This is a genomic window from Streptomyces sp. 3-6 (assembly GCF_056323165.1).
Map to the genome: position 1 here is coordinate 115,344 of NZ_JBWHZP010000011.1, position 110,446 is coordinate 225,789.

Here is a 110,446-nt window from a genome sequence, read left to right on the forward strand (position 1 = left end):
GCGGGCCGGCGAACTCGCCGGTGGTCCCGGCCTCGTCCGCCGGGGCCGCCTCCGACGGCTGCTGTGCCTCCAGGGCCGCGCGGCGGCCCTCGCGCATCAGGGAGCGGCCGACCGGGTCGAGGTCGCGCAGGTCGTCCGGGACCTCGTAGCGGCTGTCGTCGAAGCCCAGCTCCGCGGCGGTGCGCAGCGGCTGCTGGTTGAAGTCCTCGCCCTGGTAGCTCTGCTCCGGGATGATCTGCGAGACCGTGAACTCGTCGTGGCCCGGCTGCTCGCCGCCGCCACCGTGGGTGATGGCGTCCGGCAGCATGACCAGCGAGGTGGTCCCGGCCTGCTCACCCGAGGGGCGCAGCTGGACCCGGATGCCGTGCCGGTCGGACAGCCGGCCGACCACGAACAGGCCCATGCGCTGGGAGATCGCGGCGTCCACGGTCGGCGGGTTGGCCAGCTTGTGGTTGATGTCCGCGAAGTCCTCGGCCGTCAGGCCGATGCCCTTGTCGTGGATCTCGATCATCACGCGGCCGTCGGGCAGACGGGTCGCGGTGACCCGGACCTTCGTCTGCGGCGAGGAGAACGTGGTGGCGTTCTCCAGGAGCTCGGCCAGCAGGTGCACGAGGTCGGTCACGGCGCGGCCGTGGATCTCGGCCTCCGGCACCCCGGACAGCTCGATGCGCTCGTACTGCTCCACCTCGGAGGAGGCGGCGCGGATCACGTCGACCAGCGGGACCGGCTGGTCCCAGCGGCGGCCGGGCTCCTCGCCGGCGAGGACGAGGAGGTTCTCGCCGTTGCGGCGCATACGGGTGGCCAGGTGGTCCAGGCGGAAGAGGTTCTCCAGCTGGTCCGGGTCGGCCTCGTTGTTCTCCAGGTCGGTGAGCAGGGTCAGCTGGCCCTCGATCAGCGACTGGTTGCGGCGCGAGAGGTTGGTGAAGATCGCGTTGATGTTGCCCCGCAGCAGTGCCTGCTCGGAGGCGAGCCGCACCGCCTCGCGGTGGACCTGGTCGAAGGCGCGGGCGACCTCGCCGATCTCGTCCGTGGAGGTGATCGGGATCGGTGCGACCCGGGTGTCGACCCGGCCGGGCTCGGTCCGGGAGAGCTGGTCGACCAGCATCGGCAGGCGCTGCTCGGCGATGCCGAACGCGGCGTTGCGCAGCTGGCGCATGGAGCGGCTCATCTGGCGGGCCACCATGCCGGCCAGGATGAACGCGGCGAGCAGGGCGATCACCACGACGGCGCCGGTGATCAGCGCGTCCCGCTTGGCGTTGTCGGCGATGGTCTGGGCCTCGTCCACGGCCTTGTCGACGAGTTCGGACTCGACCTCGCTGTACCCGGCGAACTTAGCGGTGTAGGCACCCATCCAGTTCTTCAGGGTGATGCCGTTCTCCTTGAGCTGGTCCTCCGACAGCGCGCCGGACGCCAGGCCCTGGAGCATGTTGTCGGCGGCGGGCATGGCCGTGTAGGCGCCGCCCTGCGTCGAGGAGGACTCGCCGGCGCCGACGGCGGGGCCCTTGTCACCGATGGTCTCGCGCTGCTGGGCCATGATCGCGTCGAGTCGCTCGACGTCGCCCTGCGTGCCGGAGGAGACGAACTCGTTGATCGCGATGCCCTCGAGGTAGCGGTACGACGCGAGGGAGACGCGCTGCTGCTGGCCGACCTCGGGCTTCTGGCTCGGGCGCACCAGCAGGTGCACGCCGATGGAGCGCTGGAGGGAGGCGGCGGCCTTGGCGAGGGAGACGGCGTAGACGGTGCGGCCGTAGCTGGTGACGTTGCCGGTGCCGAGGCCGAGTTCGTTGGCGAACTCCATCAGGGAGTGCTGGACGGAGACGTAGCCCTCTTCGGTCTTCACCGGGTCCATGGAGGCGGTGTACGCCTTCTCGCGCAGCGGGCCCAGACCGGTCTCGTTGGAGCGGAAGAGCTTCATCCGGCGGTCCAGCGCGGCGGTGCTCGGCAGGTCCTCGGCGACCCGGTCGAACTCCTCCTTGGCGGCGTCGGTGGCCGCGCGGAGCTTCTTGACCTGCTCCGTCTCGCCCTTGCCCGACAGCAGGTCGGGGGCGGTGAGGTCACGTTCGTTGAGCAGTGCCTGACCGTAGTCGTCGGCGGCGCGCACGAGGAGCGCGACCTTCTCGGCGTCCTCGGCCTCCTGCCAGGTCTCGATCGAGCTGCTCACCTGGAAGCCGCCCATGACGAGGCCGACCAGCACGGGTATGAGCAGGATCGCGTTCAGCCGGGTGGTCACCCGCCAGTTGTGGGGGGAGAAACGGCCGCTGCTCGGCGGTGGTGCGGCCGCCGCCTCGGGTTCGGGTACGTGGGCGGGCGCCGCTGTGCGCGGCGGCGGGGTGAAGTTGCCCCGGGCCGACGGCTCGGGACCGTTCGTGCTTCGCCTCACTCGACCAACAACCTCTCGGCGGTCGGCACCTCAGTCGTGCCGCTGTGTCTCAGAACCCTGCGTGTCATCGACTACTGGGTACGTCTTTGACTACTGGGCAGTTCAGGCATTCCAGCATGCCGACCTGCGCTCTTCCAAACAGTCGGCGGCAGGGAAACAGAGTGATGTAAACCCCAGATAAAACGGTCAAACAGAGCGAGCCCCGCCAAATGGAAGGGCGTTCGTGCGCACAGTGGTACCGCTCGAACGCGTCGCGTGTCGACCTCCGTCGATTCCTCTGCCGAAACGTTATGAACACCGGGGCCGGCCGTGTCCAAGGACACGGCCGGCTCCGGTGCTGGCACGGCAACTGCCGTATGGATCTTGCTGTTTGATCTACCTGAGGCGGGCCATCAGGGCGTGCTCCACCAGAGTGATCAACGCACTCTTGGCGTCCGAGCGGTGACGGGCGTCGGTGGTGATGATCGGGGTGTCGGGCCCGATCTGCAGCGCCTCGCGCACCTCCTCCGGCTGGTACGGCTGCTGTCCGTCGAAGCCGTTGAGGGCGACGACGAACGGCAGGCCGCTGTTCTCGAAGTAGTCGACGGCGGGGAAGCAGTCGGCGAGCCGCCTGGTGTCGACGAGGACGACCGCGCCGATCGCGCCGCGCACCAGGTCGTCCCACATGAACCAGAACCGGTCCTGGCCGGGCGTGCCGAACAGGTACAGGATCAGGTCCTGGTCGAGCGTGATGCGCCCGAAGTCCATGGCGACCGTCGTGGTCGTCTTGTCCCCGGTGTGGGTCAGGTCGTCGATGCCCGCCGAGGCGGACGTCATGACGGCCTCCGTGCGCAGCGGATTGATCTCCGAGACGGCGCCGACGAACGTGGTCTTGCCCACGCCGAAGCCACCCGCCACCACGATCTTCGCGGAGGTCGTGGAACGGCTCTCGGAGACCGCCCCGCCACTAGAGCTTGCGAAGTCCACTGAGCACCCTTTCGAGCAGTGTCACGTCCGGGGCGCCGGTCGTCTCGTCGCCGCCCGGCTGGTGGATGGCGACCAGCCCCGCCTCCGCGAGGTCCGCCACCAGGATCCGGGCGACCCCCAGCGGCATGTTCAGCAGCGCCGACACCTCGGCGACGGACTTCACCTCACGGCACAGGTGGCAGATCCGCTGGTGCTCCGGAAGGAGTCCCATGAGCGCTGCCGGGTCGGCCGTCGTACTGATCAGTGCCTCGATGGCCAGCTGATAGCGCGGCCTGGTCCGGCCGCCGGTCATCGCATACGGACGTACCAGCGGCTGGTCGCCCTCGTCCTCGTACGGCTCCGCGTACGGATCATGAGAGGCGGTGGGCGGGGTCATGAATCCTCCGGGCGGGACAGCAAGTCGGTCGGTCAAGCCGTCTGTAAGGGGCCGGTGGGGGGAATGTGGCGGCCGGACGGTGATGTGGTGAGACGGGTGGTGCCGGGGCCGATCAGTGGAGCAGACTTCCCTGTAGTTCGGCGCGCAGGTCCGGGGTCAGAACCGCACCCGCGCGGTCGACCAGCAGCGCCATCTCGTAGCCGACGAGGCCGATGTCGCACTCGGGGTGCGCCAGGACGGCCAGGGACGAGCCGTCCGAGACGGACATGAGGAACAGGAACCCTCGCTCCATCTCCACGACCGTCTGGGCCACGTTGCCGCCTTCGAAGATCCGGGAGGCACCGGCCGTCAGGGAGGTCAGTCCCGAGGCGACGGCCGCGAGCTGGTCCGCGCGGTCGCGCGGGAAGCCCTCCGAGAGTGCCAGCAGGAGTCCGTCGGCGGACACGACGACGGTGTGGGACACCCCGGGGGTGTTGTCCACGAAGTTGGTGATCAACCAGTTGAGGTTCTGTGCCGCCTGGCTCATCTGGCTCAACTAACGCTCCTGCTGGTGAGTGGGCCGCGGGAAGCTGCCGGTCTGGGTGGACCCGGCCTGACGCCCCTGCGCGATACCTCGACGAAGATTGGTCAGCCGGCCGCGCACGTCGTCCGGTGCGCGGGAGACCTGCGGACCGCTCTGGTGCGACTGCTGCTGAGCCGTGCCCGGGACGAGGTTCGCCCGGGGCACCCGGCGCGGCAGACCGGAGGTGGTGACGCCACCCGCGGCCGGCTGCCGGACCCGCTCGGCCTGCCGGACCAGCTCGTCGTTGGGCGAGCTGCGCCAGGAGGCCGTGTCGGACCGCTGGGGGCCGGTGGGCCCCTGCGGCTGCTGCTGCGGGGCGGCCGGGGCCGGGCCCGCGCCCTGCTCCGGCTGCTGCCGGCCGGCACCGCGGAACCAGTTGGTCTCCAGGGTGTCGTACAGCGGGGTGCGTCCGTCACCGGGGCCGGTCGCCGGGGGCAGCGCCTCCGGCTCGCGGACCGGCCGCTGCTGCGGGGCCGGCGGACGCGAGGCGCCGAAGCCGCCGCCGTGCGCGCCGTTCACCTGCGGACGTTCGAACTGGCCGGTGGCCGCCGGGTCCGCGGCACCCTGCCGCCCCGGCAGGGCGTGCCGCCCGGTGTCGCCGCCCTGGCCGGGCGCCGGGAACTGACCGGTCGAGGCGTTGTCGTAACCCTGCGGGACGGGGAACTGCCCCGTCTGCGCCGGGTCCTGCCGGTGCTGCTGCTGGTGCTGCTGGTTCGAGGGATCGCCGAAGACGTCCCCGCGGACGTAGGGGTCGCCGCCCGGGGCACGGTCCGCGCCGGGCCCGGCGAACTGGCCGGTGTGCTGCGGGTTCGCGGCGGATCCGTCGATGCGCGGCATGGCGGCCGTGCGCGTGACGTCCGACTCGTCGTGTCCGCGCGGCGCGTCGTGCGCCGGACGCGGGGGCACCTGCGGCTGGGCGTTCTCGTCGCTCCAGCTCGGCACCCGCTGCTGCTGCGGCTCGCCGCCCGGCAGCTCCGGCCGGGCGCCACCGCGCGGCGGCAGCTGCGGGCGACGGCCCCGGTCGGCGGTGTCCTTGCCGCGCTGCGGCGGCACCGGCGCACGGCCCCCGAAGGCGTCCTGGCCCTGGGCCCCGCCCGGACCCGCGGCCTGCAGCCCCTGCGGGGCGCCCGGAGCCTGGCCGCCGAAGCCGGCGCCCGCCGGTGCCGGACGGCCCTGCGGCGCGGAGGGCGCGCCGCCCTGCTCGAACAACGACGGTCCGGAGGAGGCCGGCTGGCCCTGCGGTCCGCGCGGGGCGCCCGGAGCACCGGGCCGTCCGCCGCCGTCACGCGGCGGCAGCGCGGCCCGCGGAGCCTGGCCGGCGCCGAGCCGGCCACCGCCGGGCGCACCGGCGCCGAGCGCGGGGCCACCGGACTGGCCGGCCCCGGCGGCACGCCGGGCGGCGGCGGCACCGGCGGCGGCCTGCGCGGCGGCGGGACCGCCCTGGCCCGGCTGACCCGGCTTGCCCTGCGGCTTCTTGCCGCCCTGGGCGACGTCGACGGGCAGCATGACCAGCGCGGTCGTGCCGCCGGAGTCGGACGGGCGGAGCTGGATGCGGATGCCGTGCCGCTGGGACAGCCGGCCGACCACGAACAGACCCATGCGGCGGGAGACGGAGACGTCCACGGTGGGCGGCGAGGCGAGCCGCTCGTTGATCGCGGCCAGGTCCTCCGGCGACAGACCGATACCGGTGTCGTGGATCTCGATCAGCACCCGCCCGTCGGGCAGCGCGTGACCGGTGACCTTCACCTTGGTCTGCGGGGAGGAGAACGAGGTCGCGTTCTCCAGCAGCTCGGCGAGCAGGTGCACGAGGTCGTTGACGACCCGGCCGGCCACTTCGGTGGTCGGCACCGACGACAGTTCGATGCGCTCGTACTGCTCCACCTCGGAGGCGGCGGCACGGAGCACGTCGACCAGCGGGACCGGGCGCGTCCACCGGCGGCCCGGCTCCTCACCGGCGAGGACCAGGAGGTTCTCACCGTTCCGGCGCATACGCGTGGCGAGGTGGTCGAGCTTGAACAGCGAGGACAGCTGGTCCGGGTCGGCCTCGCGGGACTCCAGCTCGGAGATCAGCGACAGCTGGCGCTGGATCAGACCCTGGGAGCGGCGCGAGAGGTTGGTGAACATCGCGTTGACGTTGCCCCGCAGCAGGGCCTGCTCGGCGGCGAGGCGGACCGCCTCGCGGTGCACGTCGTCGAAGGCCGCGGCCACGCGGCCGATCTCGTCCCGGGAGTGCACACCCACCGACTCCACGGACGTGTCGACGTCCTGCGGGTCGGACTCGGACAGCTGCTTGACCAGCTCGGGCAGGCGTTCCTGGGCGACCTTGGTCGCGGTGTCCTCCAGGCGCCGCAGCGAGCGGATCATGGAGCGGGCCACCACGAAGGCGCCGACCAGGGAGACGCCGAGCACCAGCAGGATCAGCAGACCGGAGATGATCGCGTCGCGCTCGGTGGCGCTGCGCAGCTCGCGGGCCTTCTGTTCCATCTCCTCGAGCAGCGTGTGCTCGATGTTCTTCATCTGCTGGAGCTTGGTGCCGCTGTCGTCGAGCCAGTCGCGGTAGGACCGCTTGTTCATCGACTTCAGGCCGTCGCGGCTGCTGAGCGCGCGGGTGGCGTACTTGTCGGTGGCCTGGATGGTGCTGTTGCCCTCGGTGATGGGCAGGAGCAGCTCCACCGCGTCGGCCTCGCCGTAGACCGCCTTGAAGGAGTCGAGCTCGATCCCCTCGCTCTCCTGCGCCGACTCGCCGTAGAGGCGGTCGTTCTCCGAGAGGTCACCGAAGGTGGTGTTGCTGGCCGGCAGCGCCGCCGCGAGGATCGCGCGCTGGACCGAGGCGTACTCCTTGGCCGCGGAGAAGGACGCCAGCGCGCGGGTGCGCTGGATCATCTCCGGGTTGCTGGTGGCCTCCGCCATGTCCTGGGAGAGGTCGACCAGGTTCTCGATCAGGCGGTGGTACGCCTCGACGGTCTGCGTGGCGTTGCGCTCCTGGCTGTAGGCCGAGTTGCGCGTCTTGTTGAGGTTGCCGAGCTGGGCGACGATCTGCACCAGGCTCTCGCGGACGCCGCTGAGGTTGCCGTCCTCGGTGGTGTCGATCCGCTCGGAACTGTCCAGGAAGTTCCGCATCGCCCGGTCGGTCTTCTCCCGGGTGCCCTTGACGGTGAAGTCGGAGGGCTTGGCGCCGTGCGCCAGCGGGCCGGCGGACTGGTCGCGCTCGTCCTGGAGCTGGGCGGCCAGCTCGGTGGCCTGCTTGGTCATGTCCGTCAGCAGCTTCATGTTGTCGAGCTGCTGGATGTCGTCCATGGACTGGTCGATACGCAGGGCGCCCAGCGAGGTGGCCGCGACCACCGGGAGCGCGAGCAGCGACACCAGTCGGGTGGAGATGCGCCAGTTGCGCAGGGCTATTCGCGGCCCGGGGCCCGTCGGTCCCTTCGGCGGCCGCGCCGGGGGCGGGCCCGCCGGTCCGTCGGTCCCGGACGTGCCGGGGCGGTCGCCGCTGTCGCCGGCGGTGGGCCGGCCCGGAATCTGGGCGTGCTGGGGCGAGGAGCTGCCTGGCATGGGGCCAGTCCCGCCGTGCGGCTCCGGCTCCGCCGAAGCGCTGCCATCCCTCTTGAAACGTCCCTGCACTAGCGTCGCAACCTCTGGACCAGGCACCCCTCCGCGTGAACGGCTGGGCACGGTGTCGGCGTCTTGAGGGCGCCCTGAATACGCCCCCGTGGTGGTCGTGAGTGACCGGCGCGGGTTCCCCCATCTCGCCGCCACTCGGCGCGTCGGTGCGCCCCCTGTGCGCCGGCTCGATCCTGCGGCGGTCCGAGGAATTCCAGCACAGTGCAGGATCTCCAACAAGGCCCGTGGACCGAGCCGTGACATACGTGACACCCCGTGAGTGAGGTATCACGAGTAGTGGATCAGCATTCGGGACGGAACGGACGAAACCCCGCGAGTCGTGCGGGAGGGCCGGGTGTCCCAGTCGCCATGATCGGGAGCGGAATGATGGCTTCAGGTGTCGAATGTCCGTTTCGGCGGCGGAAACCGGCCGTCCGGATTGGCTGAAATGTCCGTCTGTCCGTGAGGAAACTCACACAGGGATCATCCCGTCCCGGCGTCATCGGCGGGGAATTGAATGTTTAGCCTGACGCTTTACAGGGATGGCCACACCGTCAACCCGCGCCCGACCGGGACCCATCGGACCCCACGGGCGCCCTCGAACAGAACAGGGTCCAGTAAACAGTGAAGACGACGACGATGTTCCACAAGATCGCCAACCCGCGACGCACGACGCTGGCCCACCTCGACGGCGCCGACGACCTGCAGACGCCGGCCCAGCAGGAACACGCCGTCGAACTCCCGGCCCGGACTGCCAACCCCAAGCGCACCGTCCTCATGGAGATCCCGGTCGCGGCCGCCGCCGCGCACTGACACCGACACCGGTCAGTACGCACGCCGGGTGCCCCTCGTTCAGCGGGGCGCCCGGCGCTCGTGCGTCCGGACCCGGCACCCCGCCGCGTTAGCCTGGAGCGTCAGACTCCAGCCGGCTCAGTCAAGGGGACAGGCATCCCGTGCGCATCGCCAGATTTTCCATCGACGGGAACGTCGCCTTCGGTGCGGTCGAGGGCGACCGGCAGGACGAACTCGTCCTGAACATCATCAAGGGCATCCCGTTCGCGGACTTCGAGCTCTCCGGCACCAGGGTCCCCCTGGACAAGGTCAGGCTGCTGCCCCCGGTGCTGCCCAACAAGGTCGTGGCCTTCGGCCGCAACTACGCCGAGCACGCGAAGGAGATGGGCAACGAGGTCCCCGACGCCCCCTTCGCCTTCTTCAAGCCCGCCACCTCGGTGATCGGCTCCGGCGACGAGATCCAGTACCCCTCCTTCTCCCAGGAGCTGCACCACGAGGCCGAGCTGGCCGTGGTCATCGGGCGGATGTGCCGCGAGGTCCCGCGCGAGCGCGTCAAGGACGTGGTCTTCGGCTTCACCTGCGCCAACGACGTCACCGCCCGCGACGTGCAGCGGCGCGAGAAGCAGTGGGCCCGGGCCAAGGGCTTCGACACCTCCTGCCCGCTGGGCCCGTGGGTGGAGACCGGCCTGGACCTCGCCGCCGCGGGCGACCTGACCATCCAGCTGACGGTCGACGGCGCCCAGCGCCAGCTCGGCCGCACCAGCGAGATGATCCACTCCATCGAGGAGCTGGTCGTCAACATCTCCGAGGCCATGACCCTGCTGCCGGGTGACGTGATCCTCACCGGCACCCCGGCGGGCGTCGGCCCCCTCCACGTCGGCGACGAAGTCGCCGTCACCATCGAAGGCATCGGCACTCTCACCAACAAGGTTGTCAAGCGTGGCTAGCGCACCCGGCTCGTCTCCCGTACGCGTCCGTTTCTGTCCCTCGCCCACCGGTAACCCCCACGTGGGCCTGGTCCGCACCGCCCTGTTCAACTGGGCGTTCGCCAAGCACCACGGCGGCACCCTGGTCTTCCGCATCGAGGACACCGACGCGGCCCGGGACTCCGAGGAGTCCTACACCCAGCTGCTCGACGCGATGCGCTGGCTGGGCTTCGACTGGGACGAGGGCCCCGAGGTCGGCGGCCCCCACGCCCCGTACCGCCAGTCCGAGCGCATGGACGTCTACCGGGACGTCGCGGCCAAGCTGCTGGACGCCGGGCACGCCTACCACTGCTACTGCTCCCAGCAGGAGCTGGACACCCGCCGCGAGGCCGCCCGCGCCGCCGGAAAGCCCTCCGGCTACGACGGCCACTGCCGCGAGCTCACCGACGCCCAGGTCGAGGAGTACCAGGCCCAGGGCCGCGAGCCGATCGTCCGCTTCCGCATGCCGGACGAGGCGATCACCTTCACCGACCTGGTGCGCGGCGAGATCACCTACCTCCCGGAGAACGTCCCGGACTACGGCATCGTCCGCGCCAACGGCGCCCCGCTGTACACGCTGGTCAACCCGGTCGACGACGCCCTGATGGAGATCACCCACGTCCTGCGCGGCGAGGACCTGCTCTCCTCCACCCCCCGCCAGATCGCCCTCTACCAGGCGCTGACGGAACTGGGCGTCGCCCAGGGGACCCCGGCCTTCGGCCACCTGCCGTACGTGATGGGCGAGGGCAACAAGAAGCTCTCCAAGCGGGACCCGCAGTCCTCGCTCAACCTCTACCGGGAGCGCGGCTTCCTCCCCGAGGGCCTGCTCAACTACCTCTCCCTGCTCGGCTGGTCGCTCTCCGCCGACCGGGACGTCTTCTCGGTCGAGGAGATGGTCGCGGCCTTCGACGTCACCGATGTGCAGCCCAACCCGGCCCGCTTCGACCTCAAGAAGTGCGAGGCGATCAACGCCGACCACATCCGGATGCTCGACGTGAAGGACTTCGCCGAGCGCTGCCGCCCCTGGCTCCGCGCCCCCTTCGCCCCCTGGGCGCCGGAGGACTTCGACGAGGCCAAGTGGCAGGCCGTCGCCCCGCACGCGCAGACCCGCCTGAAGGTCCTCTCCGAGATCACCGACAACGTCGACTTCCTGTTCCTGCCGGAGCCGGTCTTCGACGAGGCGTCCTGGAACAAGGCGATGAAGGAGGGCTCCGACGCCCTGCTGCGCACCGCCCGGGAGAAGCTGGAGGCCGCCGACTGGTCCTCCGCCGAGTCCCTGAAGGAGGCCGTCCTGGCCGCCGGCGAGGCCCACGGCCTCAAGCTGGGCAAGGCGCAGGCCCCGGTCCGCGTCGCCGTCACGGGCCGCACCGTCGGTCTGCCGCTCTTCGAGTCCCTGGAGGTCCTGGGCCGGGAGACCACGCTGGCCAGGATCGACGCGGCGCTGGCGAAGCTCGCCGGGTAGGTCTGCTCCGCGGTTCGAAGTGCGACGTCTCCGACACAGGGGGGCGGCGGCCGGTGACGGTCGCCGCCCCCCTGTGCCGTCCCGTGCCTCCCGCGCCGTGCCCGCGGGCCGGTCCGGCCGGGAGAGCGGCGGGCCTACGCTGGTGGCATGGGGATCCGGGCCGTCGTCTGGGACGTGGACGACACACTCTTCGACTACACCACCGCCGACCGCGAGGGCATGCGCGTCCACCTGGCGGCCGAGGGGCTGCTCGCCGGGTACGGGTCGGCCGAGGAGGCCCTCGTGCGCTGGCGGGAGATCACCGAGGCCCAGTGGGCGCGGTTCGCCGCCGGCGAGGTGGACTTCGTCACGCAGCGGCGCGACCGCACCCGGGTGTTCCTGGAGCGGGACCTGACCGACGACGAGGCCGATGCCTGGTTCCAGCGCTACGTGCGGCACTACGAGTCCGCCTGGAGCCTCTTCCCGGACGTGCTGCCGGTGCTCGACGCCCTGGCCGCCAGCCACCGCCACGCGGTGCTCTCCAACTCCAGCCTGCACGTCCAGGACCGCAAGCTGCGCGTCCTCGGGGTGCACGACCGCTTCGAGGCCGTCCTGTGCGCCGCCGAGCTGGGCGTCTCCAAGCCGGAGCCCGGCGCCTTCCTGGCGGCGTGCGACGCCCTGGGGCTGCCGCCCGGGCAGGTGGCGTACGTGGGGGACCACCCGGAGATCGACGGCCGCGGGGCCGCGGACGCCGGACTGCTGTCGGTGTGGATCGACCGCTCCGGGGACCGGGCGAGCGTGGAACCGCCCGAGGGCCCGCGCCGCATCGCCTCCCTGGCCGAACTCCCCGCCGTCCTCGGGGGTCCGGATACTCGTTTTGGAGCCCCGTCCTCCTTCGGGTAATGTTCTTCCTGCGCCGAGGGGCGCCGGTCACCGAGCCGGAACCCCGGGCGCACAGCTAGAACAAGATCCCCTCCGGGGCTTGCGTTCCAGTGGCCTATGGTGTAATTGGCAGCACGACTGATTCTGGTTCAGTTAGTCTTGGTTCGAGTCCAGGTAGGCCAGCTCGCAGAGCTCATCTGCACCGCGGATCACATCCGCAAGCCCCCGTTGTGTAGCGGCCTAGCACGCTGCCCTCTCAAGGCAGTAGCGCCGGTTCGAATCCGGTCGGGGGTACTGATCCATCCCGCGAAGGCAGTCAGGGTAGCTCCCACTGCCCTCACGGTGACAACATCCGGCTCCGGCCGGGTGGGGATCGCCAGGGCCCCCGTTGTGTAGCGGCCTAGCACGCCGCCCTCTCAAGGCGGTAGCGCCGGTTCGAATCCGGTCGGGGGTACTGACTGGTCTAAACCACATTGGTCTATGGTGTAATTGGCAGCACGACTGATTCTGGTTCAGTTAGTCTTGGTTCGAGTCCAGGTAGACCAGCAGGATCCGCGGCAACGCGTGATCCACGCCCCCGTTGTGTAGCGGCCTAGCACGCCGCCCTCTCAAGGCGGTAGCGCCGGTTCGAATCCGGTCGGGGGTACACGACACGAAAGCCCTCCACCTCGGTGGGGGGCTTTCGCGTGTTCCCGCCCCCGGGCGGCCAACTCCCCATCGGGCGCAGGAGGGGAGCGGACGAACCACAGGCTCGCCCACCGCCCGGGGGAACCGAGGAAACCGCGGAAACCGGGGACACCGGGTGAGCCGGGCACCGCCCACAGGGCACGACCCGAGCCGGGCGGGCGCGAGGGTCGGGGAAAACGGCGGCGCCGCCGGTGGCGGCCGGCGGCGCGTGGGGCCGGGGGAGGGCCTGCCGCGGCGTTGAGGCGGGCCCGTCCCGGCGATCGGGCGGGGGAGAGGCGAGGGAGAAGGGTCAGGAGCGGCGCAGCGCCTCGGAGAGGCGGCCGGCGGCGTCGATCACGGCCTGCGCGTGCATGCGCCCCGGGTGCCGGGTCAGGCGCTCGATGGGGCCGGAGACGGAGACGGCGGCGACCACGCGGTTGGACGGCCCCCGCACCGGTGCGGAGACGGAGGCCACCCCGGGCTCCCGCTCGCCGATCGACTGGGCCCAGCCGCGGCGCCGCACGCCCGACAGGGCCGTCGCCGTGAAGCGGGCGCCCTGCAGGCCGCGGTGCAGCCGCTCCGGCTCCTCCCAGGCGAGCAGGATCTGCGCCGAGGAACCGGCCTTCATCGTCAGCGTGGACCCCACCGGCACCGTGTCCCTGAGCCCGGACAGGCGCTCCGCCGCGGCGACGCAGATGCGCATGTCGCCCTGGCGGCGGTAGAGCTGGGCGCTCTCGCCGGTGACGTCCCGCAGGTGGGTCAGCACCGGGCCCGCCGTGGCGAGCAGGCGGTCCTCACCGGCCGCCGCGGCCAGTTCGGCCAGGCGCGGGCCGAGGATGAACCGGCCCTGCATGTCCCGCGCCACCAGACGGTGGTGTTCCAGCGCCACGGCCAGGCGGTGGGCCGTGGGTCGTGCCAGTCCGGTCGCCCCGACCAGTCCCGCGAGGGTGGCCGGGCCGGACTCCAGAGCGCTCAGGACGAGGGCCGCCTTGTCCAGAACGCCGACGCCGCTACTGTTGTCCATGAAACGATACTTGCGTCTCACTCTGTGAAACGCAAGTTCAATTTTCCGTGGAACCCGCCACTCTTGAAACACGGAAGCAACGGGGCCCGTGGACACGAGCGTGAACATCAGGGCCTGGTGGCGGACGCCCGTGACAGGGGACACGGGCGCCCCGCCTCCGCACAGATCTCTAGTTGGGCCGGCGCCGTGTGCGTGCCGGCCGGAGGGAAAGCGATGGGTAGGACACTCGCGGAGAAGGTCTGGGACGACCACGTCGTCCGGCGCGCCGAGGGCGAGCCCGATCTCCTCTTCATCGATCTGCACCTGCTGCACGAGGTGACCAGCCCGCAGGCCTTCGACGGTCTCCGCAAGAGCGGCCGCCGGGTGCGCCGCACCGACCTCACCATCGCCACCGAGGACCACAACACCCCGACCCTGGACATCGACAAGCCCATCGCCGACCCGGTCTCCCGGATCCAGCTGGAGACGCTGCGCAAGAACTGCGCCGACTTCGGCGTCCGGCTGCACCCGCTGGGCGACGTCGAGCAGGGCGTGGTGCACGTGGTCGGCCCGCAGCTGGGACTGACCCAGCCCGGCATGACCGTGGTCTGCGGCGACTCGCACACCTCCACGCACGGCGCCTTCGGCGGACTCGCCTTCGGCATCGGCACCTCCCAGGTCGAGCACGTGCTGGCCACCCAGACGCTGCCCATGGCCCGCCCGAAGACCATGGCGATCACGGTCAACGGCGAGCTGCCCGACGGCGTCACCGCCAAGGACCTGATCCTGGCGATCATCGCGAAGATCGGCACGGGCGGCGGCCAGGGCTACGTCCTGGAGTACCGCGGCGAGGCCATCGAGAAGCTGTCGATGGAAGCCCGGATGACCATCTGCAACATGTCGATCGAGGCCGGTGCCCGCGCGGGCATGATCGCCCCCGACGAGACGACGTTCGCCTACCTCGAAGGCCGTCCGCACGCTCCCACGGGCGAGGACTGGGACGCCGCCGTCGCCTACTGGCGGACGCTGCGGTCCGACGACGACGCCGAGTTCGACGCCGAGGTCGTCATCGAGGCCGCCGAGCTCTCGCCGTTCGTCACCTGGGGCACCAACCCCGGCCAGGGCGCGCCGCTTTCGGCGTCGGTCCCCGACCCCGCTTCGTACGAGGACGCCTCGGAGCGGCTGGCCGCCGAGAAGGCCCTGGAGTACATGGGGTTGGAGGCCGGGCAGCCGCTGCGCTCCATCGGAGTGGACACCGTCTTCGTAGGTTCCTGCACCAACGGCCGCATCGAGGACCTGCGGGCCGCCGCCGAGATCGTCAAGGGCCGCAAAGTCGCCGACGGCGTACGCATGCTGGTCGTCCCCGGCTCCGCGCGGGTCGGTCTGCAGGCCGTCTCGGAGGGCCTGGACGTGGTTTTCAAGGAGGCCGGCGCCGAGTGGCGGCACGCGGGCTGTTCCATGTGCCTGGGCATGAACCCCGACCAGCTCGCCCCCGGTGAGCGCTCCGCCTCCACCTCCAACCGCAACTTCGAGGGCCGGCAGGGCAAGGGGGGCCGCACCCACCTGGTGTCCCCGCAGGTCGCCGCGGCCACCGCGGTCCTCGGTCACCTGGCCTCCCCGGCCGACCTCGCCGACGCCGACGCCCGTACGCCCGCTGGAGTCTGATCAGTCATGGAAGCATTCACCACCCACACCGGCCGGGCCGTCCCGCTGCGCCGCAGCAACGTCGACACCGACCAGATCATCCCCGCCCACTGGCTCAAGAAGGTGACCCGGGACGGGTTCGAGGACGGGCTGTTCGAGGCCTGGCGCAAGGACCCGGAGTTCATGCTCAACCGCCCGGAGCGGCAGGGCGCCACGGTGCTCGTCGCCGGCCCCGACTTCGGCACCGGCTCCTCGCGCGAGCACGCCGTCTGGGCGCTGCAGAACTACGGCTTCAAGGCCGTGATCTCCTCCCGCTTCGCCGACATCTTCCGCGGCAACTCGCTGAAGAACGGCCTGCTCACCGTGGTCCTGGAGCAGGAGACGGTGGACGCGCTGTGGGAGCTCACCGAGGCCGACCCCACCGCGGAGGTCACCGTCGACCTCGAAACCCGTGAGGTGCGGGCCGAGGGCGTCACCGCCGCCTTCGAGCTCGACGAGAACTCCCGCTGGCGGCTGCTGAACGGCCTGGACGACATCTCCATCACCCTGCAGAACGAGGCGGACATCGCCGCCTACGAGGAGCGGCGCCCGTCGTTCAAGCCGCGGACCCTCACGGCCTGACCGCCGGGCCGCGAAGTCCTCGCGGCAGGTCGACTTTCGGCCACCGAAACGCCCGTCCGTACCCCCGATCCCACCGATCGGGGGTACGGCCGTTTCTGCTCCCCTCCGCGTCCGCACGCGACCGAGGAGGCTCGCAACTTCCCACGTTATGGCGGTTGTTGCCTGGGTACACGTGTCATGTGCCCGTGACCCCCGCCCGCTCCCGCACGGCTGTCAGCGGCGGCAGTTGCCCCCTGCGGGGGCGACAACTCGCCCCAGATGGCACAATCTGTGCATGGAACACGACGGCCAACTCGAGCTCTACACGGCGGTCGCGGTCCGGCTCAAGGAAGCGCACGCAGGGGTGCGCGCACTGCAAGTCCCGGAGGGCGTACGGATGGCGCTGACCCGGAAACTGCTGGTCATTACGGCCGTGGCCAAGCACGATCTCGCCACTGCGGCAAGGCGTCTGGAGCGGTTCATCGCGGACCTCGACGAGGGTCGATTCCCTGAAGAGGAACGCTGAGCCAGCCGAGACAACCGAGTTCGTTGCGGCACAAGGGTGATAAGCCCGTTTCGTGTTTGATTTGCGGTATATATCTGCCTAACGTGCGAAAACGCTTGAACAGATTCGTTCCGGCGATGTCTCCGAAGGGGAAGACGTGAACAAGGCGCAGCTCGTAGAAGCGATTGCCGACAAGATGGGCGGCCGGCAGCAGGCCGCCGACGCTGTCGACGCGGTCCTGGACGCCATCGTCCGCGCCGTGGTGGCGGGGGACCGGGTCTCGGTCACCGGCTTCGGCTCGTTCGAGAAGGTCGACCGTCCGGCCCGCTACGCCCGCAACCCCCAGACGGGCGAGCGGGTTCGGGTCAAGAAGACCTCCGTTCCGCGTTTCCGGGCGGGCCAGGGTTTCAAGGACCTGGTCAGCGGCTCCAAGAAGCTCCCGAAGAACGACATCGCCGTCAAGAAGGCCCCCAAGGGCAGCCTGTCCGGCCCGCCCCCCACGATCTCCAAGGCCGCGGGCAAGAAGGCCGCCGCCAAGAAGGCGACGGGCGCGTCGAAGACCACCGCGGCCCGCAAGACGGCGGCGAAGAAGGCCCCCGCCACCAAGACCGCCGCCGCGAAGAAGACCACGGCGAAGAAGGCACCCGCCAAGAAGACGGCGAGCACCGCCAAGACCACCGCGGCGAAGAAGACGGCCGCCAAGAAGGCCCCGGCGGCGAAGAAGGCCACGGCCACGAAGGCGCCCGCCAAGAAGTCGACCGCGCGCAAGACCACCGCCAAGAAGACCACCGCCCGCAAGAAGTAGCCGCGCACGGGCGGCACTCACGCGCCGGGCCGGACTCCGATCGGGGAGTCCGGCCCGCGGCGTGTCCGGGCAACCGCCGGAGGGCTCCCGCGGGCGAGGGGCGTCAGCGGGCGTCAGCGCGCGACGGGCGTCCGCAGCGAGGGACGGCAGCGCGCGCCGGGCTTCCACGGGCGAGAGGTTTCCGCCGGCGTCGGCGGGCGATCGGCCTCCGCGGGCGGTGATTCAGAAGGTGTACAGGGTGACCAGCGTGATCCGCCGGGCGTCGCCGTCGCCCTCCGTCTCGATGCGCACCCGCTGCCCGGGCCGCAGCAGCCGCAGGCCCCCCGCGTCGAACGCCGGGGCGTCGAAGGGCACCGGGGTGCCGTCGTCCAGCAGCACCTGGCCGCTGCGGCTCTCCGGGTCGTAGGTGTACGCCGTCGCCTGCATGCCCGGCAGCCTACTGCCCGGACATCGACAGGCGCGCGGCGGCCGCGGCCGTGCGAGGCCCGGTCCCCAGCGCCAGGGCGGCCCGCAGGTCCGCGCCGGTGTCCACGTCCTGCCGCACCGAGTCCACGTCCCCCGGGCGGAGTTCCACCGCTCCCGACGCCCGGTGCCGGGCCCGGGATCCGACACCGAAATGCGGCAGCAGTTCCTGCCCGGGGGCGGCGGACAGCAAGGTGGTGCCACTGCCCGCCGCGTCACTGAGGAAAGCCCGCGGGAAAGCCGAGGCGGCGTCGAGGACCCGGGACAGTTCCGCCGGGCGCAGGGCCGGGAGATCCGCGTTGAGCGCGGCCACCGCGGCCGCGGGCCGGCGGGCCCGGACCACGTCCGCACCGTGCGTCAGGGCGGCGTTCAGGCCGTCGCGCGGTTCGTCGGGGACGACCCCCGCGCCGAGGGCGGCCAGGGCGCGGCCGGCCGGCCCGTCGTCCGTGACGACCACCGCACCCCCGACCGCCGGGCACGCCAGCGCGGCCGCCACCGTGTCCAGGGCGAAGGCGAGGGCGAGATGGGGGCGCAGCCCGTCGTCCGCGGTGTCCGAGAGCCTGCTCTTGGCCCGGGCCAGCGGCTTCACGGGTACCACCAAGGTCCACAGCACGAGTGTTACGTCCCTCTCTTGTCCCGGTCATTGTCCCCCGGCACATCCGGCCCCCGGCCCGCCGGGGCGTACCGTGTTCTCGACAGACCGGCGGCTCGGGGCGACACTTGTGCGGCCCGCCTGGCCCCCGGGACCAGGCTTCTAGAGGAAGGTGTCCTTGTGCCGCGCCGCAGAATCGGCTTCTGGTACCGCTTCGCCGCGGTGATCTGCAAACCGCCGCTGGTGGTACTGATCAAGCGCGACTGGCGCGGAATGGAGAACATTCCGGCCGAGGGTGGATTTATCACCGCGGTGAACCACAATTCGCACATCGATCCCTTCGCCTACGCGCATTTCCAGTACAACACCGGACGCGTTCCGCGATTCCTCGCGAAGAGCGGTCTTTTCAAGAAGGGATTCGTCGGCGCCGCGATGCGCGGCACCGGCCAGATCCCGGTGTACCGCGAGAGCACGGACGCCCTCAGCGCCTTCCGGGCCGCCATCGACGCCGTGGAACGGGGCGAGTGCGTCGCCTTCTACCCCGAGGGCACCCTCACCCGTGACCCCGACGGCTGGCCGATGACCGGCAAGACCGGTGCCGCCCGCGTGGCCCTGCAGACCAAGTGCCCGGTCATCCCGGTCGCCCAGTGGGGAGCCAACGAGATCCTGCCGCCGTACGCCAGGAAGCCCCGGCTGCTGCCCCGCAAGACCCACCGCGTCCTCGCCGGTCCGCCGGTCGACCTGGACCGCTTCTACGACCGGGAGATGACCCCGGAACTGCTCAAGGAGGCGACCGAGGCGATCATGGCCGCCATCACCCGCCAGCTGGAGGAGATCCGGGGCGAGAAGGCCCCCGGGACGCCCTACGACCCGCGCCGCGAACGGGTCGAACAGCGACGCAGGACCCGGGCGCAGCGGCAGACGCAGAACAAGGCGCGGACGCCGGGACGGAACCGGGCGACCGGAGAACAGAAGGCCGGGGAGCAGGCGGCCGGGGGGCGGACGACGGCCGAGCGGACCGCCCCGGACGGCGGCGGCGCCGCGCGTGAGGAAGGGCTGGGCTCGTGAGCAAGCCGGTCAAGGCCGCGGTGTTCGGCACCGGATCCTGGGGCACCGCGTTCGGCATGGTCCTCGCCGACGCGGGCTGTGACGTCGTGCTGTGGGGCCGGCGCCCCGAACTCGCCGAGGCGGTCAACTCCACCCGCACCAACCCCGACTACCTGCCGGGCGTGGAGCTCCCGCGGAACCTGCGGGCCACCACGGACGCCGCCGAGGCCGCCAAGGACGCCGACTTCACCGTCCTCGCCGTCCCCTCGCAGACCCTGCGCGGCAACCTCGCCGACTGGACGCCGCTGCTCGCGGCCGACACGGTCCTGGTGTCGCTGATGAAGGGCGTCGAACTCGGCTCCGCCATGCGGATGAGCGAGGTCATCGAGGACGTGGCGCAGGTCGGCGCCGACCGCGTCGCCGTCGTCACCGGCCCCAACCTGGCCCGCGAGATCGCCGCCCGGATGCCCGCCGCGGCCGTCGTCGCCTGCGCCGACGAAGCCGTCGCCCGGCGGCTCCAGACCGCGTGCCACACCCCGTACTTCCGCCCGTACACCAACACCGACGTCATCGGCTGCGAGCTGGGCGGCGCGGTGAAGAACGTGATCGGGCTGGCCGTCGGCATCGCGGACGGCATGGGGCTCGGCGACAACGCCAAGGGCTCGCTCATCACCCGCGGGCTCGCCGAGACCACCCGGCTCGGCGTCGCCCTGGGCGCCGACCCGCTGACCTTCTCGGGCCTGGCGGGCCTGGGCGACCTGGTGGCGACCTGCTCCTCGCCGCTGTCCCGCAACCACACCTTCGGCACCAACCTGGGCAAGGGCATGACCCTCCAGGAGACCATCGCGGTCACCAAGCAGACCGCCGAGGGCGTCAAGTCCTGCGAGTCGGTGCTGGATCTGGCCCGCCGCCACGACGTCGACATGCCGCTCACCGAGACGGTCGTCGGCATCGTGCACGAGGGCAAGCCGCCCGTGGTCGCCCTCAAGGAGCTGATGTCGCGCAGCGCGAAGCCCGAACGACGCTGAGCGACCGCCCGGCCGCACCCGGCCGGGTGCCGGACGGCACGGCCGTTTCCGCGGCGTTGCGGGCGCTGTGTCGGGGCACCGCCAACGGGTAGTCTCGTCGCGATATGAGCACCGAGAACCTCCCCCAGAGCCCCGAGCAGCCGCCGCGCAAGCCGCGCGTGGCCGTCGTGTTCGGCGGGCGCAGCTCCGAGCACGGGATCTCCGTGGTCACCGCGGGCGCCGTCCTCAAGGCCATCGACCGGACCAAGTACGACGTCCTGCCGATCGGCATCACCCGGGACGGCCGCTGGGCCCTCACCGCCGACGACCCCGAACGCATGGCCATCGTGGACCGCAGGCAGCCCAGCGTGGACCAGCTCGCGGAGTCCGCCGACGGCGGTGTGGTGCTACCCGTCGACCCGGCGAACCGCGAAGTCGTCTACAGCGAACCGGGCTCGGTGCCCAAGGCGCTCGGCGAGGTCGACGTGGTCTTCCCGGTGCTGCACGGCCCCTACGGGGAGGACGGCACCCTCCAGGGCCTCCTGGAGCTGTCCGGCGTCCCCTACGTGGGCTCCGGGGTGCTCGCCTCGGCCGTCGGCCAGGACAAGGAGTACATGAAGCGGGTGTTCACCTCGTTCGGCCTCAAGGTCGGCCCCTACGTGGTGATCCGGCCGCGCGAGTGGGAGCGCGACGAACGGGCCGCCCGCAGGAAGATCGTCGACTTCGCCGCCGAGCACGGCTGGCCGGTGTTCGTGAAGCCCGCCCGCGCGGGCTCGTCCATCGGCATCACCAAGGTGGACGGCCTCGCCGGTCTGGACGAGGCGATCGCCGAGGCCCGCTTCCACGACCCGAAGATCCTGGTGGAGGCCGCGCTGCACGGCCGCGAGATCGAGTGCGGGGTGCTGGAGTTCGAGGACGGCCCGCGCGCCTCGGTGCCCGCGGAGATCCCGCCGCCCGACGCGCACGCCTACTACGACTTCGAGGCCAAGTACATCGACTCCACGCCCGGCCTCGTGCCCGCCCCGCTGACCGACGAGCAGACCGCCGAGGTGCGCCGGCTCGCCGTCGAGGCGTTCGACGCCGCCGCCTGCGAGGGGCTGGTGCGCGCGGACTTCTTCCTCACCGAGGACGGCGAGTTCGTGATCAACGAGATCAACACCATGCCCGGCTTCACGCCGATCTCCATGTACCCGCAGATGTGGCAGGCCACCGGCGTCGGTTACGCGGAGCTGGTGGACCGCCTGGTGCAGGCCGCGCTGCGCCGCTCGACCGGCCTGCGCTGACCCGCCGACGGCGGGCCGTCCGGCCCGCGGCGACCGCGAGCGCCCGGCCCGGTGCTCAGGGGGCGATCCCTTCGGGGATCGCCTTCTTCACGGCCGGGGCCAGGTCGACCAGCACGCCCGTGCCGTCCCGTCCGTCGCTCACCCGCACCTCCACGTAGGCCTCGCGGAGGGCGGTGGTGAACCGGTGGCTGCCCCCGTCCTCCCGCTCCATCAGCCAGTCGACGCCCTCCACCCCGCCCGCGACGGCCTTCGGGTCGTGGCCGCTCGCCACCCTGGGGTCGGTCATCTTCGGCGGCCGGTCCACACCGCACCGCAGTATGATCGCCACGCCGCCCCAGCCCGCGGTCAGTTCGGACGCGGGTTCGGGATCGTCGCGCTTCTCGCCGTCCACCACGTCCGGCAGGGCGTCGTCCAGGTTCCGGCAGTGTTCGGCGACCTTCGCGTCCGGACGGGGAACCGCCACGGACGCGTCGTCGCCCGCCGGGGAGCAGCCCGCGACGGAGAGCAGCGCGGCGAACGCGGGCAGCAGGGCGAGCCGGTGACGGAAGGAGTTCACCGGCACAGGGTAGACGGGGGCTACAGATGGACGACCGGGCAGGTCAGGGTGCGGGTGATGCCGTCCACCTGCTGGACCTTGGCGACCACCATGCGGCCCAGGTCGTCGACGGTGTCCGCCTGGGCGCGGACGATCACGTCGTACGGCCCGGTCACGTCCTCGGCCTGGATGACCCCGGAGATCTGACCGATCAGATCGGCGACGGTCGACGCCTTGCCGACCTCCGTCTGGATCAGGATGTACGCCTGTACCACGGAACCTCCACAGCGGCCACGAGGATCATGTGGGGAAAAGGAACGCCACGGTATCGCGTCGCCGCTCGCCGCGGGGAGATCTGCGGGGACCGGGCCTTGCGCGCCGGGGGTCCGGCAGGAGAGAAGTGGACGGTCACCTCGACCGTAGCGAGCAGTCAGAGGACTCGCGACCGGGAACGGACAGGGACAGAAGGGGAGCAAGGGCAATGAAGGGCACTGTTGGTGAGCTCGGGGAGTTCGGGCTCATCAGGGAGCTCACCTCCCGTCTCACCACCACCCCGGCGGTCCGGGTCGGCCCCGGCGACGACGCCGCGGTGGTCGCCGCGCCCGACCGCAGGGTCGTGGCCAGCACCGACATCCTCCTGGAGGGCCGCCACTTCCGTCGCGACTGGTCCACGGCCTACGACGTCGGCCGCAAGGCCGCGGCCCAGAACCTCGCCGACATCGCCGCCATGGGTGCCGTGCCGACCGCGCTGCTGCTCGGGCTCGTCGTCCCGTCCGAGCTGCCGGTCACCTGGCCCAGCGAGCTGATGGACGGGCTGCGCGACGAGTGCCAGGTCGCGGGGGCCGCGGTGGTCGGCGGCGACGTGGTGCGCGGCGACCAGATCATGGTGTCGATCACGGCACTCGGCGACCTGCGCAACCAGGAGCCGGTGACCCGGGGCGGCGCCCAGCCCGGCGACCTCGTGGCGGTGACCGGCTGGCTCGGCTGGTCCGCCGCCGGCCACGCGGTCCTCTCCCGCGGCTTCCGTTCCCCGCGCGCCTTCGTGGAGGCGCACCGCCGTCCCGAACCGCCGTACCACGCCGGCCCGGCCGCGGCCGGACTGGGCGCCACCGCGATGTGCGACGTGAGCGACGGCCTGATCGCCGACCTCGGGCACATCGCCGAGGCCAGCAAGGTCCGCATCGACATCCGCTCCGGCGCCGTCGACATCCCCTCCCAGATGAACGACATCGGCCAGGCCGTCGGCGTCGACCCCATGCAGTGGGTGCTGACCGGGGGAGAGGACCACGCCATCGTGGCGACGTTCCCGCCGGACGTGAAGCTGCCCGCCCGCTGGAAGGTGATAGGCGAGGTGCTCAACCCCTCGGCGCTGCCCCAGGTGACCGTCGACGGGGCGCCCTGGACCCGCAAGGGCGGCTGGGACCACTTCGGGGACATCGAGTCATGAGCGAGGCGACCGCACCGCCCCGGGTGCTCACCGTGGCCGGGTCCGACTCCGGTGGCGGGGCGGGCATCCAGGCGGACCTGAAGACGATGCTGGCGCTCGGCGTGCACGGCATGAGCGTGCTCACCGCGGTGACCGCGCAGAACTCCCTCGGCGTCCAGGGCGCCTGGGAACTGCCGGTGGAGGCGGTGCGGGCCCAGTACCGCAGCGTCGTGGACGACATCGGCGTGCAGGCCGTCAAGACGGGCATGCTGGCCTCGGCCGAACTCGTCGGGGCGGTGGCCGAGCTGATCGCCGGCACGGACGTGCCCGCGGTCGTGGACCCGGTGGGGGTCTCCAAGCACGGGGACGCGCTGCTGGCCGCCTCCGCCCTGGACTCGGTGCGCACCGAGCTGCTGCCGGCCGCGACCGTCGCCACCCCCAACCTCGACGAGGTCGAGCAGCTCACCGGCGTCCGCGTGCGCGCCGAGGAGGAGATGCGGCGGGCCGCCGACGCGGTGCTGGCGTTCGGGCCGCGCTGGGTCGTGATCAAGGGCGGTCACCTGCGCGGCGAGGCCGTCGACCTGCTGACGGACGGCACCGAGGAGCACTGGCTGCGCGCCCCGCGCCACGACAACCGGCACACCCACGGCACCGGGTGCACGCTGGCCTCGGCCATCGCGTCGGAGCTGGCCAAGGGCCGGACGGTGCCGGAAGCGGTGGCCGGCGCGAAGGCGTACGTCACCGGGGCGCTCGCCGCCGGGTTCGCCCTGGGCGGCGGCATCGGCCCGGTCGACCACGGCTGGACCTTCCGGCGGGCGGGCGGCTGAACGCGGCTGGACCTTCTGGCGGGCGGGCGGCTGAACGCGGGCGGGCCGGGCGGTCAGCCGGGCCGCTGAACACCGGCGGCACGGGGAGCCGTCGACGGGCGGACCGGGTGGTGACCGTGCCCGTCGCCGGCCGGTGGCGCCGCCCGGTCGCCGTGACGGCACGGCAAAAAGCCGGTCCACCTGGGGGTGGACCGGCTCAGTGCGGCGGAACCGGGTGTGGCAGCGCGCTCAGCGGATGCGTCAGCGCGAGACCTTGCCGGCCTTGATGCACGAGGTGCAGGCGTTCACGCGCTTCGGCGTCCCGCCGACCACGGTACGCACACGCTGGATGTTCGGGTTCCAGCGACGGGACGTACGGCGGTGCGAGTGCGAGATGTTGTTGCCGAAGCCCGGCCCCTTGCCGCAGACGTCGCAGTTGGCAGCCACGGGTCACTCCAAAGACTTCAGATGCACTTACGGTTGATCCCGGCATGCCGGGATCACGATCCGGGAACTCCGGGGAGTCCGTCGGATCCGAGTGGCGGTGCCAGGGGGAAGGCCCGATCGGATCGGGCAACCGGAGCAGCATACAACGGCTGCACCCGTAGAACGAAACTACCATGACGGCCCCCGCCCCCCGCCCGGCCCTCCTGGGGCGGTCCCGCCCCCAAGGTCTACGCTGCGTGCCACGGCCAGCAGCTCAGGGAGGCGCGGTGGCGCAGGTGCCGCAGACATTCTTCGATGCTCTCGCGGTGCGTGCGTGGTGCGGCCTCGCGCTGGAGGCACTGGGACGGGCGCGCGAGGAGATCGACGCCATCAACGTCTACCCGGTCGCCGACGGGGACACCGGCACGAACCTGTACCTCACCGTCGAGTCCGCCGCCGCGGCCGTCGAGGCCGTGTTCGAGGGCCACGAGGCGGGGGCCGCGACCGTCCCCGGCACGGACTCCGGGCCGACGCTCGCCGACGCCGTGCGGGCCATGGCGCACGGCGCGCTGATCGGCGCCCGCGGGAACTCCGGCACCATCCTGGCCCAGCTGCTGCGCGGCATGGCCCAGGTGCTGGCGGAGGACGAGGCCGCCCCCCACGCCGACGGGCCGGGCCTGCGGCAGGCCCTGCGGCACGCGGCCGACTCGGCCCGCCGGGCGGTGGCCCACCCCGTCGAGGGCACGGTCCTCACCGTCGCCGCCGCCGCCGCGGAAGCGGCCGCCGGTGCCGAGGGCGACTGCGGCGCGGTGGCGCGGGCCGCCCACGAGGGGGCCCGCACCGCCCTGGCCGCCACACCGGGCCAGCTGGCCGTGCTGCGGCGCGCGGGAGTGGTGGACGCGGGCGGCAGGGGCCTGGTGGCGGTGCTCGCCGCCCTGGTCCAGACGTTGACCGGCGAGACACCGGGCGGGCCCGGCGGCGGGGGCCGGGCGGTGCCCCGGGCCTCGGCCGAACCCGCCCCCGGCTGCGGCGCCGGGGAGTGCGCCGACCCCGCGACGGACCCGGAACGCGCGCCGGCCGCCGGGCCCGCGTTCGAGGTGATCTACCTCCTGGAGGCGGACGACGACGCCGTCGCCCGGCTGCGCCGGCGGCTCGACGGCCTCGGGGACTCGCTCGTCGTGGTCGGCGGCGACGGACTGTGGAACGTCCACGTGCACGTCGACGACGCCGGAGCCGCCGTGGAGGCCGGGGTCGAGGCCGGCCGGCCGCACCGGATCCGGATCACCCACTTCGGCGCCGCCGACGTCCACACCACCGGCGCCGAACGCCCCGCCCTCCCTGAGCGTCCCCGGCGGGCCGTCGTGGCGGTCGTCCCGGGCGAGGGCCTGGCCGGGCTGTACGCCGAGGCGGGCGCGACCACCGTGCTCGCGCGCCCCGGGGAGCCGCCCGCGAGCGGGGAACTGGTGCAGGCCGCACGCCGCTCCGGGGCCCGGGAGGTCGTCCTGCTGCCCAACGACGCCGACCTGCGCCACACCGCCGCCGCGGCGGCCGACCAGGCCCGCGCCGAGGGCCTCCGGGTCGCCCTCATCCCGACCCGCTCCGCGGTCCAGGGCATCGCCGCGCTCGCCGTGCACGAGCCGGAACGCCGGTTCGACGAAGACGTGGTGTCGATGACCTCGGCGGCGGGCGCCACCCGCTACGCCGAGGTCACGATCGCCGAGCGCCAGTCCTGGACCATGGCGGGCATCTGCCAGGCCGGGGACGCCCTGGGCCTCATCGACGGCGACGTGGCCGTCATCGGCCAGGAGGTCGCCGCCACGGCGACGGCTGTCCTGGACCGCATGCTCGCGGCCGGCGGCGAGATGGTCACCCTGGTCCTGGGCGACGAGGCCCCGGAGACCGTCGCCGCCCATCTGGAGGCGCGGGTCCGCGAGGGCTACCTGGCCGTCGACACGGTCGTCTACCGCGGCGGCCGGCAGGGCGCGCTGCTCCTCATCGGCGTGGAGTGACCGACCGGCCACGGCCCACGGCCACGGCGTCCCGGCCCGGAGCGGCCGGGGGAGCACCGTGGGGGCCGGTTGCTCCCGGCGGGGAGGGCGAGGGGGACCGGGCGGGCGGGGAAGGTCAGGGCGCGTGTGTCGCCCCCCGTCCCGGCCACCCCGCCGACCAGCGGCTTTCGCCCACCGGCCGCACCGTTCGCGGACGCGCGTTCCCGCACTGTCGGTGCCGTGGTGTGCAATGGATCTCGTGCCCGCACTGGAAGAACCACTGAAGAAGGTGCTCGGCCCCGCCACCGCCAAGGTGATGGCCGAGCACCTCGGCCTGCACACCGTCGGCGACCTCCTGCACCACTACCCGCGCCGTTACGAGGAGCGCGGCCAGCTCACGCACCTGGCCGACCTCCCCATGGACGAGCACGTCACGGTGGTCGCCCAGGTCGCCGACGCCCGCCTGCACTCCTTCGCCTCGTCCAGGGCCCCGCGCGGCCGGGGACAGCGCCTGGAGGTGACCATCACGGACGGCCACGGCCGCCTCCAGCTGGTCTTCTTCGGCAACGGCGTCCACAAGCCCCACAAGGAACTCCTGCCCGGCACCCGGGCGATGTTCGCGGGCAAGGTCTCCGTCTTCAACCGGCGCCTTCAACTGGCCCACCCTGCCTACGAGTTGCTGCGCGGCGACTCCGAGGAGACGGTGGAGACCTGGGCCGGCGCGCTCATCCCGATCTACCCCGCCACCGCCAAACTGGAGTCCTGGAAGATCGGCAAGGCGCTCCAGACGGTGCTGCCCAGCGCCCAGGAGGCCGTCGACCCGCTCCCCGCCTCCCTGCGGGAGGGCCGCGGCCTGCTCCCGCTGCCCGAGGCCCTGCTGAAGATCCACCGCCCGCACACCCCGGCCGACATCGAGGACGCCCGCTCCCGCCTCAAGTGGGACGAGGCCTTCGTCCTCCAGGTCGCCCTCGCTCGCCGCCGTCACGCCGACGCGCAGCTCCCCGCCGTCGCCCGCCGGCCGAAGCCCGACGGCCTCCTCGCCGCCTTCGACGACCGACTCCCCTTCACCCTCACCGAGGGCCAGCGGAAGGTGTCCGGCGAGATCTTCCGCGACCTGGCCACCGAACACCCGATGCACCGGCTGCTGCAGGGCGAGGTCGGCAGCGGCAAGACCATGGTGGCCCTGCGCGCCATGCTCGCCGTCGTCGACGCCGGGGGACAGGCGGCCCTGCTGGCGCCCACCGAGGTGCTCGCCCAGCAGCACCACCGCTCCGTCACGGAGATGATGGGCGAACTGGCCGAGGGGGGGATGCTCGGCGGTGCCGAGGACGCCACCAAGGTGGTGCTGCTCACCGGGTCCATGGGAGCCGCGGCCCGTCGCCAGGCGCTGCTCGACCTGGTCACCGGCGAGGCCGGCATCGTCATCGGCACGCACGCCCTCATCGAGGACAAGGTCCGGTTCCACGACCTGGGGCTGGTCGTCGTCGACGAACAGCACCGCTTCGGCGTCGAACAGCGCGACGCCCTGCGCGGCAAGGGCAAGCAGCCCCCGCACCTGCTGGTGATGACCGCCACGCCCATCCCGCGCACCGTCGCCATGACCGTCTTCGGCGACCTGGAGACGTCCGTCCTGGACCAGCTCCCGGCCGGTCGGTCCCCCATCGCCAGCCACGTCGTCCCGGCCGCCGACAAGCCCCACTTCCTGGCCCGCGCCTGGGAACGCGTCCGCGAGGAGGTCGAGAAGGGCCACCAGGCTTACGTGGTCTGCCCCCGCATCGGCGACGAGGACGACGACCCGAAGGCGGCGAGGAAGAAGGCGTCCGGGGCCGACGGGGAGGACGCCGACCGGCGCCCGCCGCTCGCCGTCCTGGAGGTCGCCGACCAGCTCGCCGCGGGCCCCCTGCGGGGCCTGCGCGTGGAGGTCCTGCACGGCAGGATGCAGCCCGACGACAAGGACGCCGTCATGCGCCGCTTCGCGGCGGGGGACACCGACGTGCTGGTCGCCACCACCGTCATCGAGGTCGGCGTCAACGTGCCCAACGCCACCGCGATGGTGATCATGGACGCCGACCGCTTCGGCGTCTCCCAGCTCCACCAGCTGCGCGGACGCGTCGGCCGCGGCGCGGCCCCCGGCCTGTGCCTGCTGGTCACCGACATGCCCGAGGCGAGCCCCGCCCGACAGCGGCTGAACGCGGTCGCCTCCACCCTGGACGGCTTCGAGCTCTCCCGCATCGACCTCGAACAGCGCCGCGAGGGCGACGTCCTCGGCCAGGCCCAGTCCGGCACCCGCTCCAGCCTGCGCATGCTCGCCGTCATCGACGACGAGGAGGTCATCGCCGCCGCACGGGAGGAGGCCGCGGCCGTCGTCGCCGCCGACCCGGACCTGACGGAGCTGCCGGCCCTGCGCACCGCCCTGGACGCCCTGCTGGACGCGGAGCGGGAGCAGTACCTGGAGAAGGGCTGACAGACTGGGAGCGCCACCCACCGCGCCCACCCACCGCGCCGCACCGACCTCCGCACCGCCCACCCCACTCACCCGAGGACCGAGGACATGACCCGCGTGATCGCCGGCACGGCCGGCGGACGCCGCCTGGCCGTACCGCCGGGGCAGGGAACCCGCCCCACCTCCGACCGTGCGCGCGAGGGGCTGTTCTCCACCTGGCAGGCCCTGCTCGGCGGCCCCCTCGACGGCGAACGCGTCCTCGACCTCTACGCCGGCTCCGGCGCCGTCGGCCTGGAGGCCCTGTCCCGGGGAGCCGGTCACACCCTCCTTGTGGAGGCCGACGCCCGGGCGGTGCGCACCGTCCGGGACAACGTGCGGTCCCTCGGCCTGCCCGGCGCCGAGGTCAGACCGGGCAAAGCGGAACAGATCGTCCGCTCCGCCCCCGCCGGGGAGCCGTACGACCTCGCCTTCCTGGACCCCCCGTACGCCGTCTCCGACGACGATCTTCGCGAGATCCTCCTCACACTCCGTTCGCAGGGGTGGCTCACGGACGATGCCCTCGTCACCGTGGAGCGCAGCACCAGGGGCGGGGAATTCGGGTGGCCGCCCGGCTTCGAACCGATCCGGGCCCGCCGCTACGGCGAGGGAACGTTTTGGTACGGTCGCGCCGCCTCTACGTGCGAAGACGCACGATGACCGGACCGGAGAGCGAGGGATCACAAGTGCGCCGCGCCGTATGCCCCGGGTCGTTCGACCCGATCACCAACGGACATCTCGACATCATTTCCCGCGCCTCCAGGTTGTATGACGAGGTCTACGTCGCGGTGATGATCAACCAGTCCAAGAGAGGGCTGTTCGAGATCGAGGAGCGGATCGACCTGATCCGCCGCGTCACCGCCGAGTACGGCAACGTCCGCGTCGAGGCCTTCCACGGCCTCCTCGTCGACTTCTGCAAGCAGCGGGACATCCCCGCCATCGTCAAGGGCCTGCGCGCCGTCAGCGACTTCGACTACGAGCTGCAGATGGCCCAGATGAACAACGGCCTCTCCGGCGTGGAAACCCTCTTCATCCCCACCAACCCCACCTACAGCTTCCTGTCGTCCTCCCTGGTCAAGGAGGTCGCCACCTGGGGCGGCGACGTCTCCCACCTGGTGCCCGAAGAGGTCCTGTCGGCCCTGACCGACCGCCTGCGCCAGGACTGACGCCGCGGGGCGGACGCCTCACGCCCGCGGCGCGCCCGGCCCCGGTGGGCGGAGCGTCCGGACGCCTCCCGCACGTGCCCGGAGGGCCCCGGGCGTCCCGGACGCCGACGCTCCGCCGGTCGGTGTCCCCCGCCCGTGCCGGGGCCGTACAGTCGTCCCGTCCGTCTCCAACACAGCTGTAGAGAGTGGCGAGCACACGGTGGACGTGCAGAAGAAGCTCGACGAGATCGTCGCCGCGGTCTCCAGTGCCCGGTCGATGCCCATGTCGGCGTCGTGCGTGGTCAACCGCGCCGAGCTGCTGGAGATGCTCGGCGAGGTGCGCGCGGCGCTCCCCGACTCCCTCGCCCAGGCGGAGGAGTTGATCGGCGGCCGGGAGCAGTTGGTGGAACAGGCCCGCCAGGAGGCCGAGCGCATCATCGAGAGCGCGCACGCCGAGCGCGGCTCCCTGGTCTCCGGCACCGAAGTGGCCCGCCGCTCCCAGGCCGAGGCGGACCGGATCCTCTCCGAGGCCCGCAAGGAGGCCGAGGAGATCCGCGCCGAGGCCGACGACTACGTCGACTCCAAGCTGGCCAACTTCGAGGTCGTCCTCACCAAGACCCTCGGCTCGGTCGGCCGCGGACGCGAGAAGCTCCTCGGCACCGGCCCCGGCCTGGACGAGCAGGGCTACGAGGACGAGGACGCCCCCGAGCGCAGCCACGATCCCGAGACCCTGCGCCGCAACGCCGACGCCTACGTCGACGTCAAGCTGGGCGCCTTCGAGGCGGTCCTCGCCAAGACCCTGGAGGCCGTCGGCCGGGGACGGCAGAAGCTGCACGGCCGGATCGCCACCGACGACCTCGGCGCCCTCTCCGACGACCCCACCACCGTCCAGCACTCCAGCGACGCCGACTACCTCGCCGACCTGGCGGCCCTCTCGGACACCCCCGCCCGCCCGGACCGCCGGCCGGCCCCGCCGGACCACGCCCCGCACCAGCCCGACTCCCAGCCGGCCTACGCCGGACACGAGCAGCAGCCCGCGTACGCGGCGCAGGAACAGCACGACCCGCAGGCCGCCTACGTCCGGCAGGACCAGCAGCCGGACTACGGCTACCCGCAGCAGCCCCCGCAGTCCGACCCCTACGGGGGCTACCAGCAGCCCTACGCCGGACAGCAGGACCCCTACGGCTACCCGCAGCAGGCCGACCCGTACGCGGCGGCCTACCAGGGCTACGACGGCGGGCAGGGCGGCTACGGCACCGGGCAGGACCCGCAGGGGTACGTCCCGCAGCAGCCGCCGTCCCTGGACGAGACCAGCCTGTTCGACACCAGCATGATCAGCGCCGACCAGCTGCGGGCCTACGAGGAGGGCCGCGGCAACGGCTGACGGCCCCGGCCCGGGTGCCCCGGACGACCGAATTGGGTCGAGAGCCGATGGTCCAGTATTCTGGCTCATCGGTCGCGTGCGCGCTGTGCTCACTTCGTGGACGTCCGCGATCAGCGCTGCCCGGAACACCACGGAGCAGCGTCCCCCCGCAGAGTTCGAAGACCGAAAGCAGGAATGGCCCTGAACGCCCGCCTCGACCACCGCAACCCCCTCGTGTTCGACACGCACGAGCTGGGGCGGCGTCCTGGTGCGCTGCAGCGCTTGAACCGCACGGTGGACGCCCCCAAGGACCTCGGTCTCCAGGGAGTCGTCGGAGTGCCGGAAGGCGCCCCGGTGGAGCTCGAACTCCGGCTCGAGTCGGTCATGGAAGGTGTGCTCGTCACCGGCACCGCCCGTGCGACGGCCGAGGGGGAGTGCGTAAGGTGTCTGGAGCCGCTCGAGCTGGAGCTCGCAGCGGACTTCCAGGAGATGTTCTCGTACCCTGACGCCGACGACCGGGGCCGCGTCACCGCGGAGCCCGGCGACGACGCCGAGGACGACGAGGACAGGCTCTTCCTCGAGGACGGCTTGTTCGACCTCGAGCCTGTGCTGCGTGATGCGGTGGTGCTCGCACTGCCGATGCAGCCGGTGTGCCAGGAAGACTGCCCGGGTCTGTGCTCCGAGTGCGGAGCGCGTCTCGCGGACGACCCGGAACACCACCACAACGCCGTCGACATCCGTTGGGCGGCACTGCAGGGACTCGCCGACACCATGAAGGACGGCGAGAAGGACGAGATGAGCGGCGCCGAACCTGGCGTCGACGAGAAGCAGGAGAAGTAGCCGTGGCTGTTCCGAAGCGGAAGATGTCGCGCAGCAACACGCGCCACCGCCGGTCGCAGTGGAAGGCTGCGGTCCCCACCCTGGTTGCGTGCGAGCGCTGCCACGAGCCCAAGCAGCAGCACATCGCGTGCCCGTCGTGCGGCACCTACAACAAGCGCCAGGTCCTCGAGGTCTGAGCGGCTGGTGAGAGGCACTGTGTCCACGCCGAAGAAGAACTCTGCGGACCAGCAGGCCTCGTCCCACACGCTTCTGGAAGGGCGGCTCGGCTATCGGCTCGAGTCCGCCCTTCTGGTGCGAGCGCTGACCCACCGTTCCTACGCGTACGAGAACGGCGGTCTGCCGACGAACGAACGGCTGGAGTTCCTCGGGGACTCCGTGCTCGGCCTCGTCGTCACGGACACGCTGTACCGCACCCACCCCGACCTGCCCGAGGGCCAGCTGGCCAAGCTCCGGGCCGCGGTGGTCAACTCGCGTGCGCTGGCGGAGGTGGGCCGCGGGCTCGACCTGGGTTCCTTCATCCGGCTCGGCCGCGGTGAAGAGGGCACGGGAGGCCGGGACAAGGCATCCATCCTCGCCGACACCCTCGAAGCGGTGATCGGCGCCGTCTACCTCGACCAGGGTCTCGACGCGGCCTCCGAACTGGTGCACCGCCTGTTCGACCCGCTGATCGAGAAGTCGTCGAACCTCGGAGCCGGCCTGGACTGGAAGACCAGTCTCCAGGAGCTCACCGCGACCGAAGGACTCGGAGTGCCCGAGTACCTGGTCACGGAGACCGGCCCCGACCACGAGAAGACCTTCACTGCTGCCGCCCGCGTCGGAGGCGTCTCGTACGGCACCGGCACCGGCCGCAGCAAGAAGGAGGCGGAGCAGCAGGCAGCCGAATCCGCGTGGCGTTCCATCCGGGCCGCCGCGGACGAGCGCGCCAAGGCGGCGGCCGAGGCCGAACAGGTCGTCGAAGCCGCCGAGGCCACGGCATCCGCCGGGGCAGCCGAAGCCTCCACCGGGGCCGAGGCCTCCGCCGGGGCAGCCGACGCCCCAGCCTCCGCCGAAGGGGCCGACGCCCCGTCGGCCCCCGCCTGAGGCCCGTCGCGCACCCCGGCCGGGGGACGCGAGGAGCACGACAGCAGCGCGACACGAGCGCCCGTCCCTCCCGGGGCGGGCGCTCGCGTCGACACCGGTCCGGAAAGGGGCCCGAGGGAACGCCATGCCCGAACTGCCCGAGGTCGAGGTCGTCCGCCGAGGACTGCGGCGCTGGGTCGCCCACCGGACCGTCGCCGACGCCGAGGTCCTCCACCCGCGCGCGGTGCGCCGTCACCTCGCCGGACCCGACGACTTCGCGCACCGCCTGCGCGGCCACCGCATGGGCACCCCCAGCCGGCGGGGCAAGTACCTGTGGCTGCCCCTGGAGGACACCGGCCAGGCCGTCCTCGCCCACCTCGGCATGAGCGGCCAGCTGCTGGTGCAGCCGCACAGCGCGCCCGACGAGAAGCACCTGCGGGTGAGGATCCGCTTCACCGAGGGCCCGGCCAGCGACACCGAACTCCGCTTCGTGGACCAGCGCACCTTCGGCGGTCTCTCCCTGCACGACACCACCCCGGACGGCCTGCCCGACGTCATCGCCCACATCGCCCGCGACCCGCTCGACCCCCTCTTCGACGAGGACGCCTTCCACCGGGCCCTGCGCCGCAAGCGCACCACCGTCAAACGCGCCCTGCTCGACCAGTCCCTGATCAGCGGGGTCGGCAACATCTACGCGGACGAGGCGCTGTGGCGGGCGCGCCTGCACTACGAGCGCCCCACCGCGACCCTCACCCGCCCGCGCACCCGGCTCCTCCTCGGACACGTCCGGGACGTGATGAACGCCGCACTCGCCGTGGGCGGCACCAGCTTCGACAGCCTGTACGTCAACGTCAACGGCGAATCCGGCTACTTCGACCGCTCCCTGGACGCCTACGGCCGCGAGGGGCTGCCCTGCCACCGCTGCGGCACACCGATCCGCCGCCGCCCCTGGATGAACCGCTCCAGCTACTACTGTCCCCGGTGTCAGCGGGCCCCACGAGTGGCGTCGTAGCGCTCCCGTGCCTCCAGCACGGCGTCCATACCGCCCTCCACGCACCGGATGAGGGCGAGCAGCCGCTCCGCGACCTCACGGCCCAGCGGGGTCAGTTCGTAGTCCACGCGCGGCGGGATCGTCGGTTGCGCCTCGCGGTGCACCAGACCGTCGCGCTCCAGCGCCTGCAGCGTCCGGGACAGCATCTTCTCGCTCACGCCGTCGACCCGCCGCCGCAGGGCGTTGAACCGCAACGAGCCCTCGTACAGCGCCCCGAGCGTCAACGAGCCCCAGCGCCCGGTCACGTGCTCCAGCGTGCTCCGGGACGGACAGGCCCGGGCGAACACGTCGTACGGCAGATCGTCCTCCGCCGGTCCCCGCTGCACGGTCGTCATGCCACCGAGATTACGTCAGCCGCCCGAGCCCGGCATCAGTCGCTCCGGTCGGCGTCGGCCGCACCGTCCGGCGGGGACCCCGCGACCGGGTCCCACACGCCGAACCACTGCTCGGCACCCCACTCCTCGAACCGCGCCACCTCCCTGAACCCCAGCCGCGCCGCGAGGCGCAGCGAGCGGAGGTTGGCCGTCTGCGTGCACAGCACCACCGGCTCGCCGGGCAGCACCCGGGCCACCCACCGCAGGACCGCCCCGCACGCCTCGGCGGCATACCCGTGCCCCCACGCCTCCGGGAGCAGCAGATACCCCAGTTCCACCTCCCCGCCGCCGGGGCGGACGTGCCCCGGGCGCCCCGGCCCGCGCCGCTTCAGCTCCACGGTGCCGATCAGCTCCCCGTCCCGCTCGATCACGAACACCCCGGCCCGCCGCCCGGGCACCCGGGGCACGACCCGTTCCAGCTCCTCGCGCGGCCGGGCCCCGCCGAGATGGGCGTAGACCTCCGCCGAGGAGAACAGCGCGATGAACCCGTCCCGGTCCCGCGCCTCGGCCTGCCGCAGCAGGAGCCGGGCGGTACGCAGGGGCGCGGGCGGGGTGACGAGGGGGCCGGGGGGCGGACCGGGGGCGGGGGTGGTCATGACGATCGCGGCGGCAGGCTCAAGGGCGGTGCGGGCCGGACGTGTGGTGAGCACGGTCGCGCACCGCCCCGGATCCGTAGATCACCCGGTCGTTCTGCGCCTGCACCAGCCGCGCCCGCTCGATGCGGAGCCCGTCGGCGTTCTCCGTGCGGCCGTTCGGCCGCCGCAGGAGCACGCCGACCAGACCGAGCAGCGCCACCCCCAACAGTCCGAACAGGATGCCCAGCTCCACCATGCGTGTCCCCCTGTGCGCGCGCCGCCGGTACGAACTGCCCAGAATACCGCCGCAGTTGCCGCGCCCCGCGGACGCCGGGTGCGGTCCGGGCCGGGGGATCGAGCGGACAACGCAGCAGCCCCGCCGGCCGCCTCAGCCGCTGAGGGCCTCCACGAGAGCCACGAAGGCACCCACGCCGACGAGGGCCGACACCACGAGGCCGAGGGGCACCGGCGCGCAGCAGGAAGCGATCCGTGACGACCCACGCCCGCCCCACGGCACGGTGATACGCGGTGTCGTCGGCCCCGTCCTGCTCGACCACGTCCGCACCCCTCACCATGACCGACGCAACGGCCGGCGGAACGGCCCCGGTCCGCTGGCGGCACCGTCCATCAGGGCGATGCCCCGTCGGCAGACGGTGCGTGGGCGGTGACCCGAAGGCGGTCCGGGTCGGTGACCCGCGGTTGTCTCAGTAGCCGAAGTTCTGCGTCCACCAAGGCCCGCCGGGGCCCATGTGGACGCCGACGCCCAGGGTCTTGAAGTCGCAGTTCAGGATGTTCGCCTTGTGGCCGGGGCTGTTCATCCAGGCTTCCATGACGGCCGCCGCGGTCGCCTGGCCGCGGGCTATGTTCTCGCCGCCGAGGTCGGTTATGCCGGCCTTCTTGGCGCGGTCCCAGGGGGTGGCGCCGTCGGGGTCCGTGTGGTCGAAGAAGCCGCGCTCGGCCATGTCGTCGCTGAACGCGGTGGCCAGGTCGGTCAGGGGGCCGCTGGCGGCCACGGGACGGCAGCCGACCTTGGCCCGTTCCTGGTTGACCAGCGCGAGCACCTGGGCGCCGGCGGTCTGCTCGGCCGACTGGGAGCCGGGGCTGCTCGGCTTCTTCGGAGCGGGGTCGGCCTTGCGGGGCGGGGTCGTCCGCTCCTCGGGGGTCTCCTCGCTCGGGGTGGCGGACGGGGCCTTCTGCTTGTCCTTGCCCTTGCCCTTCCCCTTCCCCTTCTCCGTCTCCTCCTCGGCGGTCTCGGACGGAGAGGTGGTCGGGGCGGACGGCGATGCCTCGGGTGAGGTGGCGCGGTCGCCGTCGCGGCTGGCCGGGGCGCCGGCCTCGCGGCCCGGGCTCTCCAGGCTGCCGGAGGCGCCGCCCTGTCCGACGGGGGAGTTGGTCGGCGCGCCGCCGGCCTCGACGGTCTCGCCGGGGGAGCTGTCGCCGCCCAGCTTGTAGTTCTCCAGACCCGGGACCGCACCCGTGGCGACCGCGACGGTGCCGATGGCGACCGCGGCGGAGACGCCGAGCAGGCCGCTGCGGACCGGGGCGCCGGCCTTCTTCTTCCGGCGCCGGTGTCCGGCGGGGCGGCGGGGCCCGTCGCCGGGCGGGAAGCCCTCGTCCAGGTGCCGGACGTCGTCGGCGTGGCCGTCGGCGCGACGGGCTGCCGGGGGGCGGGGCACGGACCGGTGGCCGTCGGCCGCCGTGTCGTCGGCGAAGCCGTGCTCGCCGCCGGTTTCGGCGGCGGCCGGGGCCTGGGCCTCCGGGAACGGGCCGTCCGGGACGTCGGGGCCGAAGGGGTCGGCGACGAAACGGTTGCCGGGCAGCCGGTCGTCGGTGAAGGCGTCCTGCGGGTGGGCCGCGTAGGCGTGACCGTGGTCGGCGTGTCCGCCGTACGGGTGGCCGCCGTGCGGGTTCCAGTCGTTGCGATGTGCGTCGTGCGGGTGGTGTCCGTCGTGCGGGTGTCCGCCGTAATGGAGGGCGTCCGCCGCGTCGGTGCCCGGGAAGGGCTGCCCGGTGACGCCCTCGGTCGCGAAGGCGGGGGCGGCCGGGAACACGGCGGTCTCGGCGGTACCGATGACGCCGGGCGCGGTCGGCGGGACGGGGGCTTCCGTCGTCGGCGCGGGAACGGCCGGGTCCGCCGAAGCGTAGGGGTCGGCGGTGAAGTCGTAGCCGGCGGTGTCGGCGGCGGGGGCAGGGCCGGTGGCGTCGCCCGTGTCGAAGAGGTAGGCCTCGCTCTTCGCGTAGGTCTCGGCGTACGCCTGGGGGTTCAGGTAGGGGGCGATGCCCATGGAGGGCCGCTCGGTGGCGTGGGCGTCCAACTGGCCGTCGTGGCCGTGGTGTGCGTCCGGCAGGCCGTCGAGCCCCGCGTCGTGGGCGCCGTCGTGGTGAGTGACCCCCGTGGCGCGGCCCGTGGCGGCGCGGCCGGCGGCGGAGCGTCGGTGGCGTCCCATGTTCTGGCCTTCCTCGTCCTTGCGGTCGACTCGTCCTCGCGATCACCACGAAACTCACACCATCGAGTGAGTTTCATGTGAGATTCACTGGGTCGGGACGGTACCGCATGGCGCCGGGGGACCGTGTGCCCGGTGTGACATTGTCCGGTTAGGTTGCCGTCATGAGCGAGGATGTGCGACTGGTCGCCTGGGTGCGCGGGCGGGTACAAGGGGTGGGTTTCCGCTGGTTCACCCGGGCCAAGGCCCTGGAGTTGGGCGCCCTCAGTGGTTTTGCTCTCAATCTCGGGGACGGGCGGGTCCAAGTGGTCGCCGAGGGCCCCCGGACGCGGTGCGAGGCGCTGCTGGACTGGCTGCGGGACGGCGACACGCCCGGGCGCGTGGACGGAGTCACCGAGATCTGGGACACACCGCGCGGCGGCTACGACGGCTTCGCCATCCGCTGACCGCCCGGCTCGGAGGCCCCCGCGCGAGGCCGGCGGCCCCCGGCCCGCCGACCCCGCAACGGAAAACGTCCTGGTGATTGCGGAAAGGCGCTTGCGGCGGACCGGTCCGGCCGACAGGATGGCGGCCACGTCCCGAGGACCCGTGAAGATCGCGAGGCCGCTGCCGTGCGGCCGTACGCGCCCGGTTGTCCGCGCCTACGGGGCGTGATCGTGTTGACCGTCAAACTTTTTGGTGAGACGCTGAAAGCCCCGCGCACCTTAGCTGTTTGGCATGGCTGAACGGCAGCACAACTGCAAGCCTGCCCGACATCGGCGGTGCGAATCCCTCACGACCCACACCGCATCGGTCGGTCACTCATTGTGGAGGACCATCCATCATGGCAAAGGCGCTTCTCGGTTACGTCGGCGGCTCCGACCCGCGACTCCTCGCCGAGATGCGACGGCTCCAGCAGCGTGTCCAGGACCTGGAATCGGAGCTCGTCCGGATCCAGGCCGAGAAGGACGCGCTGGCGGCTGCCGCTTCTCACGACAGGATCATGGAGAGCGTTGACGCACACCAGGCGGAGCCCGCGCTGACCTGATCACTGCACCGCTCCACGAACAGCACCGCAGTGGTCGGGCCGCTCATCGCACCCGCCGCGTTGATTGAAGTGCAAGGGACGCCTCGGCGTCCCTTCTTTCTTGCCGTCCTGCCGTCTGTGTGCCCCGCCTCACCGGCCCCGCCCTGGGGATACGCGGCGCCCGCCCCTCGGGTCCTTGTCCCGCGCATCCTTTCACCCTCTTCAACGTCTGGTCTGCCCTTCCCGTTCACCGGCGAAACCGCGCGTTCATTCAGTGACCCCTCCCGCGGCCGGTAAAGTCCGGCGGCGTGCACCTCAAGGCCCTGACCCTCCGCGGCTTCAAGTCGTTCGCCTCCGCGACCACGCTCCGCTTCGAACCGGGGATCACCTGCGTCGTCGGTCCGAACGGCTCGGGCAAGTCCAACGTGGTGGACGCCCTCAGCTGGGTCATGGGCGAGCAGGGGGCCAAGTCGCTGCGCGGCGGCAAGATGGAGGACGTCATCTTCGCCGGCACCACCGGCCGCCCGCCGCTCGGCCGGGCCGAGGTGTCGCTGACCATCGACAACTCCGACGGGGCCCTGCCCATCGAGTACGCCGAGGTCACCATCACGCGGATCATGTTCCGCAACGGCGGCAGCGAGTACCAGATCAACGGCGACACCTGCCGGCTGCTCGACATCCAGGAACTGCTCTCCGACTCCGGCATCGGCCGCGAGATGCACGTCATCGTCGGCCAGGGCCAGCTGGACTCCGTGCTGCACGCCGACCCGATGGGCCGCCGCGCCTTCATCGAGGAGGCCGCGGGCGTCCTCAAGCACCGCAAGCGCAAGGAGAAGGCGCTGCGCAAGCTGGACGCGATGCAGGCCAACCTCGCGCGCGTGCAGGACCTCACCGACGAGCTGCGCCGCCAGCTCAAGCCCCTCGGCCGGCAGGCCGCCGTCGCCCGGCGGGCCGCCGTCATCCAGGCCGACCTGCGCGACGCGCGCCTGCGTCTGCTCGCCGACGACCTGGTGCGGCTGCGGGAGGCGCTGGCGGCCGAGATCGCCGACGAGGCCGCCCTCAAGGAGCGCAAGGAGGCCGCCGAGCAGGCCCTGGGCCAGGCGCTGAGACGGGAGGCGCAGCTGGAGGAGGAGGTGCGCCGCCTCACCCCGCGCCTGCAGAACGCCCAGCAGACCTGGTACGAGCTGTCCCGGCTCGCCGAGCGGGTGCGCGGCACCGTCTCGCTGGCCGACGCGCGGGTGCAGAGCGCCACCTCCGCCCCGCCGGAGGAACGCCGCGGCCGGGACCCGGAGGACCTGGAACGCGAGGCCGCCCGGGTCCGCGAACAGGAGGCCGAGCTGGAAGCCGCCCTGGAGGCGGCCGAGCGCGCGCTGGAGGACACCGTCGCCCACCGCGCCGAACTGGAGCGCGAACTCGCGCAGGAGGAGCGGCGGCTGAAGGACGTCGCGCGGGCCATCGCCGACCGCCGTGAGGGCCTGGCCCGGCTGAGGGGCCAGGTCGGTGCGGCCCGGTCACGGGCCGCGGCGGCCCAGGCCGAGATCGAGCGGCTGGCCGCCGCCCGCGACGAGGCGCAGGAGCGGGCCATCGCCGCCCAGGAGGAGTACGAGGCCCTGAAGGCCGAGGTGGACGGCCTCGACGTGGACGACGCCGAACTCGCCGAGCGGCACGAGGCGGCCCGGCAGCAGCTCGCGGACGCCGAGGCGGCGCTCACCGCCGCCCGCGAGGCCGCCACCGCCGCCGAACGCGAGCGGGCCGCGACCCGGGCCCGCCACGACGCCCTCGCCCTCGGCCTGCGCCGCAAGGACGGCACCGGTGCCCTGCTCGCCGCGCGGGACCGCCTCGCCGGGCTCCTCGGCCCCGCCGCCGAGCTCCTCACCGTGACCCCCGGTCACGAGACCGCCCTGGCCGCGGCGTTCGGAGCCGCCGCCGACGCCGTCGCCGTCCGTACCCCCACCGCCGCCGTAGAGGCGCTGCGGCTGCTGCGCAAGCAGGACGCCGGCCGGGCGGCGCTGCTGCTCGCCGGGGCCGCGGAGGAGGAGCCGGACGAAGCACGCGCCGACGGTCCGCCGTACGCGGCCGACCTGGTGAGCGGACCCGCGGAGCTGATGCCGGCGGTGCGCAGGCTGCTGCGCGGGATCGTCGTCGTCGGCACCCTGGAGGACGCCGAGGAACTGGTCTACGCGCGGCCCGGGCTGACCGCCGTGACCGCCGAGGGCGATCTGCTCGGCGCCCACTTCGCGCAGGGCGGGTCGGCCGGCGCGCCCAGCCTGCTGGAGGTGCAGGCGTCCGTGGACGAGGCCGCCGCGGAACTCGCGGAACTGGCCGTGCGCTGCGAGGAGCTGGCCGGGGCCCAGACGGCGGCGGAGGCGCGGCGCCGGGAGTGCGCGGCCCTCGTCGAGGAGCTGGGGGAGCGGCGCCGGGCCGCCGACCGGGAGAAGTCCGCGGTCGCCCAACGGCTCGGCCGGCTCGCCGGGCAGGCACGCGGCGCCGCCGGGGAGGCCGAGCGGGCCGTGGCGGCGGCGGACCGGGCACGGCAGGCCCAAGAGAGCGCGCTCGCGGAGGTCGAGGAGCTCGCCGAACGGCTCGCCGTCGCCGAGGAGATGCCCTTCGAGGAGGAGCCCGACACTGCCGTGCGCGACCGGCTCGCCGCCGACGGGGCCAACGCCCGGCAGACCGAGATGGAGGCCCGCCTCCAGGTCCGCACCCACGAGGAGCGGGTCAAGGGGCTGGCCGGACGGGCCGACTCGCTGGACCGCGCGGCCCGCGCCGAGCGCGAGGCCCGGGCGCGGGCCGAGCAGCGCCGCGCCCGACTGCGCCACGAGGCCGCCGTCGCCGGGGCCGTCGCGGCGGGCGCCCGGCAACTCCTGGACCACGTCGAGGTGTCGGTGGCGCGGGCGGACACCGAGCGCGCCGCCGCCGAGGCGGCCAAGGCCCACCGCGAGCAGGAGCTGGCCCGGGCGCGCACCGAGGGACGCGATCTCAAGGCGGAACTCGACAAGTTGACTGATTCAGTTCACCGGGGCGAGGTACTCGGCGCCGAGAAGCGGCTGCGCGTGGAGCAGTTGGAGACCAAGGCGCTGGAGGAACTGGGTGTCGAACCGGCCGGACTGGTGGCGGAGTACGGTCCGCACCAGCTGGTGCCGCCCGCGCCCCCCGCCGAGGGCGAGCAGCTGCCGGAGGACCCGGAGCACCCGCGCAACAGGCCCCGCCCCTTCGTCCGGGCCGAGCAGGAGAAGCGTCTGAAGGTCGCCGAGCGCGCCTATCAGCAGCTCGGCAAGGTGAACCCGCTCGCCCTGGAGGAGTTCGCGGCGCTGGAGGAGCGCCACCAGTTCCTCAGCGAGCAGCTGGCGGACCTGAGGAAGACGCGCGCGGACCTGCTGCAGGTCGTCAAGGAGGTCGACGAACGCGTCGAGCAGGTCTTCACCGAGGCGTACCGGGACACCGCCAGGGAGTTCGAGGGCGTTTTCGCCCGCCTGTTCCCGGGGGGCGAGGGGCGCCTGGTGCTGACCGATCCCGACAACATGCTCACCACGGGCGTGGACGTCGAGGCGCGTCCGCCCGGCAAGAAGGTCAAGCGGCTGTCGCTGCTCTCGGGCGGTGAGCGGTCCCTGACCGCCGTGGCGCTGCTCGTGTCGATCTTCAAGGCGCGGCCCAGTCCGTTCTACGTGATGGACGAGGTCGAGGCCGCGCTCGACGACACCAACCTCCAGCGGCTGATCCGGATCATGCAGGAGTTGCAGGAGGCCTCGCAGCTGATCGTGATCACGCACCAGAAGCGGACCATGGAGGTCGCCGACGCGCTCTACGGCGTGTCCATGCAGGGCGACGGCGTGTCCAAGGTCATCAGCCAGCGTCTGCGCTGAACGGGCACATCAGCTTCAAACATTGAACGCACGGGTGGTCCTCTGCGCCTCTGTGGTCTCAAACGTCACACGACATGGGCTCTTGACTTCAAGAATTGAAGACATAGTCTCTGCGAAGTTGTTCTTACCTTCAGGTGCCTTCCGGTGAACCTCGAAGGGCTGACCCCCGTCCGGCGATGCTGCCGGCGGCCCGAGGAGTACACGTGACCAGCTCGACGCAGGCACAGACATCAGGAGCCGCAACGGCTCATCCCGACCATCTCGGGCACGTCATCTTCATCGCGGCCTCGGCCGCCATGGGCGGTTTCCTCTTCGGTTACGACAGCTCCGTCATCAACGGCGCCGTCGAGGCCATCCGGGACCGCTACGACATCGGTTCCGCCGCGCTCGCGCAGGTCATCGCCGTGGCCCTGATCGGCTGCGCCATCGGCGCGGCGACCGCGGGCCGGATAGCCGACCGCATCGGACGCATCCGGTGCATGCAGATCGCCGCGGTCCTCTTCACCGTCAGCGCCATCGGCTCCGCGCTGCCCTTCACGCTCTACGACCTCGCCTTCTGGCGCGTCGTCGGCGGCATCGCCATCGGCATGGCCTCCGTGATCGGCCCCGCCTACATCGCCGAGGTGGCCCCGCCCGCCTACCGCGGTCGGCTCGGCTCCTTCCAGCAGGCCGCGATCGTCGTCGGCATCGCCGTGTCCCAGCTGGTCAACTGGGGCATCCTCAACGCCGCCGGCGGCGACCAGCGCGGCAAGCTGCTCGGCCTGGAGGCCTGGCAGCTCATGCTCGGCGTCATGGTCGTCCCGGCCGTCCTCTACGGCCTGCTCTCCTTCGCCATCCCCGAGTCCCCGCGCTACCTGATCTCCGTCGGCAAGCACGAGCGGGCCCGGAGCATCCTCGAAGAGGTCGAGGGCAAGGGCGTCGACCTGGACGCCCGCGTCGACGAGATCCGCCGGGCGATGCACCGGGAGGAGAAGTCCAGCTTCAAGGACCTCCTGGGCGGCAGCTTCTTCTTCAAGCCGATCGTCTGGATCGGCATCGGCCTGTCGGTCTTCCAGCAGTTCGTCGGCATCAACGTCGCCTTCTACTACTCGGCCACCCTCTGGCAGTCGGTCGGCGTCGACCCGACGGACTCGTTCTTCTACTCCTTCACCACGTCGATCATCAACATCGTCGGCACCGTGATCGCGATGATCTTCGTGGACCGCATCGGCCGCAGGCCGCTCGCCGTCATCGGCTCCGTCGGCATGGTGATCGGCCTCGCGCTGGAGGCGTGGGCCTTCTCCTTCGACCTGGTCGACGGCAAGCTGCCCGCCACGCAGGGCTGGGTCGCCCTGATCGCCGCCCACGTCTTCGTCCTCTTCTTCGCCCTGTCCTGGGGTGTCGTCGTGTGGGTGATGCTCGGCGAGATGTTCCCCAACCGGCTCCGCGCCGCCGCCCTGGGTGTGGCCGCCGCCGCGCAGTGGATCGCCAACTGGGCCATCACCGCCAGCTTCCCGTCGCTCGCCGACTGGAACCTGTCGACGACCTACCTGATCTACACCTTCTTCGCCGCCCTCTCCATCCCCTTCGTCCTGAAGTTCGTCAAGGAGACGAAGGGCAAGGCCCTGGAGGAGATGGGCTGACCCCGGCGCCCACGGCCCCCACGGCCGGCGCCCCACGATCGGGGGAAGGGTTCCAGTCCCCGCTGCCCCTCCCCCGAACCCCCCACCGCCGCCCCCGGCCCGGACCCCCGGACCGGGGGCGGCGCCCTGTCCGGCCGCCCGGGTCGGCACGGGCCGACGCGGGCCGACCCCTCTCGCGGACGGACCCGGCGGTACGTGGGCGGCGGTCCCGGGCCGGCCCTCGGTGCGGGACCGGTCGGCCGGCTGGAACCCGAACCGCTTCCGCGCACAGCACCCGCAGTTCAAGGCACCCTCCTCGTCCACCGGCACCCCGCCGTCAGGGGATGCGCCACGAGGGGATCCCGCCCGAGGGGCGGGCGGGGGCGTCCGGCCGTCGGACGAGCCGGGCGGGCGTCCGGCCGCGAGGACACGATGCCCGGCCTCACGAGAGGGCGGCCGGCCAGGGCGTCCGGCCCCCGGCACGGCCCCTCCGCGGGCGGCCCGGGGTCGGGGCGTGCGGGGGTGCCATGGCCGATACTGGACGGGTTATGGACATCGTCATCCTTGCTGTAGTCATCGCCGTGGTCGTGCTCGGCGCGATCGGCGGGCTCATCGTCGGCAGCCGCCGCAAGAAGCCGCTGCCCCCGCCACCGCCCGCCGCGCCCGACATCACCGCCCCTCCGGCCGAGCCGCACGTCGGCGACGAGGCCGAGACGCCGCGGGAGGAACCGCGGCGCACCATCGAGGAGGTTGACCTACCCGACGGCTCCGCCGTCGTCATCGAGGAGCCGCCGGCCGCGGAGGCTCCCGCCATCGAGATCCCGGCCCCCACCGAGGGTCGCCTGATCCGGCTGCGGGCCCGTCTCTCCCGCTCGCAGAACGCCCTCGGCAAGGGCCTGCTCTCCCTGCTGTCCCGCGAGCACCTCGACGAGGACACCTGGGAGGAGATCGAGGACACCCTGCTCACCGCCGACATCGGCGTGCAGCCCACCCAGGAGCTCGTCGAGCGGCTGCGGGAGCGCGTCAAGGTCCTCGGCACCCGTACGCCCGAGGAGCTGCGCGGTCTGCTCCGCGAGGAGCTGATCACCCTGGTCGGCCCCGACATGGACCGCACCGTGCACACCGACAACGAGGCCGGCGGCCCCGGCGTCGTGATGGTCGTCGGGGTCAACGGCACCGGCAAGACCACCACCACCGGCAAGCTGGCCCGCGTGCTGGTCGCCGACGGCAACACGGTCGTGCTGGGCGCGGCCGACACCTTCCGCGCGGCCGCCGCCGACCAGCTCCAGACGTGGGGCGAGCGGGTCGGGGCCCACATCGTGCGCGGTCCCGAGGGCGGTGACCCGGCCTCCGTCGCGTTCGACGCGGTCAAGGAGGGCAAGGAGATGGCCGCCGACGCGGTGCTCATCGACACCGCCGGGCGCCTGCACACCAAGACCGGTCTCATGGACGAGCTCGGCAAGGTCAAGCGGGTCGTGGAGAAGCAGGCCCCGCTGGACGAGGTGCTGCTCGTGCTCGACGCCACCACCGGCCAGAACGGCCTGGTCCAGGCGCGGGTCTTCGCCGAGGTCGTCGACATCACCGGCATCGTCCTCACCAAGCTGGACGGCACCGCCAAGGGCGGCATCGTCGTCGCGGTCCAGCGCGAGCTGGGCGTCCCGGTCAAGCTGATCGGGCTCGGCGAGGGCGCGGACGACCTGGCCCCGTTCGAACCGGCGGCATTCGTGGACGCTCTCCTCGGGGAGTGACCCCCCCCGCCGCCCCGCAAGAAGAAGCGCCCGCCTCCCGGACCGACCGGGGACGGGCGCTTCGCCGTTCCGGCCGGTGGGGGAGCGATCCGCCCACCGGGTGAGCGTTCCGGCAGCCGGGGTGAGCGGTTCGGTCGCCGGGGTGAGCGGTCCAATGGGCGGTGAGCAGTCCGGCGGACGCGGTGTGCCGGAACCGGGCCGGCGGAGCCGGTGTTCGCGGAGCCGGGAGCCGGGAGCCGGGAGCCGGGAGCCGGGAGCCGGGGGCCGAGGACGGCAGGGCAGGCCCGGGCGGGGGGTGGCGTGCGGGCCGGGCCCGTAGCCGGGCGTACGGCTCGCCTGCCGCGTGGGGATGGTGGTGGGGCGACGCCGGGCGCCGGGCCCGACGGGTAGGAGCTGCGCGCCTCGAACCTCAAGGGCCCGGGGAGACCGGCCCCACCAGGAACGACCTGCCCGGCGAGCACCGGACGGCCCGCGTCGGCGTACGTCGGTGTGCGGAGAGCGGCCCGGGGCCGACGTGCGGCCGGAGGGCCCGCTCACCCCGCGAATCCGGGCCCACCCAAGGGCCGCGCTCACGTCACCGCCCGGGGCCCGCCCCCGGGCTCCGTCGTGACACGCCACCGCCACCCCGCCCGGCCTGGGGCGGGATGGCGACGGACGCCATGGCGCCCGGCGCCCCGGTCTCAGTCGCCGCGCCCCGGCCGGAGGAGCGCACCCGCAGCGCGGGCGCGGGAGCGGTGGGCCACGTAGGCCAGGGTGCCCAGGAGCAGACGCGCCTCCGGAGGCCGGGTGGCCGTGTCCAGGGCGGGGGAGCGGAGCCAGCGGACCGGACCGAGGCCGGCGCGGTCGAAGGGCGGGGCCGTGACATGGGTACCGGGGCCGAGGGCGCGGAGGTCCAGGGCGGCCGGGTCGTCCCAGCCCGTGCGGTACAGCAGCCGGGGCAGGGCGGCGGCGGCACCGGGGGCGACGAAGAACTGCGCGCGTCCGTCCGGGGTGGCTGTGACCGGGCCGACGGGCAGGCCCATGCGCTCCAGCCGGGCCAGCGCGTGCAGACCGGCGGGCTCGGCCACCTCCAGCACGTCGAAGGCGTGTCCCACCGGGAGCATCGCGGACGCCCCGGGGAACTCGGCCCAGGTCCGGGTGACCTCGTCCAGCGGAGCCCCGGCGGGGATCCGCGGCGCGAAGTCCAGCGGGTGCGCGCCCGGCGTCGGGCAGGCGGGCCGGCCGCAGGAGCAGGACCCGGCGGCGGCCCGGGCGCCGGGGACGACCTCCCAGCCCCACAGGCCGGTGTACTCCGCCACGGTGGTGGCGTCCGACGCGCGGCCGCGGCGGCGCGAGCCGGACCGGATGTCGCGGATGCCCCGGCTGATACCGATCGTGAAGCCCATGCCCCCTCCAACGGGTCCGGCGCACCGGTGGTTACGCAGCGGACGCGGAATGTGACGCTCTGTTTCCGGCTTCCCGGTGCCGGCCCGCTCAAGCGGCGTCCGGAAGCCCCGGGGGTGGTGCGCCCGACGATGTGCGCCCCCGTCTGCGTCACCGCGTCCGCTCTTGGCTGTCCAGTGTCAAGTGAACCGTGGGACGGCAACCGTGAGTTCATTCGAAGGGGTGGCGAATGGTGGCGATTGTGCATCCGCCGTGGCTGGACGGGTGATCGTGGGATTACGGTGTGTGCACGGCTTCTTGGGGCACATGCACTCGTGGGTATGCCGGAGGCAACTCGGCTTTCCGTTCGAAGGGTGGCAATCGCCGGACGGGCGGCCCCGACAACCGGCATTCTGATAAGGCTTGGCGCACTCAGCGACAAGTGGTCTTCAGGGATGGGGGCGTTCCAGTGAGCGGCAACGACGGTGGCGGGACGAGTACGGCGAGTCCGGAGAAACGTCCGAACGAGCTGCTCGCCTCGTGGTTCGTCCGCAGCGGATGGTCCAAGGGCGAACTGGCCCGTCAGGTCAACCGCAGGGCCCGCCAGTTGGGCGCCAACCACATCTCCACCGACACCTCGCGCGTCCGCCGCTGGCTGGACGGCGAGAACCCCCGCGAACCCATCCCCAGGATCCTCTCCGAACTGTTCTCCGAGCGCTTCGGCGTCGTCGTCTCCGTCGAGGACCTGGGCCTGCGCACGACCCGCCCGGCACCCTCCGCCACCGGCGTCGACCTGCCGTGGACGGGCCCGCAGACCGTGGCCCTGCTCAGCGAGTTCTCGCGCAGCGACCTGATGCTGGCGCGGCGCGGCTTCCTCGGGAGCTCGCTGACCCTCTCCGCGGGCCCGTCCCTGATCGAGCCCATGCAGCGCTGGCTCGTCCCCACCCCGTCCGCCCCGCGGACGCACCCGGCGGCGGACCCCTCCTCCGCGGGCCGCGGCCGGGGCCGGCTGTCCCAGCCGGAACTGGACCTGCTGGAGACCACCACCGTCATGTTCCGGCAGTGGGACGCCCAGTGCGGCGGCGGCCTGCGCCGGAAGGCCGTCGTCGGCCAACTGCACGAGGTGACCGACCTCCTGCAGGAGCCCCAGCCCGAGGCGACCACGCGGCGGCTGTTCAAGGTGGCCGCCGAACTCGCCGAACTGGCGGGCTGGATGTCCTACGACGTGGGGCTGCAGCCCACCGCGCAGAAGTACTTCGTCCTCGCGCTGCACGCCGCCAAGGAGGCCGGGGACCGCCCCCTCGGCTCGTACATCCTCTCCAGCATGAGCCGGCAGATGATCCACCTGGGCCGCCCGGACGACGCCCTGGAACTCATCCACCTCGCCCAGTACGGCAGCCGCGACTGCGCCGGCCCGCGCACGCAGGCGATGCTGTATGCGATGGAGGCCCGCGCCTACGCCAACATGGGCCAGCCCGGCCGGTGCAAGCGGGCGGTCCGCATGGCCGAGGACACCTTCGCCGAAGCCGTCGAGTGGGACGAGCCCGACCCCGGCTGGATCAGCTTCTTCACCGAGGCCGAGCTGTACGGCGAGAACTCCCACTCCTTCCGGGACCTGGCCTACGTCGCCGGCCGCAGCCCCACCTACGCCTCCCTCGCCGAGCCGCTGATGCAGCGCGCCGTGGAACTCTTCGCCCGGGACAGCGCCGAGCACCAGCGCTCCTACGCCCTCAACCTGATCGGCATGGCCACCGTCCACCTCCTCCAGCGCGAACCCGAACAGGGCGCGGTGCTCGCCACCGAGGCCATCCGCGCGGCCAAGAAGGTCCGTTCGGAACGCGTGAACACCCGTATCCGAAAGACGGTGGACACCGCCGTCCGCGACTTCGGCGACCTCGCCGCCGTCGTCGACCTCACCGAACGGCTCGCCGCCGAACTGCCCGAGACCGCCGAAGCGGTCTGACCGCGGCGGAAACCGCAGACCCCGGCCGCGGCCGGCCCTCCCGAACTGCCCGACTCGGCTCCCCCATGCCAGTCATTTCGGAGGCCGGCCGCGGCCGGTCCCGTTCCCGCCCCGCGGCACCGGCCGCCCGCGCGACCGGGCCCCGGTTCACCGACGCGTAACACGCCACGCCTCTTCGTCACCACGGCGAAACAACGAGGGGCGCCCGCCGAAACGGCGCTGCGCGAATCTCAGGGCGCACGACCGGCCCACCCCTCCCACCGTTCGAGGCTCCCCCCGCACGGGCCGTACACAAGACGAGGAGACGCCGATGGCACCAGCCGTCGCCCTGGCCGCGGACGCGCCCACGCTGTCCGCCGCCAACACAGGGTTCATGCTCATCTGTTCCGCCCTGGTGATGCTCATGACGCCCGGCCTGGCCTTCTTCTACGGAGGCATGGTCCGCGTCAAGAGCACCCTGAACATGCTGATGATGAGTTTCATCAGCCTGGGAATCGTCACCGTCCTCTGGGTGCTCTACGGCTTCTCCATGGCGTTCGGCACCGACTCCGGCAGCCTCATCGGCTGGAACTCCGACTGGGTCGGCCTCAGCGGCATCGGCCTCACCGAACTGTGGGACGGCACCACCATCCCGCTCTTCGTGTTCCTGGTCTTCCAGATGATGTTCGCCGTCCTCACCCCCGCCCTGATCAGCGGCGCCCTCGCGGACCGCGTGAAGTTCACCGCCTGGGCGCTGTTCGTCGCCCTGTGGGTCACCGTCGTCTACTTCCCCGTCGCCCACTGGGTCTGGGGCCCCGGCGGCTGGGCCTTCGAACTCGGCGTCATCGACTTCGCCGGCGGCACGGCCGTCCACATCAACGCGGGTGCCGCCGCGCTCGGCGTGATCCTCGTCATCGGCAAGCGCATCGGCTTCACGAAGGACCCGATGCGCCCGCACAGCCTCCCGCTGGTCATGCTCGGCGCCGCCCTGCTGTGGTTCGGCTGGTTCGGCTTCAACTCCGGCTCGTGGCTCGGCAACGACGACGGCGTCGGCGCGCTGATGTTCGTCAACACCCAGGTCGCCACCGGCGCCGCGGTCCTCAGCTGGCTCACCTACGAGAAGATCCGCCACGGCGCCTTCACCACGCTGGGCGCCGCCTCCGGTGCCGTCGCCGGCCTCGTCGCCATCACCCCCGCCGGCGGCGCGGTCTCCCCGCTCGGCGCCATCGCGGTCGGCCTGATCGCCGGTGTCCTGTGCGCCATGGCCGTCGGCCTGAAGTACCGCTTCGGCTACGACGACTCCCTCGACGTCGTCGGCGTCCACCTCGTCGGCGGCATCCTCGGCTCCCTGCTCGTCGGCTTCTTCGCCACCGGCGAGGGCCAGTCCGACGTCGCCGGCCTCTTCTACGGCGGCGGGCTCGACCAGTTCTGGAAGCAGTGCGCCGGCGTCTTCGGCGTCCTCGCCTACTCCCTGGTCGTCTCCGCGCTGCTCGCCCTCCTCCTCGACCGGACCATCGGCATGCGGGTCGCCGAGGACGACGAGGTCGCCGGCATCGACCAGGCCGAACACGCCGAGACCGCCTACGACTTCAGCGGCACCGGCGGCGGATCCCGCGCCACCGCCGCCCCCGCTCCCGCCGCCCCGGCCGCAAGCAAGAAGGTGGACGCATGAAGCTCATCACCGCCGTCGTGAAACCGCACCGGCTCGACGAGATCAAGGAGGCCCTCCAGGCCTTCGGAGTGCACGGCCTGACCGTCACCGAGGCCAGCGGCTACGGCCGCCAGCGCGGCCACACCGAGGTCTACCGGGGCGCCGAGTACACCGTCGACCTCGTCCCCAAGATCCGCATCGAGGTGCTGGTCGAGGACGACGACGCCGAACAGCTCATCGACGTGATCGTCAAGGCGGCCCGCACCGGCAAGATCGGGGACGGCAAGGTCTGGTCCCTGCCGGTCGAGACGGCCGTACGGGTCCGCACCGGCGAACGCGGCCCCGACGCCCTCTGACGGCACGCACTGCACTGCACGGCACTGCACGGAACAGGAGTCGCCGGGTGACGGGTACGGACACGCACGACACGGACACGACGGAACCCGGCGGCTACGCGGCGGCCCGGCTGCGCCTCCTCACCGAGGACGCGCGGCCCGGGCCGCACCGCCGCACCGCCCTCGCGGACCTGACCGACGCCTGGCTCGCCGCCCTGTTCACGGCGGCCGGCCCGGAGCCCCGGGGCGTCAGCCTGGTCGCCGTCGGCGGATACGGACGCGGCGAACTCTCCCCGCGCAGCGACCTCGACCTGCTCCTCCTGCACGACGGCGGCGACAGCGAGGCCGTCGCCGCCCTGGCCGACCGCCTCTGGTACCCCGTCTGGGACCTCGGCCTCGCCCTCGACCACTCGGTGCGCACCCCCGCCGAGGCCCGCCGGACCGCCGCCGACGACCTCAAGGTCCAGCTGGGCCTGCTCGACGCCCGGCACCTCGCCGGAGACCTCGGCCTCACCACCGCCCTGCGCACCACCGTGCTCGCCGACTGGCGGAACCTCGCCCCCCGGCGGCTGCCCGAACTGCGGGACCTGTGCGCCGGGCGCGCCGCACGCCAGGGCGAACTGCGCTACCTGCTGGAACCCGACCTCAAGGAGGCCCGCGGCGGTCTGCGGGACGCCACCGCGCTCCGCGCCGTCGCCGCCTCCTGGCTCGCCGACGCCCCCCGCGAGGGCCTCGCCGACGCCCGACGCCACCTCCTCGACGTGCGCGACGCCCTCCACCTGGCCACCGGCCGCGCGACCGACCGGCTCGCCCTCCAGGAACAGGACCAGGTCGCCGCCCGGCTCGGCCTCCTCGACGCCGACGCCCTGCTGCGCCAGGTCTACGAGGCGGCCGGGGTCATCACCTACGCGAGCGACGTCACCTGGCGCGAGGTCGGACGCGTCCTGCGCTCCCGCGCCGCCCGGCCCACCCTGCGCACCCTCCTCGGTGGCCGGCGCACCACCGAGCGGACCCCCCTCGCCGAGGGCGTCGTCGAACAGGACGGCGAAGCGGTCCTCGCCCGCACCGCCCGCCCCGAACGCGACCCCGTGCTCCCGCTGCGCGCCGCGGCCGCCGCCGCCCAGGCCGGACTCCCGCTCTCCCGCCACGCCGTACGGCACCTGGCCGCCACCGCGCCCCCGCTGCCCGCCCCCTGGCCCGCCGAGGCCCGCGAGCAGCTCGTCACCCTGCTGGGATCCGGACCTCCGGCCGTCGACGTGTGGGAGGCCCTGGACGCCGAGGGCCTGGTCAGCCGGCTGCTGCCCGACTGGGAACGCGTGCGCTGCCGCCCGCAGCGCAACGCCGTCCACGTCTGGACCGTCGACCGGCACCTCGTCGAGACCGCCGTGCGCGCCTCCGCGCTCACCCGCCGGGTGCACCGCCCCGACCTGCTCCTGGTCGCCGCCCTGCTGCACGACATCGGCAAGGGCTGGCCCGGCGACCACTCGGTGGCCGGCGAGGTCATCGCCAAGGACATGGCCGCCCGCCTCGGCTTCGACGGCCCCGACGTCGCCGTCGTCTCCACCCTCGTCCGCCACCACCTGCTCCTCGTCGAGACCGCCACCCGGCGCGACCTGGACGACCCGGCCACCGTGCGGGCGGTCGCCGACGCCGTCGGATCACCCGGCACCCTGGAACTGCTGCACGCCCTCACCGAGGCCGACGCCCTCGCCACCGGGCCCGCCGCCTGGTCCGCCTGGCGCGCCTCCCTGGTCACCGAGCTGGTGCACCGCGTCGCGGCGGTGCTGGCCGGTGATCCGCCCGCCGACCCGGAGGAGGCGGCGCCCACCACCGAACAGGAACGGCTCGCCGTCGAGGCCGCCGCCACCGGCGGCCCGGTGCTCGCCCTGCGCACCCGGCCCGAGCCGCCCTCCGCCGCCGAGGGCGCCGGCCCCGAGCCGCTGGGCGTCGAACTCCTCGTCGCCGTGCCCGACCAGCCGGGCGTGCTGCCCGCGGTCGCCGGGGTGCTCGCCCTGCACCGGCTGACCGTCCGCACCGCCGGACTGCGCACGGTGGGCCTGCCCGACGGCGTCGACGGGAGCGTGCTGCTCCTGGACTGGCGGGTCGCGGCCGAGTACGGCTCGCTGCCCCAGGCCGCCCGGCTGCGCGCGGACCTGGTGCGCGCCCTCGACGGCGGCCTGCGCGTCGCCGGCCGCCTCGCCGAGCGGGACGCCGCCCCTCCGCGCCGCCCCGGCCGCGCGGCACCGCCGCCCCGGGTGACCGTCGCCCCCGCCGCCTCCCGGCACGCCACGGTGATCGAGGTCCGGGCCCAGGACGCCCCCGGCCTGCTGTACCGGATCGGCCGCGCCCTGGAGGACGCCGGGGTCCGGGTGCGCAGCGCCCACGTCAGCACCCTGGGCGCGAACGCGGTCGACGCGTTCTACGTCACGCTCGCCGACGGGGGGCCGCTGCCCGGCGAGGAGGCCCGGGCCGTGGCCGGCAGCCTGGAGGAGGCCCTGCGGCGGTGACCCCGGCGCCCCGCCCCGCGCCTGCCCCGTCCGGCGGGTGCCGCCGGCCTCCGAGTACGGCGGGCGGGGCGGATTCGCTTGCGGAGCCGGATACCCTGGAGGGCAGTCCAGAACGCCCCCGATCCCGAGGACCGACGCCGCCGTGTTCGACACCCTCTCCGACCGCCTCAGCGCGACCTTCAAAAACCTCCGCGGAAAAGGCCGGCTGAGCGAAGCGGACATCGACGCCACGGCGCGCGAGATCCGTATCGCGCTCCTCGAGGCCGACGTCGCCCTGCCGGTCGTGCGCGCCTTCATCAAGAACGTCAAGGAACGCGCCCTGGGCGCCGAGGTCTCCAAGGCGCTCAATCCGGCCCAGCAGGTGCTCAAGATCGTCAATGACGAGCTGGTCACCATCCTCGGCGGCGAGACCCGTCGCCTCCGCTTCGCCAAGCAGCCGCCCACCGTGATCATGCTCGCGGGTCTGCAGGGCGCCGGTAAGACCACCCTCGCGGGCAAGCTCGGCAAGTGGCTCAAGGACCAGGGGCACTCCCCGGTGCTGGTCGCCGCCGACCTCCAGCGCCCGAACGCCGTCAACCAGCTGAGCGTGGTCGCCGAGCGCGCCGGTGTGGCCGTCTACGCGCCGGAGCCTGGCAACGGCGTCGGCGACCCCGTGAAGGTGGCCAAGGACTCCCTCGAGTTCGCCCGGACCAAGGTCCACGACATCGTCATCGTCGACACCGCCGGCCGCCTGGGCATCGACCAGGAGATGATGCGGCAGGCCGCGGACATCCGTGACGCGGTCTCGCCCGACGAGATCCTGTTCGTCGTCGACGCGATGATCGGCCAGGACGCCGTCAACACCGCCGAGGCCTTCCGCGACGGCGTCGGCTTCGACGGCGTGGTGCTCTCCAAGCTGGACGGCGACGCGCGCGGTGGTGCCGCCCTGTCGATCCGGCAGGTCACCGGCAAGCCGATCATGTTCGCCTCCAACGGCGAGAAGCTGGACGACTTCGACGCCTTCCACCCGGACCGGATGGCCTCCCGCATCCTCGACATGGGTGACCTGCTCACCCTGATCGAGCAGGCGGAGAAGACGTTCAGCCAGGAAGAGGCCGAGAAGATGGCCTCCAAGCTGGCGTCCAAGAAGGGCCAGGACTTCACCCTGGACGACTTCCTGGCCCAGATGGAGCAGGTCCGCAAGATGGGCTCCATCTCCAAGCTGCTCGGCATGCTCCCGGGCATGGGCCAGATGAAGGACCAGCTCAACAACCTCGACGAGCGCGATGTCGACCGCACCGCCGCCATCATCAAGTCGATGACCCCGGCCGAGCGCCAGGAGCCGACGATCATCAACGGCTCCCGCCGCGCCCGGATCGCCAAGGGCTCCGGTGTCGAGGTCAGCGCCGTGAAGAACCTCGTCGAGCGGTTCTTCGAGGCCCGCAAGATGATGTCCCGCATGGCGCAGGGCGGGGGCATGCCGGGGGTGCCCGGGATGCCGGGCATGGGCGGTGGTCCCGGCCGGCAGAAGAAGAAGCAGAAGCAGGCCAAGGGCAAGCAGCGCTCCGGCAACCCGATGAAGCGCAAGCAGCAGGAGCAGGAGGAGGCCGCCCGCCGCGCGGCGGCGGCCGAGGGCGGCAACGCCTTCGGGCTGCCGCAGCAGGGCGCCAAGGACTTCGAACTGCCCGAGGAGTTCAAGAAGTTCATGGGCTGACGGGCGGACGGCCCGCCCCGCCGCACGTCCGCCGAGGGCGCCCCTCCCCGTGGGAGGCGGCGCCCTCCGGGCGTCTCAGGGCGTCTCAGGGGGTGCGGGCGATCAGGTACCGGAAGACGTTCGGCATCCAGACCGTGCCGTCCGGGCGCTGGTACGGGTGCAGCGCCTCGGTCAGTTCCTTGACGACCTGCCCCTGGTCCGTCGCCGCGATCGCCGGGTCGAACAGGCCGGTCGACAACAGGCCCCGCAGCGCGCTGTCCGGGTCGGCGTAGCCGAACGGGCAGGCCACCCGTCCCGAGCCGTCGGGCCGCAGGCCCGCCCGGGCGGCGACGTCCTCCAGGTCGTCGCGGTGCGCGGGACGCCAGGTGCCGCTGCCGCGCGGCGGTTGGGCCGCGTCGGTGGCGGTGCGCAGCACCGAGAGCGTGGCGCACCGTTCCGGCGGCCCCCACCCGGCCAGCACCACGGCGGCGCCGCGTCCGGCGAGCGGTACGGCCTCGGCGAGCAGGCCGGCCAGGGCGTCCGCGTCCCCGGCCAGGCAGCCGATCGGTTCGAAGGCGGTGATCACGGTGTACGGGTGCCGCGGGCCGGGAGCCGCGTCGCGCGGTGCGCCGCGCACGAGGCGGGTGTCCGGGCGCCCGTGGGGCTCCCGGTCCTCCGGGAGCAGCCGCTCGCGGGCCAGGCGCAGCCGGTCGGTGCCGGTGTCGACCCCGGTGACCCAGGCGCCGCGCGAGGCGGCCATCAGCAGCGCGAGTCCGGAACCGCAGCCGAGGCCGAGGAGCCGGGTCGACGGCCCCACGTCGAGCCGTTCGTGGACGGCCTCGTAGAGCGGGACGAGCATCCGCTCCTGGATCTCGGACCAGTCACGCGCGCGTGCACGCTGGTCCACGCGGGGGGCGGCGCCCGCCTGAGGCAGGTGCTGCCGCACGAGCGTAGGTGTCATAGGTAAGCGCCCCAATCAGCCGAGAGTTGCCGCTGTGCCCGATTCCTTGGCCCCCGTGCGATGCGCTCGCAGTCCCCCCGTATGCCAGGTAACTCCGCCCTCGACCCGGCGTCCAGTGGAAGGAGGCGGCGGCTTGGGAGTCGCTCGTGCCAGTGGCAAGAATTCACCCGGCGGCAACACGGCGGCTCCGGTCCGGCGGCCCGGAGGGACGGGGCGGGGCGACGGCCGGGCCGTCGGCCCGGTAACGTCACCGTCGTACGCCGCGTCCGGTGCCGTACCGGCCGGCCGGCCGTACCGCCCCACCGTCGCGGTGACCGCCCCTGGTCGCGGTGACCGTCCGGCGGACCGGGAGCGGGGGCGCGTCCCGCCGGCAGAACGGCCGAAACACCTCTTGCGTTTCCGTCGTCCCTGGCATGATCGGCGTACCCGCTCGGGCCGTGTGCCGGGCCGTACGTCGGTCTACGTACCGCTCTGCGGTGAGCTGCGAGGCTTCTCCGCAGATCGGCGCACGCGCCCTCGTCGTGACGCATCAGTGCGAACTGACGGGTACGTGCAAAATATTTGCGATGGCCCGGAATCGGAACACACAGCCACCCCGGCTCGTTGTCATTACGTGAGCACGACACAGACACCACCTGTACTCGCCGCAGAACTGGCGCAGGCGTGGGCCGACATTCAGCGGCACCACCCCGAACTGCCGGATCTTGCCGCGCCCGAGTCCCTGATCGGGGAGTCGTCGTCCGCGTGCGGTCACGAGCTCTCCTTCGAGCGACTGCTGCACGAGGCAGTCCATGGCGTCGCCGCCGCGCGCGGTGTACGCGACACGTCCCGAGCGGGCCGCTACCACAACCGCCGGTTCCTGGCGATCGCCGAGGAGCTGGGCCTGGACCACCCCGAGGAGCCGCACCCGAGCAGCGGCTTCTCGCTGGTCACGCTCACTCCCGAGGCGAAGCGCCGGTACCGCCCGACCATCGAGCGCCTCCAGCGCGCGCTGAAGGCCCACTCCGCCGCCACCGCCGGCGACACCGCGCGCAGCTTCCGCGGTCCCGCCGCACGGCACGGATCCTCCGGAGGAGGTGTACGCGTCAAGGCAGTGTGCGACTGCGGGCGCAACGTCCGCGTCGTCCCGTCCGTCCTGGCCCAGGCCCCCATCGTCTGCGGCGGCTGCGGCAAGCCGTTCCGCATTCCGGAGGTCGTGGCAGCGGCAGGCTGACCCCCGCCCGGCATCTCGTGGGTGCCGGAGGGTCGGGTGCCGGTGTGCCGAGGCGCTCCGCACGCGCGCGGAGCGCCCCGGCGTCGTGCCCGCCCGCACCCGTGGTCGGCGGCCCTTCGCCGGTGTGGCAGAATGGCCTGCTGTACTCGACAGCCGCACAGGACCCCTCTCTCCTCCGGCTGACGCGTCCGTCGGGCACTCGGGTACCGCAACCCCACGCGGCCTTCCCGCCGTGCCCAACCACGTCAAAACCAGGAGATTCCACTCCCGTGGCAGTCAAGATCAAGCTGAAGCGTCTGGGCAAGATCCGTTCGCCCCACTACCGCATCGTCGTCGCCGACGCCCGTACCCGCCGTGACGGCCGGGCGATCGAGGAGATCGGCAAGTACCACCCGACGTACAACCCGTCGGTGATGGAGGTCGACAGCGAGCGCGTGGCGTACTGGCTCGGTGTCGGCGCCCAGCCGACGGAGGCCGTCCGCGCCATCCTGCAGAAGACCGGCGACTGGCAGAAGTTCAAGGGCGAGCCCGCCCCGGCGCCGCTGCTGCAGCCCGAGGAGAAGGCGGCCCGCCCGTCCTTCGAGGCGATCGGCGGCGACGACGACGCCAAGGGTGAGGCCATCACCCGCAAGAAGAAGGCGGACAAGAAGGACGAGGCCGCGGCCGACTCCTCCGCGTCCGAGCCGACCGAGGCCTGAGCATGCTCGAGGAGGCTCTCGAGCACCTCGTGAAGGGCATCGTCGACCACCCTGACGATGTGCAGGTCGCCTCGCGCACCCTGCGCCGCGGACGCGTGCTCGAGGTACGGGTCCACCCGGACGACCTCGGCAAGGTGATCGGCCGCAACGGCCGCACCGCACGCGCTCTGCGCACCGTCGTGGGCGCCATCGGCGGCCGCGGTGTCCGGGTCGACCTCGTCGACGTGGACCACGTCCGCTGACGCTTATCGCACACCGGCTCGGGCCGGGGAGGGCCACCGGCCGTCCCCGGCCCGAAGTCGTCCCGACAGGAGATACCGCACCGTGCAGCTGGTAGTCGCACGCATCGGCCGCGCCCACGGCATCAAGGGCGAGGTCACCGTCGAGGTCCGTACCGACGAGCCCGAGCTGCGGCTCGGCCCCGGCGCCGTCCTGGCCACCGACCCGCCCTCGGCCGGCCCGCTCACCATCGAGACCGGCCGGGTCCACAGCGGGCGCCTGCTGCTGCGCTTCGAGGGCGTGCGCGACCGCACCGCCGCAGAGGCGCTGCGCAACACCCTCCTCATCGCCGACGTCGACCCCGACGAGCGGCCCGAGGACGAGGACGAGTACTACGACCACCAGCTGATCGACCTCGACGTGGTCACCGTGGACGGCACCGCCGTCGGCCGGATCACCGAGATCTCCCACCTGCCCGCCCAGGACCTCTTCGTCGTGGAGCGCCCCGACGGCAGCGAGGTCTACGTGCCGTTCGTCGAGGAGATCGTCACCCTCGTCGACCTGGAGCAACAGCGCGCGGTCATCGACCCGCCGCCGGGTCTGATCGACGACCGCGCCGAGATCGCCTCCGCCCGCGACGACGCCGCCGACGGGACCCGCGACGCCGCCGGGGACGACGCCTGATGCGGCTCGACGTCGTCACGATCTTCCCCGAGTACCTCGAACCGCTGAACGTCTCCCTGGTCGGCAAGGCCCGCGCCCGCGGGCAGCTCGACGTCCGCGTGCACGACCTGCGCGCCTGGACCCACGACCGGCACCACACCGTCGACGACACGCCCTACGGGGGCGGCCCCGGCATGGTGATGAAGCCCGAACCGTGGGGCGAGGCCCTCGACACGGTCCTCGCGGACGGCTACGAGGCGGGGGCCGGCGCACCGGCGCTGATCGTGCCCGCCCCCAGCGGGCGCCCCTTCACCCAGGACCTCGCCGTCGAGCTGTCCGAGCGCCCCTGGCTCATCTTCGCCCCGGCCCGCTACGAGGGCATCGACCGCCGCGTCGTCGACGAGTACGCGACCCGGATGCCCGTGTACGAGGTGTCCATCGGGGACTACGTCCTGGCCGGCGGCGAGGCGGCCGTGCTGGTCGTCACCGAGGCCGTGGCCCGCCTGCTGCCCGGCGTGCTGGGGAACGCTGAGTCGCACCGCGACGACTCCTTCGCCCCCGGCGCCATGGCCAACCTCCTGGAGGGCCCCGTGCACACCAAGCCGCCGCTGTGGCGGGGACGGGGCATCCCGGACGTGCTGCTCAGCGGCCACCACGGCAGGATCGCCCGCTGGCGCCGCGACGAGGCGCTCAAGCGCACCACCGCCCACCGGCCGGACCTCATCGCACGCTGCGAGCCCGAGGCGTTCGACAAGAAGGACCGCGAGATGCTGTCCGTCCTGGGCTGGGAACCGGACCCCGCGGGCGAGCCGTACGGCCGATTTTGGCGCAGGACCGACGGCGTGGAAGAATAGGCCGCTGTTGTGCGTCGTTCCGGCGTGCGCCCCTGCCGCAGGGGGACACGACGCCCGCCCGCACCGCACATCCCCGAACCGAACCTCCTTGCCGTTGATGACCTGCGGCATCAGCGAAGAAAGCAGACGAAATGTCTCACCTGCTCGACTCCGTCGACTCCGCGTCGCTGCGCAGCGACATCCCGGACTTCCGCCCCGGCGACACCGTCAACGTCCACGTGCGCGTCATCGAGGGCAGCCGCTCCCGTGTGCAGCAGTTCAAGGGCGTGGTGATCCGCCGCCAGGGTGCCGGTGTCCGCGAGACCTTCACGGTCCGCAAGGTCTCCTTCTCCGTCGGCGTCGAGCGCACCTTCCCGGTGCACACCCCGATCGTGGAGAAGATCGAGCTCGTCACCAAGGGTGACGTCCGCCGCGCCAAGCTGTACTACCTGCGCGACCTCCGCGGCAAGGCCGCGAAGATCAAGGAGAAGCGCGAGAGCTGAGCGCTTTTCCGGGGTCGAGCCGGGGCCGGATAGCATCTGGCCCCGATGGACACCGAAGCACAGCAGACGGAGCGCGACCGCTCCTCCCGCCCGGACACGACCGAGGACACCTCGGGGACACCGGGCCCGGAGGGCCGGTCGCGTTCCGCGTTGGGGCGGGGCGTGGCGTGGCTCCCCGGCGGGTGGATCACGCTGACCCTGACGCTCTGCCTGGCCTTCCTGCTGGTGCTCAGCACGTTCGTGGTGCGGCCCTTCCAGATCCCCAGCGGCTCGATGGAGCCCGGATTGAGGATCGGGGACCGCGTTCTCGTAAACAAGTTGGCATACCGTTTCGGATCCGCGCCGCAGCGCGGTGACGTGGTGGTGTTCGACGGAGGCGGGTACTTCGGCGACGGCGACTTCATCAAGCGCGTCGTCGGGGTCGGCGGCGACCGCGTGGTCTGCTGCGACGAGGAGGGGAGGATCCGGGTGAACGGCCGGTCGGTCGACGAGTCGGGTTTCCTTTTCCCCGGCGACGACGCGTCCACGGTCCCCTTCGACGTGGTGGTGCCCGAGGGACGCCTGTTCCTCCTCGGCGACCACCGCAGCGCCTCCAGCGACTCGCGCGACCGCCTCGGCTCGCCCGGCGGCGGCATGGTCCCGGCCGACGACCTGATCGGCCGCGCCGACGGGATCGCCTGGCCGCCGGACCGGGCCCGCCGGCTGCACCGCCCCGACGCCTACGCGCGCGTCCCGTCCCCGGCGGCCGGCGCCCCGCACACCACGGGGGGTTCCCATGGGTAACCGCGGCAAGCCCCGGGGCGCACCGGCGAGCCCCGTGGCGAACCTGCTGCCCACCGGCTCCCGCCGGGCCGCCAAGGGCGACTCCCGCGGCCGGGCCGAGCGGCGCAGGCTCCAGCGCAAGGTCAAGCGGCGCCGCCGCCGCAGTGCCGTCAAGGAGATCCCGCTGCTCGTCGGGGTCGCCGTCCTGATCGCGCTGGTCCTCAAGACCTTCCTGGTGCAGGCCTTCGTCATCCCGTCCGGCTCGATGGAGCAGACGATCCAGATCGGCGACCGGGTCCTGGTCGACAAGCTCACCCCGTGGTTCGGCTCCAAGCCGCAGCGCGGGGACGTCGTGGTGTTCAAGGACCCGGGCGGCTGGCTCCAGACCGAGCAGCCCGCGCCGAAGAAGGACGACCCGATCGGCATCAAGCAGATCAAGGACGGGCTCACCTTCATCGGACTGCTGCCCTCCGACAACGAACAGGACCTGATCAAACGGGTCGTCGGGGTCGGCGGCGACCGGGTCCAGTGCTGCGACCGCCAGGGCCGCGTCAGCGTCAACGGCGTCCCCCTCGACGAGAACGACTACCTGTACCCCGGCAACCGCCCGTCCACGATCCCCTTCGACGTCACCGTCCCCGAGGGACGGCTGTGGGTGATGGGCGACCACCGGTCCAACTCCGCCGACTCCCGCTCGCACCAGGACACCGACTACGGCGGCACCGTCTCCGAGGACGAGGTCGTCGGACGGGCGATGGTGATCGCCTGGCCCCTCGGCCACTGGAGCACCCTGGACGAACCGGGAACCTACGCCTCCGTGTCGGACTCGGCGCCCGCCGCGACAGCGGGCCCCCCGCCGTCGCATAGGGTTGCCCCCGACGATCCGAACACGATGATGCAGCTCCCGATCCCTGCGGAACTCCCGCTCGTTATGGGAGTGGTGGGCCTGCTCCGTCCGAGGGGCGGGCGGCGGCAGAGAGTAAGGAGTTGGCGTGGGGGATGCGGCGCTTGGCGCACGGTCCGGGCACGAGGGCGAGGAGTACCGAGGACGTTCCGTCGGAGCGGCCCGTCCGTCGGCGGACGACTCCGTGACCTCCGGGGAGCACCCCCCGGCGGGTGGCGGGGACGGTCCCGGGGACCAGCCCCCCACGGCACGCGGAGGAGCGGACGGCAGCGTGCCCCCGGCGAAGAAGCCGCGCTCGTTCTGGAAGGAACTGCCGATCCTGATCGGCATCGCGCTGGTCCTGGCCCTGCTGATCAAGACGTTCCTGGTGCAGGCGTTCTCGATCCCGTCCGACTCGATGCAGAACACCCTCCAGCAGGGTGACCGGGTCCTGGTCGACAAGCTCACCCCGTGGTTCGGCTCCGAGCCCGAGCGCGGCGAGGTGGTCGTCTTCCACGACCCCGACAACTGGCTGGCGGGTGAGCCCACGCCCCAGGCCAACGCCCTGCAGCAGATGCTCAGCTGGATCGGCCTGATGCCGTCCGCCGAGGAGAAGGACCTCATCAAGCGGGTCGTCGGCGTCGGCGGCGACACCGTCGAGTGCAACGGCACCGGCCCGCTGACGGTCAACGGCAAGGCGCTGAACGAGCCGTACGTGTACCCGGGCAACACCCCGTGCAGCCAGGACGACCAGGGCGGCCAGTTCAAGGTGAAGGTGCCCGAGGGTCACATCTGGGTCATGGGCGACCACCGGCAGAACTCCCGCGACTCGCGGTACAACCGGGCCGACAAGAACAACGGCATGGTGCCCGTGAAGGAGGTCGTCGGCCGGGCCGTCGTCATCGCCTGGCCCGTCAACCGCTGGGACAACCTCCCGGTCCCGGACACCTACGACCAGCCCGCGCTGGACGCCGCCTCCTCGGCCGGAGCCGCCCTGACCCTCGCCCCGCAGGGCCTGGCACTCGTCGGCGCGGTGCCGCTGGTGCTGTGGCGCCGCCGGCGCGCGCACCTGGGCCGGGGCCACTGAGAAAGGGCTGACCCGCCGAGGTACCGCCGGGTAGGGTGCCGCCCATGAGTGGTCAGAGCACGACGCGCACGGCCTCGGGCCGCGGCGGCACCGGCCGGGGCTCCGCGCCGGGCCGGACCGGACGGCTCCTGTCCGGGCTGGCCGTGGCCCTGGGCATGGTGCTGTTTCTCGGCGGCTTCGTCTGGGGCGCCGTCGTGTACCGCCCGTACACCGTGCCGACCACCTCCATGGCGCCCACGATCGGCGCCGGTGACCGCGTCCTGGCCCAGCGGATCGACGCCGCCGACGTGCGCCGCGGCGACGTCGTCGTCTTCCGCGACGAGAACTGGGCCGACGTGCCGGTCCTCAAGCGGGTGGTGGCCGTCGGCGGCGACACCGTCTCCTGCTGCGAGGACGGCAGGCTGAAGGTCAACGGCAAGGAGATCGACGAGCCGTACCTGTCCCGCGACGACCTCGCCGACCTCCAGACCTTCCCGGAGGTGACCGTGCCCGAGGGCCGGCTGTTCCTCCTCGGCGACGAGCGGTCCGGCTCGGTCGACTCCACCGCCCACCTCACCGACGCCGCCAACGGCACCGTCGCGCGCAGCGCGGTCCAGGCCCGTGTCGACGCCGTGGTGTGGCCGATGGACGGCATGCTTCCGGCCCCCACCGGCTTCCGCGAGCTGGGCGCCCTGTCCTCCCCGGGCCCGCTGCCGGTGATGCTGGCCGTGATCGTCACGGGGGCCGTGCTGGTGCTCGGCGGCGCCGCGTACACCCCGCTCGCCCAGCGCGCGGCGGCCTCCCGCGCCCGGGCCGGCAAGGGCACGGGCGGTGCCGCGGGGGCCGCGGGGGCCGCGGGGTCCGCCGGGTCAGGGGGGCCCTCCGGGCCGGGAGCGGGGACCTTTGGACCGGGGACGGGGCCTTCCGGTGGCCGCTGAACCCGCTCCGGTGCCCGGCGAGCAGCAGGCGGGACAGGACGTTCCGGAACAGGGCGTATCGGTGCAGGGTACATCGGTGCAGAGTTGGCCGGAGCGTGACGTATCGGCACAGGCTGGGCGAGAACAGAGCGGACCAGGACAGGGCGGACCGGGACAGGGCGGACCTCGCCGGGTGGCCCGGGTGGTGCTGCTGGACCCGCGGGACCGCATCCTGCTGCTGCACGGTCACGAACCGGACGACCCCTCCGACGACTGGTGGTTCACCCCCGGGGGCGGCGTCGAGGGCTCGGAGACCCGCGAGGAGGCCGCGCTGCGGGAACTCGCCGAGGAGACCGGCATCACGGACGTGGAGCTCGGCCCGGTGCTGTGGCGGCGCCGGTGCTCCTTCCCCTTCGCCGGCCGCCGCTGGGACCAGGACGAGTGGTACTTCCTGGGGCGGACCGAGCAGACCGCGACCGCCGCGACGGCGCTGACCGATCTGGAACGCCGCAGTGTGGTGGGTGCACGGTGGTGGACGTGCCCGGAACTGGCACGGGCGCATGAGACGGTGTATCCGACCGGACTCGCCGGGCTGCTGCGGAGGCTGCTCGACGAAGGTCCCCCCGCCGGCCCGGAGACCCTGGACACCGAAATCGTCTGAGGGCCTCTCGGGACTGGCGCACAATGGGGGGATCGCACGCTGAAGGGGAACATGCCATGAGCGCCGAGGACCTCGAGAAGTACGAGACCGAGATGGAGCTCAAGCTCTACCGGGAGTACCGCGACGTCGTCGGTCTGTTCAAATACGTGATCGAGACCGAGCGCCGCTTCTACCTGACCAACGACTACGAGATGCAGGTGCACTCGGTCCAGGGAGAGGTGTTCTTCGAGGTGTCGATGGCGGATGCCTGGGTGTGGGACATGTACCGGCCCGCCCGGTTCGTCAAGCAGGTGCGCGTCCTGACGTTCAAGGACGTGAACATCGAGGAGCTCAACAAGAGCGACCTGGAGCTCCCGAGCGGGTGACGGAGTTTTCCACAACCGGCGGGTAGTCCACCAAGATCCACTTGGGGCGACGGGCTGCGTGACGGTGGGTGCCGAAAGGCGGTGCCGACATGAAACCGAACGCAGACTCCGGACAGAGCAGGCCCCCCGGGCAGGGTGCACCTTCCGTACCCCTCCCACGAGCCGGGGACGACCCGCCGGACAGCGCGGCCTCCCCGCGTCCCGGACGACGGCTCCCTGAAGGACCGCTCGCCGCCCGACCGCTCGCCGAAGGACCGCTCGCCGGACGAGGGCTCTCCGAAGGACCGCTCGCCGAAGGACCGCTCTCCGCCCTACCGCTCCCCGCCCGACCGCTGTCCGAGCGGCCGCTCTCCGCCCGGCCGGCGACACACACGGCCGCGGGTGCCCGTGTCCGGGCCCGCGGTGCGGCGCGCACCTCCGTCGCCCAGCGTGCCCACGGCAACCAGCGCGCCCACGGCGCTCGCAGCGCGCTCGGCCGGTACGGCGAGGCCCTGGCCGCGCGGCGACTGACTGAGGCCGGCATGACCGTCCTGGAGCGCAACTGGCGCTGCGGCCGGGTCGGCGAGATCGACATCGTGGCCCGGGACGGGGACGTTCTCGTGGTCTGCGAGGTGAAGACACGTAGGTCGGGGACGTTCCAGCACCCCATGGAGGCGGTCACGGCGGCCAAGGCGAGCCGCCTGCGCGACCTCGCCGAACGCTGGCTGAGCCGGCACGGGGGAGCGCCCCCGGGAGGTGTCCGCATCGATCTGGTCGGCGTCCTGCTGCCCACCCGTGGGGCTCCCCGGGTCGAGCACGCGCGGGGGGTGGCCTGAGATGGGGTTCGCCCGTACGTGCGCGGTCGCGCTGGTCGGCGTCGAGGGCGTCGTCGTGGAGGTCCAGGCCGACCTGGAACCGGGGGTCGCGGCGTTCACCCTGGTCGGCCTGCCGGACAAGAGCCTGACGGAGAGCCGGGACCGGGTCCGCGCGGCCGTGGTCAACTCCGGCGCCGAGTGGCCGCAGAAGAAGCTCACCGTGGGCCTCAGCCCCGCCTCCGTGCCCAAGGGCGGCAGCGGATTCGACCTCGCCGTGGCGAGCGCCGTGCTGGGTGCGGCGGAACGGGTCGACCCCCGGGTGCTGGCCGACATCGTGATGATCGGCGAGCTGGGGCTGGACGGCCGGGTCCGGCCCGTCCGCGGCACGCTGCCGGCCGTACTGGCCGCCGCCGACGCCGGATACGAGCAGGTCGTCGTACCGGAGTGTGCCGCCGCCGAGGCGTCGCTGGTGCCGGGGGTCTCCGTGCTGGGTATCCGCAGCCTGCGCCAACTGATCGCCGTGCTCACCGACGAACCCGTCCCGGAGGAGGAACCCGTGGAGCCCGGGCGGCCCGACCCGTTGCTGGCGGGCCTGCGGGTACCCGGCGCCGGCGCGGCCACCGGCATGCACGGGTCCGCGGCCACCTGGGACCAGGGGCAGGGGCACGACCTCGCCGACATCGTCGGCCAGACCTCGGCACGGACCGCCGTCGAGGTGGCCGCGGCCGGCGGTCACCACCTGTTCCTGGAAGGGCCGCCGGGGGCGGGGAAGACCATGCTGGCGGAGCGCCTGCCGAGCCTGCTGCCCGCACTGGACCGCCAGGAGTCCCTCGAGGTCACCGCGGTGCACTCGGTGGCCGGCCTGCTTCCTCCGGGCAAGCCCCTCGTCGACACCGCCCCCTACTGCGCCCCGCACCACTCGGCCACCCTCCAGGCACTCGTCGGAGGCGGCCCCGGTGTCGCCCGGCCCGGGGCGGTCTCGCTCGCCCACCGAGGTGTGCTCTTTTTGGACGAGACGCCCGAGTTCAGCAGCCATGCCCTGGACGCCCTGCGCCAGCCGCTGGAGTCGGGGCACGTGGTGATCGCCCGCAGTTCGGGGGTCGTGCGCTTCCCGGCCAGGTTCCTGATGGTGCTCGCGGCCAACCCCTGCCCGTGCGGGAGGTTCTCCCTGCGGGACGGTTCCTGCGACTGCCCGCCCTCCGCGGTCCGCCGTTACCAGGCGCGGCTCTCCGGGCCCCTGCTGGACCGCGTCGACCTCCGCGTGGAGGCCGACCGCGTCACCCGCGCCGAACTCACCGCCGCCGGTGCCCGGGGCGAGTCCACGGTCACCGTCGCGGCCCGGGTGCGCGCTGCCCGGGAACGCGCGGCGTCCCGGTTCGAGGGCACCCCGTGGCGCACCAACAGCGACATCCCCGGCCGGGAACTGCGCAGCCGCTGGGGAGCGGCCCCCGGAGCCATGGACGACGCCGAGCGGAGCCTGGAACGGGGCGTGCTCACCGCCCGGGGCCTCGACCGGGTGCTGCGGGTCGCCTGGACCGTCGCCGACCTGGTCGGCCACGACCGCCCCCAGATCGCGGACGTCGCCCTCGCCCTGCAACTGCGCACCGGCGTGCCCCGGGGCGTGCCGATGGACATCGGAGCCCTGACGTGAGCGCGGGAACGGACCCGTGCGCCGGATCCGGGAGCGGGCCGAACGGAGCGGGCGTCGACGCGGACCTGGGCGCCGGAACCGGGAGCGGGCCGAGCGGAGGGAGCACCGACGCGAACCCGGGCCCGGGATCCGGGAGGGCGCCGAACGGAGGGGGCACCGACGCGGACCCGGGCGCCGGAACCGGGAGCCGGCCGAACGCAGGGGGCACCGACGCGGGCCCGGGCGCCAGAACCGGGAGCGCGCCGAGCCGAGAGGGCAGCGACGACGTGGACCACGCCGAGGACCTCCTCGCCCGGGTCTTCCTCACCCGGGTGCTCGAACCCGGTGACGAGGCCGGCGGGCGGTGGGTGCGGGAGCGCGGGGCGCCGGCGGTGGTACGACGGCTGCGGTCGGCCGGGTCGGCCGGGCAGCCCCTGCCGGGCGTGAGCGGCAAGCGGTGGGCCGGGCTCCGCAGCCGGGCCGAGCGGGCCGATCCGCACCGGGACCTCGCCGTCGCCCGGGAAGCCGGCGTGCGGTTCGTGAGCCCGGGGACCGCCGAGTGGCCCCGGCAGCTCGACGACCTGGGCGACGCCCGCCCCCTGGGCCTCTGGGTGCGAGGCCCGGCCGACCTGCGGATGTGGGCCCTGCGCTCGGTCGCCGTCGTGGGCGCGCGCGCCTGCACCCCGTACGGCGCCCACATGGCGGCCACGCTGTCCGCCGGACTCGCCGAGCGCGGGTGGGTCGTGGTGTCCGGCGGTGCCTACGGCATCGACGGCGCCGCCCACCGCGGGGCCCTCGGCTCCGGCGGCGCCACCGTCGCCGTCCTCGCCTGCGGCGTCGACCGCCCGTACCCCCGCGGGCACACCGGGCTGATCACCAGGATCGCCGAACAGGGCCTGGTGATCGGCGAACTGCCGCCCGGTGAGCATCCCACCCAGAGCCGGTTCATCGTCCGGAACCGGGTGATCGCCGGCCTCACCCGGGGCACCGTGGTCGTCGAGGCCGCTCACCGCAGCGGGTCGCTGGTGACGGTGAGGGCAGCCCGGCGCCTGGGGCGTCACACGATGGGGGTACCGGGGCCCGCCACCAGCGGCCTCTCCGCCGGTGTGCACGAACTGCTGCGGCAGGACGCCGTCCTCGTCACCGACGCGGACGAGGTCGTGGAACTGGTCGGCGGGATGGGCGAACTGGCCCCCGAGCGCCGCGGGCCCGTGCTGCCCCGGGACCTGCTGGAACCGGCCGCCCGCCGCGTCCTGGCCGCCCTGCCGGGACGCGGTGCGGCCTCCCCCGACGAGGTCGCCCGCGGCGCGCAGACCACGCCCGACGACGCGGTCGCGAGACTGTACGAACTGCGAGCACTCGGTTACGTCGAACGACACGGCGACGGCTGGAAGTTGACACGCCAGGCGGTGATCCCGGCCGAGCGGTGATCGAGGCGCATCCTGACCGAGCGTGTTCGGCCGTCCGGGGGAACAGCGACATCCCTTGGAAAATACGTCAGTTGGGACACTCGGGTGATCACCCAGAGCGACGGTCGGGCGTCGGGTGGACCGGGTGCGGAGGACCTCCGTGCCCGGTCCACCCACCCCTCTTCGCACAACGCGACGCCTCAGTCACGCTACGCTCACAAGGGTCCGAACGGGCACGCATCCCATCCCACCGGCCACCGACACCGGCCATCCGACACAGGCAGCACCACTCCTCGGCAGAACGGCACAAGGCGACGAATGCCCCAGCACACCTCCGGGTCAGACCGGGCGGCGATCCCCCCAGCCGCCCGCGACCATGGCAACGTGCGGCCGCCCGCTCCCTCGACGCTCGACGAGCTGTGGCGGTCGTACAAGGAGACGGGGGACGAGCGGCTGCGCGAGCAGCTGATCCTGCACTACTCGCCGCTGGTCAAATACGTCGCGGGCCGGGTCGGCGTGGGACTCCCCTCCAACGTCGACCAGGCGGACTTCGTCTCCTCCGGCGTCTTCGGACTGATCGACGCGATCGAGAAGTTCGACGTCGAGCGGCAGATCAAGTTCGAGACCTACGCGATCACCCGCATCCGGGGCGCGATGATCGACGAACTGCGCGCGCTGGACTGGATCCCGCGCTCGGTGCGGCAGAAGGCACGCAACGTGGAGCGGGCCTACGCGACCCTGGAGGCACGGCTCCGGCGCACCCCGTCGGAGAGCGAGGTCGCCCGTGAGATGGGCATCGCGGTGGACGACCTGCACGCGGTTTTCAGCCAGTTGTCGCTCGCCAATGTGGTCGCCCTGGAGGAACTGCTGCACGTCGGGGGCGAGGGCGGCGACCGCCTGAGCCTGATGGACACCCTGGAGGACACCTCCGCCGACAACCCGGTGGAGGTGGCCGAGGACCGGGAGCTGCGGCGCTTCCTGGCCCGGGCGATCAACACCCTCCCCGACCGGGAGAAGACCGTCGTCACGCTCTACTACTACGAGGGCCTCACCCTGGCCGAGATCGGCAACGTGCTGGGCGTGACGGAGAGCAGGGTCAGCCAGATCCACACCAAGTCGGTGCTCCAGCTCCGGGCCAAGCTGGCCGGATTCGCCCGCTGAGCCGGAGGCGGCGGCGCCTCTCGGGAACGGGAGGGTTGTCCGGTGCGCCCGTCCCCGCCGCCCCGCCACCGTCCGACGCCATCGCAGGACGGCCCTCTTCCTCCGGGCACCCGTTTCCCCGCAGAGCCGCTCACCGGGCGCGCTTCCTCCGGGGAGCCGCTCCCCACGGAGGAACCCTGCTCCCTCCGCAGGGTCTACCCCCTCCGCAAGGCGCCCTCCCTCCGGGGAGACTTCTCGGCGCGGGCCGGCCGCCCTCCGTCCGTGGTTGCTCCTGGCCCTCGCTTTTCGGCCGGAGCGGTGGGAGGCCGGTGTCCCCGCTCGCGAGCCCGCGACCTGCGGGTCCGGTCGGGTGACTCCCGTCGCGGACGGTCCATCCGTACAGTGGACGGCGTGCCAAGGATTCGAGCGGCCTCCGTGGCCGAGCACCGGTCGATGCAGCGAGCCGCCCTGCTGGACGCGGCACGCTCCCTGCTGTCCGAGGGCGGTACGGAGGCGCTGACCTTCCCCGCACTCGCCGAACGCACGGGTCTCGCCCGTTCGTCCGTGTACGAGTATTTCCGGTCGCGGGCCGCCGTGGTCGAGGAACTGTGCGAGGTCGACTTCCCGGTCTGGGCGGCCGAGGTCGAGGCGGCGATGGCCAAGGCCGAGGGCACCGACGCCAAGGTGGAGGCGTACGTCCGCAAACAGCTGGAACTGGTCGGCGACCGGCGGCACCGGGCCGTGGTGGCGATCTCGGCCAGCGAGCTGGACGCCGGCGCCCGGGAGAAGATCCGGGCCGCGCACGGCGGTCTGATCACCATGATCGTCGAGGCCCTCGAAGAACTGGGCCACGACCAGCCACGGCTGGCGGCCATGCTGCTCCAGGGCGTGGTCGACGCGGCCGTGCGGCGCCTCGAACTCGGTGCGGCGGAGGATCCGCGGACCATCACCGACGCGGCGGTCTCCATGGCCCTGCGGGGCGTCCGGGCCTGACTCTTCCGGACGCGGCGAATCCACGCGCCCGACCCCTCGCGGCGCGGACCCCCCAACAGCCGCCGGCAGGCCCCCACCGCACCCTCGCTTCGGCACCGCACCCTGACCCTGGCACGGGGCCCTCACCCCAGCACCGCACCTCACTCCGGCAGGGGCACGTCCAGCACCGGCAGGAGTCTCGACGGGCCGCGGTGCAACAGCCACGGCGGGAGCAGGGCGAGCGGGTCCAGGTACGTGTCGCCGCTGAGCAGCCCCCAGTGCAGGCACGGGTCGGCGGCGCAGTGGGAGCCCGTGGGTTCCACGGTGCCGAGGACCGTGCCCGCGCCGACCTGGTCCCCCTTCGTCACGGACACCCGGACCGGCTCGTAGGTCGTGCGCAGGGGCGGGTCCCCCGTGCCCGCCAGCTCCACGGCCACCACCCCCTTTCCGGCCACCCGGCCCGCGAACGAGACGCGCCCCGCCGCCACCGCCCTCACCGGCGTCCCGGGAGGCGCCGCCAGGTCCACACCGCGGTGCCCCGGCCCGTACACCGTCGGCGGTGGCTCCCAGCCCCGCAGCACCCGAGGCCGCACACCCACCGGCCAGGTCCGCCCCACCGCGGGGACCCCAGCAGGAGGCGACGCGGCGGCACCACCCGCCGGAGTCGAAGTCGAAGTCGGAGTCGGACCCGGGGCCGCCCGCGACCGCGCCGGGACATCGGCCCGCCCCCGCGCCGGGCCACCGGTCCACATCCGGGCCGGGCCACCGGTCCGCCCCCGGGCCCGGGCGTCCGCCCGCGACCGAGCCGGGGCGTCCCGCCGCGACCTGGCCGGGCGGGCGAGCGACGGAGACGGGCCGGCCCACGCCAGGGCGGAACGCTCCAGAAACGCAACCGCTCCGGCGGGTGTGCCGGGCGCCGCAGGTATCGGGGCCGTGCTCGGCTGCGTGGCCGTCGTGTCCGTCACGCCCGTCGCCGCCAACAGCTGGGCGGGGGAGGGCGCCAGCAACGCCGTCGCGGTCAGGAACAGCAGGAGTGCCGACCGCGCGCACACCCGTGTCCACCCCGTGGTCAGGGGGCGTCCGGCGTCTCCGGAGCCCCCGGCATCAGTCGTGGATCGCATGCCCGCAGCCTCCCGGAGATCCGCGATCACGGCAGCGGCCTGTGGACCGCCGGGCGGTTGTGGACAACGGCGTCACCCGGCACGCCGTGGGTCCCGTACACTTCTATGGCGACCCGGGCAGCCGGGTCGACTTCGCACGCCCCGACATCGGGCCCGGTCACGGCCGGACCCCCGGTGTCAGCGCCCCTCGGTCCTTCGTGGCACGGCGCGTCGTGGGCGTCAGGCGCGGGAGCCGTCCGGCACCCGCGGCACAACCGAGAAAAGCAAGGAGATACGGCCATGGCCGTCGTCACGATGCGGGAGCTGCTGGAAAGCGGCGTCCACTTCGGTCACCAGACCCGCCGTTGGAACCCGAAGATGAAGCGCTTCATCTTCACCGAGCGCAACGGCATCTACATCATCGACCTGCTCCAGTCGCTGTCGTACATCGACCGCGCCTACGAGTTCGTCAAGGAGACCGTGGCCCACGGCGGCACGGTCATGTTCGTCGGCACGAAGAAGCAGGCGCAGGAGGCCATCGCCGAGCAGGCCACCCGCGTCGGCATGCCCTACGTCAACCAGCGCTGGCTGGGCGGCATGCTCACCAACTTCTCGACCGTCTACAAGCGCCTGCAGCGCCTGAAGGAGCTCGAGCAGATCGACTTCGAGGACGTGGCCGCCTCCGGCCTCACCAAGAAGGAGCTGCTGGTCCTCTCCCGCGAGAAGGCCAAGCTGGAGAAGACCCTCGGCGGTATCCGCGAGATGCAGAAGGTGCCCAGCGCCGTCTGGATCGTGGACACCAAGAAGGAGCACATCGCGGTCGGCGAGGCCCGGAAGCTCAACATCCCGGTCGTCGCCATCCTCGACACCAACTGCGACCCCGACGAGGTCGACTACAAGATCCCGGGCAACGACGACGCGATCCGCTCCGTCACGCTGCTCACCCGTGTGATCGCCGACGCCGTGGCCGAGGGCCTCATCGCCCGCTCCGGTGTCGCCACCGAGGGCAAGGGTGAGAAGGCCGCCGGCGAGCCGCTGGCCGAGTGGGAGCGCGACCTGCTCGAGGGCGAGAAGAAGGCGGAGGCCGTCGCCCCGGCCGCCGCCGAGGGTGAGAAGCCGGCCGAGGCCCCCGCCGCCGAGGCCGACAAGCCGGCGGAGGCCGAGAAGCCCGCCGAGGCCGCCCCGGCCGCCGAGGCCGAGCAGGCCTGACCGCGCCCGTCCGTGGTGTCAACGGCGGGAGCGGTGACATGACGTCCCCTCCCGCCGTTCACCCGTAGGTCGGCGATGTGCCGGGCCCCGCAGTCCGCTGCGGACCCGGCCCGCGGACCTTCGAACCTCCAGACTTCGAGAAAGACACACAGACTCATGGCGAACTACACCGCCGCCGACGTCAAGAAGCTCCGGGAGCTCACCGGCGCCGGCATGATGGACTGCAAGAAGGCGCTGGACGAGGCCAACGGCGACGTCGACAAGGCCGTCGAGGCGCTCCGCATCAAGGGCCAGAAGGGCGTCGCCAAGCGCGAGGGCCGCTCCGCCGAGAACGGCGCCGTGGTCTCGATCATCGCCGACGACAACTCCTCCGGCGTCCTGGTCGAGCTGAAGTGCGAGACGGACTTCGTCGCCAAGGGCGAGAAGTTCCAGGCCGTGGCCACCGCCATCGCCGAGCACGTCGCCAAGACCTCCCCGGCCGACCTGGAGGCCCTGCTCGCCTCCGAGATCGAGGCCGGCAAGACCGTCCAGGCGTACGTGGACGAGGCCAACGCGAACCTGGGCGAGAAGATCGTCCTGGACCGCTTCGCGCAGTTCTCCGACGGCTACGTGTCGGCGTACATGCACCGCACGATGCCCGACCTGCCCCCGCAGATCGGTGTCCTCGTCGAGTTCGACAAGCCGAACGCCGAGGTCGCCAAGGGCGTCGCCCAGCACATCGCCGCCTTCGCGCCGAAGTACCTCTCCAAGGAGGACGTGCCGGCCGACGTCGTCGAGTCCGAGCGCCGCGTCGCCGAGGAGACCACCCGCGCCGAGGGCAAGCCCGAGGCCGCCCTGCCGAAGATCGTCGAGGGTCGCCTCAACGGCTTCTTCAAGGACGCCACGCTGCTCGGCCAGCCCTACGCGCTCGACAACAAGAAGTCCGTCCAGAAGGTCCTGGACGAGGCCGGTGTCACCCTGAAGCGCTTCACGCGCATCAAGGTCGGCATCTGAGTCCGCACCGCGACGGGCGGCCGGCCCCGATAGGGTCGGCAGCAGTCGTCCGGACACGCCGTCACGCACGCGGGCGTGCCGGGCGACAGCAGATCTGACGAGGAGGCCATTGCCGCATGGGATGCGAACCACGCCCCACCGGCAATGGCCTTCTTCGTATGTGCAACGAAAGAGGCGGGATCCCCGATGACCACCAAGGCTGAGAAGAGCGACGACGGCAAAGTACACGGCCGGTTCCTGCTGAAGCTGTCCGGAGAGGCCTTCTCCGGCGGCGGCGGCCTGGGCGTCGACCCCGACGTCGTGCACGCCATCGCGCGTGAGATCGCGGCCGTCGTCCGGGACGGCGCGCAGATCGCGATCGTCATCGGGGGCGGCAACTTCTTCCGCGGAGCCGAACTCCAGCTGCGCGGCATGGACCGGGCCCGCTCCGACTACATGGGCATGCTCGGCACCGTGATGAACTGCCTGGCCCTCCAGGACTTCCTGGAGAAGGAGGGCGTCGACTGCCGGGTGCAGACCGCCATCACCATGGGCCAGGTCGCCGAGCCGTACATCCCGCTGCGCGCCGTGCGCCACCTGGAGAAGGGCCGCGTCGTCATCTTCGGCGCCGGTATGGGCATGCCGTACTTCTCCACCGACACCACCGCCGCCCAGCGCGCCCTGGAGATCGACGCCGAGGCACTGCTGATGGGCAAGAACGGTGTGGACGGGGTCTACGACTCCGACCCGAAGACCAACCCCGACGCGGTGAAGTTCGACCACCTCGGCTACGGCGAGGTCATCACGCGTGACCTGAAGGTCGCCGACGCCACGGCCGTGACGCTGTGCCGGGACAACAAGCTCCCGATCGTCGTCTTCGAACTCCTGAAGGAGGGCAATATCGCCCGCGCCGTCAAGGGTGAGAAGATCGGCACGCTGGTCGGTGACCCGGTCAGCCAGGGCTGATCAGCCCGGCCGGGGGTGGACAACGCCCCGCCGGTCGGGAACCGTGCAGAAGGAAGACACGACGCAGCCGGCCGCCGCCCCGACAGGCACCGCAGCCGGGCCTACTCAAGACACGCAGGAGCAAGTGGTGATCGAAGAGACCCTCCTCGAGGCCGAGGAGAAGATGGAGAAGGCCGTCGTGGTCGCCAAGGAGGACTTCGCCGCGATCCGCACCGGTCGTGCGCACCCGGCGATGTTCAACAAGATCGTGGCCGACTACTACGGCGCGCTGACCCCGATCAACCAGCTGGCCTCGTTCTCGGTGCCCGAGCCGCGCATGGCCGTGGTGACGCCGTTCGACAAGACCGCGCTGCGCAACATCGAGCAGGCGATCCGCGACTCCGACCTGGGCGTCAACCCGAGCAACGACGGCAGCATCATCCGGGTGGTGTTCCCGGAGCTCACCGAGGAGCGCCGCCGTGAGTTCATCAAGGTCGCCAAGGCCAAGGGCGAGGACGCCAAGGTCTCCATCCGCGCCGTGCGCCGCAAGGCCAAGGACGCCATCGACAAGATGATCAAGGACGGCGAGGTCGGCGAGGACGAGGGCCGCCGTGCCGAGAAGGAGCTCGACGACACCACCGCGAAGTACGTCGCCCAGGTGGACGAGCTCCTGAAGCACAAGGAAGCGGAACTCCTCGAAGTCTGATGAACGACTCTTCCTGGGGGGCGTCGCCGCAGGCCGGGTACTGGGGGCCCTCCGACCAGGGGCCCGTCCAGGGGGCCGTCCCGGCGGGTCCCGCGTACGATGCGCATCCCGCGCAGCAGACTCGCCCCATGCCCATCGTGCCCGACCTGCCCGAACCCGGTGGAGACCAGGACCCGGACCAGGGGGCCGCTCGGCTGAGCGGTCCTTTGTTCCGGGACGAGACACCGCAGGCGCGGCCCCACCCGGGAGAGGTGCCGCAGAATCCGGAGCCCATGCCCGACGCCCCGCAGCCGGCACCCGTCCCGCAGAAGAAGAGCGCGGGCCGTGACCTCGGTGCCGCGATAGGGGTCGGTGTCGGACTCGGCGCGGTGATCGTCGCGTCCCTGTTCGTCGTCAAGGCGGTCTTCGTCGGCGTGATCGCCGTCGCGGTCGTCGTGGGCGTCTGGGAGCTGACCAAGCGGCTCCAGGAACGCAAGGACATCCGGGCGCCCTTCGTCCCCCTCGCGATCGGCGGCGCCGCGATGGTCGTCGCCGGGTACGCGCGGGGAGCCGAGGGGGCCTGGGCCGCCATGGCGCTCACCGCGCTCGCGGTCCTGGTCTGGCGGATGACCGAACCGCCCGAGGGCTACCTCAAGGACGTCACGGCCGGCGTCTTCACCGCCTTGTACGTGCCGTTCCTGGCGACCTTCGTGGCGCTCATGCTGACCGCGGACGACGGTTCCTGGCGGGTCCTGACGTTCCTGCTGCTCACCGTCGTCAGCGACACCGGCGCCTACGCCGTCGGCTGGCGCTTCGGCACGCACAAGCTGGCCCCGCGCATCAGCCCCGGCAAGACCCGCGAGGGCCTGCTGGGCGCCATCGGCTTCGCGATGGTGGCCGGCGCGCTGTGCATGCAGTTCCTGATCGACGACGGCTCCTGGTGGCAGGGCCTGCTCCTCGGCCTCGCGGTCGCGGTCAGCGCCACGCTCGGCGACCTGGGCGAGTCCATGATCAAGCGGGACCTCGGCATCAAGGACATGGGCACCCTGCTCCCGGGCCACGGCGGTATCATGGACCGCCTGGACTCCCTCCTCCCGACCGCCCCGGTGGTCTGGCTGCTCCTGGTCCTCTTCGTCGGCTCGACCTGACCGGCACACCCCTTCCACGTCCGGCCTCCGCCCCGCGCACCGCGCCCGGGACGGGGGCCGCGCGGAGCCGACGCCAGGCGGCGACCAGCAGAAGATCCACCGAGACCGGGTAACCCCAGGCTTTCCACCCGTCCTGTCAAGCGGCGGCGGCCAGGTCGTGCAGGTGGGCGAAGGACAGGGCACCGGCGATGACGGCTTGGAGCGTGACGGCATCCACGTGGAGGACCGAGCCGGACATGGTGGCTTCCCCTTCCTGGCTCAGGCGGCGGCGGGAGCGGAGTCGACGGCGGGGGCCGGGACCGGCACGAGGGGGCCGAGCGCGGGCCGGAACGGGGCCAGGGCGGGCAGGTCCGGGGTGCGGTCGGCGTGCTTGTTGCAGGCCTTCACGGCCTGGCGCAGCGAGGTGTGCGGGGCGCGGATGCGGTGCCAGCCGCCGGACGAGTGACCGGTGACGGCGACGCCGGGGGTGTCGGTGGGGATCTGGATGGCGGCGAGGACGGCGTCCGGGGCGATGTCGCCGAAGGACATGTTGGCGATGGTTTCGTCGTTGACGCGGTGGGTGGTGTGGCCGGTGAGCTGGGCGCGGAGCATGGTGGTGCCCTTACCGAGTTCGGAGCCGAAGCGCTGCCCGCAGATCTCCAGGTAGATGCCGGCCGCGCGGCCGAGCTGGGCGAGCCGCACCAGAGCCCGTGATCCACGCGTGCGCTGCGCCGGCACTTTCCAATGGGAAAACGGCACGGCGTACGGTGCCGATCACACCCCGGCAGATGACCAACGGGAAGGGAACCCGGAGCGTTGACGGTTGAAGGTGCGATAGAGACCCGGCAGGTAGTCGAGGCGTGGCAGCGGATCGAGGCGTGGCTACAGGAGCACGCCCCCGCCTCCTACGCTGCGCTCCTTCCCGAGGCTGAAGCCAGCCAGGTCAAGGCCGTACAGGATGCGGTGCAGGTGCCGATCTCTGAGGCGCTGACCATGCTGTGGCGGACCATCGGCGGCAACAGCCTGCGCGGGGTGTTTCTCGGTAACTACGACCTGATCCCCCTCGACCGGGTGGCGGACTTCTACCGCAACCGGATGGCCGACCAGGAGGGCGAGGAGATCAGCGCGGCGGAAGAGCGGCTCCCGCTGTGGAAGCCCGAATGGATCCCGGTGTTCTCCAATCACCGGACCTCACAGGCGTTCGTGCTCTACCTCGACGCCACCAGCGGCCTCCTCTACAAGTGGAGCCGGTACGGAGAGAACAACTACGGCACCGACACGGAGGAACTCGATTCCCTGTCCACCTACCTGGAAGAGGTCGCCGACAGCCTTGAGTACCCGGCCATGGCCACCCGTGATAAGCCGGGCCTGATCGACGGTGCACTCGTGTGGCAGTCGGGAATTGAGCCCGGCCAGAAGGACCAGTGGGAACCGGTCGCCGACTAACCCGCTACGCCGACCTCAGCTCTGCACATGCGGCCAGCCGGACCGAGGTCACACGCGAGCTGGTGGCACTGGGCCTAGGCGGGGCCGTCGCTGGGCCGTCCGAGGGGAACCGGCGTTGACAGACGTTGACAACCAGTCACGGGATCTGTACTGGTCAGAGCGGTGGGCCCAGTGGAGCGGCGCACGTGAGACACTCGGCTCATCACTTCCAGAAGAACTAGGTTCGCGATCATCCGATAGAGCCCCTGACCAGCGATTTCCCGTTGGGCAGGGGCTCTGTCGTGTGCCGGGGGCCGTCATTGGGCCGTCGGGCGCCTCCGGGCCTCGCGGTAGAGCGCATCCACGGCCTTGCGGGTCCGGGTCTCGCTGGTCGGTATCAGGTGCGTGTACGCCCGGAGGGTAAACCCAGGGTCGGCGTGGCGGAGGTAGGTACTCACGGCCTTGACGTTCTCGCCCAAGTCCAGGAGGACCGAGGCGTAGAAGTGCCGCAGCGCGTGCATGCCGTCTTCGCGGGACTCCTTGTACCGCTCGCCCACACCAGCCCCGGGATGACGTCGGCCGAAGCCAGCGCAGGCTTCCAGGCGTGGCTGATTTGAACGCGGAGCGCTTGCCACTGTGTCCTGGCCAGATTGCCCCCTTGTGCGCCCTTCGTGCGTGTGTCACACAGTTCAGAGGTGGGCCTGGGGAGGGGAGCACTGTATGTCGGTGTGGGGTGGCCATCCGGTAGGGCCGTCGGCCTGGGCCGCCGAGCGGTTTGGGCGGCATGCCGGCGCGCTTGCTGCTGCGGTTCCGGTGCAGTTGGCCAACGCACACACGAAGGCTCATGCCGCGCACCTTGCCGCGGGGCTAAAGAAGCGGAGTCCGTATGGGGTCGCCCTGGCGGGCCTTGTGCGCGAGCACCTGGCGGAGACGGCTCGTGAGCTGGGGGAAGCCGTACGAGACGTGCGCGGATACGAGTACGCCGTGATCAACGATCACGCGCTCTTCCCCTTCCGGTACGCGGACAGGCCCAGGTCACCGGATCGGGCCCGGTTGCCGGCCAATGCGTCTCCTACACGGCAGCGGCTGTTTCGGGCGCACGGACCGCAGCCTCCGGAGGGTCTGTTCGATGTCGACGAGGATCTGGTGACCGAGGAGTACCTGGGGCTGCACGAAGCGTTCGAGGAGCTGGGAGCTTCCACCAGGCTCGTCTGTGTGTTCTTCACGGCTGACGCCGAGAACGGCATCCATGCCATTCACTGGGGTGACGCCCATCTCGAACCCGACCGCACCTTCACATGGCCGTACAGGGAACCGCTCCCGGTCGCTCCTGCGCAGTTGGAATGACGGGCCGTGGGGCGGCCGGCACCTGGGCACCCACGGCGTCGGCTGATTGAGTCCTGGGCCGTCTCTGGGCCGTCCGAGGCTGCTCAGCAGCGACCGGTGACGACCACTAACGACAGTAGTAGTGGGCGGCAGCCGCAGGTCACCCGAGTCGATCTGCGACACTGGTACAGCCATGCCTAAGCCCGGAGAACTCACCTTCACAGCGCCGCGCGGAGCCAAGAAGCCGCCGCGGCACCTTGCCGATCTCACGCCCGCCGAGCGCAAGGAGGCGGTCGTCGCGGCCGGTGAGAAGGCGTTCCGGGCCAAGCAGCTGTCGCAGCACTACTTCGCGCGGTACGCGCACGACCCCGAGCAGTGGACGGACATCCCGGCCGGGTCGCGGGGGCGGTTGCAGGAGGCGTTGCTGCCGGAGCTGATGTCCGTGGTGCGGCACCTGTCGACCGACGAGGGGGCCACTCGCAAGACGCTGTGGAAGCTGTTCGACGGGACGCTCGTCGAGTCCGTGCTGATGCGGTACCCGGACCGGGTGACCATGTGCATCAGCTCGCAGGCGGGCTGCGGCATGAACTGCCCGTTCTGCGCGACGGGGCAGGCCGGGCTGGACCGGAACCTGTCCACGGCGGAGATCGTGCACCAGATCGTGGACGGCATGCGGGCGCTGCGGGACGGCGAGGTGCCGGGTGGGCCGGCGCGGCTGTCGAACATCGTGTTCATGGGCATGGGTGAGCCGCTGGCGAACTACAACCGGGTGGTCGGCGCGATCCGGCGGCTGACCGACCCCGCGCCGGACGGGCTGGGGCTGTCGCAGCGCGGGATCACCGTGTCGACCGTCGGACTGGTCCCCGCGATCCACCGGTTCACCGACGAGGGCTTCAAGTGCCGGCTCGCGATCTCCCTGCACGCCCCCGACGACGAGCTGCGCGACACCCTGGTGCCCGTCAACACGCGGTGGAAGGTGCGCGAGGTGCTGGACGCCGGGTTCGAGTACGCGGCCCGGTCCGGGCGGCGGCTGTCCATCGAGTACGCGCTGATCCGGGACATCAACGACCAGGCGTGGCGGGGCGACCGGCTGGGCCGGATGCTCAAGGGTCGGCCGGTGCACGTCAACCTGATCCCGCTGAACCCGACGCCCGGGTCGAAGTGGACCGCCTCGCGGCCGGAGGACGAGAAGGCGTTCGTCGAGGCCATCGCCGCGCACGGGGTGCCGGTCACCATCCGGGACACCCGTGGTCAGGAGATCGACGGGGCCTGTGGCCAGCTCGCCGCGAGCGAGAGGTAGCCTGGCCCGCAGGACAGTAGGACACGTGCGGGGGCCGTCAGGGCACCCGCATGGATCGCCGTGGCCGGGCACCCGGCCCGTCACGGCAGTCACATCTTCATATTCCGACAGGGGAGCGCCACAGCGCTGAGAGTGCGGCACCGGCCGCAGACCCTCCGAACCTCGCCCAGGTCATTCTGGGTAGGGAGATCGGTCACCACTCGAGCTGTTGCGCCCTGCCCGGGACCCTCACCGGTCCCGGGCAGGGCCGCGTCTCTTCCTGGTCGCCTCCAGGAGGAATGTCAGTGAGCATCACCCACAAGGTCACGCAGCGGGCCACCGTCCTGGCCCTCGGGCTCGGACTGGTCACGCTGTCCGCCTGCTCGTCCGGCGGGAACGGCGGTGACGGCGACGGCGGGACGTCCGGGTCCGGCGGGTCGAAGACCGTCACCCTCGTCAGCCACAACTCGTGGGCCGCGTCCAAGGACGTGATCGCCGCCTTCGAGAAGGAGTCCGGCTACAAGGTCAAGGTCCTCAAGGACGGCGACGCCGGCTCCGCCGTCAACAAGGCCATCCTCACCAAGGACAACCCGCAGGGCGACGTCTTCTTCGGCGTCGACAACACCCTGCTCTCCCGGGCCCTCGACAACGACCTGTTCCAGCCCTACGAGGCCGAGGACGCCGACCTCGTCCTGCCGGAGTTCCGCGTCGACGAGGACCGGCACCGGGTCACGCCGATCGACACCGGTGACGTCTGCGTCAACTACGACAAGGCCTGGTTCGAGAAGGAGGGCATCGACCCGCCGCGGACCCTCGACGACCTCGTCGAGCCGGAGTACAAGGACCTCCTCGTCGTGGAGAACGCCTCCACCTCCTCTCCCGGCCTGGGCTTCCTGCTCGGCACCGCCGCCAAGTACGGCGACGACGGGTGGGAGGGGTACTGGAAGAAGCTCAAGGCCAACGGCGTCAAGGTGGTCGACGGCTGGGAGCAGGCCTACAACGAGGAGTTCTCCGGCTCCGCCGGCGGCAAGGAGGCCAAGGCGGACCGTCCGCTCGTGGTGTCCTACGCCTCCTCGCCGCCCGCCGAGGTCATCTACGCGGACCCGAAGCCGGACACCGCCCCCACCGGCGTCGCCGAGGGCACCTGCTTCCGCCAGGTCGAGTACGCGGGGCTGCTGAGCAACGCCGAGAACCCCGAGGGCGGCAAGGCGCTGCTCGACTTCCTGATCGGCAAGCAGTTCCAGGAGGACATGCCGCTCAACATGTTCGTCCACCCGGTGCGCGAGGACGCCGAACTGCCCGAGGAGTTCGCGAAGTTCGGTCCGCGGGCGGAGAACCCGCAGACCATGGACCCGGCGAAGATCGCCGAGAACCGTGACCAGTGGGTCAAGTCGTGGACCTCGCTCGTCCTGAAGTGAAGCGACCCGCGGCGAGGCGGCGTGGAAGCGCGGCGCGGCTCGGCCTGATGGCCCTGCCCGTCGCCTTCTTCGCCGTCTTCTTCGCCTACCCCGTCGCCGCGATCGTCGCGCGCGGACTGAACATCGACGGGGTGTGGCAGTTCGGCCGGATCGGCGAGGTCCTGGCCCGGTCCGACGTGCGCCAGGTGCTGTGGTTCACCACCTGGCAGGCCCTCGCCTCCACCGCCCTCACCCTGCTGATCGCACTGCCGGGCGCCTACGTCTTCGCGCGCTTCGACTTCCCCGGCAAGCAGGTGCTGCGGGCGGTGGTCACCGTCCCGTTCGTGCTCCCCACGGTCGTCGTCGGCTCCGCCTTCCTCGCGGTCGTCGGACGCGGCGGGCTGACGGACGACCTGTGGGGCGTGCGCCTGGACACCACCGTCTGGGCGATCCTGCTCGCCCACGTCTTCTTCAACTATGCCGTCGTCGTCCGGACGGTGGGCGGTCTGTGGTCCCAGCTGGACCCGCGGCAGGAGGAGGCCGCGCGGATGCTCGGCGCCTCCCGGTTCGCGGCCTGGCGGACCGTCACCCTGCCCGCACTCGCGCCGGCCGTGTCCGCCGCCGCCCTGATGGTCTTCCTGTTCACCTTCACCTCCTTCGGCGTGGTCCAGATCCTCGGCGGACCCGCCTTCTCCACCCTCGAAGTGGAGATCTACCGCCAGACCGCCGAGATCTTCGACCTGTCCACGGCCGCCGTGCTGACGCTGATCCAGTTCGCCGCCGTGGGTGCCATCCTCGCCCTGCACGCCTGGACCGTGCGGCGGCGCGAGGCCGCGCTGCGCCTGGTCGACGCCGCCACGACCGCGCGCAGGCCGCGCGGCGCCGGACAGTGGACGCTGCTCGGCTCGGTCGTCGTCTCGGCGGCCGTGCTGCTGGTGCTGCCGCTCGCGGTGCTCGTCGAACGCTCCCTGGGCGCGGCCGGTCTCGGCTACTACCGGGCGCTGACCCGCGACGACGGCGGCGTGTTCCTGGTCGCCCCCATCGAGGCGGTGGGCAACTCGCTGCGCTACGCCCTCGCCGCCACGGTCATCGCCGTGGTGATCGGGGGGCTCGCCGCCGTGGCGCTGACCCGGCGCGACGCCGGCCGCTGGGTGCGCGGGTTCGACGCGCTGCTCATGCTGCCGCTCGGGGTGTCGGCGGTGACGGTCGGCTTCGGGTTCCTGATCGCGCTCGACGAGCCGCCGCTGGACCTCAGGGCATCCTGGATCCTGGTACCGCTCGCGCAGGCGCTGGTCGGCGTCCCCTTCGTCGTCCGGACCATGCTGCCGGTGCTGCGCGCGGTGGACTCCCGGCTGCGGGAGGCGGCGGCGGTGCTCGGGGCGTCGCCGTGGCGTGCCTGGCGGGAGGTGGACCTGCCGATGGTGCGGCGGGCGCTGCTGATCGCGGCCGGGTTCGCGTTCGCCGTGTCCCTGGGCGAGTTCGGCGCGACGGTGTTCATCGCGCGGCCGGACAACCCGACCCTGCCGGTCGCGGTGGCCCGGCTGCTCGGGCGGCCCGGTGACCTCAACTACGGCCAGGCGATGGCCCTGTCGACGATTCTGATGATCGTGTGCGCGGTGGCGCTGCTCCTGCTGGAGCGCCTGCGGACCGACCGGACCGGGGAGTTCTAGATGCTGCTGAGCCTCGCAGGCGCGACCGTCCGCTTCGGCGGCCGGGCGGTGCTGGACGCGGTCGACCTGGAGGTCGCCGAGCAGGAGATCGTGTGCGTGCTCGGTCCCAGCGGCAGCGGCAAGTCGACGTTGCTGCGCGCGGTGGCCGGGCTGCAGGAGCTCGACGCGGGCCGCGTGCTGCTGGACGGCCGCGACCAGGCGGGTGTGCCCGCGCACCGGCGCGGTGTCGGGCTGATGTTCCAGGACCACCAGCTGTTCCCGCAGCGGGACGTGGGCGGCAACGTGGCCTTCGGCCTGCGGATGCACGGCGCCCCGCGCGCGGAACAGCAGGAGCGGGTGCGGGAGTTGCTGGACCTGGTGGGTCTGCCCGGGGCGGCCCGCCGGGCGGTGGCCGCCCTGTCCGGCGGTGAGCAGCAGCGGGTCGCGCTGGCGCGGGCCCTGGCACCGCGGCCCCGGCTGCTGATGCTCGACGAGCCGCTCGGCCAGCTCGACCGGTCGTTGCGGGAACGGCTGGTCGTCGAACTGCGGGAGCTGTTCGGCCGGTTGGGCACCACCGTGCTCGCCGTGACGCACGACCAGGGGGAGGCGTTCGCGCTGGCGGACCGGGTGGTGGTGATGCGTGACGGACGGATCGCCCAGTCGGGCACACCGCTGGAGGTGTGGCAGCGGCCGGCCGACGCCTTCGTGGCGCGCTTCCTGGGCTTCGAGAACGTCACCGGGGCGACGGTCGACTCCGGCGTCGCCCTCACCCCGTGGGGCAAGGTCCCGGTCCCGGAGGACACTCCGCGGGGCACCCGGACGCTGCTCGTCCGGCCCGGCGGGGTCCGGCTGGTGGCGGCCGACGCGGGCCTGCGGTGCCGGGTCGCCGCGCGCACCTTCCGGGGCACGCATGTGGCCGTCCGTCTCCAGCCCGAGAACGCGCCCCTGCTGGAGGCCGCCTGCCCGCTGCGCTCGGCGCCGGAGACCGGTGCGGAAGTCGTGGTGGAGTTCGACGCGGCGGAGGTCGTCGTCCTGGACTGACGCTCCGTCCAGGAGGCCCGCGCCCGCGGCCCCCGCAATGGGCGGTGGCCCGCCACCTCAGAGGACCTGCGGCCCCTACACGGACGGAAGTCTGCCCCCTCAGAGGGCCCGTGGCCCCACGACGGGTCAGGGGACCTGTGGTGCCCACAACGGGCGGCGGCCCGCCACCTCGGGGCGCTGTCGGTGAATCGACCGAGAGCGTCCCTCAGTGACGGGCCACCGTACGGCACCCGTGAGCCGCGGGCCTTCAGCTGTCGTCGGTTTTCGCCCCACGGCGGCGCATGCCGAAGAAGATGGCGACTCCGCCGACGGCGACCAGGGCGGCGGCGATACCGGCGATGAGGCCGGTGTTGGAGTCAGCGCCGGTCGCGGCGAGGTGCGATTCACCGATCGCGGGCGACACGGCGTTGCTGCCGGGGTTGGCGGACGGGACGCTCTCGCTCGGCTCCGTGCCCGGCGTTCCGCTCTCCTCGGGCTGGGTCGAGGCCGAGGCCGATGCCGAGTCCGAAGGCGTCGGCTCGGGGGCGGGGGAGGTGGTGTCCTCCTGCTTCGTGCACGCCGTGGCCGGGGTGGTGAGGTTCGGCTCGATGTCCGCGTTCACGTGGCCGTCGGCCTCGACGTGGACGCGGTACTCGGCGTTCGGCTCCCAGTCCTCGTCGAAGGTGATGGTGACGCCCTTGCTGGAGCCCTTGACCACCTGTTCGCCGACCTTCTTCACGTCGGCGCCGTTGTTCTCGAGGAACACGCTGACGGTGGCGGGGACGCCGGTCGGGTCGACGTCGGTGACGGCGATGACGCCCTTGCCGCCGACGCACTTGGCCTCGGCCGAGAAGTCGTCGATGTCGCAGGCGGCGGCGTTGCCGGCGAGGCCGAGGACGAGGGCCGCCGCGGCGGAGACCACACCGAGGGAGCGAGCCGTACGGGTCGCGGTACGGCGGGATACGGACGAAACTGTCACGTTTGTCCTTTACGAACGAGCGCAAATGCGGGGGGTGGAGGGAGTGTTGACGAAATCTCAGCACTCCCGGGAGGCTCCCAGGTCTATAAGCGTCCCATAAGGATGTCAACGCATATGCCCGCTAGGCGACTTGCCTTTGCCTGAATATTAACCGCCGATACGTTTCAGCGCCCCCGCACCCGCGCAGGGCGGGCCGGCGGGGGCGCCGAGTGCCGGTCGGACCGGTGCGGTGGGGGCTCAGCCCTCCACTGCCGCGGGGTCCATCCACACGATCTCCCAGGTGTGGCCGTCCAGGTCGTCGAAGGCCCGGCCGTACATGTACCCCTGGTCCTGGGTCTCACCGGCCACCGTCCCGCCCGCGGCCACGGCCCGGTCCACCAGTTCGTCCACCTTCTCGCGGGTCTCGGAACTCAGGGCCAGCAGCACCTCGCTGGTGCGCGTCGGGTCCGCGATCTCCTTCTTGGTGAACTCCGCGTAGCGCTGCCGGGTGTGCAGCATCGCGACGATGGTGTCGCTGATGACGACCGACGCGGTGTTCTCGTCGCTGAACTGGTCGTTGAGGGTGTAACCCAGCTCCGTGTAGAACTTCTTCGAGGCGTCGAGGTCGTTCACGGCCAGGTTCACGAAGATCATCTGCTGGTACATGGTCGGTTCGCTCCCGTTCGGTTCCGTGGTGGTCGATGGGGTGGACCCGGGGACGGGGCGGAACTCATCGGTCGCCGGGGATCTTTTTCCGGGACCACGCCACCCGGTCCGAGAGGCCGGTCGGTGGACGTGCCGGTCGGGCCGCCCGGCGCCGAGGGGAACCGGGCCGCCCGCACCGCGGCTCACGTCACACCGACCGCCGCCGGAAGGGCGGGCCGACGGGCCGGCACCACCCACCGCACGCCCCGACCCGCCGGCAGACCCGGCAGACCCGGCAGACTCAGCGGATCAGCGGATCAGCGGATCAGCGGGTCATCAGCGGGTCAGGGGCAGCGCGGACACCTGTGCCACGACCAGGGTCAGGAGGCCGAACAGGGCCAGCAGCGCTCCGGCCCGCAGGGCCGCTGCCTTGCGCAGGGTTGCCGGAGACGCGCCGAGCAGCAGCAGGGCGGCCGTGGTGTCGGCGCGGTCCTGCCGGGCCTCGACGGCCGCCGTCAGCAGGGTCGCCACCGTGCAGCCGGTGACCAGGGCCGCCCCGAGCATCGTGAGCGGGCCGATGGCCCCGGCCTCCGGGTAGCGCAGCGCCGCCATGGCGTACGTGGCCGCGGTGACCGCGCAGACCACGCCCAGCGGGCGGCCGACGCGGGTGGCCTCCGCCATCAGGACCCGCCCGGCCAGCAGCCGCAGGGCGCCGGGCCGTGCCGTCTGCAGGAGCCGCCCGCACAGGTGGGTGAGGCCGGGGCCGGCCAGGGCGAGCCCGACCGCGGCGAGCACCAGGCCCACCAGGGCGCCGGGACGGTCACCGGGCGTGCCGCCGGAGCCCGACGGGCTGGTGAGGGCCTCCACGGCCAGCCCCATGGCCAGCACCGCGATGCCCCACGGCAGTCCGGACGGAGCGGCGAGCGGCGTGGCCGGCGGGATGCCCGCGGCGGCCTCGGCATCCACGCTCCCGGCGTCACCGGCCACGGCGGCGGCCCCGCCCGCCTGTTCCCGGCCCGGCACCGTACCGTCGCCCGCGCCCGCGCCCGCGCCCGGCACCGCCACCGGCACCGTGCCGACCGTGACCGTGGCCGTGGCGTCCGTGGCCGTGGAGTCCAGGGAGGGCGCCGTGCCGGCGGGCTGGGGGAGGCGGCCGGCCGTCATCAGGTGCTTGCCGAAGCGGCCGTACGCCCCGAAGGTCTCCCGCTGCGCGGTGCGCGCGTACGCCCCGAACCGTCCGAAGCCGCGCGCCCCCGCCGCCACCGGAGCCGGTTCCTCGCGCGGGCGCAGGGCCATCGCGACCGCGGCCGACGCGGTCAGCGGCACCAGCGCCAGCAGGGTGAGGGTGGCCGGGACCGGCAGGGGCTGCCCGGTGGCCAGGAAGTCGGTGCCGTCGCCGGCGGCGGGGACGCCGGTGAGGTCGCCGCGCAGGTACAGGAAGACCAGGAGCGCCACTGTCGAGCCGGCCGTGCAGGACAGCACCGTGTTCGTGGCCGAGACCAGCATCAGGCGGGCCGGCCCCAGGCCGACCGCGGACAGGCCCGGCCGCGGACGGGTGCCCGGGTCGGTCCGGGCCACCGCGATCGCCAGGTACACCGTGGCCGCGAGGGGGGCGGCGCACCAGGCGAGGCGCAGCGCCGAGGCGGGGGGTTCGGCGGTGTGGCCCAGCGCGTGGCCGAGCGCGCACAGGAACAGGAAGCCGGTGCCCGCCGAGGCCACCGCGACCAGCAGGCGGCGCAGGTGGACGGCGGGATGGGCGCCGCGGGTCAGACGGAGAGCGAGCACGCGGCCCGGCCTTCCGCCTCGGTGGTGCCGGAGACCGGCGGCAGGTGCACGGTCCGCACGCGGCGCCCGTCGAGCAGGGACACCGTGCGGTCGGCGAGGGCCGCGGTGTCCGGGTCGGAGGTCGCCAGGACCACGGTGATGCCGTGCGAGCGGGCCGCCGTGGTCAGGGTGCGCAGCACGTGCCGGCGGTCGGCGCGGTGCAGGGGCGCGGTCGGTTCGTCGGCGAACAGCACGGTGGGGGCCGGGGCGAGGGCGCGGGCGATGCACACCCGCTGCCGCTCCGCGTGCACCAGGTCCGCCGGGTGCCGGCGGGACGTGTCGCCGACATCGAGGCGTTCCAGCCACTCCAGGGCGGCGGTCTTGGCGCGGCGCCGGCCGACGCCGCGCAGCATCAGGGGCAGCGCCGCGTTCTCCCACACGTTCAGCTCGGGGACCAGCACCGGTGCGGGGTCGATCCAGCCGAAGCGCTCGCGGCGCAGCCGCTCACGGGCCACCGGGCCGAGGGTGTGCACGGGACCGCTGTTGAACCAGACCTCTCCGCTGTGCACGGGCACCAGGCCGGACAGGCAGCGCAGCAGGGTCGTCTTGCCGCTCCCGCGCGGTCCGCCGACGGCGAGGATCTCGCCCTCCCGGACACCGAGCGAGACCCCGCTCAGCCCGGGCGAGCCGTCGTTGTGCCGGTAGTGCAGGGCGCGCGCCCAGAGCACGTCGTTGTCCGGTGGGGCCACCATGGCGTACACCTCGGTTCGGATCGGAAATGCCGTGCGCGGTTCGGGAAATCCCCCGTGCGGGGGAACGAAACGCAGGGCCGATCGGTCACTGGCACGCTAGGCAGGCGACGCGGGGAGGCCGGACAGCACGCGGCCCCGGGCCTCCGTTTCTCACTCGAACGGGGGGCTCCGGGGCCGGTGTTGATCATCCAAAGGGAAGATCACAACCTCGGACGGCGTACGGGTGCCGACCGCGGCGTGCGGCTACAGCTTGGTCCACGCCTCAGTGAGCGTCGCGCGCAGGATCTGCTCGATCTCGTCGAACGTCTCCTGGTTCGAGATCAGCGGCGGCGCCAGCTGGACGACGGGGTCGCCGCGGTCGTCGGCCCGGCAGTACAGGCCGTTCTCGAACAGCTTCTTGGAGAGGAAGCCGTACAGGACGCGCTCGGTCTCCTCGGCGTCGAACGACTCCTTGGTGGCCTTGTCCTTGACCAGTTCGATGCCGTAGAAGAAGCCGTTGCCGCGGACGTCGCCGACGATCGGCAGGTCGAGCAGCTTCTCCAGGGTCGCGCGGAAGGCACCCTCGTTGTCGAGCACGTGCTGGTTGAGGCCCTCGCGCTCGAACAGGTCGAGGTTGGCCAGGCCGACCGCGGCCGAGACCGGGTGGCCGCCGAAGGTATAGCCGTGCAGGAAGGTGTTGTCGCCGGAGTAGAACGGCTCGGCCAGCCGGTCGGAGATGACGCAGGCGCCGATGGGGGAGTAGCCCGAGGTCATGCCCTTGGCACAGGTGATCATGTCCGGGACGTAGCCGAACTTGTCGCAGGCGAACGTGGTGCCCAGGCGGCCGAAGGCGCAGATGACCTCGTCCGAGACGAGCAGCACGTCGTACTGGTCGCAGATCTCGCGGACCCGCTGGAAGTAGCCGGGCGGGGGCGGGAAGCAGCCGCCCGCGTTCTGCACCGGCTCCAGGAAGACCGCGGCGACCGTGTCCGGGCCCTCGAAGAGGATCTGCTGCTCGATCTGGTCGGCGGCCCAGCGGCCGAAGGCCTCCGGGTCGTCGCCGTGGATCGGGGCGCGGTAGAGGTTGGTGTTGGGCACCTTGTGCGCGCCCGGCACCAGCGGCTCGAACGGGGCCTTCAGGGCGGGCAGGCCGGTGATGGACAGGGCGCCCTGCGGGGTGCCGTGGTAGGCCACCGCACGCGAGATGACCTTGTACTTGGTCGGCTTGCCGGTGAGCTTGAAGTACTGCTTGGCCAGCTTCCAGGCGGTCTCGACCGCTTCGCCGCCACCGGTGGTGAAGAAGACCTTGTTCAGGTCGCCCGGTGCCTCGTGGGCCAGCCGCTCCGCCAGCTCGACGGCCTTGGGGTGGGCGTAGGACCAGATCGGGAAGAAGGCCAGTTCCTGCGCCTGCTTCAGGGCGGTCTCGGCGAGCTCGGTGCGGCCGTGTCCGGCCTGGACGACGAACAGGCCGGCGAGACCGTCGAGGTACCGCTTGCCCTGGTCGTCGTAGATGTGGGTGCCCTCACCGCGGACGATGGTGGGGACGGGCGCGTTCTCGTACGAGGACATGCGGGTGAAGTGCATCCACAGGTGGTCGTACGCGGGCCGGCTGAGGTCCTTGGGGTTGTCGCTGCTCACGATTATCGGGTTCCCCACATGTAGGTCTGCTTCTTGAGCTTGAGGTAGACGAAGCTCTCGGTGGAGCGCACGCCGGGCACGGCCCGGATGCGTGTGTTGATGACCTCCAGGAGGTGGTCGTCGTCCTCGCAGACGATCTCGACCATGAGGTCGAACGAGCCCGCGGTCATCACCACGTACTCGCACTCGGACATCGCGGCCAGCGCGTCGGCGGCGGCCTCCACGTCGCCCTCGACGTTGACACCGACCATCGCCTGGCGGCGGAAGCCCACGGTGAGCGGGTCCGTGACGGCGACGATCTGCATCACGCCCTGGTCGAGCAGCTTCTGCACCCGCTGGCGCACCGCCGCCTCCGACAGGCCCACGGCCTTGCCGATGGCGGCGTACGGCCGGCGGCCGTCCTCCTGCAGCTGCTCGATGATGGCGAGGGAGACGGCGTCCAGCTGGGGACCTCCGCCGTTCTTGGACTCACGGGAGTCCCTCGGTTCTGCGCTTCGACTGGCCACGGGGTCACTGTGCACGACGTCTCGACAGTTTCGCAAGGCTCGATCGATGAAATTCGTTGTCGCTGGCTCGCAATCGTGCGGATTTCGCAGATGCCGGGTGCTCGGGGGTGTTGAAAACGTCAGGTGTCGGACTAGGGTGGGTGTCTCAGAGGTTGGACACCTCGGACAACGACCAGGAGCACCAGGAGGGCTTGCAGTGAGCACCGAGCTGCGTCGTCTGCGCAACTACATCGGCGGTGAGTTCCGGGACGCCGCCGACGGACGGACCACCGAGGTGGTCAACCCCGCGACGGGCGAGGCCTACGCGACCGCTCCGCTGTCCGGCCAGGCGGACGTGGACGCCGCCATGGCCGCCGCCGCCGAGGCCTTCCCCGGCTGGCGGGACACCACCCCGGCCGAGCGCCAGAAGGCCCTGCTGAAGATCGCCGACGCCTTCGAGGAGCGGGCCGAGGAACTCATCGCGGCCGAGGTGGAGAACACGGGCAAGCCCATCGGGCTGACCCGCACCGAAGAGATCCCGCCGATGGTCGACCAGATCCGCTTCTTCGCGGGTGCGGCGCGGATGCTGGAGGGCAAGGGCGCCGGCGAGTACATGGAGGGCCTGACCTCCTTCGTGCGCCGCGAGCCGGTGGGCGTCTGCGCCCAGGTCGCGCCCTGGAACTACCCGATGATGATGGCCGTGTGGAAGTTCGCCCCGGCGATCGCCGCGGGCAACACGGTCGTCCTGAAGCCCTCGGACACCACCCCGGCCTCCACCGTGCTGCTCGCCGAGATCCTCGGCTCGGTGCTGCCCAAGGGCGTCTTCAACGTCGTCTGCGGCGACCGCGACACCGGCCGCCTGATGGTCGAGCACCCCACCCCGGCGATGGCCTCCATCACCGGCTCGGTGCGCGCGGGCATGTCGGTGGCCGAGTCCGCCTCCAAGGACCTCAAGCGGGTCCACCTGGAGCTGGGCGGCAAGGCCCCGGTCGTCGTCTTCGAGGACACCGACATCACCAAGGCCGTCGAGGGCATCTCGGAGGCGGGCTTCTTCAACGCCGGCCAGGACTGCACGGCCGCCACCCGCGTCCTCGTCCACGAGTCCATCCACGACGAGTTCGTCTCCCAGCTCGCCAAGGCCGCCGCCGACATCAAGACCGGCATGCCCGACGACGAGGACGTCCTCTACGGCCCGCTGAACAACCCCGACCAGCTCAAGCAGGTCGAGGGCTTCATCGAGCGGCTGCCCGCCCACGCCCGGGTGGAGGCCGGCGGCAAGCGCGTCGGCGACCGGGGCTACTTCTACGCGCCGACCGTCGTCTCGGGCCTGAACCAGGACGACGAGATCATCCAGAAGGAGGTCTTCGGCCCGGTCATCACCGTCCAGCGCTTCACCGACGAGGACCAGGCCGTCGAGTACGCCAACGGCGTCGAGTACGCGCTGGCCTCCTCGGTGTGGACCAAGGACCACTCCCGCGCGATGCGGATGTCCCGGAGGCTGGACTTCGGCTGCGTGTGGATCAACACCCACATCCCGCTGGTCGCGGAGATGCCGCACGGCGGCTTCAAGAAGTCCGGCTACGGCAAGGACCTCTCGGCGTACGGCTTCGAGGACTACACGCGCATCAAGCACGTGATGACGTCGCTGGACGCCTGACCTCCCGGCGCACACCGCCGACACGACTGCCCCGGGCCGCTCGACGCGGTCCGGGGCAGTCGCGCAGTCACGCGGGTACGCCGTCCGTACGGCGGCCGGCCGCGCGGCGCCGGTGAGGGGCCGCGCCGACCGGGGCGGGTCGCCCGGGTACTGCTCCGGGCGGGTTCCGGGCGGTCATCCCGGACGGCCTCCGAATGTCGCCCCGCGTGCCGGGCGGGACGGTCCGCCGGTGCCGGGGTGGGCCCTACCGGCGCCGTCCCGGCCGTTCCGGCGCGTCCCGCAGGGCGCACAGCACGTCGACGCGGTTGGTGGTGACGGAGTCGACGCCGAGGGCGATGAGGCGGCGCATGGCCCGGCGGGTGTCCGGGGTCCAGGCGGAGAGCAGCAGGCCGTCGGCGTGCACGCGGTCGGCCAGGGCACGGTCGACCAGGCCGAAACGGTAGTTCAGCCAGCGCGGCCGGATCGCCTCGACCAGGGCCGGGCGGGGCGGTGCCGCGGTGGTGCGGGTGAGCGCGATCTCGGCCGACGGGTCGGCGGCCCGGAGGGTCAGCATCGTGGCGGCGCCCGCGCAGTAGTACACGCGGTCCCTGGCGTCACAGGCGCCGACGACGTCGACGATCCGGCGCACGGACCGCAGGTCCGGGGAGCCGGGGAGGTCGATCAGGACTCGGTGGCCTTCGGTCGCCGCGAGCGCGTCGGCCAGCGTCGGCACGCCGTCCCCGGTCAGCCCGCGCACCTCGTCGCGGGACAGGGCCGCGATCGGGCGCTCGTGCCGCCACAGCCGTTCCAGGGTCGCGTCGTGCAGCAGCACCGGCACGCCGTCGCGGGTGAGACGGACGTCGACCTCCACCGCGTCGGCGCCCCGCCGCAGCGCCGACCGCAGCGAGGCGAGGGTGTTCTCGCGGACCCGGTACGGGTCACCGCGGTGGGCGACGGCCCGGACGCGCCGCGCGGGCGCGGACGGCTCCGGCTCGGACGGCTTCGCCCGGCCGGACCGCTCCGGGGTGGAGGCCCTCGCGGGGGCGGACGGCTGCGGCTCGGACCCTGACCGGTTCGCGGCGGTCAACGGGCGAGCCACGACGCGGTGAAGCTGTCGATCTCGGCGGCCAGGGCCGCCTTGCCCGCCGGGTCGAGGAAGGACGCCTCGACCGCGTTCTTCGCCAGATCGGCCACGCCCCGCTCGTCGAGGTCCAGCAGCCGGGCGGCGACCGCGTACTCGTTGTTCAGCGACGTGCCGAACATCGGCGGGTCGTCGGAGTTGACGGTGACGAGCACACCGGCCCGGACGAACTCCTTGATCGGGTGCTCGTCGAGGTCGGTCACCGCACGGGTGGCGATGTTGGAGGTCGGGCAGACCTCCAGGGCGATGCGCCGTTCGGCCAGGTGCCGCAGCAACTCCGGGTCCCGGGCGGAACTGGTGCCGTGCCCGATGCGCTCGGCCCCCAGCTCGTTCAGGGCGTCCCACACCGTCCGCGGCCCGGTGGTCTCCCCGGCGTGCGGCACCGAACGCAGGCCGGCGGCGCGGGCACGGTCGAAGTAGGGCTTGAACTGGGGCCGGGGCACCCCGATCTCCGGGCCGCCCAGACCGAAGGACACCAGGCCCTCCGGGCGCAGCCGGTCGTCGGTGGCGAGCCGCGTGGTCTCCTCGGCCGCCTCCAGACCGGCCTCGCCGGGGATGTCGAAGCACCAGCGCAGCACGGTCCCGAACTCGGTCTCGGCCGCCTTGCGGGCGTCCTCGATGGCGTCCATGAAGGCCCGCTCGTCGATCCCGCGACGGGTGGACGAGAACGGCGTGATCGTCAGCTCGGCGTACCGCACCTGCTGGCGGGCCAGCTCCCGCGCCACCTCGTACGTCAGCAGCCGGACGTCCTCCGGTGTGCGCACGAGGTCGACGACCGACAGGTACACGTCGATGAAGTGGGCGAAGTCGGTGAACGTGAAGTACTCGGCCAGGGCCTCGGGGTCGACGGGGACCGTGGAGTCCGGGTGCCGCGCGGACAGTTCGGAGACGATCCGCGGGGAGGCGGAGCCGACGTGGTGGACGTGCAGTTCGGCCTTGGGCAGTCCCGCGATGAAGTCCTGCAGATCGCGGGGGACGCGTGGCTCGACGAGATGTTCGATCAAGGGGGTCCTCCCCGGGGACGGCGCCCCGGGCCACGACGGGCGGCGGGGCGCGGATGATCGGCTGATCGGTGACTCCCGGTCATCGTAGGCGGTGGGGGGAGGCCGCCGGGTGCCCCTGGACGGGGGCCGCGGCGGGCGCCGTAGCATGGCGGGACGATCGACCAGGGGGGGACAACCCAGAATGACGGACGCGACACGGCCCGGCGGTGGTCCGACGGGCGGCAACGACCCCTGGGCTCCGCCGGAGCACAGGACCTCGCTCAGCAAGGGCGAGGGAACCGGAGCCGGGCAGCGGATACCCGGGACGCCGCCCGCCGCGGGCGGCCCGGCCGGGGCGCAGCCGCCCTCCGTGCACGACCAGCCCACCGTCGTCTCCATGCCGGCCGCCGGCCCGACGCCCCCCGGGGCGACACCGCCCGGCGGCTCGCCGTTCGGTCCCCCCGGCGGCTCGGTGCCGCCCCCGCCCGTGGCCCCCACCGGCCCGGGCGCCCCGCTGCCGCCCCCGCCGATGGCACCGATCGGCCCCGGCCCCGGTGCCGGGATGCCGCCCGGGGCCGCCATGGGTCCCGGTGGCCCGGCGCCTCAGGGCTATCCCGGCTACCCCGGCTCCCCCCAGGGCTACGGCTGGTCCGGCATGCCGATGCCGCCGCAGAACGGCGCGGGCACCGCGGCGATGGTGCTCGGCATCCTCGCCTGCTGCATGTTCTGCGCCTACGGCGTGGTCTCCGTGGTGCTCGGCGCCCTGGCCATCGTGTTCGGCATCAAGGGGCGCAGGAAGGCCGCGGAAGGTCTGGCCGACAACCACGGGCAGGCCCAGGCCGGTCTGATCACGGGCATCATCGGCCTCGTCCTGGGGCTCGCCGTGATGGTGCTGATCATCGTGAGCATCGTGGTCGCGGTCAACAGCGAGGACGACAGCTACCAGGACGACGAGTACTACTACGGCGTCCAGCGCCCGGCGGCCACCGCGCCCGCCTTCCACTGAGGCGATTCAGGTGCCCGAGGCGTGCGGGCCCTCGGGCACCCGGGCACCCGCGAACGGGCCCCCGGGCCGTCAGGCACCCAGGCGCTCAGGTACTCGGGGCCTGAGGCAGCGAGGGTCCCAGGCCCTTGCGGCACTGAGGCACCAAGGCCCTTGAGGCACCGACGCCCCCTGAGGCGCCCCCGCACGGCGACGGCCCGGCGCTCCGACCGTGCCGGTGCGGCGGTGCGGCGGTGCGGCGGTGCGGCGGTGCGGCGGTGCGGCGGTGCGGCGGTGCGGCGGTTCGCCCGCCCCCTCGTCCGCCCGTCCGTACCGACACCGCCCTGCCTGCCGTACGCGGCGTGGCGCGGTGGCCCCCGGCCGCGGACCGGTCCCGCCGTGAAAGGGACAGGGGCTGGCCATCCGCCCCCTTCCGCCTCGCCTCGCCATGCCCCCGATGCCCCGCCGGCCGCCCGCCCCGTGGGCCGCGCTCGCGCGCAGCCGCCCCGTTCACCCCTGGCGCAGCCGCTCCCGGGCCGCCATCAGTGCGAAGCCCAGCAGGTTCTCCCCCCGCCAGCGCTCGGGGTCGTCAGCGCGCTCGTCGTCCTCCGCCAGCCCGATGCCCCAGATCCGGTCCCGCGGGCTCGCCTCGACCAGCACCCGGCCGCCCGTGCCCGGGGCCGTGCCGGACCCGTCCCGCCCGGCCGTCCCCAGCAGGAAGGACCGCAGCCGGGGGTCGGCGGCGAACTTGTGCACGTTGCCCTCGACGACGATCCCGAACCGCTCCCGACGCCACACCTCCTCGTCGAACCCCCGCACCAGGCGGCCCGCCTTCTGCGCGGCCCCCGGGTGGTCGGCGTCGGCGTCAAGGATCCGCCGCTCGGCGTCCCGGTCCCCGAACAACCGGGCCTTTCCGGCCATCATCCAGTGCTCCGCCGTCGCGTACCGCACCCCGTCCACCGTGAACGGCGACGGCCACCACTGGCTCAGGCAGCTCGCCCCGATCCGGCCGTCCGGCAGCGGCCGGTGCCGCCAGAAGTGCAGGTACTTCACCCGCGCGCCGCCCCGCAGCGCCTCGATCAGCTCCTGCCGCGAGCCGATCGTCCCCGTCGTCCCGTTCACGGGCACCCCCTGCTCTCATGCTGCTCTCATGCCTGCTCCGTGCACGTGAGTCTGGCAGCCACCACTGACACTCTGTACGCCCTTTTCCGTGGCCGCTGGACATCTGGTCGACAGATTCCGTCGCGTAACCAAAAGGCAACAACGGAATCACTTGTTGGAGTGCGGTCCCTCTGTCAGGATCGGCACTCAAATCGAGCTGGAGCCACGCCGCCCCCTCTCGGGGACACGGAGGAGAGCGACATGCACAACCCGGGCCACGCCACCCCGGAACGATTTCCGGCCAAGGACCGCTGGGCGGACGGCGCGCAGTTCATCGCCGGACGCCTCAGCCACGGCACCTCCGGCCGCACCCACGCGGTCGTCGACCCCGCCACCGGCACGGAGGTCCTCAGCTACGAGCTGGCCGGCACCGACGACGTCGACGCGGCCGTCGCCGCCGCGCGGGAGGCGTTCCCCGGCTGGGCCGGCGCCACGCCCGGCGAACGGTCCGACGCCATGCACCGCTTCGCGGCCGTGGTCGCCGAGCGGGCCGAGGAGTTCGCGCGGGCCGAGTCGCTGCAGTGCGGCAAGCCGCTGAAGCTGAGCCGCGAGTTCGACGTGCCGGGCACCATCGACAACATCGCCTACTTCGCCGGTGCCGCCCGCCACCTCCAGGGCCAGTCGGCCGGTGAGTACTCCGGCGACCACACCTCCTACGTCCGCCGCGAGCCCATCGGTGTCGTCGGCTCCATCGCCCCCTGGAACTACCCCCTCCAGATGGCCGCCTGGAAGATCCTCCCGGCGATCGCCGCGGGCAACACCATCGTGCTCAAGCCCGCCGAACTCACCCCCCTGACCTCGCTGCTGTTCGCGCAGGCCGCCACCGACGCCGGCATCCCGCACGGCGTGATCAACATCGTCACCGGCACCGGCAAGGAGGCCGGGGAGCACCTGGTGGCCCACCCCGACGTGGCCATGACCTCCTTCACCGGGTCCACCGCCGTCGGCAGGCGGGTCGCGGAGCTGGCCACCGCCACCGTCAAGCGCATCCACCTCGAACTCGGCGGCAAGGCCCCCTTCGTGGTCTTCGACGACGCCGACCTCGACGCCGCCGTCAACGGCGCGGTCGCCGGGGCGCTCATCAACACCGGCCAGGACTGCACCGCCGCCACCCGCGCCTACGTGCAGCGACCGCTCTACGAGGAGTTCGTGGAACGGACGGCCGCCCTGATGGAGTCGGTCCGGCTCGGGGACCCCTTCGCCCCCGGCACGGACCTCGGTCCGCTGATCTCGCACGCCCAGCGCGAGCGGGTGGCCGGCTTCGTCGACCGGGCGCGCGGCTACGCCCGCATCGTGACCGGCGGCGAAGCGCCCCTGGGCGAACTGGCGGCCGGCGCGTACTATCGCCCCACTCTCGTCGCGGACGCACCGCAGGACAGCGAGATCGTGCAGGCCGAGATCTTCGGTCCGGTCCTGGTGGTCCTGCCGTTCGACAGCGACGACGAGGGCCTCGCCCTGGCCAACGACACCCCCTACGGGCTCGCCGCCTCCGCCTGGAGCCGGGACGTGTACCGGACGGGACGGGCCACCCGCGAGATCAAGGCGGGATGCGTGTGGATCAACGACCACATCCCGATCATCAGCGAGATGCCGCACGGCGGCTACAAGGCGTCCGGCTTCGGCAAGGACATGTCCGCGTACTCCTTCGAGGAGTACACGCAGGTCAAGCACGTCATGTTCGACAACACGGCGACGGTCCGCAAGGACTGGCACCGCACGATCTTCGGGGACCGATAGCAGCCTGGCCGCCCGACCCGCGGCCCCCTCCCGAAAGGGCACCACGCGCATGGAGCAGTACGAGCCCGACCGCCTCTCCCCGGCCCAGGTGGCCGCCATGCGGCGCAGCTTCCGCAACGGCCGGGCCTCCCTGACCCGCCGTTCCCTGCTGCGCGCCTCCGCCGGCGGCGCGCTGGCGATCGGCGGCGCCGGGGCGCTCGGCGCCTGCGGCATCCCCGCGGCCGGGAACACCGAGGGCGGCGTTTCGGCGGAGGACCACTCGGCGAAGGAGAAGCGCGTCAACTTCTCCAACTGGACCGAGTACATGGACGTCGACGACAGCGGGCGCAACCACCCCACCCTGGACGCGTTCACCCGCCGCACCGGCATCAAGGTCACGTACACCGAGGACATCAACGACAACACCGAGTTCTTCGGGAAGATCAAGCCGCAGATGGCCGCGGGCCAGGACACCGGGCGCGACATCATCGTGCTCACCGACTGGCTGGCCGCCCGCCTGATCCGGCTCGGCTGGGTGCAGAAGCTGGACCCGGCGAACCTGCCGCACGCCTTCACCAACCTCTCGGCGCAGTTCCGCAACCCCGACTGGGACCCCGGGCGTGCCTACTCCTACCCCTGGCAGGGCATCTCCACCGTCCTCGCCTACAACAAGAAGGCGCTCGACGGCATCGAGGTGAAGACCCTCTCCGACCTGCTGGACAACCCGAAGCTGAAGGGCCGGGTCGGACTGCTCACCGAGATGCGCGACACCATCGGGATGACGCTGCTGGACATGGGCAAGGACCCGGCGAAGTTCACCGCCGACGACTACGACGCGGCGATCGCCCGGCTCCAGAAGGCCGTCGACAAGAGCCAGATCCGCCGCTTCACCGGCAACGACTACACGGCCGACCTCACCAAGGGCGACATCGCCGCCTGCCTGGCCTGGGCCGGGGACATCGTGCAGCTCAAGGCCGACAACCCGGACATCGAGTTCCTCATCCCGGACAGCGGCTACATGACGTCCAGCGACAACATGCTGATCCCGAACAAGGCCCGTCACAAGACCAACGCCGAACGGCTCATCGACTACTACTTCGAGCCGGAACCGGCCGCCGAACTCGCCGCCTACATCAACTTCGTCTGCCCGGTCGAGGGAGTGAAGGACGAGCTCGCCAAGCTGGACGAGGACGCGGCGAACAACCCGCTGATCCTCCCCGACAAGGCCATGCAGGCCAAGTCCCGTGCCTTCCGCTCGCTGAGCTCGAAGGAAGAGACGGCGTTCGAAGAGAAGTTCGCGAAGCTGACGGGGGCGTGACCAGATGAAGACCACCAACGACACCGCGGGCCACGGCGGCGACGTCCGCCTCACCGGCATCAGCAAGACCTACGGCGCCTTCACCGCCGTGCACCCGCTCGACCTCACCGTCCCGCAGGGCTCCTTCTTCGCCCTGCTCGGCGCCTCCGGCTGCGGCAAGACCACCACCCTGCGGATGATCGCCGGCCTGGAGGAGCCCTCGGCGGGCACCGTCCACCTCGGCGACCAGGACGTCACGGCGCTCCCGCCGTACAAGCGGCCGGTGAACACCGTCTTCCAGTCCTACGCGCTCTTCCCGCACCTCGACATCTTCGAGAACGTCGCCTTCGGCCTGCGCCGGCGCGGCATCCGAAGCGTGAAGAAGCAGGTCGAGGAGATGCTGGAGCTGGTCCAGCTCGGCGAGCAGGCCCGCAAGAAGCCGCACCAGCTCTCCGGCGGCCAGCAGCAGCGCGTGGCGGTCGCCCGCGCCCTGATCAACCACCCCAGGGTGCTGCTGCTCGACGAACCGCTCGGCGCCCTCGACCTGAAGCTGCGCCGCCAGATGCAGCTGGAGCTCAAGCGCATCCAGACCGAGGTCGGCATCACCTTCGTGCACGTCACGCACGACCAGGAGGAGGCCATGACCATGGCCGACACCGTGGCCGTGATGAACGCAGGCCGGGTCGAGCAGCTGGGCGCGCCCACCGAGCTGTACGAGAACCCGCGGACCACCTTCGTCGCCAACTTCCTCGGCACCTCCAACTTCATCGAGGCCGAGGTCGACTCCCCGAGCGGCGACGACATCGTGCTGAAGGCGGGCGGCGGCAAGCTGGTCCTGCCCCGGGCCCGCAACAGCGCGGCCACCACAGCCGGCGGGAAGGTGCTGGTGGGGGTGCGCCCGGAGAAGATCTCCCTCACCCACGCCGACGACGCCGGGGGGATACCCGAGGGCCGCAACCGGATCACCGGCCGCATCGCCGACTCCAGCTTCATCGGCGTCTCCACCCAGTTCGTCGTCGACAGCCCCGTCTGCACCGACTTCGAGGTCTACGTGCAGAACATCGACCGCGACGCCCGGCTGGTGCCCGGCGCCGAGGTGGTCCTGCACTGGAACCCGGCGCACACCTTCGGCCTGGACGCCGCCCAGGACATCGACGCCGGGGTGGAGACCGTCGAGGAAGAGGTCGCCTGATGGCCACGGTCACCCAGGCGCCACCGGTGGCGCCCGCCCCCGAACGGAAACCGCCCCGCAAACGAGGCCGCTGGACGCCGTACCTGCTCCTGCTGCCCGGACTGCTGTGGCTGGTCGTCTTCTTCGCCCTGCCGGTGATCTACCAGGCGTCCACGTCCGTCCAGACCGGCTCCCTGGAGGAGGGCTACCGGGTCACCTGGCACTTCGCGACCTACTGGGACGCCCTGTCCGAGTACTGGCCGCAGTTCGTCCGCTCCGTCGCCTACGCGGCCTCCGCCACCGTGCTGTGCCTGCTGCTGGGCTACCCGCTGGCGTACCTGATCGCCTTCCGCGCGGGACGCTGGCGGAACCTGATCATGATCCTGGTGATCGCGCCGTTCTTCACCAGCTTCCTGATCCGCACCCTCGCCTGGAAGACGATCCTCGCCGACGGCGGCCCGGTGGTCGGCGCCCTGGACGCGCTGCACGTCCTCGACGTCACCGCCTGGCTCGGCTGGACGGCCGGCGACCGGGTGCTCGCCACCCCGCTGGCGGTCGTCTGCGGTCTGACGTACAACTTCCTGCCGTTCATGATCCTGCCGCTCTACACCTCGCTGGAGCGCATCGACCCCCGCCTGCACGAGGCGGCGAACGACCTGTACGCCAAGCCGTCCACGACCTTCCGCAAGGTCACCTTCCCGCTGTCGATGCCGGGCGTGGTCTCCGGCACGCTGCTGACCTTCATCCCGGCGACCGGCGACTACATCAACGCGGACCTCCTCGGCTCGACCGAGACCCGCATGGTCGGCAACGTCATCCAGTCCCAATTCCTGCGGATCCTCGACTATCCGACGGCCGCGGCCCTCTCCTTCATCCTGATGGCCGCGATCCTCTTCATGGTCACCTTCTACATCCGCAGGTCCGGCACGGAGGATCTGGTTTAACAATGGCCTTCGTCACCTGGCTCAAGCGCCACCTCGTCGTGATCGCGGGACTGCTCACCCTCGCGTATCTCCTGCTGCCCAACGTCGTCGTCACCGTCTTCTCCTTCAACAACCCCAAGGGGCGCTTCAACTACGAGTGGCAGGAGTTCTCCACCGACGCCTGGAAGGACCCCTGCGGGGTCTCCGGCATGTGCGCCTCGCTGTCGCTCAGCCTGCAGATCGCGCTGTGGGCGACCCTCGGCGCCACCCTGCTGGGCACGCTGATCGCGTTCGCCCTGGTCCGCTACCGGTTCCGGGCCCGCGGAGCGGTCAACTCGATGATCTTCCTGCCGATGGCGATGCCCGAGGTCGTCATGGCGGCCTCGCTGCTGACCCTGTTCCTCAACATGGGTGCCCAGCTCGGCTTCTGGACGATCCTGATCGCCCACATCATGTTCTGCCTCAGCTTCGTCGTGGTCGCCGTCAAGGCGCGCGTGATGTCGATGGACCCGAGGCTGGAACAGGCCGCCCAGGACCTGTACGCCGGACCGTTCCAGACGTTCTGGCGCATCACCCTGCCGATCGCCGCCCCCGGCATCGCGGCCGGCGCGCTGCTCGCCTTCGCCCTGTCCTTCGACGACTTCATCATCACCAACTTCAACGCCGGCTCGACCGTCACCTTCCCGATGTTCGTCTGGGGCTCCGCCCAGCGCGGAACTCCCGTGCAGATCAACGTCATCGGGACGGCCATGTTCGTCGTCGCCGTCCTGCTGGTGCTGGTCTCCATGGCGATCGGCAACCGCCGCAAGCGGCAGAAGGTGTGACGGGCGAGCGGCGGAGGCGTGACCGGAGCAAGCGGCGATGGCACGACCACCGCACCGGGTGGCACGACCACCGCACCGGCGTCAGCAGGAACACCCCACCTCTCGTAGGGAGTTGACATCATGGCCCCAGCCGCCATGAGCCGTTGGACGCAGTCCCTCTCCGAGGCCCGGCCGGTCGCGTACTGGCTGGACGACCCCGGCCGGCCGGGCCCCGAGCCCGCGCTCACCGGCACCGAGACCTGTGACCTGCTGGTCGTGGGCGGCGGCTACAGCGGGCTGTGGACCGCGCTGCTCGCCAAGGAACGCGACCCCGGCCGGGACGTCGTCCTGCTGGAGGGCCGCGAGGTGGGCTGGGCCGCCTCCGGCCGCAACGGCGGCTTCTGCGCCGCCTCCCTCACCCACGGCCTGCCCAACGGCCTGACCCGCTGGCCGGACGAGATCCACCGCCTGGAGGAACTGGGCGCCCGCAACCTCGACGCCATCGAGGAGACGGTCGCCCGCTACTCTCTCGACTGCGACTTCGAACGCACCGGCGAACTCGACGTGGCCACCGAGCCCTACCAGGCCCGCGAACTGCGCGCCTGGTACGAGGAGATAGACCGGGCGGGCCTCGCCGACGGCATCGAGTTCCTGGACGCCGACGCGGTCCGGGAACAGGTCGACTCACCCACCTTCCGGGCCGGCCTCTGGGACCGCCGGGGCGTGGCCATGCTTCACCCGGCCAAGCTCGCCTGGGGCCTCAAACGCGCCTGCCTCGACCTCGGCGTCCGCGTGTACGAGCACACACCCGCCCTCGACCTGAAGCAGGCCGGCGCCGGCATGGGCGTACGCACCCCCTACGGAGGCGTCCGCGCCCGCCGGGTCGCCCTCGGCACCAACGTGTTCCCCAGCCTGGTGCGCCGCGTCCGCCCGTACACCGTGCCGGTCTACGACTACGCGCTGATGACCGAACCGCTGACCGACGCCCAACTGGCCTCCGTCGGCTGGAAGAACCGGCAGGGCCTCGGCGACAGCGCCAACCAGTTCCACTACTTCCGCCTCACCGCCGACCACCGGATCCTGTGGGGCGGCTACGACGCCGTCTACCCCTACGGCGGCCGGGTCCGCGCCGAGTACGACGACCGCCCCGAGACCTACGCCCGCCTCGCCGGCCACTTCTTCACCTGCTTCCCGCAACTGGAGGGCCTGCGCTTCACCCACGCCTGGGGCGGCGCCATCGACACCTGCTCCCGCTTCTCCGCCTTCTTCGGCACCGCCCACGCGGGCCGCGTCGCCTACGCCGCCGGATACACCGGCCTCGGCGTCGGCGCCACCCGCTTCGGCGCCGAGGTGATGCTGGACCTGCTGGCGGGGGAGCGCACCGAGCGGACGGAACTGGAGATGGTGCGCAGCAAGCCGCTGCCCTTCCCCCCGGAGCCGTTCGCCTGGGCCGGCATCACCCTCACCAAGTGGTCCCTCGCCCGCGCCGACGCCCGGGAAGGCCGCCGCAACCTGTGGCTGCGCGCCATGGACCGGGCGGGGCTGGGCTTCGACAGCTGACCCGCTCCGCCCGTCGATCCCCCTGTCCGCCGTCCTCGTCCGTCAATCCTCGTCCGTCAATTCCCCTGTGACCCGTCTCACCCCAACGGGGAGCCGTGACCCGCGTAATGCCCGCTGCCCACCTGCCTCTCCCTCTGTGACGCGTACCCGCGTCACAGACGAGAGGGAGGTTTCTTCATGGCTGGTGTGAGGACCGCGGTCGCCTGGCTGGCGTCGGTCGCACCGGATCCCGAGGCCTGTCTGCGGGAGTGGGAGAACGATCCGCTGGGCGTCGCCCTGCTGCCCGCGGGCAAGGGCTGGGACGTGCTGATCCTGCCGGGCCGGCTCGGGCGGCCGACGCTGGACGTGCTGTGCCGGGTCCTGGACCAACCGGGGCCGGTGCTCGCCGACTTCGGCGACGCGCGCACCGGGTTCCTGGTGCCGCCCGGTACGGCCGCGCGCTGGCTGGGCACCGGGATCCGCACGGCCGGGGGGGCACCTGGATCGTCGTGCCGCACCCCCAGCGGATGACGGCCGGGGGCATCCGGTGGCTGATCCCGCCGGACGGGTCCGGTACGCTCACCGACCCGGCCCTGCTGGAACTGGCGATGCACGAAGCGGCGGCCGGTCTCGCGGGGGAGGGGCGCGAGCCGGACGGCGAGTGAGGTGCGCGAGGGGTTGACAAGGGTATTGGTCTGGACCAAGTTGGGCGCGCTCCACCCTCCCCATCTCCCCCATGTCCGGAGGCACTTGTGGAACGCACCAGACCGCCCGCCCGTCGCCCCCTGCCCACGCTCCTCACGCTGCTCACCGCCGCGGCCCTCGCCCTGTCCGGCACGACCGCGCTCACGTCGGCCGCCCGTGCGGCCGACGCGGACCTCGTGCGCAACGGCGGTTTCGAGTCCGGCCTCGACCACTGGACCTGCACCGCCGGGGAAGCCGTCACCTCCCCGGTCCGCAGCGGCGCTTCCGCGCTCCGGGCCACCCCGGCCGACGCGGACCACGCCCGCTGCTCCCAGACCGTCACCGTGCGGCCGGACTCCACGTACACGCTCACCGGCCACGTCCGCGGCTCCTACGTGTACCTCGGGGCGAGCGGCACCGGCACCACCGACGTCTCCACCTGGACCCAGTCCGCCCCGGACTGGCAGCCCCTCACCACCACCTTCCGCACCGGCCCCACCACGACCAAGGTCACCGTCTACACCCACGGCTGGTACGGCACCGGCGCCTACCACGTCGACGACCTCTCCCTGACCGGCCCCGGCGGCGAGACGGGTCAGCCGCCCGCACCGCCCACCGGCTTGAAGACCGGGACGGTCACCGCCACGAGCGTGGCCCTGTCCTGGTCATCCGCCCCCGGTGCGACGAGCTACGCCGTCTACCGCGACGGCGCCCGGATCCGCACCGTGGACGGCACCTCCACCACCGTCTCCGGACTGACGCCGGCCACCGCTTACGCCTTCCAGGTCACCGCCGTCAACGAGGCGGGCGAGTCCGCCCGTTCAGCCACCGTCACCGCCACCACCACCGACCCCGGCTCCGGCGGCGGCCCCTCCGACCTCCCGCGGCACGCCCTGGTCGGCTACCTGCACGCCAGTTTCGCCAACGGCTCCGGCTACACCCGCCTGGCCGACGTCCCGGACAGCTGGGACGTCATCGACCTCGCCTTCGGCGAGCCCACCTCGGTGACCTCCGGAGACATCCGCTTCGAACGCTGCCCGCAGGCGGAGTGCCCCGGTGTGGAGAGCGACGCCGAGTTCAAGGCCGCGATCCGGGACAAGCAGGCGGCGGGCAAGAAGGTGCTGATCTCCATCGGCGGCCAGAACGGCCAGGTGCGGCTCACCACGGCCGCCGCCCGCGACACCTTCGTCTCCTCCGTCTCGAAGATCATCGACGAGTACGGACTCGACGGCCTCGACATCGACTTCGAGGGCCACTCCCTCTCCCTGGACGCCGGTGACACCGACTTCCGGAACCCGACGACGCCGGTGATCGTCCACCTCATCTCCGCGCTGAAGACCCTCAAGGCCACGTACGGCGACGACTTCGTGCTGACCATGGCCCCGGAGACGTTCTTCGTCCAACTCGGGTACCAGTTCTACGGCCCGGGGCCGTGGGGCGGGCAGGACGCGCGGGCCGGGGCCTACCTGCCGGTGATCCACGCCCTGCGCGACGACCTCACCCTGCTGCACGTCCAGGACTACAACTCCGGCCCGATCATGGGCCTGGACAACCAGTACCACTCCATGGGCGGCGCCGACTTCCACATCGCCATGACCGACATGCTGCTCACCGGCTTCCCCGTCGCGGGCAACGCGGACCGGGTCTTCCCGCCGTTGCGCGCCGACCAGGTCGCCATCGGCATGCCCGCCACGGTCAACGCGGGCAACGGCCACGTGTCCCCGGCGGAGGTCACCAAGACCCTGGACTGCCTGACCCGGAAGGTGCAGTGCGGCTCCTACGCGACCCACGGCACCTGGCCCGACCTGCGCGGGCTGATGACCTGGTCGATCAACTGGGACCGGTTCGGGGGCTGGGAGTTCCAGCGGACCTTCGACGCCTACTTCCGCTGACCACCCGGTACAGGCCGGCCAACAGCACCGCCCCCAGGCACCAGGAGCCCACCACGTCCAGCGGCCAGTGGTAGCCGCGGCGCACCAACCCGTAGGAGGCGCCGAGGACGAGAACGGAGCACAGCAGGACGAGCGCGCGCCGGGCGGCGGCGGACCGCAGCAGCGGAAGGAGGAGCAGGGCCGCCGCCCCGTACGCCACGACCGCGGTGGCGGTGTGGCCCGAGGGGTAGTAGCCGACCGCCGGCGGCACCGCCGGAGTGCCGGGGCGGTCGGTCCACGCCTTCAGCGGCGCGACCAGCACCGGCACCAGGACCATCGCGCCGGCCGCCACCCCGAGCGGCACCCACCAGCGGTCCACCCCGGCCGCGCGCCCGTGCCACGCGGCCACGGCCGCCGCCAGCGCCAGCACCGGCACGGCCACCTCCACGTTGCCGAGGTCGGCGAGCAGCTCGGAGGCCCGGTCGGGCACGCGGAGCGCCCGGCTCAGCCGTTCGTCGACGCCCACCAGCGGGCCGTCGGCGACGACCTGCCAGGTGATCAGCGCGAACAGCAGCAGGGGCAGGGCGAACAGGAGCATGGGGCACAGCGTGGCAGGGAGCCGTGACGGGCCGACGCAAGGGGGGTGTCTCCATGCCTTGTCTCGCGCGGGTGGCCCTCTCACAAGACCGCGAAGAAGAGGTCGCGGCTTTTGCGCAGAAACCCTCGCCTGGTGGAAGGCAGTCGTGTGCGCTTGGCCCGCCCGGCGCACACGGCTGCCTTCGCACGAACCCTGACCGTGGCCTCTGATCAACTCGTGCATCAAGAGCCGTGGTGGGCCGTTCACCATCAGGGTGAGCGGCCCACCACGGATGTCAGAGGGGCGGTTCGGTGACGATCAACTGATGGCTTGATAGCCCTCGAATTCTGTCGATGCCGACAAACTCGTGGTGTGCCCGACGCCGGCCACGTGGTCGCCGAGGAAGCGCAGGCTTGCGGAGTGTGGCGTCGTCACCCAGAAGTCGAGCGGGTTGCCGTTGCCGTTGGCGTCAGGGGTTGTGGTGAACAGCGGGACGGTGTCGGTGCCCCAGTCCGAGTTGATGGCGGTGCGTTCGTCGAGGCTGATGTCGTAGTCGCCCCAGTCGTCCTCGCCACTGTGGAACACGTACAGTCCGCCGATGTCGGGGCGGTCGTACCGCACGACCAGGTCGGGCAGTCCGTCTCCGTCCCAGTCTCCCGGTGCGCCCAGGGTGACTTCGCCGACCGTGGAACCGTCGGAGGCTATGAGGTCGTCGGGCCCGGCGAGCAGCAACGGGTCGCGGTAGGAGTCGAGGTGGTAGTCGGAGTTGCCGTAGTAGAGCCAGATGAACTCGCCGTCGTTGACCACGAGGTCCGGGTAGCCGGGTACGTCATCCACGCCGTCGTCGTCGGTGTCCAGGCCGCCGTCGACGTCGCCGATGGCCAGGATCTGTTTGGCGCCGTCCTTCCAGTGGTTGTTGGTGTTGTCGTAGACGGTGAGTTCCTGCTGGCTCACCCCGTTGTTGCAGGTGGTGCAGACGAAACCGTGACCGCTGTTGGGATGCACCCACAGTCTGTGGGCGTCCTGGTCCGGGTCGTGGCGCAGGGCGATGAGGTCTTCGTAGCTGTCGTCGGTCCAGTCGCCGCGGTGGGTGATCTGAACGTTGTTCCACTTGTCGTCGCTTGCCTTCGAGGTGGCCTGAGTCAGGGTGCCGTCACCGGCCCCGTAGAAGCGGCGCAGATCACCACCGGAGTCGATGGCCCACATATCAGTGTTGCCGTCACCGTTGATGTCTCCGGGCTTGTCGGCCGTGCTGGGGCCGTTGGCGTAGAACAGGTAGGCAGCGGTGTCGGAGGAATTGCCCGCTCTGTCATAGCTCTTGACGTAGACCATGTTGGCTCCCACGGCGTTCGGAGTGAGCTCGACGGATACCGAGCCGCCTGCTGAGCCGGGGGTCTTCTTGCGGCGGGTGGAGTCCCAAGTGGTCCAGTACTCGTACTCCATCACGTCGTTGACGCCGCCGTTGGAGAAGGTGAAGGTGCCGTTGGTGCGGACTGGGGCGGTGTTGGGCGGCCAACCGTCGTCTCCGCTGGGAAATTCGCTGGAGTTGACGGACGGAGGGGTGGCGGGACGGTTGGGGTCGAAGACGAAGCGGCAGCCCGGTGCCCCCTTGGTGGGATTCCAGTCACTGGACAGGGAGCCGTCGCTTGCGTAGACCTTCCAGGAGAAATTGCCGTTGGCGACGCCCAGATGGGGTGTCAGGTCCGCTTTGGTGACCTTCAGCCTGGCGATGGAGCCGGAGCTGACCGAGACCGTCTTGTTGATGATGAGATGAGTGCTGTTGTAGCCGGTGGGCCACAGGTGGAACCTGGCCGTGACTGTGCCTCCGTCGGGATCGGAGAGCTTGGCCTGGAGGTAGAAGTCGGTGTTGCCGATGTATTGGTAGGGCGCCTTGTCTCCGCACCCGTACTGGTTGTTGGTGGACACCGGGTAGGTGTCCAGGCCGGTGGGCACGTTGGGCCGGGTGTTGTAGGTGGTTGACAGCACTGCGGATTTGGCGTCGAACTTCTTCCAGCTGTAGACGTCGGTCTGAACCGTTCCGGGTTCGGTAGGGACTCGATCGTTTGAGAGGATCGAGTCATGGCACGTCCTTCCCCCTACCCGCTTGAGCTGCGCCGTCGTGCGGTGCGGATGGTCGCCGAG

The 110,446-nt window shown here is 72.3% G+C and carries 97 protein-coding genes, 5 tRNA genes and 5 pseudogenes (1 of these 107 running past the window's edge); 75 read left to right on the top strand and 32 right to left on the bottom strand.

The features are described 5' to 3' along the window. The 5 genes from AC02VZ_RS16375 to AC02VZ_RS16395 form a co-directional block, all read right to left on the bottom strand. Positions 1–2,380, bottom strand: the 5' portion of a protein-coding gene (locus tag AC02VZ_RS16375; RefSeq protein WP_476475714.1) for a sensor histidine kinase. Its footprint begins 950 nt before the window's first position; only the first 2,380 of its 3,330 coding nucleotides appear in the window; the start codon lies at positions 2,378–2,380; its stop codon lies off the left edge, out of view. A 375-nt stretch (positions 2,381–2,755) separates the two neighbouring features. Beyond that, positions 2,756–3,346: a GTP-binding protein gene (locus AC02VZ_RS16380; RefSeq protein ID WP_362092176.1), complete on the bottom strand. Its 591-nt coding sequence runs from the start codon at positions 3,344–3,346 to the stop codon at positions 2,756–2,758. Next, the gene (locus tag AC02VZ_RS16385; RefSeq protein WP_159535968.1) at positions 3,327–3,722 is read right to left on the bottom strand and encodes a DUF742 domain-containing protein; all 396 of its coding nucleotides are present in this window, start codon (positions 3,720–3,722) and stop codon (positions 3,327–3,329) included. The genes AC02VZ_RS16380 and AC02VZ_RS16385 overlap by 20 nt, the downstream gene beginning before the upstream one ends. Positions 3,723–3,834: 112 nt before the next feature. Continuing rightward, on the bottom strand, positions 3,835–4,248 hold the full coding sequence (locus AC02VZ_RS16390) for a roadblock/LC7 domain-containing protein (protein ID WP_004983056.1): 414 nt from the start codon (positions 4,246–4,248) through the stop codon (positions 3,835–3,837). A gap of 9 nt (positions 4,249–4,257) precedes the next feature. Beyond that, complete coding sequence (locus AC02VZ_RS16395) at positions 4,258–7,905, bottom strand: sensor histidine kinase (RefSeq protein WP_432055583.1); 3,648 nt, start codon at positions 7,903–7,905, stop codon at positions 4,258–4,260. A 603-nt stretch (positions 7,906–8,508) separates the two neighbouring features. On the opposite strand from AC02VZ_RS16395, the gene AC02VZ_RS16400 reads away from it, so the two are divergent. From AC02VZ_RS16400 to AC02VZ_RS16440, 9 genes are all read left to right on the top strand, one after another. Beyond that, positions 8,509–8,697, top strand: coding sequence for a hypothetical protein (locus AC02VZ_RS16400; RefSeq protein ID WP_362092608.1), 189 nt, complete (start codon positions 8,509–8,511; stop codon positions 8,695–8,697). Positions 8,698–8,837: 140 nt separating this feature from the next. Beyond that, positions 8,838–9,623: a fumarylacetoacetate hydrolase family protein gene (locus tag AC02VZ_RS16405; RefSeq protein ID WP_432055582.1), complete on the top strand. Its 786-nt coding sequence runs from the start codon at positions 8,838–8,840 to the stop codon at positions 9,621–9,623. After that, positions 9,616–11,103 (top strand): glutamate--tRNA ligase, encoded by a 1,488-nt coding sequence (gltX, locus tag AC02VZ_RS16410; protein WP_432055581.1) that lies wholly within the window; start codon positions 9,616–9,618, stop codon positions 11,101–11,103. Before AC02VZ_RS16405 ends, gltX begins: the two co-directional genes overlap by 8 nt. 147 nt (positions 11,104–11,250) lie before the next feature. Further along, positions 11,251–11,985 (top strand): HAD family hydrolase, encoded by a 735-nt coding sequence (locus tag AC02VZ_RS16415; RefSeq protein ID WP_432055580.1) that lies wholly within the window; start codon positions 11,251–11,253, stop codon positions 11,983–11,985. Between the two features lie 90 nt (positions 11,986–12,075). Continuing rightward, positions 12,076–12,147: transfer RNA gene (locus AC02VZ_RS16420), tRNA-Gln, on the top strand. 38 nt (positions 12,148–12,185) lie between these two features. After that, positions 12,186–12,258: transfer RNA gene (locus AC02VZ_RS16425), tRNA-Glu, on the top strand. An 87-nt stretch (positions 12,259–12,345) separates the two neighbouring features. After that, positions 12,346–12,418, top strand: a tRNA-Glu gene (locus AC02VZ_RS16430). Positions 12,419–12,438: 20 nt separating this feature from the next. Beyond that, a tRNA-Gln gene (locus tag AC02VZ_RS16435) sits at positions 12,439–12,510 on the top strand. A gap of 27 nt (positions 12,511–12,537) precedes the next feature. Further along, positions 12,538–12,610 (top strand) — tRNA-Glu (locus AC02VZ_RS16440). Between the two features lie 330 nt (positions 12,611–12,940). Here the strand turns inward: AC02VZ_RS16440 and ndgR are convergent. After that, a complete protein-coding gene (ndgR, locus tag AC02VZ_RS16445) occupies positions 12,941–13,654 on the bottom strand; it encodes an IclR family transcriptional regulator NdgR (protein ID WP_362092190.1) in 714 nt (237 codons plus the stop codon). 213 nt (positions 13,655–13,867) lie between these two features. On the opposite strand from ndgR, the gene leuC reads away from it, so the two are divergent. From leuC to AC02VZ_RS16465, 4 genes are all read left to right on the top strand, one after another. Then, complete coding sequence (leuC, locus tag AC02VZ_RS16450) at positions 13,868–15,298, top strand: 3-isopropylmalate dehydratase large subunit (protein WP_432055579.1); 1,431 nt, start codon at positions 13,868–13,870, stop codon at positions 15,296–15,298. A gap of 6 nt (positions 15,299–15,304) precedes the next feature. Next, complete coding sequence (leuD, locus tag AC02VZ_RS16455) at positions 15,305–15,898, top strand: 3-isopropylmalate dehydratase small subunit (RefSeq protein ID WP_476475715.1); 594 nt, start codon at positions 15,305–15,307, stop codon at positions 15,896–15,898. Between the two features lie 274 nt (positions 15,899–16,172). Next, entirely contained in the window at positions 16,173–16,403 is a 231-nt protein-coding gene (locus AC02VZ_RS16460) for an SCO5555 family protein (protein ID WP_432055577.1), read from the top strand. 136 nt (positions 16,404–16,539) lie between these two features. After that, positions 16,540–17,187, top strand: coding sequence for an HU family DNA-binding protein (locus AC02VZ_RS16465; protein WP_432055576.1), 648 nt, complete (start codon positions 16,540–16,542; stop codon positions 17,185–17,187). 222 nt (positions 17,188–17,409) lie between these two features. Here the strand turns inward: AC02VZ_RS16465 and AC02VZ_RS16470 are convergent, their stop codons facing one another. Both AC02VZ_RS16470 and cofC read right to left on the bottom strand, forming a co-directional pair. Next, on the bottom strand, positions 17,410–17,613 hold the full coding sequence (locus tag AC02VZ_RS16470) for a hypothetical protein (protein ID WP_362092204.1): 204 nt from the start codon (positions 17,611–17,613) through the stop codon (positions 17,410–17,412). Between the two features lie 10 nt (positions 17,614–17,623). Next, positions 17,624–18,262 (bottom strand): 2-phospho-L-lactate guanylyltransferase, encoded by a 639-nt coding sequence (cofC, locus tag AC02VZ_RS16475; RefSeq protein ID WP_476475716.1) that lies wholly within the window; start codon positions 18,260–18,262, stop codon positions 17,624–17,626. A gap of 159 nt (positions 18,263–18,421) precedes the next feature. Here cofC and AC02VZ_RS16480 point away from each other — a divergent pair, with 159 nt between their 5' ends. The 3 genes from AC02VZ_RS16480 (at position 18,422) to AC02VZ_RS16490 (ending at position 21,578) form a co-directional block, all read left to right on the top strand. Then, positions 18,422–19,309 (top strand): lysophospholipid acyltransferase family protein, encoded by an 888-nt coding sequence (locus AC02VZ_RS16480; RefSeq protein WP_432055574.1) that lies wholly within the window; start codon positions 18,422–18,424, stop codon positions 19,307–19,309. Continuing rightward, positions 19,306–20,316 carry an NAD(P)H-dependent glycerol-3-phosphate dehydrogenase gene (locus AC02VZ_RS16485; protein WP_432055573.1) on the top strand — a complete coding sequence of 337 codons (1,011 nt, stop codon included), beginning with the start codon at positions 19,306–19,308 and terminating at the stop codon, positions 20,314–20,316. Before AC02VZ_RS16480 ends, AC02VZ_RS16485 begins: the two co-directional genes overlap by 4 nt. 104 nt (positions 20,317–20,420) lie before the next feature. After that, entirely contained in the window at positions 20,421–21,578 is a 1,158-nt protein-coding gene (locus AC02VZ_RS16490; RefSeq protein ID WP_432055572.1) for a D-alanine--D-alanine ligase family protein, read from the top strand. A 55-nt stretch (positions 21,579–21,633) separates the two neighbouring features. Here the strand turns inward: AC02VZ_RS16490 and AC02VZ_RS16495 are convergent, their stop codons facing one another. Continuing rightward, a complete protein-coding gene (locus AC02VZ_RS16495) occupies positions 21,634–22,134 on the bottom strand; it encodes a DUF3515 domain-containing protein (protein WP_476475717.1) in 501 nt (166 codons plus the stop codon). 20 nt (positions 22,135–22,154) lie between these two features. Further along, positions 22,155–22,388, bottom strand: coding sequence for an Lrp/AsnC ligand binding domain-containing protein (locus AC02VZ_RS16500; protein WP_432055570.1), 234 nt, complete (start codon positions 22,386–22,388; stop codon positions 22,155–22,157). 206 nt (positions 22,389–22,594) lie between these two features. On the opposite strand from AC02VZ_RS16500, the gene AC02VZ_RS16505 reads away from it, so the two are divergent. Both AC02VZ_RS16505 and thiD read left to right on the top strand, forming a co-directional pair. After that, positions 22,595–23,560 carry a thiamine-phosphate kinase gene (locus AC02VZ_RS16505; protein WP_432055569.1) on the top strand — a complete coding sequence of 322 codons (966 nt, stop codon included), beginning with the start codon at positions 22,595–22,597 and terminating at the stop codon, positions 23,558–23,560. Further along, a complete protein-coding gene (gene thiD / locus AC02VZ_RS16510; RefSeq protein ID WP_476475718.1) occupies positions 23,557–24,366 on the top strand; it encodes a bifunctional hydroxymethylpyrimidine kinase/phosphomethylpyrimidine kinase in 810 nt (269 codons plus the stop codon). Before AC02VZ_RS16505 ends, thiD begins: the two co-directional genes overlap by 4 nt. 240 nt (positions 24,367–24,606) lie before the next feature. Here thiD and rpmB read toward each other — a convergent pair whose 3' ends face one another. Next, positions 24,607–24,792: a 50S ribosomal protein L28 gene (gene rpmB / locus AC02VZ_RS16515; protein ID WP_003993230.1), complete on the bottom strand. Its 186-nt coding sequence runs from the start codon at positions 24,790–24,792 to the stop codon at positions 24,607–24,609. A gap of 266 nt (positions 24,793–25,058) precedes the next feature. Here rpmB and AC02VZ_RS16520 point away from each other — a divergent pair, with 266 nt between their 5' ends. The 9 genes from AC02VZ_RS16520 to mutM all read left to right on the top strand — a co-directional run bounded on the left by AC02VZ_RS16520 (position 25,059) and on the right by mutM (position 34,657). After that, the gene (locus AC02VZ_RS16520) at positions 25,059–26,780 is read left to right on the top strand and encodes a DAK2 domain-containing protein (RefSeq protein WP_476475719.1); all 1,722 of its coding nucleotides are present in this window, start codon (positions 25,059–25,061) and stop codon (positions 26,778–26,780) included. Between the two features lie 229 nt (positions 26,781–27,009). Then, complete coding sequence (gene recG, locus AC02VZ_RS16525) at positions 27,010–29,223, top strand: ATP-dependent DNA helicase RecG (protein WP_476475720.1); 2,214 nt, start codon at positions 27,010–27,012, stop codon at positions 29,221–29,223. Between the two features lie 87 nt (positions 29,224–29,310). Further along, positions 29,311–29,898 carry a 16S rRNA (guanine(966)-N(2))-methyltransferase RsmD gene (rsmD, locus tag AC02VZ_RS16530; RefSeq protein WP_432055565.1) on the top strand — a complete coding sequence of 196 codons (588 nt, stop codon included), beginning with the start codon at positions 29,311–29,313 and terminating at the stop codon, positions 29,896–29,898. 26 nt (positions 29,899–29,924) lie between these two features. After that, on the top strand, positions 29,925–30,404 hold the full coding sequence (coaD, locus tag AC02VZ_RS16535; protein WP_362092239.1) for a pantetheine-phosphate adenylyltransferase: 480 nt from the start codon (positions 29,925–29,927) through the stop codon (positions 30,402–30,404). A gap of 199 nt (positions 30,405–30,603) precedes the next feature. Further along, positions 30,604–31,767 (top strand): cell division initiation protein, encoded by a 1,164-nt coding sequence (locus tag AC02VZ_RS16540; protein WP_476475721.1) that lies wholly within the window; start codon positions 30,604–30,606, stop codon positions 31,765–31,767. Positions 31,768–31,941: 174 nt separating this feature from the next. Further along, a complete protein-coding gene (locus tag AC02VZ_RS16545; protein ID WP_432055563.1) occupies positions 31,942–32,586 on the top strand; it encodes a YceD family protein in 645 nt (214 codons plus the stop codon). Positions 32,587–32,588: 2 nt separating this feature from the next. Further along, positions 32,589–32,762, top strand: a complete 174-nt coding sequence (gene rpmF, locus AC02VZ_RS16550) for a 50S ribosomal protein L32 (RefSeq protein ID WP_003951102.1) — start codon at positions 32,589–32,591, stop codon at positions 32,760–32,762. A 7-nt stretch (positions 32,763–32,769) separates the two neighbouring features. Next, complete coding sequence (gene rnc, locus AC02VZ_RS16555) at positions 32,770–33,666, top strand: ribonuclease III (protein ID WP_476475722.1); 897 nt, start codon at positions 32,770–32,772, stop codon at positions 33,664–33,666. A 124-nt stretch (positions 33,667–33,790) separates the two neighbouring features. Continuing rightward, positions 33,791–34,657 (top strand): bifunctional DNA-formamidopyrimidine glycosylase/DNA-(apurinic or apyrimidinic site) lyase, encoded by an 867-nt coding sequence (gene mutM, locus AC02VZ_RS16560; protein ID WP_476475723.1) that lies wholly within the window; start codon positions 33,791–33,793, stop codon positions 34,655–34,657. On the opposite strand, the gene AC02VZ_RS16565 is transcribed toward mutM, so the two are convergent. The 4 genes from AC02VZ_RS16565 to AC02VZ_RS16580 form a co-directional block, all read right to left on the bottom strand. Continuing rightward, complete coding sequence (locus tag AC02VZ_RS16565; RefSeq protein WP_432055560.1) at positions 34,630–35,031, bottom strand: winged helix-turn-helix transcriptional regulator; 402 nt, start codon at positions 35,029–35,031, stop codon at positions 34,630–34,632. The two genes, mutM and AC02VZ_RS16565, sit on opposite strands and share 28 nt — an antisense overlap. Before the next feature lie 35 nt (positions 35,032–35,066). Next, on the bottom strand, positions 35,067–35,666 hold the full coding sequence (locus AC02VZ_RS16570; RefSeq protein WP_432055603.1) for a GNAT family N-acetyltransferase: 600 nt from the start codon (positions 35,664–35,666) through the stop codon (positions 35,067–35,069). A gap of 19 nt (positions 35,667–35,685) precedes the next feature. Continuing rightward, positions 35,686–35,901, bottom strand: a complete 216-nt coding sequence (locus AC02VZ_RS16575) for a hypothetical protein (RefSeq protein ID WP_476475724.1) — start codon at positions 35,899–35,901, stop codon at positions 35,686–35,688. A gap of 448 nt (positions 35,902–36,349) precedes the next feature. Next, the gene (locus tag AC02VZ_RS16580; protein ID WP_476475757.1) at positions 36,350–37,465 is read right to left on the bottom strand and encodes a CAP domain-containing protein; all 1,116 of its coding nucleotides are present in this window, start codon (positions 37,463–37,465) and stop codon (positions 36,350–36,352) included. Positions 37,466–38,253: 788 nt separating this feature from the next. Between AC02VZ_RS16580 and AC02VZ_RS16585 the strand changes: the two genes are divergently transcribed. The 5 genes from AC02VZ_RS16585 (at position 38,254) to ftsY (ending at position 46,307) form a co-directional block, all read left to right on the top strand. Continuing rightward, the gene (locus tag AC02VZ_RS16585; protein ID WP_362092264.1) at positions 38,254–38,535 is read left to right on the top strand and encodes an acylphosphatase; all 282 of its coding nucleotides are present in this window, start codon (positions 38,254–38,256) and stop codon (positions 38,533–38,535) included. A 377-nt stretch (positions 38,536–38,912) separates the two neighbouring features. Further along, positions 38,913–39,116 (top strand): hypothetical protein, encoded by a 204-nt coding sequence (locus AC02VZ_RS16590; protein ID WP_030824772.1) that lies wholly within the window; start codon positions 38,913–38,915, stop codon positions 39,114–39,116. Between the two features lie 287 nt (positions 39,117–39,403). Next, on the top strand, positions 39,404–42,958 hold the full coding sequence (gene smc / locus AC02VZ_RS16595; RefSeq protein ID WP_476475725.1) for a chromosome segregation protein SMC: 3,555 nt from the start codon (positions 39,404–39,406) through the stop codon (positions 42,956–42,958). A 203-nt stretch (positions 42,959–43,161) separates the two neighbouring features. Then, positions 43,162–44,580, top strand: a complete 1,419-nt coding sequence (locus AC02VZ_RS16600) for a sugar porter family MFS transporter (RefSeq protein WP_432055556.1) — start codon at positions 43,162–43,164, stop codon at positions 44,578–44,580. 527 nt (positions 44,581–45,107) lie between these two features. Further along, positions 45,108–46,307 (top strand): signal recognition particle-docking protein FtsY, encoded by a 1,200-nt coding sequence (gene ftsY, locus AC02VZ_RS16605; RefSeq protein ID WP_432055555.1) that lies wholly within the window; start codon positions 45,108–45,110, stop codon positions 46,305–46,307. Positions 46,308–46,987: 680 nt separating this feature from the next. On the opposite strand, the gene AC02VZ_RS16610 is transcribed toward ftsY, so the two are convergent. Beyond that, the gene (locus AC02VZ_RS16610) at positions 46,988–47,692 is read right to left on the bottom strand and encodes a bifunctional DNA primase/polymerase (RefSeq protein ID WP_432055554.1); all 705 of its coding nucleotides are present in this window, start codon (positions 47,690–47,692) and stop codon (positions 46,988–46,990) included. Positions 47,693–48,138: 446 nt separating this feature from the next. Between AC02VZ_RS16610 and nsdA the strand changes: the two genes are divergently transcribed. The 5 genes from nsdA to ffh all read left to right on the top strand — a co-directional run bounded on the left by nsdA (position 48,139) and on the right by ffh (position 55,797). Further along, positions 48,139–49,632: a transcriptional repressor NsdA gene (gene nsdA, locus AC02VZ_RS16615; RefSeq protein WP_476475726.1), complete on the top strand. Its 1,494-nt coding sequence runs from the start codon at positions 48,139–48,141 to the stop codon at positions 49,630–49,632. 310 nt (positions 49,633–49,942) lie between these two features. Beyond that, entirely contained in the window at positions 49,943–51,283 is a 1,341-nt protein-coding gene (locus tag AC02VZ_RS16620; RefSeq protein ID WP_476475727.1) for an ammonium transporter, read from the top strand. Continuing rightward, positions 51,280–51,618 (top strand): P-II family nitrogen regulator, encoded by a 339-nt coding sequence (locus AC02VZ_RS16625; RefSeq protein ID WP_289940149.1) that lies wholly within the window; start codon positions 51,280–51,282, stop codon positions 51,616–51,618. The genes AC02VZ_RS16620 and AC02VZ_RS16625 overlap by 4 nt, the downstream gene beginning before the upstream one ends. Positions 51,619–51,665: 47 nt before the next feature. Next, a complete protein-coding gene (locus AC02VZ_RS16630) occupies positions 51,666–54,104 on the top strand; it encodes a [protein-PII] uridylyltransferase (RefSeq protein WP_476475728.1) in 2,439 nt (812 codons plus the stop codon). Between the two features lie 142 nt (positions 54,105–54,246). Continuing rightward, positions 54,247–55,797 (top strand): signal recognition particle protein, encoded by a 1,551-nt coding sequence (gene ffh, locus AC02VZ_RS16635; protein ID WP_476475729.1) that lies wholly within the window; start codon positions 54,247–54,249, stop codon positions 55,795–55,797. A gap of 85 nt (positions 55,798–55,882) precedes the next feature. Here ffh and AC02VZ_RS16640 read toward each other — a convergent pair whose 3' ends face one another. Further along, complete coding sequence (locus tag AC02VZ_RS16640) at positions 55,883–56,737, bottom strand: SAM-dependent methyltransferase (RefSeq protein ID WP_476475730.1); 855 nt, start codon at positions 56,735–56,737, stop codon at positions 55,883–55,885. Positions 56,738–57,350: 613 nt separating this feature from the next. Between AC02VZ_RS16640 and AC02VZ_RS16645 the strand changes: the two genes are divergently transcribed. From AC02VZ_RS16645 to AC02VZ_RS16725, 17 genes and pseudogenes are all read left to right on the top strand, one after another. After that, entirely contained in the window at positions 57,351–57,950 is a 600-nt protein-coding gene (locus AC02VZ_RS16645; RefSeq protein WP_362092297.1) for a hypothetical protein, read from the top strand. Positions 57,951–58,219: 269 nt separating this feature from the next. Continuing rightward, a complete protein-coding gene (gene rpsP, locus AC02VZ_RS16650; protein ID WP_362092300.1) occupies positions 58,220–58,648 on the top strand; it encodes a 30S ribosomal protein S16 in 429 nt (142 codons plus the stop codon). Between the two features lie 2 nt (positions 58,649–58,650). Continuing rightward, the gene (locus AC02VZ_RS16655; RefSeq protein ID WP_043444214.1) at positions 58,651–58,890 is read left to right on the top strand and encodes an RNA-binding protein; all 240 of its coding nucleotides are present in this window, start codon (positions 58,651–58,653) and stop codon (positions 58,888–58,890) included. An 82-nt stretch (positions 58,891–58,972) separates the two neighbouring features. Then, positions 58,973–59,551, top strand: coding sequence for a ribosome maturation factor RimM (rimM, locus tag AC02VZ_RS16660; RefSeq protein ID WP_432055548.1), 579 nt, complete (start codon positions 58,973–58,975; stop codon positions 59,549–59,551). Then, positions 59,551–60,384 carry a tRNA (guanosine(37)-N1)-methyltransferase TrmD gene (trmD, locus tag AC02VZ_RS16665; protein ID WP_476475731.1) on the top strand — a complete coding sequence of 278 codons (834 nt, stop codon included), beginning with the start codon at positions 59,551–59,553 and terminating at the stop codon, positions 60,382–60,384. The genes rimM and trmD overlap by 1 nt, the downstream gene beginning before the upstream one ends. Positions 60,385–60,515: 131 nt before the next feature. Further along, positions 60,516–60,866: a 50S ribosomal protein L19 gene (gene rplS, locus AC02VZ_RS16670; protein WP_432055546.1), complete on the top strand. Its 351-nt coding sequence runs from the start codon at positions 60,516–60,518 to the stop codon at positions 60,864–60,866. Positions 60,867–60,911: 45 nt separating this feature from the next. Then, a complete protein-coding gene (gene lepB, locus AC02VZ_RS16675) occupies positions 60,912–61,649 on the top strand; it encodes a signal peptidase I (RefSeq protein WP_432055545.1) in 738 nt (245 codons plus the stop codon). Continuing rightward, positions 61,642–62,727 (top strand): annotated as a pseudogene (lepB, locus tag AC02VZ_RS16680) (signal peptidase I); the annotation flags it as partial. The gene lepB (AC02VZ_RS16675) and the pseudogene lepB (AC02VZ_RS16680), both read left to right, overlap by 8 nt. Then, complete coding sequence (gene lepB, locus AC02VZ_RS16685; RefSeq protein WP_476475732.1) at positions 62,621–63,598, top strand: signal peptidase I; 978 nt, start codon at positions 62,621–62,623, stop codon at positions 63,596–63,598. The pseudogene lepB (AC02VZ_RS16680) and the gene lepB (AC02VZ_RS16685), both read left to right, overlap by 107 nt. 44 nt (positions 63,599–63,642) lie before the next feature. After that, on the top strand, positions 63,643–64,515 hold the full coding sequence (gene lepB, locus AC02VZ_RS16690) for a signal peptidase I (RefSeq protein WP_476475733.1): 873 nt from the start codon (positions 63,643–63,645) through the stop codon (positions 64,513–64,515). Between the two features lie 172 nt (positions 64,516–64,687). After that, positions 64,688–65,155: an NUDIX hydrolase gene (locus AC02VZ_RS16695; protein ID WP_432055602.1), complete on the top strand. Its 468-nt coding sequence runs from the start codon at positions 64,688–64,690 to the stop codon at positions 65,153–65,155. Positions 65,156–65,211: 56 nt separating this feature from the next. Further along, on the top strand, positions 65,212–65,520 hold the full coding sequence (locus AC02VZ_RS16700; protein ID WP_003993268.1) for a DUF2469 domain-containing protein: 309 nt from the start codon (positions 65,212–65,214) through the stop codon (positions 65,518–65,520). Positions 65,521–65,852: 332 nt separating this feature from the next. Further along, positions 65,853–66,335 carry a YraN family protein gene (locus AC02VZ_RS16705; protein WP_476475758.1) on the top strand — a complete coding sequence of 161 codons (483 nt, stop codon included), beginning with the start codon at positions 65,853–65,855 and terminating at the stop codon, positions 66,333–66,335. Position 66,336: 1 nt separating this feature from the next. Beyond that, positions 66,337–67,965 (top strand): YifB family Mg chelatase-like AAA ATPase, encoded by a 1,629-nt coding sequence (locus AC02VZ_RS16710; protein ID WP_476475734.1) that lies wholly within the window; start codon positions 66,337–66,339, stop codon positions 67,963–67,965. Positions 67,966–68,231: 266 nt separating this feature from the next. After that, positions 68,232–69,374 (top strand): DNA-processing protein DprA, encoded by a 1,143-nt coding sequence (gene dprA / locus AC02VZ_RS16715; RefSeq protein ID WP_432055542.1) that lies wholly within the window; start codon positions 68,232–68,234, stop codon positions 69,372–69,374. Between the two features lie 297 nt (positions 69,375–69,671). Continuing rightward, a complete protein-coding gene (gene whiG / locus AC02VZ_RS16720; protein WP_362092320.1) occupies positions 69,672–70,514 on the top strand; it encodes an RNA polymerase sigma factor WhiG in 843 nt (280 codons plus the stop codon). A 414-nt stretch (positions 70,515–70,928) separates the two neighbouring features. After that, positions 70,929–71,486: a TetR/AcrR family transcriptional regulator gene (locus AC02VZ_RS16725; protein ID WP_432055600.1), complete on the top strand. Its 558-nt coding sequence runs from the start codon at positions 70,929–70,931 to the stop codon at positions 71,484–71,486. Between the two features lie 140 nt (positions 71,487–71,626). Here the strand turns inward: AC02VZ_RS16725 and AC02VZ_RS16730 are convergent, their stop codons facing one another. Then, positions 71,627–72,217 (bottom strand): murein hydrolase activator EnvC family protein, encoded by a 591-nt coding sequence (locus AC02VZ_RS16730; protein WP_432055599.1) that lies wholly within the window; start codon positions 72,215–72,217, stop codon positions 71,627–71,629. Positions 72,218–72,865: 648 nt separating this feature from the next. On the opposite strand from AC02VZ_RS16730, the gene rpsB reads away from it, so the two are divergent. The 5 genes from rpsB (at position 72,866) to AC02VZ_RS16755 (ending at position 77,524) form a co-directional block, all read left to right on the top strand. After that, entirely contained in the window at positions 72,866–73,774 is a 909-nt protein-coding gene (gene rpsB / locus AC02VZ_RS16735) for a 30S ribosomal protein S2 (protein WP_476475735.1), read from the top strand. Between the two features lie 156 nt (positions 73,775–73,930). Next, on the top strand, positions 73,931–74,767 hold the full coding sequence (gene tsf, locus AC02VZ_RS16740; protein WP_476475736.1) for a translation elongation factor Ts: 837 nt from the start codon (positions 73,931–73,933) through the stop codon (positions 74,765–74,767). A 186-nt stretch (positions 74,768–74,953) separates the two neighbouring features. Further along, positions 74,954–75,712, top strand: coding sequence for a UMP kinase (pyrH, locus tag AC02VZ_RS16745; RefSeq protein ID WP_362092331.1), 759 nt, complete (start codon positions 74,954–74,956; stop codon positions 75,710–75,712). 127 nt (positions 75,713–75,839) lie between these two features. Then, the gene (frr, locus tag AC02VZ_RS16750; protein WP_362092334.1) at positions 75,840–76,397 is read left to right on the top strand and encodes a ribosome recycling factor; all 558 of its coding nucleotides are present in this window, start codon (positions 75,840–75,842) and stop codon (positions 76,395–76,397) included. Next, positions 76,397–77,524, top strand: a complete 1,128-nt coding sequence (locus AC02VZ_RS16755) for a phosphatidate cytidylyltransferase (RefSeq protein ID WP_432055538.1) — start codon at positions 76,397–76,399, stop codon at positions 77,522–77,524. Before frr ends, AC02VZ_RS16755 begins: the two co-directional genes overlap by 1 nt. Before the next feature lie 58 nt (positions 77,525–77,582). Here AC02VZ_RS16755 and AC02VZ_RS16760 read toward each other — a convergent pair. After that, positions 77,583–77,762, bottom strand: a pseudogene (locus tag AC02VZ_RS16760) (DUF2637 domain-containing protein); the annotation flags it as partial. 20 nt (positions 77,763–77,782) lie between these two features. After that, positions 77,783–78,223: pseudogene (locus tag AC02VZ_RS16765) on the bottom strand (plasmid transfer protein); the annotation flags it as partial. A gap of 96 nt (positions 78,224–78,319) precedes the next feature. Between AC02VZ_RS16765 and AC02VZ_RS16770 the strand changes: the two are divergent. Then, positions 78,320–78,949, top strand: coding sequence for an SMI1/KNR4 family protein (locus tag AC02VZ_RS16770; protein ID WP_476475737.1), 630 nt, complete (start codon positions 78,320–78,322; stop codon positions 78,947–78,949). Positions 78,950–79,240: 291 nt separating this feature from the next. On the opposite strand, the pseudogene AC02VZ_RS16775 reads toward AC02VZ_RS16770, so the two are convergent. Further along, positions 79,241–79,532, bottom strand: a pseudogene (locus AC02VZ_RS16775) (hypothetical protein); the annotation flags it as partial. Between the two features lie 116 nt (positions 79,533–79,648). On the opposite strand from AC02VZ_RS16775, the gene AC02VZ_RS16780 reads away from it, so the two are divergent. From AC02VZ_RS16780 to AC02VZ_RS16800, 5 genes are all read left to right on the top strand, one after another. Then, positions 79,649–80,275 carry a hypothetical protein gene (locus AC02VZ_RS16780; RefSeq protein ID WP_432055535.1) on the top strand — a complete coding sequence of 209 codons (627 nt, stop codon included), beginning with the start codon at positions 79,649–79,651 and terminating at the stop codon, positions 80,273–80,275. A 172-nt stretch (positions 80,276–80,447) separates the two neighbouring features. After that, on the top strand, positions 80,448–81,554 hold the full coding sequence (rlmN, locus tag AC02VZ_RS16785; protein ID WP_476475738.1) for a dual-specificity RNA methyltransferase RlmN: 1,107 nt from the start codon (positions 80,448–80,450) through the stop codon (positions 81,552–81,554). A 278-nt stretch (positions 81,555–81,832) separates the two neighbouring features. Further along, the gene (locus AC02VZ_RS16790) at positions 81,833–82,951 is read left to right on the top strand and encodes a thiamine ABC transporter substrate-binding protein (protein WP_476475739.1); all 1,119 of its coding nucleotides are present in this window, start codon (positions 81,833–81,835) and stop codon (positions 82,949–82,951) included. Positions 82,952–82,998: 47 nt separating this feature from the next. Further along, on the top strand, positions 82,999–84,600 hold the full coding sequence (locus tag AC02VZ_RS16795) for an ABC transporter permease (RefSeq protein WP_476475740.1): 1,602 nt from the start codon (positions 82,999–83,001) through the stop codon (positions 84,598–84,600). After that, positions 84,601–85,620: an ABC transporter ATP-binding protein gene (locus AC02VZ_RS16800; RefSeq protein ID WP_476475741.1), complete on the top strand. Its 1,020-nt coding sequence runs from the start codon at positions 84,601–84,603 to the stop codon at positions 85,618–85,620. It abuts the gene before it with no gap. Positions 85,621–85,867: 247 nt separating this feature from the next. Here AC02VZ_RS16800 and AC02VZ_RS16805 read toward each other — a convergent pair whose 3' ends face one another. The 6 genes from AC02VZ_RS16805 to AC02VZ_RS16830 all read right to left on the bottom strand — a co-directional run bounded on the left by AC02VZ_RS16805 (position 85,868) and on the right by AC02VZ_RS16830 (position 91,856). Further along, entirely contained in the window at positions 85,868–86,578 is a 711-nt protein-coding gene (locus AC02VZ_RS16805) for an LAETG motif-containing sortase-dependent surface protein (RefSeq protein WP_476475742.1), read from the bottom strand. A gap of 237 nt (positions 86,579–86,815) precedes the next feature. Then, positions 86,816–87,223, bottom strand: coding sequence for a VOC family protein (locus AC02VZ_RS16810; protein WP_432055530.1), 408 nt, complete (start codon positions 87,221–87,223; stop codon positions 86,816–86,818). 315 nt (positions 87,224–87,538) lie between these two features. After that, entirely contained in the window at positions 87,539–88,987 is a 1,449-nt protein-coding gene (locus tag AC02VZ_RS16815; protein ID WP_476475743.1) for a hypothetical protein, read from the bottom strand. After that, positions 88,969–89,718 (bottom strand): ABC transporter ATP-binding protein, encoded by a 750-nt coding sequence (locus tag AC02VZ_RS16820; RefSeq protein WP_432055528.1) that lies wholly within the window; start codon positions 89,716–89,718, stop codon positions 88,969–88,971. Before AC02VZ_RS16820 ends, AC02VZ_RS16815 begins: the two co-directional genes overlap by 19 nt. Before the next feature lie 243 nt (positions 89,719–89,961). After that, positions 89,962–91,335, bottom strand: coding sequence for an aspartate aminotransferase family protein (locus tag AC02VZ_RS16825; RefSeq protein ID WP_476475744.1), 1,374 nt, complete (start codon positions 91,333–91,335; stop codon positions 89,962–89,964). A 2-nt stretch (positions 91,336–91,337) separates the two neighbouring features. Then, a complete protein-coding gene (locus tag AC02VZ_RS16830) occupies positions 91,338–91,856 on the bottom strand; it encodes an Lrp/AsnC family transcriptional regulator (protein ID WP_432055526.1) in 519 nt (172 codons plus the stop codon). A gap of 181 nt (positions 91,857–92,037) precedes the next feature. On the opposite strand from AC02VZ_RS16830, the gene AC02VZ_RS16835 reads away from it, so the two are divergent. Next, positions 92,038–93,477, top strand: a complete 1,440-nt coding sequence (locus AC02VZ_RS16835; RefSeq protein WP_432055525.1) for a gamma-aminobutyraldehyde dehydrogenase — start codon at positions 92,038–92,040, stop codon at positions 93,475–93,477. 244 nt (positions 93,478–93,721) lie between these two features. On the opposite strand, the gene AC02VZ_RS16840 is transcribed toward AC02VZ_RS16835, so the two are convergent. Together AC02VZ_RS16840 and AC02VZ_RS16845 are read right to left on the bottom strand one after the other, a co-directional pair. Continuing rightward, positions 93,722–94,543 carry a glycerophosphodiester phosphodiesterase gene (locus tag AC02VZ_RS16840; protein ID WP_476475745.1) on the bottom strand — a complete coding sequence of 274 codons (822 nt, stop codon included), beginning with the start codon at positions 94,541–94,543 and terminating at the stop codon, positions 93,722–93,724. Next, positions 94,540–95,601, bottom strand: coding sequence for an adenosine deaminase (locus tag AC02VZ_RS16845; RefSeq protein ID WP_476475746.1), 1,062 nt, complete (start codon positions 95,599–95,601; stop codon positions 94,540–94,542). Before AC02VZ_RS16845 ends, AC02VZ_RS16840 begins: the two co-directional genes overlap by 4 nt. A gap of 181 nt (positions 95,602–95,782) precedes the next feature. Between AC02VZ_RS16845 and AC02VZ_RS16850 the strand changes: the two genes are divergently transcribed. Continuing rightward, the gene (locus AC02VZ_RS16850) at positions 95,783–96,586 is read left to right on the top strand and encodes a DUF4190 domain-containing protein (protein ID WP_476475747.1); all 804 of its coding nucleotides are present in this window, start codon (positions 95,783–95,785) and stop codon (positions 96,584–96,586) included. Positions 96,587–97,072: 486 nt separating this feature from the next. Here the strand turns inward: AC02VZ_RS16850 and AC02VZ_RS16855 are convergent, their stop codons facing one another. Next, on the bottom strand, positions 97,073–97,684 hold the full coding sequence (locus AC02VZ_RS16855) for an NADAR family protein (RefSeq protein ID WP_476475748.1): 612 nt from the start codon (positions 97,682–97,684) through the stop codon (positions 97,073–97,075). A 240-nt stretch (positions 97,685–97,924) separates the two neighbouring features. On the opposite strand from AC02VZ_RS16855, the gene AC02VZ_RS16860 reads away from it, so the two are divergent. From AC02VZ_RS16860 to AC02VZ_RS16895, 8 genes and pseudogenes are all read left to right on the top strand, one after another. Then, positions 97,925–99,460: a gamma-aminobutyraldehyde dehydrogenase gene (locus tag AC02VZ_RS16860; RefSeq protein ID WP_476475749.1), complete on the top strand. Its 1,536-nt coding sequence runs from the start codon at positions 97,925–97,927 to the stop codon at positions 99,458–99,460. A gap of 49 nt (positions 99,461–99,509) precedes the next feature. Beyond that, complete coding sequence (locus AC02VZ_RS16865; protein ID WP_432055519.1) at positions 99,510–100,757, top strand: polyamine ABC transporter substrate-binding protein; 1,248 nt, start codon at positions 99,510–99,512, stop codon at positions 100,755–100,757. 4 nt (positions 100,758–100,761) lie between these two features. After that, positions 100,762–101,928: an ABC transporter ATP-binding protein gene (locus tag AC02VZ_RS16870; protein ID WP_476475750.1), complete on the top strand. Its 1,167-nt coding sequence runs from the start codon at positions 100,762–100,764 to the stop codon at positions 101,926–101,928. Then, positions 101,928–102,851 (top strand): ABC transporter permease, encoded by a 924-nt coding sequence (locus AC02VZ_RS16875; RefSeq protein WP_432055517.1) that lies wholly within the window; start codon positions 101,928–101,930, stop codon positions 102,849–102,851. The genes AC02VZ_RS16870 and AC02VZ_RS16875 overlap by 1 nt, the downstream gene beginning before the upstream one ends. Before the next feature lie 2 nt (positions 102,852–102,853). Beyond that, positions 102,854–103,654 (top strand): ABC transporter permease, encoded by an 801-nt coding sequence (locus AC02VZ_RS16880; RefSeq protein ID WP_476475751.1) that lies wholly within the window; start codon positions 102,854–102,856, stop codon positions 103,652–103,654. 120 nt (positions 103,655–103,774) lie between these two features. After that, entirely contained in the window at positions 103,775–105,193 is a 1,419-nt protein-coding gene (locus AC02VZ_RS16885; RefSeq protein ID WP_476475752.1) for an NAD(P)/FAD-dependent oxidoreductase, read from the top strand. A 177-nt stretch (positions 105,194–105,370) separates the two neighbouring features. Beyond that, positions 105,371–105,837: pseudogene (locus tag AC02VZ_RS16890) on the top strand (hypothetical protein). 87 nt (positions 105,838–105,924) lie between these two features. Continuing rightward, positions 105,925–107,748: a chitinase gene (locus tag AC02VZ_RS16895; protein ID WP_476475753.1), complete on the top strand. Its 1,824-nt coding sequence runs from the start codon at positions 105,925–105,927 to the stop codon at positions 107,746–107,748. On the opposite strand, the gene AC02VZ_RS16900 is transcribed toward AC02VZ_RS16895, so the two are convergent. Together AC02VZ_RS16900 and AC02VZ_RS16905 are read right to left on the bottom strand one after the other, a co-directional pair. After that, positions 107,687–108,325 carry a phosphatase PAP2 family protein gene (locus AC02VZ_RS16900; RefSeq protein WP_476475754.1) on the bottom strand — a complete coding sequence of 213 codons (639 nt, stop codon included), beginning with the start codon at positions 108,323–108,325 and terminating at the stop codon, positions 107,687–107,689. The two genes, AC02VZ_RS16895 and AC02VZ_RS16900, sit on opposite strands and share 62 nt — an antisense overlap. A 297-nt stretch (positions 108,326–108,622) precedes the next feature. Beyond that, the gene (locus tag AC02VZ_RS16905) at positions 108,623–110,290 is read right to left on the bottom strand and encodes a hypothetical protein (RefSeq protein ID WP_476475755.1); all 1,668 of its coding nucleotides are present in this window, start codon (positions 110,288–110,290) and stop codon (positions 108,623–108,625) included. Between the last annotated feature and the right edge of the window lie 156 nt (positions 110,291–110,446).

Bases quoted from the DNA above. Each gene is read 5' to 3' on its own strand.
- trmD (WP_476475731.1), top strand. From the start codon at position 59,551: ATGCGGCTCGACGTCGTCACGATCTTCCCCGAGTACCTCGAACCGCTG.
- ndgR (WP_362092190.1), bottom strand. From the start codon at position 13,654: ATGGACAACAGTAGCGGCGTCGGCGTTCTGGACAAGGCGGCCCTCGTC.
- AC02VZ_RS16460 (WP_432055577.1), top strand. From the start codon at position 16,173: ATGGAACACGACGGCCAACTCGAGCTCTACACGGCGGTCGCGGTCCGG.
- AC02VZ_RS16865 (WP_432055519.1), top strand. From the start codon at position 99,510: ATGGAGCAGTACGAGCCCGACCGCCTCTCCCCGGCCCAGGTGGCCGCC.
- AC02VZ_RS16710 (WP_476475734.1), top strand. From the start codon at position 66,337: ATGGGGTTCGCCCGTACGTGCGCGGTCGCGCTGGTCGGCGTCGAGGGC.
- AC02VZ_RS16470 (WP_362092204.1), bottom strand. From the start codon at position 17,613: ATGCAGGCGACGGCGTACACCTACGACCCGGAGAGCCGCAGCGGCCAG.
- ftsY (WP_432055555.1), top strand. From the start codon at position 45,108: ATGGACATCGTCATCCTTGCTGTAGTCATCGCCGTGGTCGTGCTCGGC.
- AC02VZ_RS16870 (WP_476475750.1), top strand. From the start codon at position 100,762: ATGAAGACCACCAACGACACCGCGGGCCACGGCGGCGACGTCCGCCTC.
- AC02VZ_RS16390 (WP_004983056.1), bottom strand. From the start codon at position 4,248: ATGAGCCAGGCGGCACAGAACCTCAACTGGTTGATCACCAACTTCGTG.
- leuC (WP_432055579.1), top strand. From the start codon at position 13,868: ATGGGTAGGACACTCGCGGAGAAGGTCTGGGACGACCACGTCGTCCGG.
- AC02VZ_RS16880 (WP_476475751.1), top strand. From the start codon at position 102,854: ATGGCCTTCGTCACCTGGCTCAAGCGCCACCTCGTCGTGATCGCGGGA.
- AC02VZ_RS16415 (WP_432055580.1), top strand. From the start codon at position 11,251: ATGGGGATCCGGGCCGTCGTCTGGGACGTGGACGACACACTCTTCGAC.
- whiG (WP_362092320.1), top strand. From the start codon at position 69,672: ATGCCCCAGCACACCTCCGGGTCAGACCGGGCGGCGATCCCCCCAGCC.
- AC02VZ_RS16545 (WP_432055563.1), top strand. From the start codon at position 31,942: ATGGCCCTGAACGCCCGCCTCGACCACCGCAACCCCCTCGTGTTCGAC.
- AC02VZ_RS16860 (WP_476475749.1), top strand. From the start codon at position 97,925: ATGCACAACCCGGGCCACGCCACCCCGGAACGATTTCCGGCCAAGGAC.
- AC02VZ_RS16755 (WP_432055538.1), top strand. From the start codon at position 76,397: ATGAACGACTCTTCCTGGGGGGCGTCGCCGCAGGCCGGGTACTGGGGG.
- AC02VZ_RS16780 (WP_432055535.1), top strand. From the start codon at position 79,649: ATGTCGGTGTGGGGTGGCCATCCGGTAGGGCCGTCGGCCTGGGCCGCC.
- AC02VZ_RS16850 (WP_476475747.1), top strand. From the start codon at position 95,783: ATGACGGACGCGACACGGCCCGGCGGTGGTCCGACGGGCGGCAACGAC.
- tsf (WP_476475736.1), top strand. From the start codon at position 73,931: ATGGCGAACTACACCGCCGCCGACGTCAAGAAGCTCCGGGAGCTCACC.
- pyrH (WP_362092331.1), top strand. From the start codon at position 74,954: ATGACCACCAAGGCTGAGAAGAGCGACGACGGCAAAGTACACGGCCGG.
- AC02VZ_RS16655 (WP_043444214.1), top strand. From the start codon at position 58,651: ATGCTCGAGGAGGCTCTCGAGCACCTCGTGAAGGGCATCGTCGACCAC.
- thiD (WP_476475718.1), top strand. From the start codon at position 23,557: ATGAGCGAGGCGACCGCACCGCCCCGGGTGCTCACCGTGGCCGGGTCC.
- lepB (WP_432055545.1), top strand. From the start codon at position 60,912: ATGGACACCGAAGCACAGCAGACGGAGCGCGACCGCTCCTCCCGCCCG.
- recG (WP_476475720.1), top strand. From the start codon at position 27,010: ATGGATCTCGTGCCCGCACTGGAAGAACCACTGAAGAAGGTGCTCGGC.
- AC02VZ_RS16900 (WP_476475754.1), bottom strand. From the start codon at position 108,325: ATGCTCCTGTTCGCCCTGCCCCTGCTGCTGTTCGCGCTGATCACCTGG.
- AC02VZ_RS16590 (WP_030824772.1), top strand. From the start codon at position 38,913: ATGGCAAAGGCGCTTCTCGGTTACGTCGGCGGCTCCGACCCGCGACTC.
- AC02VZ_RS16575 (WP_476475724.1), bottom strand. From the start codon at position 35,901: ATGGTGGAGCTGGGCATCCTGTTCGGACTGTTGGGGGTGGCGCTGCTC.
- AC02VZ_RS16490 (WP_432055572.1), top strand. From the start codon at position 20,421: ATGAGCACCGAGAACCTCCCCCAGAGCCCCGAGCAGCCGCCGCGCAAG.
- AC02VZ_RS16505 (WP_432055569.1), top strand. From the start codon at position 22,595: ATGAAGGGCACTGTTGGTGAGCTCGGGGAGTTCGGGCTCATCAGGGAG.
- AC02VZ_RS16700 (WP_003993268.1), top strand. From the start codon at position 65,212: ATGAGCGCCGAGGACCTCGAGAAGTACGAGACCGAGATGGAGCTCAAG.
- AC02VZ_RS16875 (WP_432055517.1), top strand. From the start codon at position 101,928: ATGGCCACGGTCACCCAGGCGCCACCGGTGGCGCCCGCCCCCGAACGG.
- AC02VZ_RS16810 (WP_432055530.1), bottom strand. From the start codon at position 87,223: ATGTACCAGCAGATGATCTTCGTGAACCTGGCCGTGAACGACCTCGAC.
- mutM (WP_476475723.1), top strand. From the start codon at position 33,791: ATGCCCGAACTGCCCGAGGTCGAGGTCGTCCGCCGAGGACTGCGGCGC.
- AC02VZ_RS16625 (WP_289940149.1), top strand. From the start codon at position 51,280: ATGAAGCTCATCACCGCCGTCGTGAAACCGCACCGGCTCGACGAGATC.
- AC02VZ_RS16640 (WP_476475730.1), bottom strand. From the start codon at position 56,737: ATGACACCTACGCTCGTGCGGCAGCACCTGCCTCAGGCGGGCGCCGCC.
- AC02VZ_RS16610 (WP_432055554.1), bottom strand. From the start codon at position 47,692: ATGGGCTTCACGATCGGTATCAGCCGGGGCATCCGCGACATCCGGTCC.
- lepB (WP_476475733.1), top strand. From the start codon at position 63,643: ATGAGTGGTCAGAGCACGACGCGCACGGCCTCGGGCCGCGGCGGCACC.
- AC02VZ_RS16800 (WP_476475741.1), top strand. From the start codon at position 84,601: ATGCTGCTGAGCCTCGCAGGCGCGACCGTCCGCTTCGGCGGCCGGGCG.
- rsmD (WP_432055565.1), top strand. From the start codon at position 29,311: ATGACCCGCGTGATCGCCGGCACGGCCGGCGGACGCCGCCTGGCCGTA.
- AC02VZ_RS16795 (WP_476475740.1), top strand. From the start codon at position 82,999: ATGGCCCTGCCCGTCGCCTTCTTCGCCGTCTTCTTCGCCTACCCCGTC.
- AC02VZ_RS16570 (WP_432055603.1), bottom strand. From the start codon at position 35,666: ATGACCACCCCCGCCCCCGGTCCGCCCCCCGGCCCCCTCGTCACCCCG.
- AC02VZ_RS16385 (WP_159535968.1), bottom strand. From the start codon at position 3,722: ATGACCCCGCCCACCGCCTCTCATGATCCGTACGCGGAGCCGTACGAG.
- leuD (WP_476475715.1), top strand. From the start codon at position 15,305: ATGGAAGCATTCACCACCCACACCGGCCGGGCCGTCCCGCTGCGCCGC.
- AC02VZ_RS16790 (WP_476475739.1), top strand. From the start codon at position 81,833: ATGTCAGTGAGCATCACCCACAAGGTCACGCAGCGGGCCACCGTCCTG.
- AC02VZ_RS16620 (WP_476475727.1), top strand. From the start codon at position 49,943: ATGGCACCAGCCGTCGCCCTGGCCGCGGACGCGCCCACGCTGTCCGCC.
- AC02VZ_RS16585 (WP_362092264.1), top strand. From the start codon at position 38,254: ATGAGCGAGGATGTGCGACTGGTCGCCTGGGTGCGCGGGCGGGTACAA.
- rlmN (WP_476475738.1), top strand. From the start codon at position 80,448: ATGCCTAAGCCCGGAGAACTCACCTTCACAGCGCCGCGCGGAGCCAAG.
- rplS (WP_432055546.1), top strand. From the start codon at position 60,516: ATGTCTCACCTGCTCGACTCCGTCGACTCCGCGTCGCTGCGCAGCGAC.
- AC02VZ_RS16565 (WP_432055560.1), bottom strand. From the start codon at position 35,031: ATGACGACCGTGCAGCGGGGACCGGCGGAGGACGATCTGCCGTACGAC.
- AC02VZ_RS16730 (WP_432055599.1), bottom strand. From the start codon at position 72,217: ATGTGGACCGGTGGCCCGGCGCGGGGGCGGGCCGATGTCCCGGCGCGG.
- AC02VZ_RS16885 (WP_476475752.1), top strand. From the start codon at position 103,775: ATGGCCCCAGCCGCCATGAGCCGTTGGACGCAGTCCCTCTCCGAGGCC.
- AC02VZ_RS16820 (WP_432055528.1), bottom strand. From the start codon at position 89,718: ATGGTGGCCCCACCGGACAACGACGTGCTCTGGGCGCGCGCCCTGCAC.
- rpsB (WP_476475735.1), top strand. From the start codon at position 72,866: ATGGCCGTCGTCACGATGCGGGAGCTGCTGGAAAGCGGCGTCCACTTC.